Below are 89,600 nucleotides of genomic sequence, written 5' to 3'. Positions count from 1 at the left end.
TGCTGATCGAGATCTCGATTGTTCTCATCGACTCATCGAGAAAAGTACGTCAAAACAGCTTGACGCATTGTATTATCGAACCACACCAAAGATATTTATCACAAATAGTAATTTAGAGCTATATGATGAAACAACAGGAGCCGGAGGTAACGAAGACGATTGGATACATCCCGATACTATGGTCTCACGGAGAGGGGGAAAAAGGCATGGCCGGAGATAAAACACCAGATTCGAAGTGTCGAATGGATTATTGAGGATCCGTCAACTCCGGCTACGTGTTCGGTTGTTAAGTTAGCCAGGGACAAGTTCGGAGAAGAGTTGCGGTGCGTAGGAATGTACGACAGTGATAAAGTTACTATTTTTTATATTGATTCAGAGGTTTGGGCGAACTATTCTGAGGAGGAGTTTGAGGAAGCGTTACGCACTCTTATTTTCGACCATTCTATAGACGAGATCGGCATACAAAGCGACGACTGCTGGTCAGCTGTTCTACATTTTTCTGAATTCTCGGTTCTCAGAGTTCGAGTCACGGAGGAGTCTCGAGTTTCCATCTCGTTCGAGAGGGGTCAGAGTGTTTCAGTACCGGATTTTGCTGAATCCATTGAGTCAATTTTCGACACTTGATGATCGGCCGTTCCGTTAATCATAGAATACGATACTGTTCACGACCTCGAACCCATATGGAATTTATCAATCCGTTCCGATTAGTCTCCCATTTGTCCCCGTATTCTTCCTAGACTATAGCTACTGCTTTGCTGTATCTTCTACGACCTTTGCGACAACTACTGTCGAAATTGGCAACCAGTCCGGTCATTCTGTTACTCTACTCACTATTGCCGCTGACCGAGATCTACGAGGCGCGTACCTATTTCGTGGATTCGTTTTTCGGATCCACCTTTCATGAACGGATAGACGTAAGGTGAAATGTAAGCTATATCCATAATTCAGATATTGTATCACAACTTAATGAATTTTCGATCTATAAACCAATTCAAACTCCCCCTTGCATTAGAGGGTTGTTGATTTCCCAGGCAGAAAATAGTGCCAAAATTTCACAATATAGTTGAGGATCAGAAAAGCAAATTTAAACCGCAGCGATTAACAATTGTGGACCAAAATCACAGAGCAAGAATGGCATTAAAGGAAACTGACTCGCCAAATGTATTCTTTCTGACTGTAGATGCACTGCGTGCTGATCATCTTGGTTATCACAGTCACTTCCGAGATACAAGCCCATTCCTAGATGAGTTCTCTGAGAAATCAATAACATATAAATCAGCAATTTCACCGAGTTCACACACAAGAGAAGCAATTCCTTCGTTATTGAGCGGATTTTATCCTGATATATTCGCAGCAAACGGATATCGCTACACCAGAGGTACAATTGCGGATCAAACGACGTCTCAGTTCCGAGAAATCTCGTTCGAATGGATTGTGTTGACATGGCATACTTCACCTCACGACTGAGTTTATCAGAAGTGGTAAAAAGATTGGTGGTGGTTCGTGATCTCTAAGAGTCGGGGCTCATTGCAGGAACGCGGGTGTCAGAGGTGAGTTGGATGATCCTCAAGAAGGAATTCGGTCACCCTCAACGCACTGATTGTGTGCTGGGGCATGTAAGCAGGAGCACCGATGAAGCTGAGCCCACCGATTTCTGGATTTCGGAAAATTCTGTTTGAGGGACTGAATTCATCTACTGATCTAATCCTTTGTACTTACCGATCCTCTCAGTAGCTAACAGATTCTGAGAATTTAACTCGAGTGGATATCAATCAATTAACTCCCACTGGTTAGTCATTCCTCCATAGACACGGTTTAAAACTCGTCGTCTCGAGAAAATACGGGCAAATAAAACAGGGTGGCGGAGGAGACGCAGTAGAACTGCACTCGGAGACCGGTCAACGTCTTCAATATCGATCCCGGCAGCGGCACGAATTGCTGCTCCCAGAACCTTGGGATTACGAGTTTCAAGAAAGTATCTCACAACTGTGGCGAAAATGTACTCCGTTTTCATCCTCTGATATAATCTATCAGGATAATTGTGTAATTGGCTTCTGTTAGCCAGCTCTGCGGCCAAGAATCCCGATTCAACGGCCTGTGAGATCCCCTTTCCGGTGAGTCGGTTTTTCGTCGTTATTGCCCTTCCAACCGCCTACCTCGCTCAAGTCCTACTTGAGTCTGCTAACGTTGGGGAAGATCCCACCTTTGTGATTTCTTTTTCCGTCATAATTTTTGTTGGTGTGTTCTTACCACAGGTTCTCAACTCTCGCCTTCACTAACAGTAGATAGTAGTACGTTTTCTTTATTCAGACTAACTCTGAAACTGAATCGGGTGATCCAATAGCTACGGATGCGAATGTACCGACTGGATTTATTCCGGCCAACGTCAATTAGACGATATGGGGCCATCATTTAGACGCGACTCACTCATTTTTATAATTACATATGTAACAGGCCTCATAGCTGTCGGAACTCTTGGAGCAGTTTTGTTCGAACGTACTCCCTCCGTGTTTCTTCGTGGTTTATTCACTGACCCTATCTGGCTATCCAACTGTGTGTTACTGATAGTCATCTGGTTTTTAATGTATCCAAAACTCCGAAGAAGCTACGAGAGACGAACCAGCTAATTCAGCGCTGCTCCAGTAACTACTTGACCTGTACTTAGCGTGAGTTTCACTCTCAACTCTAAATAAAGAAAGCCGACACCCAACTACTGGTAGTTTCCAACTGAGCTAGTTCTCGAGCGATCCCTCGTCCGTATCGGTCTCGAGAACATAATCTTCGCTAGACCAGTCTCGTAGTCGATAAAGAACTCCCGAACTCTGGAATCTGGTCGATGATTATCTGTATCTCTTACTTCCTGAAATAGTATCGCAAAGAAATCAGAAGTCAACTGCTCTATCAAATCATCTTTCTCAAGATACTCTGTCTCAATATCATTAACGAAAATAAAGAACAGTTCTGGATACGCAGAGTAGACATCATGGTAGTGTGTACCCGGACACTTCCTAGCGATCTTCTGTACGAAGGATATCAACTTCTCACAATATTCGATAAAGGTATCTTCAACTCGTGCATTCGAGAACTTCACAGATTCCCGGGGCTCTAACTCAAGTTCATTAGGAGGTGAGGACGTCAGTGACCCATACGCTGCTGCCATGTTTGGATTCAGAGAGTACAGACCATAATATCGGAATAAGGCCGGGAACGAATTTCTCCTAAATAGGACGGCTTCTATAAGAGAGGTGTCTACCCGATCGTCATTCATTGCAGCCAAGTAGATATCTGCCATATTCTCCAGTGGCTTCTCAACTTGATGACTTTGGAAATACCGCCTATCAGCTATGAGAGCGTTCGACATCGCAATAAAATGCCAGCGATACGCCCCCAGACATTTCCGTAACGGAAAGATTGCAGCGTTTCGAGCACCGATTTTGGCTATGTCCTCAATATCTCCAGAGTAGGGACGTCTGATTGACTGCTGCAAGAATGACAACAGCTAGATCTCGCCGGATCGAAGGGTGAGCTCTCGATCTCTACCAAGGGGAACTGACAAATATCGTCTTCCAATAAATATCTCACGTCCGAGTCCGAAAGAATAGCGTCTGGCTTAGGGATATTAGAGACATCACTCAAACATACATCTTCCTCATGAGATCAACACTTTAGTTCCAGATATCACATCAGTCGGGAAACCGATCATCTATGTCCAGTACCGCTGATGCAGTACCCTTGTTCTATTCGGCTCTGGTGAATCGTCAGAAACCGTTAGGTTTGACTGTCTTAGCACTCCTCTGAATAAATCCAATCGATTCGCCAGCATGGATTTGCTGAAATTTGTAGCTAGAGTGGTCCAATCGTAGCGGATCAAGCCACTGGATATAGTGCAGGAAGTCGTTGTCGTCTCTCGATTTACCAGAGCCTCTTATTCGACTTCGTCGCGAACATTCAGCAGTATCAGCGCTCTCATACGTAAGAGGGGTTAGGATATCCAATTATTAGTTCCGCAAAAACAGAATTATATAAAATTCTGGTATAGATAGTTGAGGGCAATCCCCACAGTTACCAAATATCCGAGTATGGCGAGTATATTTCGGGTCATAGTATTAGAATATTCTTCCATGATAGATTCATCATTCGCAATTCGAATAATCATATACCCAAAACCACTTTCCTTATCAGGCAGCATAAGACTGAAACCGCCAAATGAAACGAGTATTCCTCCGATAAGTGTGATAATGAGCGACCTCGCTTCGGAAACTGAGTTCGTGATTTCTGTGACTTGAACAGAAGTCACTACGACCGCGAGAAGGGCTGTAAAGAAGCCAATAAACTGTAACGTCTGAGTGCGATATTTTTCTACTGCGTCCTCAAGTTTAGATTCTATACTATTATATTTCCCATCCAGAGATTCGTATTGCTCTTCAAGTGTGTTGTGCTTCTCTGAGATTTCATCGAGCTGTTCTTGGGCCTCCTCGAATTGAGATTCTATCTTCTGTATCTGCCTTTTCGACTTGATTGTTCTCAGGATACTTCTAAAGGAGGCCGTATTGGGTTGTCCTTGTGTTTCTTCATCCAGTCGGAGTTCGATAGCTCGTTGAACATTTCGCTCAGCTTCGTCCAACTCTCCACGAAGAGAATACACCCGCCCCAGTGTCGCATAGTATTCGGCTTCGGTAGAATCCTGCCGAACGGCTTTCTCGGCGTACTCTAATGCGAGTTCGCTAACATCACTATCGCCAATGTCTAAATCGAGGGATTCGATTCCAAATTGCTCGTCGACTTCGACTATCTGAGCTGCGAAGTTGTCGTAAATAGATGGATTCTCAATTTGCGCAGCTACCGCTTCGTGTGCTAACTGAAGCCCTGTCTTACGACACAACGAGATGAAACACCAGGGGATGCAGTACCACGAGTATCCTGGCGGCAAGTCCTGAAGCGTTTTCGTCTAAGAACTGGAGATCAAATGAAATATCTCTGTTAGAGATTCAATATTTTATAGGTAGTAGCTAGAATAGAAGATTACTAGCTAGATGTGTAACGATGCAAGTTTGTATTTATTTACCCGAAGAAGACTGCTTCAAACAACGGTCGTCAGTTTCAGCCTCCCGCTACAAGGTTGTCTCGAGTGGGTGACTGGGACCGAAGAGCAAAATGGCGCAGTCCTCATTATCAATAATTTAACCAAACATTCAATGATGATTGAATATATTGTACGTGGAGAAGAGAATTCTATCCTGCATGATGGCCAAACCACAATTAAGGCGGGAAAGGGGTTCCGTTCCCAAACATTCCCAGATGAGGCAAGAGCGGTAGAGTATACTATAAATAAAGAAGAGTCAGGAAATGTTGTTATTCCTCGAAATCCGCAAGGAGCAGACAATTCGGGACCGACAAAACTCACCATATCCTACACGACTACAGACGGAATGCGATACGAGAAGTGATATCTGTTGAAGACAAATATCAGCATCAGCCGAGACCAAGAGACTCAGTCCTGCTTAAACGCTGTCAAATGAGAGTTCATACATAAAAGCTCTCGAATAGTTTCAGCGAAACCCGTAATTGAAGCCGCTTCGGCGAGTCAAATCTGCCCGACAACAAAAGAGCTATATAGAATAACAAACAATCCTTCGTTTGACTATGAGTTTCCCCTCGAGTTCGCCGAATTCGATGACCCACACTCCACTACTAGCGTCATCGGACACACGATAATATGCCTCTGCCTGTGTCCTTCCATCTATCGTCATGTCATCACTATCGCCTAGGATTAACTCTTCATCAGGCGATGTAATCAACATCCCCCGTGTGAATTCAGCTTGTTCAGATGTCTCCACCTGTGTTAATCCCATTATATCACTTGTGTTTAAATCCCCTTTCAAAAGCTCAAAATTCACAATTATCCATAGAAAACCATCGGGATTCGGATGTTCTATCACTTCTTCTGGTATTTTGTCGTGCGTCTGAGGCTCAGAGATTGTGTACTCAATTTCAACTCCTCCATTTCCTTCATCCGTGTCGTCTTTAGATTCATTATTTCCATTTCCAGTATCGTCACTGTTAGCAGCGCAACCTGCGATGAACACATACTTCAACTACGTGCGCGCGTTTCTCTCCTTTTGCGTCCGCGACGAACTGTTAGACACGAATCCGGCGAACACACAGCGCGCAGAAGAGTTCCTCCCCGAGGACAAAGGCGATCGCAATCGTCAGTTTTGGGATCCAGAAGACCGCCAGCAGATCATCAACTACGTCACCGAACGCGTGGATATGGCGCTCGAGGATACGATCGATGTTTCTCGCGAGATCGCCTACCGTGACCGGGCAATCGTGGTCCTGCTCGCTGACGCCGGCGTTCGTGGCGCTGAACTGTTCCGGGATCCGCGTGATGGCGCTCGTGACGGTGTGACCTGGGGCGATGTCGATCTCGAGAATCACTCACTCGAGGTGTTTGGGAAATCCCGTCAGTACGAGCGCGTTGGGCTTCCGTCGGCCGCTCGAGAGGCGCTCGAACGATACCATCGCGTTGCTGAGCCGCCGACTGGTGCGTGGCCGATCTTTCCGACTGGGCATGCTCCCTCGAAGTATGCGGCGTATCGTGAGATGACTGGGGAAAATCCGGATGAGAATACAGACATTGACGATGCGCTTCGAAGTGTTGAGATTCCGCCGCCAGCACTCACGAAGGCCGGTGGTCGATCAGTGATGAAACGGCTTACGACGGAGGCTGGCATCCTCCTCGAGAACGGCGACTATCTGAAACCGCATGGCGCGAGGCGGGCGCTTGGAGCTGAACTGTACGAGAAGGGTCATTCCGAACTTGCCCAGTCAGCACTTCGGCACAAATCTATTGAGACGACCCATGAGTCGTACTCCGATATTCAGGCTAAAGATGTCGCCAAGGGTATTGATGAGATTCGAGATTAGTGTTTCTTCATAGATTACTGAGACAAATGACTTCTGTTCCCCCGTGATTTTTCATCGATGGTCATAGCTTCCTAATTGTTCCCACATTTCATTCTCTTATGTTCCAATAGATTTATTATGAATAGCGGATTCTAATAGAACGGAGCGGATTGTTGGACATAGAGACGTAACTGTTTCCCGCTCCCACTTCAGGAAATCAATCGTCTGAGTGGCTCTATACGGAGCCTCCTGCAGCGCCAATTTCTCGAGAGCATCGTGGACACCGAGAATCTGATCGAGTTGAATAACGAGGGAATCGACAAGGAACTGCTTTATTCTCTGGATGTGGACCTTCACGTGTTCGATCCCAATTTCCTCACCAACAGAATCAAGAACTTATCTAAATCGGATATCGAGGAGATCGAATCCAGGGTCTCACCATTTATTGGGAACACTATTTTCAGTCGCCAGTATTCTTGGCACGATGGATATCCGTACTATACGATGTATGAAGCGTTCGAAAAAATAGCAGAGGTGTTTCAGGAACAATCTCGATATCAGGCTTTCGTAGATCTCCATGCGGAAGTACTCGAAAAAATCACGAATCGCGTCCCTTCTCAGAGCGAACGCCCATCCGTGGCGACACTGATGGTTGCTTCGGAAGAACCCGATAAATTCTACCCGTTCCGAATTGAGCAAGGGACTGGTTGGAAACAGTGGCGGGACCTTGGTGTCAAGGATGGATTAGCCAACACCGGTATCGAGAGTTTCACCGCCTCTCGTGCGTCGATGGATTATGAAGGACTTTTCCGGGCAGACCCGGACTATATCATGATCTATGGCTACGAACCAATGACTCAAACGGAGTTCCGAGAAACGTTCCTCACGTATTTCCGGAATCACGATGTCGCAAGCCAACTCACAGCCGTCCAGAACGGAAACGTGTACCGAGCCGGCGGGTTCTACCAGGGACCCATCATCAATCTCAAATTAACCGAACGGGCCGCACAACAGATTTACCCTGAGGAATTCAGCAGTGACGAGCAATTGTTTGACCGGCAAAGAATCACGGACATTGTGAACGGGGACATCTAAATTAGTCCCTCTATCTACTGCTGCCGCAGGGACAGCAGCATTAGCTTCCTCAGCAATTGATTCGGAAGCGATGCGTTTAAGCTGTTCTTCAGAACGCTGGCGGACTTGGATATTATTAAGTTCATATGCAAATCCATCCCGAACTAACTCGTCCAACTGGCTATCGAGTAATTCTTCTGTCGAATTGAGTTTATGTGAATAGTTTTCATGAAGCATTAGAACCTGAGAAATCACCACACCCTTTGTGACCTTCTTGTTATGCTCATTTGCCACTTTCTTAGATACTTCATATACCCATTTTGGAGGTTTTGGCGTCTTATCTTCCGATTCAGTCGTATACATTACCAGTGCATCCATCTGGATTTGTTGTTTAGTTGTTTCAATCATAACTACATATCTAATATTATATCATAGGTATAAAACATTTGGGTTAATACGGGTGGAACCACCCATATACAACTTCTATTTTTAGGTCTGAAAGACCTAATCTCGAGCAGAACAGCTAATATTAGCGTATATCCAGTCCCATCCGAGAATAGATGAATTGGTTATTATTTTTTCTCAATCGATTTTCTCCGAACGGCCCTAAGACCTACTCAACACATGTTCATATTGACTCAAATGCCTGAAATCAACACTTTCAGAAAAGGCATGAGTCTGACTCACATGGGATAATCAATTGAATCTGTAGTTGGATAGAGCTTGGTCTCATCCGAGACATACAATAGATCCCCTGCAACTACCGGTTTCCATGCTGTAATTGCACCTTCATAGTCCCATTCTTGAATTTCTTGTTGTGATTGAAGATCTATGGCAGGAAAATTCAGATATTCTGAAGTTGGCACGAAAGCGGTATCTTTGTTAATTGTGGGGCTTCGTGGACTCGCTCCTGTTTCTGGGTCAAACTGTTTAATAGTTCTCTTCTCTCCGCTTATAGAATCAAGTGATATAAATTCACGACCATCAACTGTGTATATTGTATCATTCGAAATTGTGAACTGGGGATTCCAGAGATCTTCTGCATAATAATTCCACAATTGGTTTCCGGATTCTTTCTCATATGCTTCTAACTGGAAATCATCGTCTCCTTTGTTGATATTGGCATATATCCCATCTTCTCCTATTGATAAGAATTCGATATCCCCAGATGCCTCCACATGAAGTAGTTCTTCGCCTGATTTTTCGTCAACTGCGTATATATTATTTGATGTGTGTCCATACACCCTTCCGTTCTGGGTTAAAAGGTTGTATAATGGTTCGTGTTCACTTGCCCACAGTTGCTTTTGTTCCTTGGGATCGAACGCTTCAATCCCATCCCCTGACACATAGATCGCATTGTTTGAGACTGCTGGTACAGCAGATTCCCCAGTAGTATATTCCCATATAATTTCTTCTCCGTTAATATCGATTCCATAATATTTGCCATCGATCCGATAATCGTAACGCGGCCCTCGAATTTTGATGGAAGATGGAGTGATTTATGTTGCTTTCCCACGAAAGCAAACTGAAGATCGGGGCGCCTCTCTAGTATTTTGGGGATATTTCGTTCTACTGTTTCTTTTCCTTTTCTCCGGGTAAGTCTACCGACAACGAGTCCAACAGAACGACTTTCGCTCAAAATCTTGGATTGCCCTTCCGGTGAGAACCGGTTCTGATCAACTGTTGGAGGAATGATTGAAATATCTTCCCGGCTAACGCCTCGGTCCTCGAGACGGCAAACGCCAGTTGGCCCCAGCGCAATATGATTATCTGCCAAATGAAGCGGAACACGTCCGAGTACGTTGTTCAACCCAAAGTGTAGAATTTTATCTGTCCCTTTCGAAAGTTGATGTTCGTAAAACCGATCCCCACTGTACCGATATACGAATGGTATTCCGTAAATAGATGCCAGAGTTCCAACGACAGGGCCATGAATCGACGGATTTGTGATTTGGAAAACCACATCTGTAGAAGTCGACTGAAGATATGAATGAAGAGCAGTTATTTCTCCTTGGATAGAACACTCATTCGAGAGGCCGTAAATTTCATCAAAACAACCTCCAACTTCATTAGCGAATTCTCCGTCTGTAGAGATGAGGTGCGCGGTAAAATACTCTGATAGCATTTCTCCAATATTTGATGTAGCAGATACTATGTTAAATATTCATCACCTCCAGCGATCTTGGACGGACTCGCTTGAATGTCAACGACTTTTGATTCGGTCTGATCGTTAGATGCTGTACTTATCCCTTCAGACGCGTTCCCCTCGAGGCTGACATGACCGTTTTCGATTGCTTGATTGAATTCTTCAACAGTAGCAACCAGTGCATTATACTTGTTTTTATCGAGGGAATCGCTATCGAGATCAGTCTCGAACTGCCCGTTTTCCACCCAGAGCTGCCTGTCTTGTGAAGTAGATGTATCGGCGGCAGCTACACCACTTCCACCGATCAGCGCACCGATGGAAACTCCAGTCATTTTTAACATTCTTCTTTTACTGAGTTTCTTTGTATCGGACATTGCGTAGCATACATCAATATGATATAATAAAAGTCTTTCCCCGTTAGAGTAAATAGAGTGTTTGGAATAGTAGAATCCAACACGTTTGATTTCGGACTCCCTTCTGATCTCTTTCCGTTTCGATCGGTAGTGACGAGAGAGAACCTAGTTCGTGGTGCAAATACGGTAAAGATTAGAGCGTTCGATTTCACTGCACTTTACCGCTTCTTGGAGATGTTGACCAAGCAGAACAGGCCGACTTAGTGGCCGAATCAAGGATAGATTTTTCCATCCGTCATCGGCCTTTGCTGATACGAATCGTGGTTCTAACTGATTTCTCGTTTCGGCACTGACAAAACGCGCTGGATACGGTTTATATCCCAACGCTCGGGAATCCTCGCGATTTAGCGCGAGGAGGATGTCAACCGTTTAGTTGTCAGGACGTACCAGCAGTAGCTTTGATAGCGTGTTTGAGCGCTTCTCTTCCCGGTTTCCGCAGTAGCTTTCGTCGAAGTTGGAACGCTCGGAGATACTGTGTGAGCTTATCTTTTGAGATGCCTCGATGAGGCGAGAGCCACGGTCGCAGCAGCGATCCGTGGCTCTCGCAGGTATTGACGTGGACGTCTTCATCCGCGTATTCGCCGTCGCCGTGGACGACGCATTCGACCGCGAATTCGTCGTCCTCGTTGAGTGGATCGTAGGCACGAAATCCGTCCGTGTAGATTATCAGTGGCTCCTTCTCGCGGTTTGCGAGAAGGACCCGAACCGTCGATTCGTCGGCGGATTTCGCGGGGATCACGTACCGATTGCCGGTGCCGCGATCGACGATCGTGAACACTGGCGGTTTGTCCTGCTCGTACGATCCTCGTCCACGCGTGGACAGGCCACGCGAGCGCGACGGTCGGTCGCGCTCGCGGCCTTTCAGCCCTGCAGAAACGTAGACTTCGTCGATTTCGACGGGACCACCGGGGTCAAGCGAAGGTGCGTCGAGCGCCTTCGTGAAGCGCTCGACGCGCTGGTAGATCGTTTTGTACTGAACGTCGATTTCTAGCTGAAGTTGGCGAAGACTCGTGTTAAACCGGAGAAACGCGTAAATCGAGAACAGCCACTTCCTGAGCGCGACTTTCGAATGGGCGAAGATCGTGCCGGTCTTGTCGTTGAACGTGCGGTCGCAATTCTTACAGAGATAGCGCTGAAAGTGGCCATAGCTGCCGTTCTTGACCGTTAGGTCAGAACGGCAGCGAGGGCAAGTAACACCGTTACGCCAGCGAACCTGCTCCAACAGGTCCGCTGCGACCGATTCCGACCCAAACACATCTAGCGGAATCATACGTATCGGACACCGCTGACGCGGTGTCCTTGTCCTCTTTGATTTGACAGCCACAGCCGAGCGGTATCAGCAATCTCCTACAGAAGAGCGTATCCATTTATTGATCATAACTATATTCGCGATGGTGTTGGATAATTATGTATTAATGAAGATAATATTCATGGTCTTTAGTAACACTAACTATATGCGAGTCGTATAAATAAGTAGATGATGGAAAAAAGTGTTATGGGGCTCGCCAATCTGCTCAGAGGAAACAGGTTAAGGTAGATGGCGAGAAAAGTAGTTGTACGCCGCAATCGACACAGAATCGAAGCTATTCCTTGAAACCGACGTGTACAGGTGTGTCTGACGTTGGTATCTTCGCTCATCCTAGCCGAAGAATCGGAATTGTCGGATGAAAATATAAAATATAGTGTGTTTCAGCAAAGTCGTTATATTGCCCTAGAGAGTAATTAGAATATGCCGAGTGATCGAAGTATAGCGTATGTAGGGTTAAGCAGCCCAATCGCATATGATTACAAATGTGTTTTAAATGACACTGAATATGGATATCCAGAGGATGAATTTTACCCCATTCCAAATCCAATTATAGAATCACCACTTGCTCTAATGTTATTATATGATGAAATCTGGTTCTTGCACCCTTTTCTATGTCCAAAAAATATGCAAAACTTGGAGTTTGTAAACTTCATATCCAATAAAACTAACACCGAAAAATATTTTGATGAAATAAAGAACGATCTACGGAACGATGAATTTTATATATCTATTGACGTTGAATATAAACAAAGCTATAGAAGTTTAAAGGATAGGTGGCGAGAAATAGTCAAATCAATCGCTCCTTTTGCAAATTATGATTATAGTGGTGAAGTAGCTTTTAACCTTGCCCCGTCAAATATTACATCTGGAACTGGCTGGAAACCTACACCCTCCTACGGCGATTTCGCCAAAGATTATTACATAATCAATCAATTGAATACGGATGTTGATTATGTCTCCAATAGTATTGTCAATGACATCATCCAATATCATCCAGTAGTCGAAGATGGAGAAGACGGTCTCACACATCGCTCGTTGCCGGTAGCGAGGCCCATCGATCCGCGCGTTGTGCGCGTGATCGATGGGCCGGAACTCCCGATGTTTAATCAACGGTCTCACGCCGTTTTCGCGGAGGTTTTCGCGCAAATCCATCCAATCGTAGCCTTTGTCGGCAGCGAGGCTGGCGAGGTCGCCCGCGTTGCGGCGGGCGACCTGCCAGCCGAGCTGTGTGTCGTGACGTTTCTCGGTCGTACAGTGAACGTCCAGAATCGCGTGGCTTTCTGTGTCGACGAGCGCTGTTGCTTTGAGCGTCTGGACGCGGTAATTCGTCCGACGGCAGTAGTGCTTGCTAGCGTTTTCGCGGTCGAAAAACGTCGCGTCGATGGCGGCGTGGCCGCACGGGTCGTGCAGCTGCGCCGACAGGCGCAGCAGCACTCGCCAGAGTGCTGTCTTGATTCTGTCAAACCACTTGACTAGCGTCGAGTGATCAGGGAGATCGGCCGGTTCGAGGCCGATCTCCCCAAGAATATGTGGCATCTCGCTCAGCAGATCCAATGCTTCTCGGTACGACTTCTCCAAGTAAACCCGCAGACAGTGCAGCGACACAACCGCATACTCGGCGAAGCCGCCACCCCCTTCGGGGGCGGCGACTTCGCCTCGACCACCAACAGCGTTTTTAGCTAACTGAACGACTTTGCTCGTGAAGCGGGAGATCTTCGACATAGAGCATCGGCGATTTCCCGCTTCACACTCCTAGTTCTGACGGTCGAAGACGACGCTGTCCAGCGATTCACCAGAGCCAAAATGAGAGTTACTCGAGCAGCCCGATCAAACGCTGTGGAACTCTCGCTTGTTGCAGGTTGGATTACCACCCGCCTTTGAGGTCCTCGCGGTTCTCGAGGCGCTCTTCGATCGAGCTGATCTCGTCGTCGATCTCGTCGCGCTCGCGCTCTTTGCGCTCGAGTTTGAACTCGAGCTGGTTGACCTCCTTGTGCTGGTCGAGCACGCCGCTGTAGTCTTCGGTCTCGAGCTCGTCGATTTCGGTCTCGAGGGCGTCGATCTCGTTGGTGAGCGCCTCCCGCTCGTCGGTCAGATCGTCGATCGTCTCGCTGCGGGAGTCGATTTCGTCGTCGATCGAGTCGAGGCGACGCTGGGTCCGCTTGTACTCGCTTCGGCTCTCGTTGATGGTCGAGACGGTCTCCCGGCGCTCCTCGAGGTCGCTGTTGATCTCGGTTCGCTCCTGAATGCGATCCTCGCGCGCGTCCCGAAGCTGTTCGATCGTCGTCTCGATCTGCTCGCGAGCAACTGAGGAGCCGCAGGTCCAGCAGGTGACCGTCTCCGAATCGTCGAGCAACTGATCAGTGATCGCCCCGTCGTCGCCACCGTCGTCGACCGACTCGTTCGCGTCGACGAGTACGGAGTCGGGCTCCTCGAGCAGTTGTTCGTTGAACTGGATGGTACTCTGAAGCTGGGAGATTTCCTTCGAGAGCGCTGCCTTCTCCTCCTGCAGGGTTTCGATCTCGGCTTCCAGGCGGCTCACGTCGGCGTCGTCGCCGGCCGATAGCGACTCGAGTTTTTGTTGGACCTCCTCGCGTTCGTCCTCGAGGGCGTCGATGCTCTCGCGTTCGGTCTCGATCCGATCCCGTGTGCGCTCGAGTTCCGAGCGGGTGTCGCGGAGTTCGTCGAGTTTGGTCTCGAGTTCGGACTGTTCTTCCCGGCGTTCTTCGACATCGACGTTGGCCTCGTCGAGTTCCGCCTGGGCGGCCTCGAGTTCGTCCTCGAGATCCTCGAAAGCGATTTCAGTGCCTCGAGAATTCTAAACGTGGTACGAACAGTCTTAACATGCGTCCTATTCTCATTGTCTGAGGATTCCATATCATGGTTTAGAATTCGTAAACAAATAACTGTTATTCGTCTCTTGCGAACAGGTAGCCAGAAAATTAAACACTGCATGTGAATCTGTATACAGGAGAACAGAGATAGATAACGACAATGAAGTTATGAGTTGAACGTAAAACAACCAATGATCAAGTAGTCGAATTAAACCGGGTAGTTACACGATTTGTATATATCAATATTTATCAATATATTTCATTATTCAGAGTTAGATGGTTCCCAGGTTGCATGATTATATTAGCGCTTAAACAGCATATTATTCCACAGATGCATAGTACTGTATCATAATTAGATAGATTATACCTCGCATGAAGTTAGCCTAGTTCTGGATACATTTCTGGGAAGATGTGTAAAACTCCGGATATCGGTATGTATTCTTTTGTCTCCTTGGTATGCCCGAAGGAGGTTTGATATACTCAATTGATCCACAGCTAAGTTCTAATATCCGCCAGCGGTTTAAGCACTAATTTGCTATGCATTTTGTTTTCCCAGAAATATACACCCATATGATTGTAAGACCATATTTAAAGCCTCAGGAGTTTTTGATAAGATCAAGATGAGTGCCGGTTAATTAGTGCGGTTTATAATGCGAGAAGGTTGTAGAACTAGTTTGACCACTTTCTCATAGACTTGCTCAGTGGTTGCTCCGCAACAGAGTTTGATGGATCTTGGAAGTAAAAACGCGGGATTGTTCAGATTAGCTGGTTCCAGTAGTAGCAGGTACTGCACGACTGGTCGCACGGATCGATTGTTTTTACAATTCAGCCAGCTTTCTTGAGAGTTCCGTTTGCGACTCCAGGTGCCCTACTATCAGTCCGCTAAGATAGATGGGTTGGTTTCTCGCCAACCTTCAGGTGTCTTTATCATAGCCTGATCATCAATCTGTATCCTTCCCCAGTTATGCAGTCATGTCTGTTAGTATCTGCAATGTATTTTTATGTTCAATAGCTATCTCTAATGGAAACTATTATGTGTCTCAGATGACGAGTAATTTCTATTGAAAAGTTAAAATAGAAATAATGATTCGAAATACCGTTAACAAACTTGTTTCAATTATGGTCACCGGCGTGTTGGGTTTGCTGTGGGTGGCCAGCAGCAATGCATTCGGTATTGCTCCTGAAACGCTGCCTAGGTGGGTGATCCCGCACGATATTGGCCACCGAGACCTCGAGCGACGCGACAACAATTTGCTTAGAAATCATCACTAGCATGAGTACCAACTCCTCCGACAGTCCGTCTGATCGCCCTGCTAACCACCCCGATGAGTCAGCGTCAGTACTGACTCGTACTCAACAACTGTGCACCCGCGTTTCATCACAGTTCCTCTCAATCGCTGTCTGGCTAATCTTTATGCTAGTCGTCACTGGCTCGGCGACTGCCCAGTCAGATGTCGGCGATGTTTATTGCGGAACTGGCGTCGAAACGGGGATCACCATTGTCTTCGGTGCAATCGCCGGTCTTGGACTCCCCGCGACAGGCTTCTACGTCTGTCGAGCAGGTCTCTCGTACATGCGTGCGGGTGGCAACCCTGAGAAAAAGAACAACGCCAAAGAGCGGCTGGTGATGTCGGGGCTCGGGTTTGGGATTATCGTTCTCGCGCTCATCTCACCCGAACTCATCGACAACATTGGAAGTCAGATGGGATTTGACTTCTCCAGTTGTGTGCAGCCCTTCTGAGACCTGCCACAATTGAAACTGACATTAAGGTTGGAGGAGGAACTTTCCTCATTAGTCTTGGAGGCGGCGAACGAGATTGAAATAAATCTAAAATACGCCTAACTGACTTGCGACCGTTGCAATAAGTGCATATCTAAAGCATCAGTATTATAACATATAGTGGGTGAGATCGATTAAAATCTGGACGTTTGTGCCAGAAACCGCCCGCTACAACGGAAATAACGATCGTTTCGGATTTGATTTCATGGGGGTTCTAACTGATAACTGGACCACGAGGAAATTGGATCCACCTCCATACTGTCTCTGTCCTCGCTTTGTTCTGTGTCGAACGTACCCGCTCATCATCCACGATTTGACACAGAAACTGGCTCATAGGTCAATCTTGGGAGGATCCGACTCACGTTGAAGTTGATGAGGAGGAGATTTAATTTGACGATCAGTGCTACTGGCTGTATGCTCCCACCAATCCCAATACTAATGACACCTGTCTGATGGAAAATCAATATCTGAATACCAGTCTTAACAAAGCAGTTTATCAAGCAACTCAGCGAGAAACATCGCGTCGAAAACACCATGTTCCTGGTTGATGGTGTATCCTGGCTCAACGCTGCACTCTCCGACACCCTCGTCGGTCCCACTGACTTCGTCCAAGCATGGTTATAAATCACCATGTTCCTCGGGAATCAGCTAATCAGAACAATGACTCCCGACACGCAAAATTATTTAGACATGTAGGTGAAATACCCTGCTATGCCTGATAAGGTACGAACCGAAGACAGCACGATCTACAAACAGGACTTGTTCATTGACGGCAAGTTTGTCGAGAGTACGAGTGGCGAGCGGTTTGAAGTGGAAAATCCCGCGAACCGAGAAATTGTTGGCTCCGTTCCGGACGGGACTGTGGCGGACATCGAAGCAGATCACCTACGTTCGGAATTCGCAAAATCGGTCCCGACGGAGATACTGTGGACTGCGCTTCAGCGATTGTTCGAAACGAAGATTCCAGAATATACGCCAATCGAATAGGAAACCCGGATTCATCTAGGAAACAACTGGTGTACCGAAAGCAATCACAGTACGGCGCAAGAATCACGGTGGGAAGAAGATGAAATAGCTACATTCCGGAAGTAACCCGCTCAATATTTTGTCTCATATCTGAAAAGCAGTCTGTCAGAAACAGATAATCCGAGATTCTCACGTTCTCTGGGCCGGTTCGTCCCTCGAGAAGTCGAGCATTGCAACGCCGAAGTCAACCACCTTTCCAGCATCCGGCCTTGTTGAAACCTTTCGTCACAGATATTCGGGAGACTGGTTCTTTTAGCCGTTCACAAGCAAATCAGCTGAAACTTCCGGCTATACGAAATCGCAAGACGTGAAGGGAATTTTAACAGAGACTCAAATCCGCAATGGCCGCGTTCTACCTCTCAGCCTCTAACTTCTCAAGTGCCCTAAGAAATCTCCCTGGTTTATAGGGTCTTTGGATCTGGTAAATCGCTAGGCGTCGGCGACTTTCAACTCTATGTCAGATGGCGCGATGCACTACTCTTGGATAATTCTGGCTTCAATTTCTACCGAATCTCTACTGGCGAAACAATTGGACCCATTCGCAGTGCCACTATGTAGGTCCAACCCAGATCAATAACATAAGATATGAATGACAATAAGGAGAAACTGAAGGAACAAGCGAAGCTCGAGGCTATGGGAAAAATCCCATCTGAAGAAGTGGAGTTTGATTTTGAGTCCAGTTTAGGCCATAGAGGATACATGCGTAAGGAAGCAGTGGAAAGTGAAGATACGAAAACATGGAATAAGGGAGTAAAGAGGTATAGAGTGTTCAATTTCGGAAAGCCAAGCAATCCTAAGAAGTTCACTGTGAAGCGAGTCTATGGGTCTAATATTGCGATAGAGTGTTCGTGTGATTATTGGAATGGCGATTACGGCGACCCGTGTATTCATATAGAATATGCTGAGTGGTCAGCAAGAAAAGATACACCTGAACAACGTTTTGTGTGGGATTTGACTTGGAATGACTTCGTGGATAATGGGCATGAGTTTGAATTGAATCTTCTTTCTTCAGTTGACTCCTAGAATGTGTCTCCCGAGTTTTCTTACCAACAGTTCACGAGTTTCCTAAGAGGTCTCCAACGACCTCCCAGACTCACTTACCAACAGATTGTATTCAACACTACCTGATTTCGTATCGTGACAAGCCCTTTAGGGAATGGTGACATATTTCATCTTGAGGTGATGTGAAAAGTAATAGATGAGATTGATACGGTTCAAATTGTTTCGAACATTTTCTACTCACATGCGGGAGCGTATTAGACACGCTATCCCGCTATCACGTCCGTTTTAGTTTTCTACACGATGTCATCCGAGTTCCCCTGTTAGTTAATATTACATTCCTGATTGGGATAGATATTAGTTCTTTAATCTCATATATATTAAATGCACTATGAGTGAAATTACAAGTGCACAACTGAGGTCAGGCAGGTGGATTTCTCATGCACGCCGGGTTGCGAAATCAACTCCTGAGCTAAATTTTGAACGTGGCTATGCAGGATGGATGTAACTAGCCGACTTCTGTTTGATTAGAGTGAAACATATCTGATGACTAAACAAATCGCTATAGAAGATGCTTTTAAGTAGCCCACCATGATGCTAACTTCTTCTTATAACTCTAAATATAGCCAAACAGGATAGAGAGCATATTCTAAGGGCTATATTGAATTTTCAATAGCCAACAATCCTTGGCACTCGACCGCTAAGTACAGAGGGTGTAATCAGTACGACGACTTCGTTTCTTTCAGCTAATCCCCGTTATATCGACTATCGAATGTGGGAGATCCTTGTCGAAATCGTAATGTAGCGAAATACCGATTTACTATTGTGGAGCCAATACGGATCTTCAAGACGCTTTCCAACGAGAATCGACTACGAATCTTACAGTGGTTGACGGAGCCAACACGGCACTTCCCACCGCAACAGGAAGAGGACATCGAGGAAGTCGGCGTCTGTGTTGATTCCATCCGACGAAAGTTGGAAGTTTCGCAATCGACGACGTCCCAGTATCTTTCGAAACTGGAAGATGCAGGACTCATCACCTCACAGCGCATCGGTCAGTGGACGTATTATCAGCGAGACGAAGAGACAATCAAGGAATTTGCCCGCTTCGTCCGAGACAAACTATAGAATATCCCAGGAGTACCACCAGAGATTTGTATAGATTATTTGATGTGGTTTGATGTTCTGTGATCTGTACCTTGGGCGGTCGAAATCTATTTATCGCAATATTCCGATATTCCGATTAAAGGGTCGAAAACAATGAGCACTCGTCCACTGTACATCGTAGACGTGTTTCCTCGAGAGAAGTCTGAAGAAGGACGTGCCAAGCTGCGATAAGCTACGGGACCCGCACGGAGGGGAAGAACGTAGGATTTCCGAATGGGAATCCCCACCGCAATTGCTTCGCGCAATGGGGAACGTCGAGAATTGAAACATCTTAGTATCGACAGGAAAAGAAAGCAACTCGCGATGTCGTTAGTAACGGCGAGTGAACCCGACACAGTCCAAACCGAAGCCCTCACGGGCAATGTGGTGTTCGGGCTGACTTTCAGCACCAGACAATCTACGAGAAATCTCCTGGAATGGAGTACGAGACAGGGTGATAGTCCCGTACTGTAGGTGAGTACGGTGTGTGTCAGTACCAGAGTAGCGGGGATTGGATATTCCTCGTGAATGTTGCGGGCATTGACCGCAAAGACTCAATACTCCTTGAGACCGATAGCGAACAAGTAGCGTGAGCGAACGCTGAAAAGCACCCCAAGAAGGGAGGTGCAATAGGGCGTGAAATCAGTTGGCGATAGAACGACAGGGCACGAAAGGTCCGACACATAATGAATCAGGTGCGAACCTGTAGTAAGCTGTGTTGGAAGCCGGTGTTCTGTCGTACGTTTTGAAAAACGAACCAGAGAGTGTGTCTGTTCGACGAGTCTAACCCGATCATCGGGGAAGGCGGAGGGAAACCGATATGACCGCAGTGCTTTGCACCAGGGTCACCGTGTTCAAGCGCGGGGAGTCGAGCGGACAGTACTGTTTCGGCTATCCCCAATCTCATACTCAACCGTCCAGAGTGCGCCATCCATCGGATTATCAACTTCAACCGTTGCGTTCGTGATTACTGTACCAGTGGCTGGGTCGCTGACCGATCCGGAGTAGTCCGTAGACATGCCACAGCCGGCGAAGATTACCATCCCGACAACGAGAAAAGCGAGACCAACTGTCCGTAAGTCTAATTTCATTTTATATTCGTTAGTTCACAGATAGCTTATGACAAGTGCTTTCTGATCTGTTCAGTTTGTATCTCCATTTGATGACCCGTTCAGCGCAAATTGTTCGGAACAAACGAAGTTGGTTTGCTGAATTCATCTCTGTATCTTGCACGTGGTTTCTGACAAGGGATGTAGAGATCACAATCCGTCGCGCTACATCCTTCCTCTGTACTTAGCGCTGATTCACGATCTCCTGTCCGACGCTACCGGAGTTCTCGGACATAGATATGATATATATGGCAATTTTGTGCTGTTAATTCTATCTCCTTAGCAGATCGCGTCGTCCAGAACCGCCCCGCTCAACTCGTAGTACTCTTCGCCACGTTTGAGGTAGCAACCACGACTTTCAAGCGAACTTACGGCATCCTGCTCAGCAGACGGAAGATCGAAATAACACTTTCTATATTCTGTTTCTTCGATGGCTGTCTGAGTGATTTCCTGCTCCTCCGTGGGCAAATCAGCGAATGAGATAATATCAGACGAATTCTGTTCTTCTGGGGGCCCGTCGATCGGCGTCGCTTTGACGATAGTAGTATCCATTGGATCGCAGTCAGCGGATGATGAATTGGAGTCCACGGACGACAGACATCCAGCCAGTCCTGTGGTGAGTGCCGCACTCCCTCGCAAGAGCAATTCTCTCCGAGAGTCGAGCCGAGTCATGCGCTTGGATAATGAATTGTACGTAATATGTTTTCTCCCATATTAGCAGACATCTACCGAAGATGTTGATAGAGACGCCTAAGGGTGTAGGGTTATCAGCATGGATACGTGGAACATTATCTGTGTCTGAAAGTATTAATCCACCAGTCAATGTTTCATTGTTGCTGGTTTCAATTTCCATCTGCTGGTCAGGGTCAGTGACATTAGCACCTGTCCGCATTTCGAAGTATAAGTCAGCAGCATAGTTTTCGCCCATTGCGGTTCCATATCCATCTGTGACGAACTCCGAAAGTGACTCATATTGAGATGGTGGGACTTCTCCCTCGTTGATTTGGTCGTAAATCTCAGGGACTCTTTCAGAGATATTATTGACAGCTACAGCACGGTCAGATTCGAATTGTTCCATCCACCCTGCCAGACCTCTATCATCATCACCCGATAGTTGGACAGTAGATGTTTCATCTGAGTGAGGGTCTTCAGCCTCGATAGCAACATTTGTCCAGTCATCTTCTAGATTTGTACCATCTGGAGAGGACCCGAAATCAGCACCTGCATCATCGTAGTGATACAACATCGCATAATCTTCATTCTCGTATTCTGTGTCAGGGTCTATGTTGAACACAAGGTCCGTCCGCTCGGTTGTGTCAGTATCTCCTGTGTTCTCAAACGCATCTGCATCATCAGGAGTATCACTAGCCATAGATACGTTCTCAAACCCAGCGACATATTCCATTTCTGTGCCATTATACGTAGTTAGTGTATCTGTGACAAGTTCTGTGTCTTCTGTGACTTTGATGTCAACATCTACATTTTCTGGATTAATATTCGTTCCATCATTTGTATTTTCGATATTTATGGTGTATATGGAGTCTGTATCTTCGGCAGTGTGTGTCGATTGTGCCCAATTAAATGTAGTCGACCAAATCTCATTGTGTGCTCCACGTTCAGATTCATTTAAGTCACCAACAAAAACCTGCCATGGAGTATCATAATGCCCTGATACAGCAGTTATAGCGCCAAAGGAACAAGCAACGTCACCGCTAACAAAAACAACCTCCTCTCAATATACATATACAGGCAGAGCGAAACCAGAACCACCTAATTTGGTTTCAGCAATATTGACTGATTTGACTAACTTAACAATCTTCTTCCGCAAGGTCATTGGAGTGGCACTATTTTTCGTAATAGGAGCAATTGGTGCACAAATAGAATCTGCTCTTGGACCATTTTCAATAATCATCGACATATTATTTGGATACACAATGCTATTCTTGATGTTTTTAATTCCACTTATAGTGGTTGGTAAAATAGGCGAGATGGCATGATGTCGGTAGAAAAAGGAAGATTCATCTACACAAAGAAGAGATTGAAAACGTCAGAGGCACTTGAAGTCATAATCATAAACCATGACTAAAATAGGGACTGTCGTGGCAACCGCAATAATCGCACTAGTTGGTTTCGGAGTTATTATGTCTCCAATAGCTGCGCACGTGGATGCTATGATTCCTAATTCCTACGACTCATTTTTTCAGCAAATTGAGATTCTGCCAACACTCATGATGGGAACATTGATTATTTTAATAACATCTGTGTTTAATCACATGCAGAGCTAAACCCGGATTCTCAGCATCTATACCCCTGATGTAGGTGAAATATCATTCAAAACGTGATAGATAATCATGCGGTATTCCACATTGTGGACAATATCTCAAATCTTCTTCCTCTGGTACAAACTGATGGCTACAATTTTCACAAGTAATTGCTAAGGTTGCGGTAGCATTCGCTTCAAGTGTCGCAGTTGCTCTATCAGACCATTCTGAGTCGATGCTTCACCGTTTGCTTCGCGATCTCCTTGCCGAGCGAGAGCTCGAGGCGACGAACGCCTCAACAAGTTCGACGACACTTGCTCAGGTAGAGTATCTCGGGGCATACCATTTCGATGACTTACCTTCAGCTACAACACAGCGCCTTTCTCCACACGATTTGGAGTCAGCGATTTATGAACCTACAAAGTCTGTTGTCTATACATCTCTGGGAGATCGTCCACCGCCTGCTGTAGATGTATATTAGCAAGGGTAGGAAATTCATTATGCGCCATAGCCACGGTTATAGATTAGTAGAATTTATTAGAATTGATGAATGTTCTTGCAATAACTGAATGGTAGATCTGCCCAGAAGCGAGTATGAAGAGCGAGTAGAACGTGCTCGGTTAGCCCGAGAAGAGGCTAGAAAGACAATCGATGAGCAAACTAAGACACTGTCTGATATAGACGAGAAAGCGATTCAAATTTTCCGAATTAATTTATTAATTTCTAGTGTTATGATCTCTGGTTTATCAATCTCTGTGAGCACTGATCAAACATCCTATAGCGATGTCATGACCAATTATACTATACTTGGATCAGCTTTATTGCTGTTGTCTATATTGTTGGCGTCTATAACTTATACATCAACATCAGAACGCATTGGCATCTCAAAGGGTTCTATTGACGATAGCATTTTGAATCAAAGATATGACTATGATCTCGTTGAAGAACAAGTTGCAGTAGCATATGGTAATATGATTCGCTATAATTATAAAAAGAACGCAGCAAATGCGCTTCTTTTCACTCTAACTCTATTGGCAGCTATCACATCCATATCTTATTTAACGCTTGGGATTGTTGATGTGTATAATTCTGTTCCGTTATACGCTAATATTGCTGTTATTGTATTTTTGGGAGTATTTATAAAATTTAGCGGATTAGTTGGAACGACAAAGAGATGGTATCAACTCACATCCCCAGTCAAAAGATTTACCAATCTAAATGTCCTTCAACATCAGGTATAGCCGTTAAATCATCTTGTTCAGAAATCCAACCGTCCAATATCTCTCTTGGCTTGTTCTCATCTGGAACTGTGATTACCAACACCACTTCATTTATCTCTATGTCACCAATCGAAACGCCATTCGTGACTAATGTATAGGCATCTTCACAATATTCGTGAATGAATTGAGTGCCACGTGAAGCATAGTCAACATCCAACATCGAATCCGTAAAATCACCTAATGGTGTTTCGTTCTCGTCTGGTTCGTACGCCATACGAGTATACGTTGTTCTAAGAGAACTTGAACAGCCGAATATTTTCCAAGAGAATTATAGGAAAATCTCTACGTCACTCAGCGATGGTTCTGCGGGTTATGATGGTCAAATCGAGCATCAGCAGGCCGCTTTGGTGGCGTTGGTGGTGTTGGAGGAGTCCACTCATACTCTTCAATATCAACATTCCTCATTTGTAAAGCTGCTGCCAGTAACTTTTTAGAATTGTTATCTCCATAATCATTCGCATACAAGACGTGGTATTTTTTCTCAGAATCAGTAGTTACTACTTCTTTTTCTTCACAACTCCATGGTAAGTCATCAGGCTGTAGTCTCCAGATTCCAGTTTCTGTAGTGTTACTAGGTATGACTTGAATATACTGGTCTGGACCATTGTAATCCTCAAAGCGATAATAGAGATTTGTTCGTGGTCCTATATCCCAGAGTTTGAATAGACCATTGTCCCACCACAAGATTTCAGATAGTCCATCATTCGATTTCAAATCACTCAGGTCGAGTCTGTCAATTATATCAACCATGCAAAAATTTGTATGGTTTTAGTAATTAAATAGGTTTCGCCAGAGAATTTGTGGATATAATACAGTAGAAGTTAGAATGAAACTCTTATTGGAGTGCTCACAAGCAAAATAGAGTCAATCAATTATTCTCTCACTTACCAACAACCAAACTACCGATACACCGATTAGGCCTCGAACCGAACGATGAGGTTTCTGCTACTCTCGTCGGGTCCGTCCTCGAAGTCAACACCAAACCAAGCTCGAAATTAGAGACAGCAACAGCTGGCCAAGAGAACTGGGAGAACACGACACCAACCGACGCCGGAGAATCGCTCTTCGGACCGATGGACCGGTGAGCGACTATCCGATGATTGATTCTCTCCCGACTGAAGTGACGGTTCTCACTGACGTGAATGTCCTCGCAATAGCGCTCACCGACGATCATCCCGCACACGACGACGTGTATCCGTGGATTCAGAACGCGATCGATGGGCCAAACGTCTTGCTCGTATTCGATTACTATCCGTTGCGAGCCCAGTACTTGATGACGAGCAATTTTGGAGTAGACGCAGTTGCCGCTCGAAATGCTATTCAATCACTTGTTTGTAGCCCTGCACGGATCGTCAGCGCCACCGATACAACGCTGCTTGAGGCGTACGAGATCAGCGCTGAGAAAAACCACGACGTGTACGATTCGTTCATCGTTGCGCTTGCACGAGCATATGACGCCGATTACTTGATTACCACTGACGGCGATTTCAACGATCTTTGTGACGAGGAAGATGTAAAATACGTTAACCCAATACCAACTGAGAGACGTGAGAATTTAACATTAATTGAGGGATAGTACGAAAAAACATACGGTGTAGAGGCCTGAAAGATAGTGGTGGAGTCTCCGTTCAACTTCAAAAACATAGCCTTGTGTCTCGAGTTGCTGAGTCCGTTCTGTTGCGTGCGAGATTTCCTGTCTGTGGATATCTTTCAAATCGTGGTAATCATTCAGTAGTGTGGTATGCCGCCATCTAAATTTCTGTCTCTCATCAATAACACCACGAGCCTCATGTCCTTGAATCCGTTCAAAGATGGAGCCCCTCTCGTCCTCAGAAGTCATAGAACCCGATTGAGTACCAGCAAAAATAAATCATTTGTAGACGGAAACCCATAGGAAGAATGCCACAGATAATCGAAAGTAGATTCCGGGTTTTGGAATTTGATGATGAAGATGCGTTACTAAACGACATTGTTGATATAGGTTCTCCTGTCCACGTCAACAAAGAGCGGGAAGAATATAGCGAAACTCTTCAAAACAAAATCAATGGGCTAAACCCGGGGAATGTCATTGAGGCCGAAATTCAGAGCAGGTCCATTACGAGACAGGACGATATCTGGAAATTCATCGACCTAAAAGTCACTGATGAAACTCGTTTCCATTTTATCGAAGACGCCGATAATCATTCCTCTCACGTACCTGAGTTAGCTACCAAAGCTGAAAACATAGGTGAGAATACTGCTCGTACTGCAATCTCATCGGATGGGGAGCCAATTGGATTCATTACTGTAGCACAGGACCAAGGAGACCGATTTTGGTACGGCTTGCGAATGGGAACTAACACTCACGAGTTTGATATACAAAACTTGGAACCCATCGATGAGCCACCATATGAAGTGATTTATGCTCGGAATTCAGATAGGAGTCGGATCGTTTTCTACCATCTTGTGGAGAAAGGTACTGATGTAGCAGAGGCCGTATTATCCGCGAATCGGTAGTGAGTACGCTTGAAAGCTTTTGAAGGGGGTCTGTGTGTCCCTGCATGTCGAATCCGCTCTTCCCTTAGTATAGGTTCGCATAAGTTAGTTAGTTGAATTATATATTTTGGCAATATGTGCCATCTAATTTTCGAAGCATATGGTTCGAGGAAGTATATTCTATGACCTACACCTTTCTGCATTTGCTCTATTTCCATCATCTCTTTACTGGTGAGTTGTGTTGGACGCCAGTATGGCTGAATAATTCTATCACGTCGACCGAAGTGGCGGATTAGAAGTCGGATCAATCATGGATTTAGAATGGCCCACACAGTTATCTGCAAGTGAGAGGGACCGGACTTCTCGTTTGGTCTGCCGCAGCGACTCTACCATTTGAGGACAATCACTATTCGAAGCTTAGGATGACTGAAGCCGACCAGTCAGAAACCTAATTTACAACAATCGAGGTTGTATTCTCTGAAAGCAGACGCTCGTAGCACGCTGGCCTTCAGAAAGGTGGTACACGTAAATCGATGGCCTCGGTACTCGAACAGGAACGACTTACCAGTACCACTATATTATCTACGAAGAACCGATACCAATGAGCTACTTGTCGGTATTATTATTATCTTATATGTAGTCTACCTATATGGTGTTTTCGAATGTCTGAAGTCCCACCAGAACCACGGCGAGCAAGTGACAAAGCCAGAAATCTCCCGGAAGACACAATGAGTCTCGAGGTGTATTGCCATCGCCAGCACAAAGGGGAATGGATCAAAGAGGCTGAAGAACAGAGCTGCAGTCTCAGTCAGTACGTCTATGATCTAATCCAAGAAGCTCGTTGGCATCGAAATGATGGTTAAATCCCGGTTAAGATAGAGTATTAGACTCTATTCTGTTGTTCCCATTCCCCCTGTCCCTCAAGTTGCTAAGAATCATCATCTGTGATGTCCTTAGTAGATCGATTCATTATGGTACTGAATCCAAACTTTGCGATGAAATGTTTATCATCAAACTTTTCCAGTTTACTCTGAATTAACACGTATGGAAAATCAGGATACTGATCCCGGGCCTGAATGGATAAATTACGTTGTATTCACTGTCGTTGGTATGGCGTTATTAGTAACGGGAGCAGTCTTCTCTGGACTATTTGATGCAATTCTCTCTGGAAACTATCAGTTAGCAGAAGTCTTCTCGTCTATTCTGTCTGTTCTGACTTCACTAATCCTTGTAGGTGTTACCTGGTGGTATGTAGGTTTGACATCAGATTTGGTGAGTCTGACGGAAAAACAGAGACAGCAAGAACGGGAATTAGAGATCTCAAGGCACCAGACACAGCAGCAGAATCTAAGACAAGCATTCCTCATTGAACTCAACGAGGTTGAAGGTACACTGAATAAACTCGTTGAGAGCAAAGAAAAGGATCAACTCACCCCGAACAGGTATCCAGAAATTCTGATGCCAACAGTTGTCTATGAGTCGAATGCAAATCAAATCGGAATTCTCACGACAAATGAAGCAGCGTCTTTGACCAGTATCTATACTCGATTACTTCACCTCCATAGTTTAATGAAGTCGTATAATGAGATCAAGGAAAAAGATAAGCTGACCAAGCGAGAGCAAGCTGAAATAGAAGTTGTAGAAACTGTTGGACCTTACATGGCATCTGAGATTCTAGAGGAGATCGGAGAGCTCGCGGAGATAATGGCGGCAGAAGCGGAACACACAATGACAATAGATAGGCTGTCGGAAAATTTTGGAACTAAACCGGATCATCAACCGTATCAATAATTTTAGACCGTCTCACTGCGAATAGATATCTATATAGTGATTTTACATTATGTAATTCAAATTTAGTTAATTATAATACCATCCAAAGGCAATAACTATATGCAATGTCGAAACATAATACCCGTCGAAGTGTGCTAAAAATCGTTGGAACTGCTGGTCTTGGAATTGGAGCACTAAGTACTACAGTTGCTGCAGATAATTTTGATGGTTGTGATGAACTTGGTGACTTTATTGAAAGTTCATCTGTTGACTTCAATAATGGATATGGGACAGAAACAATTCAGATCTCACCAAGTATTGACAATGTACGGTTTAATACAAGCATCCATCACTCTCAGGATGTTGATGGACTGTACCTATACAATCCGTTTGAAGAAGACCGCTCTGATGGGGAAGATTCTGGATTTGGGCCAGATCCAGATGTTACAACGCGCACAAACTTCCCAGGGAGCGAATTTAGAATAGAAATGTCTGTAGAAGATAATGATTTTGATGGGTCGATATCTTTCAACCTGTTTGAATGTAATGAAACACATTAAAAAAATTAATAGCTATTACACACTGCTTAGTGTCTGGCAATCATCACATTTCTATAAATTTGTTGACTTGAAATCTGATAGTAGTGTTTATCCATATACTATTTAATCATTCGTGTATCCATAATCGACTCGTGAACTCCGGATCGCATTCGCCGTCTCTAACGTTCCTCTGAACAGGTTTTGATTGAGAACGCATTTCTGAATTAATCAGCTGTTTGCTTCTCAAACTACCTTATCGTCATATCCTACATACTAAAATATAATCCCATGACATAGTTACTTATTATCTCTTCACACTCTTGTTGTGTGTATATTCATCAATCCCTCTTCCCCATATAAATAAGCGAATATATTCGCATCTATTCTCGCACGCTGGCAATCGGCTTGATGCTTGAAACGCATTGACGGATTGTTCTATGGGATGCACGATGGCGAAGAATCGCTGGCACTGGGTGAATCAAAAATTCAGAAAAGGCGTAGTGATGCTCTACGAAATTCACTTGATAGCATCAACAGATTCCACGATCCAACTGGTGATACGAAAACCAGGCACGAACTCACCGTTGCAGCTGATAATCTTAGCTCAAACCTCTCTGAGCCAGAACTCGACAAGCTAAGGAATCTACTGAAGGAGGGGGAAAAGTCGTATAAACAGGTCCATCCGATTTTTGCAGCATATGACGAGAGTTGGATACTGGATGTACAAGCAGATGCGCAAGATGAAGATGAGATACGAGAATTAATATGCGAAAAGATCGATAACTCTGGGGTGAATGAGTATATATTCGACAAATTGGAAGAAGATGAGTACAAAAAGCTGAAGAAATACGAATTAATCTTCTTCTTGCTTCCTCTAGAGGACGCTGACTCGTTTCGTGAGCAATTGCAACACGAATTGTACCCGTATATCAACTCATGACAAACTCTGAAAACTCCACCTACGAGATTGCGGCTGACTTTGAGGTGTTCAACAAGTGTTTAGATGCGCTTGCTATTAATCTGATCAAAAAAGACCTGGGTGTTGACCAGCAGAAACAAACGGGGCTGGACGAATTTTTCGTGGAGGAGTCTAGTCAAGAAATTTCAGACGGAGACATCGAGGAGAGTGCTTGGATCGCCTCTGTTCTTGCATCCAGCGATAATGACGTACACAAGAGAAAAGCACTCTCTTTCGGTATTCTTGCATATCTTAGGAACCGAGATGAAGATCAAGAATCCCTCTACGAGCGATACTTGTACATTATCCTCTCACGTGTCGGAAACCTACCGGCTTTCAATAATGTTCGTAGAGCAGAGGGACAACTAAGTTTCAGACATCAAATGATGCAATCCCTCGACTCGATACTGGAGCTTGAGCTTGGATCCAACCTTGACAAGTACGAAATAGATGACGGGAAAATATTTTCCGAGTTTCAGAAGCAGATCTATGACTTACTTGTCGATGGAAAGGACGTAGCAATATCTGGCCCAACCTCTTCAGGAAAGTCGTTTGTCTTACAAGAGTATATCGACTACCGTAGCAAGAGTGACGAGAGCTTTGAGGCGATCTATGTGGTTCCAAATCGTGCATTGATCTCTGAGGTTAGCAGAAAGTTATCAAATAGACACGAGGATGTTGAAGTCCGGACTGGTGCGTATTTCGATGATCCAGGTCTTGATAGTCCCGATGAGACCGAGCCTGATTCATTCTTTCATACCCATATACGGTCGGAGCAATCGAGTCGACCATCGTTTCATAGATTGAGTCATTCGAACTCAGCTGAATGATGTCTTTTTTCTCCCGATTTGTGATGTCCAACTGATATCGAGATGCTTCGGTGATTGCAATGCCCTCAATATGCTTGTCCGGAATTGATGCTGTTGAGTTTTTCAGATCAGCATTGTGCTGAACGATTCCACAAATATTGACTGTATTGCCAGGATTAACTTCGTCTACGAGATCATCTTCAAGCTTTACAGTAAGGATTTCTCGGTCATCATCTGTCCCAACCCCTGGTGGCCGCTGCTCTATGTAAATCGTTTGTATATCCACATACTCACTCTGATCGTGGTTGACGACGAAATTCTCAGAACGCTCACACCCTTGGCATTTGTGTGGTTTCTGTATTCCACCAATAGGTGATTGTGGGATTCTCGAAAGTGTTCCACAGAGTTGGCATTCAAATGCAGCCTCAGACAGTGCACTCTGAGCTTGTTCAATCGAATCAACTGTTCCGGTGACCCTAATCAAGCTATTCACATGTCGGCTACGTATCTCACCAATGTCTGGGCTCTCGGTCGAAGGGAGATTGTGAATGCGAACATGTGCTTGGCTGAGTGAAATATCGATCGGGAGATCATACACTCGCAACGCCTTTTCAGCATAGCCCTGATGATGTTTTGGGTGACTGAGATAGTCATCGGCTAAATCTGGATCGTAACGATAGAGGTCTTGCCAGTCAATGTAGAGTGATTGCTTTTCGTTGGGATATTCTTGAGCCAGTTGCTTGACTTCGTTGTCGTAATAATTTTGGAAGAATTTTTCAAAGGCTTCAACTATTTCAGAGTTCCGGGTTGCCATGATCTGGTCTAAGAAGTTGAATCAATATAGTCCTTTAAGATGATCGTTCAGTAGGACGGCGGAACGCGGCTCAGTCTGGACTGGTTTCTATTGCTGCTATTGTCGTTATGTCGGCTTCTTCCATCTACATTGTCGAGAGTATCTTGTAATTCCTTGACGGCGATATCGTCGAGATCATCCACTAACTCCTGCAACTATTTTGGGCAAAAAGTTCTAATGGTTACTATAGTCTTTACAATCCAGCCAGCTTTCCTGAGAGTTCCGTTTGCGGCTCCGGGTGCCACACTACCAGTCCGCTAAGATAGGTGGTTGATTCCTCGCCAGTCTCCAGGTTCCTGTATCACAGTCTGATTATCAAGTTGTATCATTCCGCAATTATGCTGCCATGTCTATTAGTATCTGCAATGTACTTTCCCGCACTATGGCTATCTCCAATGGAAACTATTATGTGGTCCAGATAATGAGTCATCACTACTGAAAGTTAAAATAGAAATAATGATTCGAAATACCGTTACCAAACTTGTTTCAAATATACTCACCGACGCGTTGGGTTTGCTGTGGACGGCCAGTATCAATGAAATCGAAATTTCTCGTGAAACGCTGACTAGGTGGATGATCCCGCACGATATTGGCCACCGGAACCTCGAGCGACGCTGCAACAATCTGCTTTCAGATAGTTACTAGTATGAGTAACAAACCCTCCGACAGTCCGTCTGATCGTCCTGCTAACCACCCCGATGAGTCAGCATCAGTACTGACTCGTACTCGACAGCAATTCATTCGCGTCCCGCCACAGCTCCTCTCGGTCGCTGTTTGGCTGACCTTTCTGCTGGTCGTCACCGGTTCGGCAACTGCTCAGTCAGATGTCGGCGACGTCTACTGTGGAACTGGCGTCGAAACGGGGATCACTATCGTCTTCGGTGCGATTGCTGGTCTCGGACTCCCCGCGACAGGCTTCTATGTTTGTCGAGCAGGTCTCTCGTACATGCGTGCGGGCGGCAATCCTGAGAAAAAGAATAACGCCAAAGAGCGGCTAGTGATGTCGGGTCTCGGGTTTGGGATTATCGTTCTCGCGCTCATCTCACCCGAACTCATCGACAACATTGGAAGTCAGATGGGATTCGACTTCTCCAGTTGTGTCCGGCCCTTCTGAGACCTCACTCAATTGCAACCGACATTCCCTCACTCCCTGTCGATGGCCACACTCCGCCCGGTGATCGTTGCCCTCCTCGTCACGAGTAGCCTCGCCATCGGACTGATGGGCACCGCAGAAGCCAACTCATCAGATGTGAACTCGAGTACAGCGCTCCCTGCGGACGGCCCTGATTACGGCGTCAACGAGTCACGGTTTCAACTACTCTGGTCGGAAGACACGGATCAGGAAAACCTCTCGAGCACTGATTTCACCGAGAACGCGTCCTCACCTGCGGCGTTCTCCCAGCGCCTCTCGAAGTCGACGGACTACCTCTTCGACGAACCGATCGAGGACGTCGAACGCTGGAATAGTGGCGACTTAGACGACTACGCCGCTGGTGCCCTGAGGGCGTATGATTGAGTCCGAAGGAGATGAGGATTCCACCCCTGCGGTCCGCCGTTAAGATGGGATCTGATGTTAGCCTTGACAGTTCGGTGACGCTCGATCGGTCGGCGATGGGGTCACTGGACTGTGGACCACGCAATGTGTGAGTGTGTATTAACATTCACCGCCAAACCCCCCTGTTTTGCAGGGGATTTAGCATTCCGGTTGATCCTGCCGGAGGTCATTGCTATTGGAGTCCGATTTAGCCATGCTAGTTGTACGAGTTGAGACTCGTAGCAGATAGCTCAGTAACACGTGGCCAAACTACCCTATCGAGCACGATACTCTCGGGAAACTGAGGCTAATAGTGCATACGGCTCGGTGTCTGGAGTGACCCGAGTCAGAAACGCTCAGGCGCGATAGGATGTGGCTGCGGCCGATTAGGTAGACGGTGGGGTAACGGCCCACCGTGCCAATAATCGGTACGGGTTGTGAGAGCAAGAGCCCGGAGACGGTATCTGAGACAAGATACCGGGCCCTACGGGGCGCAGCAGGCGCGAAACCTTTACACTGCACGCGAGTGCGATAAGGGGACTCCAAGTGCGAGGGCATATAGTCCTCGCTTTTTCCGACCGTAGGATGGTCGGCGAATAAGTGCTGGGCAAGACCGGTGCCAGCCGCCGCGGTAATACCGGCAGCACGAGTGATGACCGCTATTATTGGGCCTAAAGCGTCCGTAGCTGGCCACGCAAGTCCATCGGGAAATCTCTCCGCTCAACGGAGAGGCGTCCGGTGGAAACTGTGTGGCTTGGGACCGGAAGATCCAGAGGGTACGTCTGGGGTAGGAGTGAAATCCCGTAATCCGAGACGGACCACCGGTGGCGAAAGCGCTCTGGAAAGACGGATCCGACGGTGAGGGACGAAAGCTCGGGTCACGAACCGGATTAGATACCCGGGTAGTCCGAGCTGTAAACGATGTCTGCTAGGTGTGACACAGGCTACGAGCCTGTGTTGTGCCGTAGGGAAGCCGTGAAGCAGACCGCCTGGGAAGTACGTCTGCAAGGATGAAACTTAAAGGAATTGGCGGGGGAGCACTACAACCGGAGGAGCCTGCGGTTTAATTGGACTCAACGCCGGACATCTCACCAGCATCGACAGTGTGCAGTGAAAGTCAGTGTGATGAGCTTACTGGAGCCACTGAGAGGAGGTGCATGGCCGCCGTCAGCTCGTACCGTGAGGCGTCCTGTTAAGTCAGGCAACGAGCGAGACCCGCACCCTTAATTGCCAGCAACACCCTTGAGGTGGTTGGGTACATTAAGAGGACTGCCAGTGCCAAACTGGAGGAAGGAACGGGCAACGGTAGGTCAGTATGCCCCGAATGTGCTGGGCTACACGCGGGCTACAATGGTCGAGACAGTGGGATGCAACGCCGAGAGGCGACGCTAATCTCCGAAACTCGATCGTAGTTCGGATTGCGGGCTGAAACTCGCCCGCATGAAGCTGGATTCGGTAGTAATCGCGCCTCAGAAGGGCGCGGTGAATACGTCCCCACCTGGCTGTATCCTCATTCTGAACAAAGACAAGCCCGAGGAGCGAGAAGGCAAAGTTCAGTTCATTTATGCCGAGGACCAGACACTTCGGGAATCCGAGGTTCAGATGTTTGAGGAACTCTCAAATCAAAACAAATTGACCGACGAAGGGGTTGAGTACCTCGCCGAGACGTTTCTGACGGGGCGCGAGGAGGACCACCACAGTCGGCTGGTCGATCTGGAGGAGATTGAAGAAAACGACTGGAATCTGAACGTGCCGCGCTATGTTAACACGACCAAACCAGAGGAACCCATCGACGTGAGCGCGAAGCTGCGAGAGTTGGATCGGCTGGCTCAGGAGCGTCAGAAAACTGATGCAGAACTGCAGGAGTACATGGAGGTGTTGGAATACAGATGAGTGGAGCCCTCGATCAAGAGCCGAAAGACGATTATCAAACGGTATCTTGGGGGCCGAGGGAGGAGGATATTCCATTGGATTGGGAGATGAAGTGCATAAGCGATATCTCTGAGAATGTTATTTATCCACAACGAGATAAACCCAAGAATCTCGAGGGCGAGATACCATGGATACGAATTGAGGATCTTGATGGAAAATATATTTCTGAATCCGGTTCAGGAAAAGGTGTGACACAAGATACAGTTCAAGATATGAATTTGAGTCTCTTCCCCCCTGGAACATTAATGTGTTCCTGTAGTGGGAATATGGGCATCTGTGCGATTACTGAGCGTGAGTTGGTATCTAACCAAACATTTGCAGGAATCGTTCCCTCTAAGGATATCGATACTGAATATCTATATTACACCTTAGAGAATCTCAGGGATGATTTACAACGGTTGTCCTCGGGAACCACCATCCCATATTTATCAAGCAATAAACTGAAAAAATTTTCAATTCCATATCCTCCCCTTCCCGAACAGCGCCGCATCGCCGACATCCTCTCAACGGTCGAAGATCAGATTCTGCAGACAAGTGAAATGATCGAGAAGACGAAGGAGTTAAAGTGTGGGCTCATTCAAGATATATTTGACTTAGAGACCGATGGTGAGTCTTCGAATCATACATCTGAAATCTCTCTTGAAGGAGTCCAAGAACAGTCTCTAAGCGACTATGTTTCGATAGTTTCAGGTGTTCACGTGAAATCTGACAAGGTCTCAGATGATGCTACTAAGACACCATATCTCACTGGTCCCGATGATTTTGACGAATTTGGTTTTTCTGTGACCAAATTCACAGATGAGCCGTCCAAGTTCTGTGAACCAGGAGATACTTTAGTGACAGTGAAGGGATCTGGGTGTGGGAAGACCACATTCGCTAATAAACGCGCCTCAATCAGCCGACAACTAAAGGCACTAAGACCAGGAGAAGGGTTTATATACCACTGATTATAATATGCTATTGCTATGTTGACATGCACGTGCTGCGAATTCGGGCGAATAAGAATCGAATCAGGCGAAACAACAGGACCGGACAGCTTCAGAGAGAAATATAAATGTCACAACTGCAACTCGAAAGGGACACTGAAAGTTGATGGAACTAATGAAAAACTGATGGGCTGTCTCGGTTCCACCTTCGAATAACCAACTATTTTTCGCCCGTAAGTGTTACCAGATACAAAATTAGACCTACAGACGTATCTACTCCATCCATATTTGGAAGTTCACCTATCGGTGAAGGGTATTCAACAGAATTCTCGATAAAACCTCTCAGAAACGAATTGTAACGTTATTCGGACTGGAACCACTCTTCATTCCCTTCGACTTCAGCGTCTTCCTCAATTATAACCGCATCAGTTGTAAACGTTGTAGTTCCAAATGCGTTGTCGTAATCATAATCAACATTCAACAATGGTTTTATGAATTTAGGAATATTCTTCCGACGTTCGTCAGTCAGTTCCCTCTTGTCTATCCACCCCATCTCTATCGCTATTTCTCTTATAGTCAGCCAGCCACGATTATCCTTGTTACCTTCTTCATCAGAATATATTCTATATTCGTTCTCCGTTGTTTGTTCGTAAAACTGCTCAAATAATGCGTCGAAGAATTTTGCCTTTTCAATCTCTGAATCGATATCAAATTTATCTAAATTATCATTCCATAAGAACGCATCAATATTTGCCTCGTACTCTGGTGCAAATTCAACTCCGTCGCCTATGTCATCAATATATGCATCTAAGGTCACATCTGATTTAACACTATATATGTTTTCGATTTTCGTTTTGATTTCCGACTTCGCAAAGTCATCATCATGATTCTGTATGGCGGTTACTAATGCAGTTACCCGTTCCTCTCGTTGTTTTTGGGATAAGCCATCTCCATCTGCCGTGTGTTTTCGAGACCGCAAGTCATCGAACGTAAGGTCTCCAGCCTCCCACCACTCATCAGAATCGTCTTGGATGGATTCCTCCGAAGTTGTTTCAACAAAATCTCCAATACCAACTTCGTCTTCAATTGAGTAGTCTTCTGGTAAATTATACAGTCGCTGGGATTCATACCCAGTACAAATAGTTCGAGAAACGTCCTTTGACGGTTCTTCTCCGTGAAGGATATAATTCAGAATCTCTTGTTTGACATCTATTCTGTTAACCACAGAAGTATATGGACTCGTATAGTTTCCAATGACGGTTTTAAATTACTTTAACCTACATATCTTGTTGGGCCTAGACAAGCGTTATCATTGGACTATCCTTTCAGTCGACGGCACCTCCGTTTCTTTGGCAACTGGGTGGTGATTCCCAAAGATACATATGACGAACTTCGGAATCAGTACGTAGCTAATGTGGTTTGGAATCACACATGAACATCACAGAAAATAACCTCTTTGGCACGACAGAGACATACTCTGTCGATTTCGATCGTATCTGTCACCAATCTAACTTAGTTGCTGCGTTGGATACCACCAATCTCGCAGTACTATTCGAGACTCGTGAGGAACGCGTAGGCGCGACAATGCCGTTCGTCAAATCTGGACTCAAGCAAAATCAACGGTGTTTGTATTTAGCTGCCGAACGCTCGAGTGAAGAGCTACGGTCGACACTAACCCGGTTCGATGTCGACCACGAGTCAGTCCCGGACGAGCAACTCGTCGTTACACAGCTTACTGAGAGACAGGAAACTGATGTAGCACTTGACTTCGACGACGTACTCGATTTTATCTTCGAGATGGTCGACGAAAGTCTGGACCTCGGATTCGATGGGCTCTTGATTACCGCCGAGATGAGTTGGATCCACTCGTCAGACATCACAATTGGTGATCTCTTGAAAGCGACATCTCGCTTCAACCAAACCGCGACGGATCTCCCCTGTGTGGCACTCGGACAGTACGATATGACGGAATTTGACGCGTCTGATTTGATCGATATCCTTCATGCGTATTCAGATATCGTCTACCGAGGGAAACTCTGTCCGAATTCATACTACACTCGACCGGAGATCTTTCTCGAGAGGGAGAAACCAGACATCAAATTCGAACGGATGTTGCAGACGCTCTCGGACTTGTCTTCAGCATACGATGATATCCAGAGACGTCAGCAGCGACTCGACGTACTGAGCCGTATCATGCGCCACAATATCCGCAACGACTTGAACCTCATTCTTGGGCAAAGCACCGCTCTGAGTGAGACACTCGAGACCGAGGAACTGGCAGATTGTGCCGAACAGATTCAAACGACCGCACGGGAACTCCTGACCATCGCGGATAACGCGAATCAGCTCAATACATCGCTTGATCACGAGTCTACAACCATCCTTCCAATCCCACTATCGCGAACCGTCAACCGTGTCGTTGACGATATACGACGTGCGAATCCAGAAATTTCGATTTCAACACACATTGCTGATAATCTGTGGGTTAGTGCAAACGACGATTTTGAGTTTGCCGTTCAAACGCTGGTACAGACCGTGATCGAATATAGTACCTCAGTGACCCTCTCGGCAGAGAAACCGCAATCGAACTCCGCTCCCTCGATAACGCTTGAACTCACGGTTGCGGGTGAGCAGTTCCCACAATCAGAATTTGCAGCTGTTTCCGATGGAAAAGAAACGCCACTCAACCACGGTAACGGAATCGGATTGTGGATCGTTCACTGGATTGTCGATCAGTCGGGCGGCGATCTCTCGATCACGTCAAACGATGAAGAGACAATCTTTTCGATTTCGTTGCCAACTGTCCTCGAGTCCGGTCCAACTGGTTTTTAGGGCCCAATCGGATCAATCCCCACTTCCTGTCATACACTCAAAGAGAATTGAAAAATCGTTACTGAGTGTGTTGTGTTTGCGATTGGCTGTCATTCAAGCAGTATTTGAGAACATATATATGCAAATACCGGTTGTTTCTACTAACAAGCAGGTCGCCCGCTCGCTTGCGACCATCTTACAGGAAGCCGACGTGAGCTTCGGCATCCTCTTCGAGGACGAAAAGTACGACGGCAACGACATCCGCCGAGTCGGCGAGGAGTTCCTCTACATCGAACTCGCCGGCCACCACGTCGAGAGTTTTGAAGAGTGCGAGTTCGAGAAACTCGTCTGTACGGATCCCCACTCCTACAACACGTTCAAAAACGAGTATCCGGAAGTCGACTTCGAGGAGTTCGCCGACGACCCCATCATGCCCTTCGAGTACGATGAGAAGTGGAACAAAGACGGCGAGGTCGACGTGCTCCACTGGACCCAGGCCGTCGAGAAGTTGGTCAACGACGGCAAACTCGAGCTGTCGGGCACCGAACTCGAGTACACCGTTACGTACCACGATCCGTGCCACCTCGGGCGGTACAACGACGAGTACGAGGCCCCGCGCGAACTCATCCGCGCGACGGGCTGTGACCTCGAGGAGATGCCGCGCAACCGCTCGAACTCGTTCTGTTGTGGCGGCGGCGGGGGCGGCCTCTGGATGGACTTCGACGAAGAGACCAAACCCAGCGAAGAACGCCTCCGCGAAGCCCTCGAGGACACCGATGCTGGCCCGAATATCGAGAAGTTCGTCGTCGCCTGCCCGATGTGCATGACGATGTACGAGGACGGCCGCAAAACCGGCGATTTCGAAGACGACATCGAAGTCGTCGACGTCGCCGAACTCATCGTCGAAGCCATCGGAAAAGAAGAACAGATGAACGCCGAAATCACGGCAAGCTAATCCAAACCCGAAAACAATTAGAATTATCTTCCCATAATACGTTGCAGTAGTTAGTAGAAACTCGTGGCGGATCTTCATCGAAGAGCGTCAAGATCACCCCGAGAAAGTGAAGAAAAATGGTCAGTAGAATGGCTAGTAGTGGGATCGTTATGATAGGGGATGAAGAGCGAACGCATCCTGATGCCTTCACGATATTCGAAATCGATCTGGGAGAAAGCGGAAACTCTCAGAAAAATAGCAGTAAGAGTTCGAAGAATCAGTCCACCAATCTCCTGAAGAAACTGGGCTCGACGCGCTGGCATGGACGCCGGCGCTCGTCCAGCAGCATCTCGAGGAGACATACGATGTCGAGTACTCAATCCCAAGCTGCCGGCGGTTGCTCAAAGAAGTGGGATTGAGCTTCCAAAAGCCACGCCGTACAGCCGCCAAATCAGATGCTGAGGACCAAGAAACGTTCCGCGAGGAACTCAAAAAAAGCGGCGGGAAATGGACGCCACAGTAGTCTGTATAGATCAAACCAAGAAATCCGTGCAAGTTGAGCCGCGTGCCGCGTGATTCCCGAATGCACTTGAGAAATCTGATGTGATCAAGATCAAACCGCACTCAAACGATGCTCGCAAGCGGATATACGAACGAAAGTGACATCATCTTAGTAACCCAATATAATGTTTATAACATTGTTGAAATCTCCCTCTTATCTTATGTTCAAGATTTATGTCAGTCACATCACTTTGGAGTAGTATATGGCTATGGGGAATGTCCTTGCAACTAACTTTCTCTTTATCATCTTCTTAGTTGTTCCAGGGTTAGCTGGTATTAAGGGATTTGTTTTAGCAAAGAGGGAAACTGATAACTATAGTAGAATCGAGACAATTGTTTTCAGCCTCCTCATCTCGATCCTATCAGTACTCATCTTGTATGCCGGGCACTCGTTTATGTTGTCAGAATTTGCTGACTTTGAGGAGATATCTCAATTTGGACTGCCTAATATTATATTCCTATTCCTTCTCCATGCGATTATATGCCCACTACTTGGAGGGGGATTGGGTATCACAAGAAATGTGGCAGTGAAACGCGATCTTTTTAGCCGAATACTAAAATCGATTCCTTATATTGACGTTGACAGTCCTAGAGAAGAGGTCTGGGATTTTGTATTCGAAGAAATACATTCTAACACAAAAGTATCTGTTGTAACTAAAGAAGGGCATGTGATTTCAGGGAATGTTGTGCACAGGGGGGACAAGGTACAGGAACGAGATCTACTCTTATCGAGCCCAACCCTACGATTATTAAATGAGAATGGTGAGTACACTGAGGAGAGCTTAAAAGATAAAACATACTCTTATGTCCATAATCAAGATATCTCCCACATTTTCTTCCAAGAAGATCTCAACCGCGGTGATGAAGATGTTGCTGAAGCAATGGATATAGACTCCCCAGAACAGATTGAGAAATTATCAGAAGTACTTGAGGAACATAAAGGTAAAATTGAAACTGATCAGAATGTAATTCGTCACGGGAATAATTAAAAGTCCGGCAATATATAGTTCTATTAAACTATATCCAGCTTGCTATTCTTAGCCATCTCTGGATATTCAGCATAGATATCACTCAATAATTCCAGTATTGGCTTATCGTTATCCTTCTCTTTCAGTTCATCTATATCATCAAATTTTCTTTCAAAGTCTGTGTCACTAAATCTATCAAGGATCTGCTCTCCTTCGTCTGTTATGGAATAGACTTTTTTCGGGTTCCCACTAGGCGTTTCCTTTATCTCACATCTGATGTAATCATCTTCACCAAGACTATCTACATCATTGTAGAGTTCTTTTGAAAAGGGGCCATAATCATGGGGCTCAAATTCATATTCATCTTCATCCAGGATATTTTTCTGAGTCTTGAATACTAATTTTTGGAGCCTGGTTATACCCTCGACTGCTTCGTCATTGGCTCGAATTACCGCCAATGGGAGTAGCCGAGAGTCAATCATCAATCTATAGGTTGTGGTTCAGGCCACACACATCTTTCGATAGTTGATTATATTGTGGCCTATCATTTCCGTATTGATACTCAGTTGATGATGGTTAAATACATTTTGGGCATTATTAGCTGAAGTATCCTGCATGATTGTGTGGGTAGATATTGGACTACTGGCCAGTTTGACCGGTTATTTCGGATCCAGTATTCAAACAGCTTGAATTCAACCGAAGAATCTTCAGACAACTATTTGCTTATTATTGACTGAACACCTATCAGGGTCTCCCACTCCAGTACTGACCGAAACGCAGGCGGGCTTATCTTCCGTGTTCGGGATGGGTACGGGAGGAACCCCGCCGCTATGGCCGCCTTAACGCCAACCAACGGAATCGAACCGCTGCACCAATTATGGTGACACCAGTCTCGGTGGTCTCCGTGTCTACGTGTAGTCCAGTTCACGCCTGGACCCGTCTCCGGGTCCGTACATGATCCAAATGCGTATGAATGGTGGCTCGATCAGTTAGTGCTCGCGGGCTCAACACCTCGTTGCCTTGGTGCGTACACCCCGAGTCTATCGAACTCGTCTTCTACGAGTGATCTCAGATGGTATCTCTTTTTCAAGTGGGTTTCGAGCTTAGATGCGTTCAGCTCTTACCCCGTGGCGCGTGGCTGCCCAGCACGTGCTCTCTCGAACAACTGGTACACCAGTGGCACCCATTCGTAGTTCCTCTCGTACTATACGAACGTTCTCGTCAGATACCGTTACACCCCCAATAGATAGCAGCCGACCTGTCTCACGACGGTCTAAACCCAGCTCACGACCTCCTTTAATAGGCGAACAACCTCACCCTTGCCCGCTTCTGCACGGGCAGGATGGAGGGAACCGACATCGAGGTAGCAAGCCACCCGGTCGATATGTGCTCTTGCGGGTGACGACTCTGTTATCCCTAAGGTAGCTTTTCTGTCAGCAATTGCCCGCATTAAGCAGGCTAATTGGTTCGCTAGACCACGCTTTCGCGTCAGCGTCGATTGTTGTGCTCGACACTGTCAGGCTTCCTTATGCTCTTGCACTCTTACTCGGGTCTCCGACCCGAGTGAGGAAACCTTGGGGCGCGCTCGATATCTTTTCAAGCGCGTACCGCCCCAGTCAAACTGCCCGGCTACCGGTGTCCTCCGCCAGGAGTGAGAGTCGCAGTCACCATCGGGTAGTATTTCAATGCTGCCTCGGTGGCCCGCTAGCGCGGGTACCTGTGTAATGGCTCCTACCTATGCTGCACAATGGCGACCACGTCTCAGCGACAGCCTGCAGTAAAGCTCTATAGGGTCTTCGCTTCCCCTTGGGGGTCTCCAGACTCCGCACTGGAATGTACAGTTCACCGGGCCCAACGTTGGGACAGTGGCGCTCTCGTTGATCCATTCATGCAAGCCGCTACTAAAGCGGCAAGGTACTACGCTACCTTAAGAGGGTCATAGTTACCCCCGCCGTTAACGGGTCCTTCGTCTCATTGTACTGAGTGTTCAGATACCCGCACTGGGCAGGATTCAGTGACCGTACGAGTCCTTGCGGATTTGCGGTCACCTATGTTGTTACTAGACAGTCGGAGCGCCCGAGTCACTGCGACCTGCCTCTCTCCGAGGCAGGCATCCCTTATTGCGAACGTACGGGACTAACTTGCCGAATTCCCTAACGTCGGTTGATCCCGACAGACCTTGGCTTTCGCCGCCACGAGTACCTGTGTCGGATCTCGGTACGGACAGTGTGATCGTCTTTTCACGGGCTCCAGATTGACCCAGCTTGCGGCATCCCACCATTCGTCCGCTTCCTGCCATTACGGCTTCCACGAACTTCGATGGTTACACCGGGCGAATGCCCGGCCTGGGCGGCTCCAAAGCGTCGACTTCTAATTCACACTGGCATAGGAATATTAACCTATTTCCCTTTTGTCTCATTCGAACTGCGGTGAGACTTAGGACCGGCTAACCCTCAGCTGATCAGCATTGCTGAGGAACCCTTACTCGTTCGGCCGTCGGGGTTCTCACCCGACTAACGCTGCTACTATGACCAGAATTTTCGTTACTGCACGGTCCACACGAGATCTCTCCCGCGCTTCCACCCGAACAGTATGCCAACCTACGGAATCACATCGTCAGATGTGTCGCTCGGTCTCGGTGGTGGACTTGAGCCCCGATCATTTTCAGCGCGCCGAACCTCGGCCGGTAAGCTGTTACGCTTTTCTTAGAGGGTAGCTGCTTCTAAGCTCACCTCCCGGCTGTCTAGGGCTCGGCACCACTTTCGATCGCACTTAGTCCACACTTGGGGACCTTAACCCAGCTCTGGGTTGTCTCCCTTACGGTACACAGGCTTACCCCGCGCACCGGTCTCCTCACGTCAACTGTACTCTTCACTCGCACTTTGGATAAGGAATTCAAACTGATCATTAAGTTCCCTCATGAAGTCGTCATCGACCGGTGATTGCAGTTTCTCAAGATACTCTACGCCGATGCTTTCTAATGATTGGATACACTTCACGACAAGTTCATGGTCATTATTATCGATTGCCATAAGACCAGTATTCGTAATCAACAGAGTCTCATTTGAGAGTTCTTCGAGAAATTCATCATTCTTTACGGGAGCAATGCTTTGCGAACGATAGATATTATCCTCTGTTATCTTCGATTTAATCCGCTCCTCAGATCTACTGATTGTATTTGAGATGTTGAGATAGTAGGCGGTTATCAACGCCAACGCAACCAGATAGAGAAAAGAGGACAAAGCGAAGATGAAGCTGAGTGGTTGATAGACACCACCGACCTGGAAATACAGGCTAGATAAATTGAACACGGCAATCCCAAGAAGAGAGACAAATATCCCACGTAAATATCCGTCTCGGAAGATTTCTTTTGCCAAATTGGGGGTATATGATCTGACGGTATTTTGAATAAGGAATATTGAGATTGTGAATACGAAACCAATCAGATTCACCATCAAAATCAGTGAGTCAGAGAAAAATGGCTGCTCAGGTGTCCCTGTTAACAGACTGGTGATCTGTGTGTTTTCTAAATAAATGTGGTTGAATACAAAGAGCGTGGGTAAAAGGGTTGCAATCCAAAAGAGGGTCTTACCCCAGGAGTACCAAGTCAAGCCGTTCCAAAGTGAGGAACCAGAATCACGGAGTCCAGCAGCAATGGATCTTATCCGTCTTACATACAAGGATAGCCGTTGAAACCGGTTAAGTTTGGGAACGCTGAGAGCTACACAGGATATTGAGAGAAAGAATATAAACTGAGGCTCGTGGATCATCATATTCATCGTATTTCATTTCATTCGTATAAGCATGATCAAACCAGGGTGAAAGTAGCGGTATCAGAGTAGCTTAATATCGTGATCCAACTCTCGTAGCTTCGATCGATAGCACGCCCGCTCACCTCCAACTAGCCATTTAAACTCACCCTGTCTTATTGGATATTTATCTAACGGTGCTTAAATCTCTAACAGCGATTCGAAGGCCTCGGCACTCGAGTCAGTAATTATCACCGACTTACAAAACTATTTATGAGGGAGTGATTCGAATCAGACTCAAACCGATAGATGGCGAAAGGATACCCATCGAGATGCGCCCTATGTAGCGGAATACGCTCAGGCTGAAGACGACTATCTCCGCTACGAATAAGCAGACTGCGATTTACTGGACGGGACTGAAATCGTCGTTCATCCGTAGAATAATTATACTACGGTGAATTTGTCGAGTTAGCAGGAGTGAACATATGTCGCTTAGGCCCATTCAACAACTGGAGGACGATTATTTCGATGATTTTGGAGTTGTCGCTCGGGACAATCCGGATGATATCATCGAATTTCTCGAAGATATTTACGAGCACATAGAACAGGGTGAACCCGCAAGCTTCGATATTACTGTTTGAAGCATTGAAACTCGAATTCTAAACCTCATTTGATAAAATCTCATGCTATGAGCATTAGTGGATAAGATAATATACACCAATTATTGGATGTAATTCAAAAGGTTTCAACTGTTAGAAGCGGATAGAAGTAAGTCAGTATACCTGTATATGAACAGAATATGAGAGTAGAGCTATTCGAGAATATATTGGCAATTTTACTGACTCTAGCTTTTGTCCTCTCAATAACAAACTATGAGTTGTTCAAAAAGTACGCAAATATCTTTCTCTACCCTATATTGTTTATCGCTCATTTTGTCACTAAGGAGATTTATGTAGCAATCTCAGGGACTCCGAAGGTAGTGATTGTATTGTCAAAAGTCGTCTTAGCGGCTATTCTTTCCCTTGTTTTTCTGTTAGCCTTTGCTTTTTCGTTTTTTGTCCCATTTATCGGTGAGAAAGCTAGTAGCTGGCGAGCGTCACTGAAACGCGGATTGGTAGCGTCCTATATCATTGTTCAGGTGCGCAAAATGCGGGGTATTCTGGTTAGCATTGTAGCTGAAGAAGATGATCGGGATCGAGACTTTGAAGATATAGAAAGATACCGTCTAGAACTCACTCAAGTAAAACAAGATGGAAAAAATAGACTTGAGATGGGAGAAACGCTGTTATCATTGCTTCTTGGAGCTGTACTCCTATTGTCTAACCTAGTGGGATTTGAGTTGCTGCAAACCTCAATTTCTGGGATTCAAGTGGACTTCCTAGTTCAGGGATGGTTATTCCTTATTTCAATATCAATCATGTATAGGTCTTCTTTATTGGAATTGTTGTCCTATAGATCGAATGAGGATTTTGACTCTCTGAACGAGATAGATGCCGCGTTAGGGTATCAAAAGGCTATATCCCTTGTTGGATTTATTCAAGGGCTTATGTTTTTGGTTGTGTTTATAGCCTCTATCACAAAATTGAAACATAGATTCATAGAGAAGGTATTACGAATGAAGTATAATAATGGTCCCTGGGTATCTTACGCTTGGAACAAAATTAATAATAATTTATAATTGTAGGATTGTTCTGTTAGTTACTATATTTACCTGCCATAGAAGGCCCAAACCTATCATTCAACAATGTTTAGTTCCTTCGATTGAATTCAACTCCACCTCCCTACCTTCCACCCGATCCCCCTAAACGGGGGTGAGGGTGGAATCCCACCTCAACCAATATCTGATTGTCTTCTCACGGATTATTGGTTAGAATTCTATTAATTGCTTAATCGCATCCTTGAGCATTAGATCCACGCGAAGAGAAATCCCCGCAGTGTATACAATCTAATTATTGCAATTGATTCTCGGCATCAATTTCCCCATCAAGGTATAGCATACCCCACTTCGTAATCTCATACATATCGTGGTGAATTGGTGAAATAAGTCCAGCAGATGCAAGAATATCACACCTCTCGCGAATACGACCAGATTGCAACAGTCAATCAGACGCCAAAACATCCCACAAGTGTGACGATAGCGTGAGTCCACACGCCATTCGGCGTGGCTCCATTACACACTTTCTGAGACGAGATATGCCTGAAAAGATGGTCTCAGATAGAGCAGATGTGTCTGAAGACGTTCTCGAAAAGCACTACGATAAACGTTCAGCAGAAGAAAAAATGGAGCAGCGAAGAGATTACCTCAATAACATCTAACGTATATCCATATCTCTACTCTTCTGACTCTTCAGAATCGGGCTCAGGAAATTCACGTGAAAGGTCTATATCACTCACATCAATTGACTGTGCGTAAATTTCCTCACGGAAGACTGGCCCCATATACGTTTCTTTGAAAGAGCCTTCCCTCCGAAGGTTTCGTAGACGGGTCCGAAACCCACGCTTCCATTCGTTCCAAATTAAATCCACACGCTCCTGAAACTCGATGTGCTTTGGCCCAAAAAGCCCAATATCAGGCCCTGTAGCCCAAAAATACGATGGGCTAGGGAAAGGAAGTATTTCTTCAAGAGAATCACCATATACTCTGAAACTGGAATTAGCGAGATGGTCCTTGAATTCCTGTTGTTCAATAACATCTGTATATCGAAGATTGACGGTTACGAACGCACCAGAAAGGCCCGAAATATAAGAAATTAAATATGTGTCTGGTAAATCTTCATCAGTTACGTCATACACAATCGGTTTGAGACGGACAATAGCGTCGTCATCTGTTGCTAAGGCCATTCCCGGCTGTAAAGTAGTCTGGAAGTCTGCTAGATACCCAGTTGTTTCTTTATTAGCTGTGACCTCCACTTCCAGACTAATGTTTTTTGCACTACCTTCACCACGATTTGCTATAGTCAAGAATAACTCATTATCTTCTATCTCGAACTTCGTATCCAAACTGGGGGCATAGCTAGCCTGTGTTGCCTTGGTCTGTTCCCTTGTTTCTCGGTATAAGCGAGCGTAATAGAGAACGAGAATCAATGAAGCAAATGCTCCAAGCCCGGGCGCAGCTTCAGTAAGCCACCACTCCCAATTGTAGCCGAAAATCATCAATTAGTATTTCTTATTCCTTCTACAGTAATATCCTGCGAATTATGATTCCAAGAAGTTTACAGCAATCAGTAGCAAGACTACATCTTGGATTCAACAAAGTCTGCTCGAGTTCGGTTGCTGCCAACGTCTTTAGGCGTGGTTCCACCACGCACTCTCCGTAGTGACATAGCCGAGACCGTCAGCAATGACGGGGTGAACAATATCTAATTCTGTAGTCTCTAATTAGCTATCAATGATTGTGTTTTCACACCTTTCATGGTACAAAAAGATGCTCAAGACATAGATATTGGAGACACAATCAAATTTAGAGACAATGAGTGGGATGTTATACAAGTGCTAGAGATGACAGTGAAAGGTGGTGAAGAGCCACGTACAACAATCTCAATACTCTTGGAGAACACTTCTGACCCTGATGATAACACATCAATCAACAAACTTCCTGACGACGAAGTAGAAGTGGTGAATTAAGATATATTTCAACCGTGTTTAAATAATATCCATGTTGTGTCGTGCCTGATGTTCGTAAAACTCCTGCCGTGACGCCCGTGTATTTCCACAATACACTCTCGTCCCACACTTCTTGCATTCGTATTCGTTCCCTCTACGGTGAATATAGTGTGTTTCAAGAATCGATTCAACCTTTTCCTCAAGTTCGTTCCCATAATCCATATTATGGGATTGTAGCTACAAGAACAATGGTTTAATGCACAGAACTATAGTTGAAATATATTCGCCTGTATATTATTCTCCACCAAGTTACCAACACTATGTGCGAGATACGAGATTGGAACGAGGTCGAACAAGACTGCTTAGACGACTACTGCAATGGAAAGATGGAACCAAAAGCAGGAGAAGACAGCTTAATACACTTAGTCTGTCAAAGCTGTGGGCTGCTTGTTAGACTCCATTACGAACCAATATGGACAGAGCATCACTCCTAAAAAGAACATAGAAATGATGTTGAAACACTAATAACATAGAAAGTGCCAATACAAGACCAAGATTATTATTTTTTCTCGATTGTTTTTCTCCGAACGGCTCTAAAGGACTATTGCTTAGAATGTGAAAACACTGCGTTAGGACTCCTACCGCCACTATAGAATTGGGCTGTGTTGGAAACGGCTCTATCCGACTCCGAAAAAACTACAACAACACTACAACACTTATTACTCGCTATTGAGCCCTATTCCTCAGATATGTTTTACCGTGGAATACATAGTCACTATACGCACATTTTGAGAGTGATCTAAGACATAGCAGTGAGTAGAACTGCGTTTCGAAGTTGCTTTGTCATTCGAAAGAAGTGCCTTGGCTATGCAGGGTGAGTCGAAAAAGCGAACGAAGTTACGGAGTACCGAAGTTACAGAGGGGGTAGAGCGCGCCCCACACCGCGCAATGTTTCGTGCAATGGGGTATGATGATAAAGATCTATCTTCTCCATTAGTTGGTATCGCCAACCCAGCTGCAGACATCACCCCTTGTAATGTTCATCTGGACGATGTCGCTCAGACTGCCTACGATGGCATCGACGAATCTGGCGGTATGCCTATTGAATTCGGTACGATCACAGTCAGTGATGCAATCTCTATGGGAACTGAGGGGATGAAGGCTTCACTCATCTCCCGCGAAGTCATTGCTGACTCTGTCGAACTGGTCTCATTTGCTGAGCGTATGGACGCGCTCGTCACCGTCGCAGGATGTGACAAAAATCTCCCCGGCATGATGATGGCTGCAATCCGTACTGACCTTCCGAGTGTTTTCCTTTATGGAGGGTCCATCATGCCTGGAGAGCATGAAGGCCGCGAGATTACAGTGCAGAGTCTCTTCGAAGGGGTCGGCACCGTGGCTTCTGGCGAGATGACTGAGGAAGAACTGGATGAGATGGAGCGTAACGCCTGCCCGGGGGCGGGTGCATGCGGTGGGATGTTCACTGCGAATACTATGTCGTCAATTAGTGAGGTCATTGGTCTTGCTCCACTCGGTGCCGCTTCGCCGCCTGCAGAGAGCGATGAACGCTATGAAGTCGCCCATGAGACCGGCAAGATCGTTCTTGATGCTGTTGAGAGTGACCGCCGTCCAAGTGATATTCTCACAAAGGAATCATTCGAGAACGCTATTACACTACAGGCTGCAATGGGTGGATCGACGAATGGTGTTCTACATGTCCTTGCAATGGCTGCTGAGGCAGATATCGATCTCTCCATTGAGGAGTTTGACGAGATCAGTAGTCAGACCCCAAAGATAGCAAATCTCCAGCCGGGTGGCTCGCATGTTATGAAAGATCTCCACGAAATTGGTGGGGTTCCTGTTGTTATCCGACGACTTCTTGCGGGTGGATATCTCCACGGCGACGCTATGACCATCACCGGAAACACTATCGCAGAGGAATTGGAGACTCTGAATCTGCCATCTGATGAAGAAATCGACGTAGACTTTCTTGCTACAGTTGATGACCCGTTCCATAAGGAGGGGGCAATCAAAATACTCACAGGAAATCTATCACCCCACGGCGGCGTTCTCAAGGTTACTGGCAACGAAGGTTTCAATCTAACTGGCCCTGCACGTGTCTTTGATGGAGAAGAGGAGGCGATGGCGTACGTTCAGGAGGGTGAGATTGAATCCGGTGAGATATTAGTTATTCGTAATGAAGGACCACAAGGTGGTCCTGGGATGCGTGAGATGCTCGGAGTGACCGCTGCTGTCGTTGGGCAGGGTTACGAGGACGATGTTGCGCTCCTTACTGATGGCCGCTTCTCCGGTGCAACCCGTGGCCCGATGATTGGCCATATCGCTCCAGAAGCTGCTACCGGCGGTCCCATAGCAGCTCTTGAGGATGGAGACACGGTCACCGTTGATGTCCGTGAGCGCGAACTGTCTGTAGATCTCTCTGAGGAAGCACTCAATGCACGTCTTGAAGACTGGGAACCACCTGAACCCGAGTACGAAGGTGGCTTCCTTCGAAAGTATGCCGACATGTTCGGCTCTGCTGCCAATGGTGCTGTAACAAATCCTGCTGCCAAGCGAAATAAGTAGGTAGAGGATATGATGGAACAAAACTAAGCTCAGTATAACAGAATACGCCATACATTGATTGGTATGTGCCTGCCACAGAGGGTATCAAACTAATCATCTTCTACGGATTGCAACAGAACTGGAGAGTCCACAGCTTGGCTGTTATACACCCGATTCGTTAAGCACATCCCGGTGGGCCCGTACCGTAGCTGCTGAGACGTTTGCAGCCTCCGCGATGGCCGACTGTGTGAGATACCAACCGTCTTCACAGGCCGCTATAGGAGGTCTGGGTTGTCGAGGGCTAGTTCTGCTATCGCTGTGTGGATATCTGTCTGACTTGCATCTAAAAATTCGTCGTCAGTGATTTCCAACTGCTTGATTCTTCGACGGAAATCGTCTCTGTCGTGAAGATAGATTGTTGTTTGTTCACTCATAGTACATCACCCGTGTGTGCGTCGTACTCGAGTACCCAGCACTCGTCATTTGTGCATCGAACTAGCGGATAACCTCTCTCTGTGCTCGGGGTCTCCCCGCAATCTGGACAGGGCATCATCGCTCGCTCACCTCTGTGATACCAAGTTCTTCTTTACTCGGCGGATTCTGGAGAAATTCAAACATTGACTTCGGAATAGCTCTGTAGGTTTGCTTTCTGAGTTTCACACCAACTAATTCAATGTTATCTCCGACTTCGTATGGAGTTGTGTTTGTGTCTATACCACATTCATAAACGATATCGTAACTGTTTGACGGCATATGGAAGGGTGACAGCGTTCTGAGGGCATCGAATCTCGCTGGGTCTTCATCAGTTTCCACTACCAGTATTGGTTGTTGGAAACCTCTGATGCTTCCTACAGAGTAGTCGTTTAACTCATCGACATCGATAGTCTGGACAATCTTTCCAGATATGTGTTTGATATCACCACTCATCGTTGTTCACCTCTTCTTTGAGGATATCTTGGAGGTCGTCACGATGCGATATCACCGTCTCCAGTTGCTGTTCGTTGTCTGATTGCCTTTTCTGTGCTATTATTTCATCTAGTACTTCGATGTGTGTTTTTAAATATTCTTTTCTACTCATCTCACAACACATATAATATGTGTATTTGGAAGAACTAATATATTATGTCACTTTGAGAGTTTGCAAAATAGTGGTTTTTGGAGTGGAAATAGAGGGGTTATAGGTTCAAAAAGAGGTCTGAGTTGTGGCTTCTGTTAGGAGAATCCCTATGTGAATTCCTCGGGATTACTATTGAGGATATTTATTATGTGCTCACCATGAACCACTATGCATCTCTGGGACTCGTATTCAGACCTCACAACATCTGATGTATACGACCTGTTGATGGATAGTGAAGATAATCTTGAAGAAGTACTCGACTTGGCAGAAGATTACTTTGAAATTGCAGTCGGAATCAGGAAAGTCACTAAGCAAGAGAGAAATGATTCGGGCTCCATGCTCCTAACCCTCGTTTTTGGTGACGAAGACACACAATCATATAATAGAATAAAAATAGCGAAATACCCACCAAAGCTCTCTGATGATTCCCTCATTGAAATGTTCTCTACATTTGAGTATGTTGTTTTCAAAATACTCGGTGAAGAAACTAATATTGTTGATGGGCCGTATCTACCAATGCTCCGTTCAGAGATACAGTTTTCAAAAAGAGGGTTTGAGAATGATAACCTCGAACTCACTCTTCTTCGCCAATCCGCTTTTTTTTATATACGTGTTCTATTAATTCCGCTTTCTTTTCATTCGACAGCAGTTACAATGACAACCGCGTTAGGAGTGAAATCATATTCTACAGTAGTATTGAATACACGCTTGTATTTAGGGGTGAAAGCAATGGTAATCTAATTTGTGCGCAGTGGTCACACACGTATCGGCAAGTAGAGTTAAATACAACATGTCAAGATCGGCGAGTAGATTTAAGCAATGATAGTCAAAAGCGAGTGATACGTTCCGGCAGTTCCCAGCAGAGATGTTGATGCATTTCGAGGGGGTGGTGCTGGAGCAAACACAGAAAACTATGTTCGAACAAGTTACGGACGAAGAAGAGCGCGGTCAGGTGGGTATCGGTACGCTCATCGTGTTCATCGCGATGGTGCTCGTCGCAGCGATTGCGGCGGGTGTCCTGATGAACACCGCCGGTCTTCTGCAGTCTCAGGCGGAGGCAACGGGCCAAGAAAGTACAGATCAGGTCTCGAACGTCGTGACCATCGACTCAGCAACTGGTGAGGTCTCTGACGATCAGGTTGTTGGTGTTGAAATGATGGTTTCGCTCGGCCCTGGTGCCGATGCGGTTGACCTTGATGCTGCCACATTCGAGTACGTGGGCTCAACCACGGCTCGAGGAACTGTGGATGAGTTCGAGGGACTCGAGATCCAGACTCTCGATGGCACTGCAACTGATGACACGATCATCGAGTCTGGCGAATCTCGTCAGATAGCAATCGGGCTTTCTGAGGCCGGTGTGCTGGATGTGGATTCCGCCAGTGGACTTAGCGCCATCGACGCAGGTGATGACGCGACGTTCACTATCAGTACTGCAGACAACTCCCAGACGACGAAGGTGCTGATGGCACCATCGACCCTTTCGACGTCATCTGACGTGCGGTTGTGATAATTCATGTTTGAGAAAATTACAGACGAAGACGAACGCGGGCAGGTGGGTATCGGGACGCTCATCGTGTTCATCGCGATGGTGCTTGTTGCAGCGATTGCAGCAGGCGTGCTGATGAATACGGCTGGATTGCTCCAGTCCCAGGCAGAAGCAACGGGCCAGGAAAGTACGGATCAGGTTTCGAACGTCGTCAGTATTGACTCGGCGACTGGTACCGTTCAGAGTGGTGGCGTCGCCCTCGGTTCGGCTAGCTACCAACTAAATGATGAGATGGATGCCGAAATCACAGCAGTTGATCTCAGTGGAGGTACTTCGGCAACAGGTGTAACCTTGGCGGAGGCAGCGGATCAACTTGAAACAGCATCACTCAGTTCGGGAACTGTCACGGTTACAGTTACTGAACTTGACGATGGTGATACAACTGTTTCCAGTGTCCTTGGAACGAGTACCTCCGCTGATATTGACCTTGATGCTCTCACATATGATTCGAGTGAGGACAACACTGTAGTTGCCGATCTATCCGAGTCTAGTGGTTCTCTTGCCATTGCGCAATCTGCGACGGCTACAAGCTCGATTAACTCGGTCGAGATGATGGTTTCGCTCGGCCCGGGTGCCGATGCGGTTGACCTCGGTGCTGCAACGTTCGAATACGTTGGTGGAAACACGATCCGTGGTGATGAGGACGGATTCAACGGTCTCACTATTGAAGATCTGGATGGAAACGCCGCTGGTGACACTATTATCGAGGCTGGAGAGAGTCTTCAGATTGGATTAGATCTGGATGATAGTGATACCACAAAAGCCAATACGATTTCGCGCGGCGACGACGCGACGTTCACGATCAATACTGCGGACAACTCCCAGACGACGAAGGTGCTGATGGCACCGTCGACGCTCTCGACGTCATCTGACGTGCGGTTGTGATATCTAATGTTTGAGAAAATTACAGACGAAGACGAACGCGGACAGGTTGGTATCGGTACACTCATCGTGTTCATCGCGATGGTGCTTGTTGCAGCGATTGCAGCAGGCGTGCTAATGAATACGGCTGGACTGCTCCAGTCCCAGGCAGAAGCAACGGGCCAAGAGAGCACGGATCAGGTCTCGAACGTCGTCAGTATTGACTCGTCGACTGGGTCTGTTGCTGCGGATGCAACCGCTATTGAGGATGCGAACTACCGAATCAATGACAACATTGTTGCAGGAAGCATAACTGATCTGTCAGTAGGAACCAGTGCTGGAGGGTCAGAGATCGCTGGTAATGTCGATCTTGCTGCAGCAGAACAAGCGCTCGAAGACGAGGATCTCACTGATAGTGACTCCTTCCACATCACTGTGCATGAAATTGATGGAGAGGCTGCAAGTAATGTTCTTGCTTCTGGCACTGGCTCACCCACGCAGAGTGGAGCAATATCCGTTCCGTCTCTCAGTGGTGGTGACACCGTCGTAGTTGGCCTCACTGAAACTAGTGATGCTCTGGCCGCAAATCCAAGCAGTGAAGACGTAGTCGATGAGAAAGCCATCGATTCCGTTGAGATGATGGTTTCGCTCGGCCCGGGTGCCGATGCGGTTGACCTCAATGCTGCTACGTTCGAGTACGTTGGCGGAAACACGATTCGTGGCGATGCAGACGGATTCGACGGGCTCTCGATCCAGGACCTAGATGGTACAAGCGCTGATAGCACCATTCTCGAGTCTGGAGATACGCTTCAGATCGAGTTGCTGCTCCACGATAATGTTAATGCGAACGCCGATGCGATCGCGGCAGGCGACGAGGCGACGTTTACTATCAACACTGCGGACAACTCCCAGACGACGGAAGTGCTGATGGCGCCATCGACGCTGACCGACGAAGCGTTGATGCTCTAAAACGGCATCTACGTTTTCATTATTTAATGTACGAGACGGCCTCTGACGGAGATAGACGCGCACAAGCAGGCATTGGGACGCTGATCCTATTCGTAGCGATGGTACTCGTCGCTGCGCTAACCTGGTGCCTCAAGCATCCTCTCGAGCCGACGCGCTGAGTGAGCGAGACTCTCTTCTCCCGGTCGCACGACGAATAGTGGGGTCCGGTCATCCGCTTGCGCTCGTTTGAGGTTCTGCAGAACTTTCGCTGGCCGATTCGGCGTCGTTGTTTCGGCTTCGAGAGCAAACTCACTATCGTAGTTGGGATGGGTGGCCGTCCCATCGGGTTGTTCGCTCCCATCTTGTTCGAGGATCTCAACAGAGAAGCCACACTTCGTCAAGGCGGCCTCGAGATCGAATAGGAGAGAATCATGTTCCGAGCCACCCGCAGAGCGCACATCCCCAGTTTCGGGTGTCGCAACATCTTCACCCTCGTCAGTTAATCGAGCGACGACCGTATCATCGTGTGCACTGAGATCGACATCGATCAGGGGCGACTCCCGACGCACATCAGGGAATTCCTCGAGTGGAGTCTCTGTAGTGAGGCCTTCAGCGGTATCACCGTCCTCACTCTCCAGTCGCTCGATCACTTCTGCGTCGATGTCGGTCACGGGAACCCAGCCGTTCTGCTCGCGAACGTCCTCCCGCAATTGGACAGTTCGAATCGCTTCCGCCATCACCCGGTCGACAGTAAGCGCAGCGGGACTTGCCGCCGCATTGTACTCGCGATAGATGAGATTGCGAAGGATTTCGTTATCCGTCAGTGGGTCAGTTCCATACCGATCGAGACTCTGCTCGATGATCTGATCGACAGCATCTGACCCTCTGAGAGGAGGATACGGCGGAAACGTTCGGATCAAGACGGGTTCAGAGTACCGCCCACCTGAGAGGGGGATCCGCGTCCAGACTTTGAACTGGTCGGTCGTAATGAGGTCCTCTGCCGTATAATCACGGAACCGTTTCATCAACAACTCAGCATCATCACTGTCGTTGACTGAGAACGTGAGGAGGTTATCACAGTTATTCTGCATCGCTTTCAGCGTGTCCTCCTCGAACTGAGAGGGATACTGCGAGGCCAGAGTCACGGAGAGACGCATCGACCGAGCACGGGCTAACATCGACTCAATATCGAGATTATCGCTGGCGATGTCGTCGAACTCGTCACAGAGGACGAAGTAGGGATCCGGTTCAGTATCGAGTTCGTAGGACCGCCGCTGGATAGCACTCCACAGGTTCCGCATCACACCCAATGTAACCATCTTCTTGATATCCGTATTCTCGACAGGGGTTCGGACGATAACGATCCGGTCGTTGTCGATGATATCACGGAAATTGATCGTACTCTCTCGATGGGCGATGATCCGCCGGATCACCGAGTTCTCGACCCAGGATTTGATCCGTTTCAAAAGCGGCCGAACCGTCTCCTCTTCCATCTCCGCGATTTCGAGGCAGAACTCACGGATATAGGGATCTTCGACGTCGAGCGCGAAATCTTCGCGACGATCGGCGTTGAGCAGGATGAAGTACATATCAATGATCGAAAACGGCTTTTCGGACTTCATCATCGCTCGAGCCATCGACTCGGTGATCGCCTCCATGTTGATGCCCCAGTAGTCGGACGTATCGAAGACCGCTTTCAGATTCTCGACTCGACCATCGTTGATTTATTGGGGAGATGCGATCTAAATAAAAGTGCATACAAAAGAAGATACGAAGCTTACATGATAATGGATGACAAATGAGAATGTTATTATTAGGACTTGAAGGCCATCAAATGGCCGAAGTATACACAGGACTCCAATCCACAGTGTGGAAAACACGGATTAAGACATGATGTTAGAAATCGTGGTGCAGGCGATTTTTTGGGGATCGCTCGTTGCTGTTCTTCATACGTATTTCACCTACCCTATTTCTATATGGGTAATCTCCTACATTCAGGATAGAAATCAGCAGAAGCGATTCCCGGAATATCCGTCTGTTGCTTTGATTATTGCCGCATATAACGAAGAAGAGATAATCTCAAAGAAGATAGAGAATAGTCTCGAGTTAGAGTATCCGAAGGAAAAACTCAACATCATCGTATTCTCTGATGCTTCAAGTGATCGTACAGATGAGATAGTGAATGAGTATTACGATAGAGGTGTTGATTTAGTTCGCATTGAAGGGAGAGTTGGCAAAACACAATGCCAGAATGAAGTTGCTAAGATGGTTGATGATGAAATCTTGGTGTTTTCTGATGCAAATAGCATGTATGAACCTACAGCGATTAAAAATCTGATTCAAAAATTTTCTCCAGAAACAGGTTGTGTCGTTGGAGAACTACGGTATCAAGAATCCAGTGAGGTAGAGGGAGAGTCATTCTATTGGCGGTACGAATCATTTATCAAGCGAATAGAGTCACAAATTCACTCACTAGTGTCTGGTAATGGCTCAATTTATGCAGTGAAGAGTTCTTCGTACGTCCCACTCACACGTGATTCTATTAGTGATTTTGCTGAATTACTCGAAATCATTCGGAATGGTGAGGTAGTTAAATACGCACCTGAAGCAGTTGCATATGAGAAAACGGCAGAATCCACAAGTTCCGAACTCTCTCGCCGTATACGGATTATAACTCGTAGTTGGAACACGATGATAGATTTCGTTGATTTGTTAAACCCGGCTCATAATAATTTAATTTCGTACCAACTATTATCCCATAAAATACTCCGTTGGCTTTCTCCAATATTCCTATTCGTGATCTTATTCGGAAACGTGGTATTGGTCATCATCACCTCCTCTATTTTTTATCAAATAACCCTCGCTACACAGTTCATTTTCTATGTATTAGCTACGATTGGTGCACTGACAGACAGATTTGATATTCAGGAGAGTTTGATCACACACGTTCCCTACTACTTTCTTTACTCAAACTATGGAATGCTATTGGGATTATTTAAATTCCTGTCGAGAGACAACATCGTAACATGGGATACTGAGAGTCGTGATGGATGAATTCAGCATTGATCAAATCCATTCGGTTATGTTATTGACTTGTAAATCTGTTCGACTTGCTTTGCATTTTCATCCCAAGTATAGTTGACCGCTGTTGCACGTGCAGCAGATCCAATTCGATCCCGTAATTCTGGAGACTCAAGTGATTTATTGACATATCTTCTAACATCTGATGGGTCTTGTTGTTGTGCTAAAAAACCATTTTCTCCATGTTCAATGTATTCTGCAGGTCCTTCTCCTTGACAGGCAATGACTGGAATCTCACAAGCCATGGCTTCTAAGTAGGCAATTCCAAATGCTTCCCTATAGCTAGGTAGCACAAACAATTGGGAGTTCCATAAATACCTGAACACTTCTTTGTTGGGAATCTCACCAAGGAATTGTATATCAGTAACACCCAAATCCTCAGCTTTGGCCTCGAGTTTTGACTGTTGTTGTCCACTTCCAATGACTAGAAATTGGAAATCTTCAGAAACGTGTTGAAGAGCTTCAATTGTTACCCAGTGCCCTTTTGTTTCAATCAGGTCTCCAACTGCGATAATGGTTTGTTTATCATCTGCTATTTCAGGAGGGGAATGAGAACTTTGCTTTCGATCTATAACATCTATTGGAATTCCATTTGGTACTACGTGAACTCTTTCTATATTTCCGTATTTTTTCAGCATAGAACTCTTCAGAGTTTGGCTGTTTACAACCACCGCATCCGATTGTTCAAGCACTTTTTTTTATAAAATAGCGATTTACTACTTGATCATAAAGTAGATTCACGTCTGCTCCATGGATAGTCGTTACAAGAGGTACATCGAAATATTCGCGCATAGCTAACGCAGCATAGCCATTGGGTTGGGCAACATGGACATTGATTATATCTGGATCACAGTTGCTTGACTCCAATTGCTGTACCCAATTCTTCGAACGGAATCGAGAAACAAGTGCAGTGACCGGTTGCGTCCATGGATTAGGAAGAGATAGTGTCCTTGGATATTTCACATGAACGCCGGATTCCTTTCTTTCATATTGGACTTGAGAATGCAACCGGCGATACTGCTCAGGTAGTCCCGGTATTGGTGGCACATACGGATGCGGAGAAAGTACAGTTATCTCATGCCCTCGTTGAGAAAGTTTTGAGACTTGATATTGAACAAACACACCACACGCAGGACGGACCTCATCTGGATATAGGTTCGATAGAACTAGGACTTCCATAGAACTAGTTGACTTGTTCTGCAGTTTATCAGTAGTGATTTTGGATATGAGTGAGTTACCTGTATCCGAGCGATTCCAATCGAGATTGAACAGTACCTTCGTCGAGCTGCTCATACTGAATCGGGGGCTCAGATTGTATTGTTCGCCGATTACCTTCTATTTCTACCCAAGGAACCGTCAATAGATTTGGATGTGGGAATCTGGTTGGATGGCCATACATCTGGATTGGAATAGGGTACCCTTTTTCGCCAATCAAATTGGCATGATCTGATGTAATTACACTTTTCCCATCTATACTCTGGAGGAGATTTCGCACATGCGGTACTACGAGACGATGATTTTCTCGGTATGCTTGAATCAGCGTTTCTCTATTATATCTACTGTTCAACATCTGCTCTTTCCATGGATGAGGTGACTCTCTTTCACTTAGTGTTTGGCCAAAACCAGAGGATATTTTTTCGCCAGTCTCTCCAATAAAAGGGAAATGAGGTTGCATAAAATGTATTATGAGTCGTTTATTTGGGAATCGTTCTGCTGTTTCGATTGCCTTGTCAACTACCACACTTGGCAAAACGGTTTCTGAGTCTTCGTCCCAGTCAGAACCAAGCAAATTAACTATATGGTGGAAGGTTCCCGAAGGAATACTTTCAACATGAGGATTGGAGGTCACGTATACTGTATCGTGATGTTCTTTCCCAATATAATGGTGATTCATGAAACCAAGGCTAGCACTTGCCGGAGATCTCCGCGACTCGATTTCAGTGTCCTCAAAACTGGCTTCTTCACGAAAAATATCGTATCTGCACGCATCGAGGAGAATTAAATTGTCCCAGTCTTCCTGCAGAAAATCAGTCTCGGGGAAGCTGTGTTTTCGCTGGTAGTACTTTTTGTTGATCAATAAGGGCGCGTTTCGAATATCTTCGACCAGGAGACCTGCAGCTTCTGAAATCCGTGACGGATTCTGAATCAGTGAAATCAAAGACGATAAGTTATATCTCTTGGACACGGTCAACCACTGGCTGCATGTACAAGTTTTCTCGTATCTAACTCTCTATTACGAACTGCGGCCGTATGCTCGCCAAGATAATCGGACAAAATCCGACTGGGAGGAGAACAAACTCGATCAACTCCCAGAGATCTGTGGGCGACTCGACCGAAGTGAGAGCGTGAAAACCTCTGGTGGGATGATCCGTGCATCGTCATCTGTCTCGGTCTCTCACGCAGATGTCGATAATCTTCTCAGTGTTAGTGAGACGATGGACGAGATCTCTCACGAACTCGGATTCACAGCTGCAGTCGAGACGGAGACTCCAGAGCGCTCACATAATCCACGAGGAGATACGACGCGAGGTCGGTATCTGAGTGCCCTGGAGAACAAATACGACCTGATCACGTCAACAGGGACCAGTCGCGGGACAACCTACGCCGTCTCCGACATCTGAGGACTTCTGCCACTTCTGCCCATCTTTTGCCCATCGGAGTACAGCCTTTCTCGAGTATGAATTTTGGCAGTAGAGATGTTTTGATCTCTTTCTGCCCATCGCCGGTGTACTCTTAATCAGTCCTCGTTCCTTCGTCGATCCATGTCAGTCAGGATTGGCAACTCGAATCCCGACGAACCGCGGCTGAAAACCGAACTCGAGGACGGCCGCGAAGTCGAGATCGAGATACAGGGGAGAGTCAAAAACAAACGCCGGATCGATGTGCGTGTCGATCAGGGGCGGCACTGGGTGTTCGCAGTCCAGGAGGAAACTGCCGGACTCGTGCTCACGCTCAACGAGATCGGGAAGCGAATCGACAACGAGGTTCCCAGCTGGCTCGAGCCAATGCTCCAGCGGTTGGGGCTCGAGGGGATCGAAGCATGAATGGATTACTCGCTGCTAAGAAGAGCCGCATCCAGTTCTCCCTCGAGATACTGTTCTCCTTCCTCGGAAAGTGTGTAGAATCCTCTCGAAGGACGGTTAACGAGGCCATACGATTCGAGGGTTCGGCATCGTCTCCCGATGTAGTTGCTATTACTCCCAATTGCGTCACCGATCATCTTGGGGGTGCCTGCGCCCTCCTTAGCAAGAAATTCGAGAATTTCATCGTCCGACCTTGTCATCCAATCAGCACGCTTTCTCATCCCTATAACTATGCTCAACATAGATTCTTGAAACTGAGTCGTCAAGTACTATTAGGGATGTTATTAATACCTTTCCGGATTTTGAAACTCTCTGGAGGTACGTTAGCCGTACATTTATATCACTTGAGTGTAGACTATGGGTCAGCGCGAGTTCCACGTGGACCTGACTGTCCGTTAGGTCCGCTCCGAAAATGCGGTCCGGTGCTAAGGACACCGGGTCCGCGCGGCTCGCGTAGAGATGGTACGCAAGCCATGTACGACGACGACACACGGGGTATTGAATGCCCCGAACGACCAGCGGAATCGGCTACGACTAATCAGCGCGTTCTCTGCGACGGTGGCACCACGTGGGGGAACCTCACCGGGTTCCAGCGTGATTGCCTCGAGTCGATCGCCCGGCTCGAGCGTGACGACGAGACACCGTACGGACTTGCGATCAAGGAACTGCTCGAGCCACAGCACGGCGACGTTCTTCACGGGCGTCTCTACCCGAACCTCGATACGCTCGTGGAACTCGGACTCGTCGAGAAGTCCGAACTCGACAAGCGCACGAACGAGTATGCGCTGTCCGACGACGGTCGTGGACTCTTAATCCAGCGCGTTGAGCGCTTGGCGGCCGCGTGCGAGATGACGACCGCTGTCGCCGACAATGTGGGTGAGCGGGCATGATCGGCGTCGACGAACTCTCCCAGGAGGAGATCGAGCGCGTCGTCAACACGCGCGGCTTCCAGAAGATGCTCGCCTACCGGCGGCTCTCCGATGGGATCGAAGTGCTCGAGGATGAAGACCAGATTTTCGAGTCGATGGTCTCGTCGATCACGAAACAGCATTCGCAGGTGCGTTCGGAAGACAGCACGCGCGAGTTCTTTCGACTGTTCCGTGACGAAGTGGAGACGTTCACCGAGGGCCTCGCTGACGAGGAAAACGGTGCGGACCAGGGCGATCTCGAAGACCTCTACGTCGACGACGGTGATGAACGATGAGCGGCGAGCCAGGACAAGTCCCGATTTCCCTCCTGCAGTTCCCGAACAGTCGGGCGGAGATCTGGATGGCGCTCTCCGAATCGAATCCTCTGTTCGTCGACGAGATCGTGGTTCAGACGGGCTGGTCCACTCATACCGTGCAGCGCTCTTTGCAAGATCTCAGAGACGCGAATCTTGCGCAGGCGCGGCCGGAGATCGGTGGGAACTCTCTCAAGTGGGTTCAGTTGGATCCTCGAGATTCGCAAAAAGCGGTCGCAGATGGTGGTTCGAAATGAACGGCGAGTCCTCCGATGGGGCTGAGGGCTGGGCGCACGGTAACGAGTTCGTAACCATCGTCGACGAAGAGCACGACGGCTGGGGCGTCGGCGTCTGGAATAAGACTGAAGGTGTCGAGATTGTCGAGTTCAACGAGAACGGCGAGCTCGTGGACGGTATCCCGCTGTTCACTGATGAGGACATTCAGAGCGTGATCGACACGCTCGAAGAGACCCTCGAGATCGACGCGGTGACGATGAGCGGTAAGTCCTCGAGCGGTACTAACCCGCAGTTGATCTGCGAGGATTGTGGTGAATCGCCGATCCTTGTGTCGCTGGATGGCGGCGTTGACTACGGTGTCGAATGCAAATGCGAACGCTCCGACGGCACGCCCATTGGGTCCTACGTTGACCTGCCTGGTCGGTTACCTGAGGCGTGGTCTATGTCTGATGTCGATACTGAGCACGTCACCGAAGCGCGTCGAATGGCGATGCGAACAATTGAGGACTGGACAAATCTTTCCGACGACGAGAAGTTTGGAACGCTCCACCAAATCGTTGATCGGCTCTCGAAGGCTGAGGCCGACCGGCAATGCGAGCCGGGTAATGATCAAACCGGGGGGTCTCGATGAGTAAAGATCGAGATCTCACTCCGCGAGAGGCACGCGACCGGTTTCTTCTCCGACGAAAATCGGAGAACACGGAGAACACCGTTCGAAGTTATCGAAACCGACTGACTCGGTTTGTCGAGTGGGCTGAGCAGAACGAGATTGAGTCGATGGCAGAGCTTGATGGCTGGCTCCTGGACGAATACCGGGCACATCGAGAGGATGTCGATGTCGCACCGACGACGCTGAAAGGGCAGCTGGTCGCACTCAAGCAGTTGCTCGATTTCTGTGTGTCGATAGACGTCGTCGACGACGACGAGCTCCCGAAGAAGGTCAACATCCCGGAACTCTCGAAGGATGAAGAAACGAGCGACGATCTCCTCGAAGCTCAAGACGCGCGCTCGCTTCTCGAGTTCTATCGGAATTCCCGCCGTCACTGTGGGGTTTCGAGGCACGCCCTTCTGGAGGTGCTGTGGCACGTTGGGCCACGTATCAGCTGTGTTCGTGCGTTGGATCTCGACGACTGGAATCCGGCGGATAGGACGCTGAAGTTCCGGAACCGGCCACCAACGCGCTTGAAAGACGGAACGGAACACGAGCGGAATGTCGTTGTTTCGGAGGACGTAGCTGAGGTTCTTGACCTGTATATCGCGCGTGAGAGAACGGAGATCCGTGATGAGAACGGGCGCAAGCCGTTGTTTACGACCCTTCAGGGACGTGCTTCGGAGGCGACTATTCGCGGGTGGAGTTATCTCGCGACGATTCCGTGTCTCGATGTTGAGTGTCCACATGGAAACCGTCGACCGACTTGCGAGTTCACGGAGCGGTCTGACGTTAGTAAGTGTCCCTCGAGCCGTTCTCCCCACGCGGTGCGAACGGGTTCGATCACTTGGCAGTTGAATAATGGTCTGAGTTACGTGAAGGTCGCTCGGCGAGTTGCGGCTTCGCCTGAGACCATCCGACGTTATTACGATAAGCCGGATCACGAACAGGATCTCGATCGGCGTCGCCCGATCACGGAGAAACTCGACATCAAAAACGACGACGAGGACTAATCATGTATTCAATTGTTCATGAGTTACATTTAGGAAGGGTGTTATCGATAAATGCAGGACTGCGGGCCCTCCGACCCCATTCCTCCGTTAAACTTACTCTAAAAACCAAGATATTAACTCTCCGTAAAGAGGTTTCTGTCCCTCGGAGGTGGACATAATGCAGCGCTGGGATACCCAACGAAACGACCAGCGCTGTCTCGAGTGCGGTTCCCACGTTACCCCACAGTTCGGTCGCGTCTACGGAGACGAAGACGATCGCGCGCATCGCTGCACAACCTGCGACACCAACAAACGGCTCAGTGACGGCAGTGCAACCGGGAAGCACGTACCACTTCCAGATCCGTTGAACGACCCAGGTCGGTTCAATTCAACTCTTGAGGATCTGCCGTCTCAGGTCCGATCCGCGATACAGTCTCGAGCAGTCGCGACCGACGGGGGTGAAGAACGGTGAGCGATCACTGTGCAGACGGTACTGAACGCGATGATGTAGTCCGAAGAGAGAACCGCCACGGGGTGATGAAGGACCGCGTCCTGACGGACATCGGAACAACTGTAGTCGAGACGCCGAAGCGGATAGAGAATCCCGTCACGGGGCGCACGGAAGACCTGACGAACCTCAGCAAAGACGGCTACTGCCGTCGGTTCCTGGCCCATCTCTCGGCTTCCAACTCTCCTGACGTAATCGACCTCTCGTCGTCTCCCGTCCTGACTTTCGACAAGGATCGGTGGGAGATTGAGGAGAATGGTGGTGCCTTCGTCTTGGTCAAACGAGAGGCGGAGGGTAGATTCGGCGAGAAGATCCTTGGAAACTACTGCACACAAGACACGGATACTGATCGGTCGGAGGACGGTGGTTCGCAGTGAGCTACTCGCAGACCTGCGACTCCTGTTCGAAGTCGTTCACGGCGGCCGCTCGATTTTGTCCGTTCTGTGGACAGCGAGTCCACCTCTCTGAAAGCTCAACACGAGCTGTAGCGGGTGACTCAGAATGAGCCGAGCAGGACAGCAGTCCCGGCTCGCTGCTTCGAGGCAAGCAGGTGATCGATCCGAGACGGTCGTCCTCGAGCACGTCGACGATCTCCGCTACGTTCCTGACTCGGAGTCTCAATACTACGACGCTATTTGCGAGAGCGTGATCGGTCCCAGCGAGCGTCTTCCATTCGTCGGAATCGTCGTCCTCGAATCGGGCACTCCAGTCGAGATCAAGAGCGTGTCAGTCGTCTACGGGAAGGGACAGCGACGGGGCCGGTTTCAGCCACGTCGCGGGCAACACGAGAAGCTCCTCGAATCTGGGGGGGTCTATCTCTTCGCAGTTTGCGCACCCCACGATCGAGAGTTGATCGCGATGAAGGTCGTTCCGGCGACCCAGATCGATCACCTCATCGATGTAGTAACGGACGGCTGGCGCTCCGCTGGAACAGATCGAAGCGAAGAGTACGTCCAGTTCAGTTGGTCTCGAATCTTCGATCCAGACAGCGTTCAGCGGAAGGGAGGTGCGCCGGCGTGACCGTTCGAACGACGTACTTCACCGGACTCTCACCGTCGTCGTCGATCGAACCAGCGGCCGACGACGATGTATTCGGTGTCGTTCGACGCCCTCGAGACTTTATCGACCAGCTGGTCGACCGGAATATCCCGGCTGTCGCACCCCCCGAACCGCTACTCGAGGCGTTCAAGACCGTCGAGAAGGCCGCGAAGCTGAACGACGAGTCGATTCCGGCGGCTGTCGCCTGGGATTCCGTCGACTACGAGCAACGCTACCGCGCGCATATCGCACGGACGGGGCCGGCCGTGGTCGTGGATGAACTACGCGATCGCGCTCGCGAGCGTGATATCTGGCTCGTGTGTTGGGAGAAGGATCCGCGCTGGTGTCACCGACGGTTGCTCGCCGAGACGATCGTCGCCGACCTGGAGGACGTCGAGTTGGTTCACCATCCAGATCCGACCACGATCCCGCTCGAGGTCGACGACCAGGAGGACGACGCCGACGCGACGCTGGCGGATTTCGCCGGTGATGCCTGATGGCGCAGGTCGAAACGACGCCTCACGAAGTGGAGGGGCGATGGAAGTGGCCCGATTGGGGCCGTGGCCCCTACGACGCGCTTTCGTCGATTATGCTCGGTCCGCCATTTGAGGGTCACCTCGAACTGGATGTCGAGATCGACGGCGAGCCCTGGCACCTGGTCATCAAATACCAGAAATCGGGTTTTGCTCCACGACTCTCGGATGGAATCAACGCCGAGAGGCTGTATGAGTGGGATATCATTGGCAGCGGTCGCGGTGAGCGGAAGGCATCGTTCAATATCTCGCCGCGGTTTCCGAATATGCGCCATTGGGAGACCGGCGATCCGGTAAATCTTCCCTGGGAGAATCAGGTGGGCGAAGTCGATGGTGTCGATGTTGAATTCCACACAAGTAACATCGAGCCAGAGCGCGGCCTCGAGCTCCTGCCAGAGTTCTACGCTGCTATATTCGAACATGCAGGTGAACGAATCCACTCGAGTTATTTCCGCGAACAGCCGCACTCAGCCAGTCGAATGTGGGCGTACGAACGCTACGTTCGAATCCGTCGCGAGTGGGCGGAAAAACTCTCGTCAGCCGGTGTGCTCCAGAAAGTCGCGCACTACCTATCCGATCTCAAGGGCGTGAAAGCTGAGTTGCACATCGACAACGAGGAAGTCATCAACCACCAGAACCGGCTCTTTCTGTATCCCACGTCGGCGAGTAAACTGCTTCCTGGCCACACCTTCGGGCGCAAACTCGAGATCTATCAGCTGAAAGATCCGGACGCAGTCTCAAAGGATCACCCATCCTACCATCCGAAAGTCGAGGTGCTGGTGAACAAATCGATGAACGACGGTGAGGCGTGGGCGTGGGACGATCGTCACAAAGTGACCGAGCAAATCGAGGAAAACCTACTGAACGCGCTCCACTGGGAAGATATTCCGCTCAATCCCGACGGAAACGCCGTCTACATTGCGGACGACCATTTCGACGCCGTTGCGCGAGACGAGTCGGTCGAACTGTACGAGGATCCGACGCCGCGCCTCGAGGCGAAGTCGGACCATCTGTTGCTAACGACGCTGCGCGATATGGGTGAGACTTCGCGGGAGGTCACAGAGACCGTCGCGACTGATGGCGGCTCGACGATCGATGCCCTGGTCGACCAGCTGGGCAAGCACCCCGCGACGATCTACCGCGCGATCGAAGATCTCGACGACATCCTCGAGCTGGATCAGGGCGATATCTCGTTCCGCGCGCGAAAATACCGCGAGGAATTGCGCGCGCTTGTCGAGAGCGCTGAGTACGCGATCGGGAGCTACGCCGATCGAATGCAGCACTTGATGGGACTCGCCGATCACGTCGCCGAGTCGTCGCCGTTCCAACAGTGGCTTGCCGAGAACGGTGCTGACCTTGAGTTCGACGATAGCGGGGATCCAAAGCGAATGCGGATCGATACGATTCTCTCCCAGTTGAAGTCCGACAGCTTCGAGCACGTCGCGACGATCGCGGCGGAAGCTCTCGAGAAGTGGTCGAAGTCGGGCAACGATCCGACCGTGCTCCGCGGTGCGCAATTGTCCTGGAAGACTCCCGGCGGCGGGAGCGAAAGCGGATTCGTCGGCGCTGTTGCGGATCGGTGAGTCAGTCTCCGTAGTGGTAACACTATTTTGGGTGCCGTTTTCTACAAGCCAGCTTGAGTAACACGACTTCTTAGACAAATCTGGTTGGACTCGAGCCCTCGAGGGCGGGGTCCGCGGGCCGATCGCGCCGCACCATATGCGGGGTCGTTTCGCGCTACGCGCGAAAGCCCCCTTGCCGGCACCATTTCGGACGTGGAGTCCTACTCTGTTTGAGAATCAAGAACTGTTTTCGGCCAGCAATCCATGCACATGCGTGCATTCGATTCCATTCGAGTAGTGGTCTCATATTGATCGAAAGGACCAATCCCGCATTCTGTCATTAGCACCGCCCCATCTGGATCTTCATCATATGCCGAAATGATTGCATGACAAACTGCGGAGTCAGAGCCCTCTAATTCGATCGCGGAGTGGTGCGAAAGTTCTTGATCAAATTCAGGGGCATTTACCGTCATTGAATTTCTCTCTATCTTACAACTACTTCAAAAGTTGGAGGCCGATGTACTCCTGCTACCTGAACCTGGGTCCATCAAGCATAGGCAGCGCAAAGAAGAACGACCAAACAAAGAACAGAATCACAACGATCACGACGGCGGCGTACCCGCCGATCGAGTAATAGAACGCTATCGTCTCTGGGACAGCACTACCGATGACCTCGAGTTGATACCAAACCATCGAGATAAGGTTAGGATCCTGTTCGATGGTTCCCGAGTTTCGGACGACACCAGGGACGACGAGTATCACTGGAATGCCGAGAAACCCGAGAAGGTACACGTTGACCCCTCTATCGGACATAGTCTATTAGACGAACAAACACGCCTTTCGAACTTGGCTCAGCCTCCTCGAGCTGATCGAGCGCGACCTTCTCCGTATCGGTCACTCGGACGATTTCAGTATACTCCATCAGCTGATCAACGTTTGCCATCGCCGTCTCTGTGAACGGAATCTGGATCTTAAACCGTGTATAGCCGCGGTGTTTCTCGATATGGCCGTGGGTATCACCGAGGGAGAGGGACGTGTATCCACACTCCAAACAGCGGAAGAGAACGAGGTCGCCGTCTGCTTCATACTGCTCGTGTAGCAGGCTCATCTCGAGGACACCTCAATTGGCCTCGATCGTCGACGCGATCTCGACGTCGACGACCCTGATCGAGAGTCAAAAACAGAACAGAGAACAGAATCGATCCCGCACGCGACCCCCGTGGCGGAACCAATCAACCCTCTCAAACTGCTATGCGTGTATACTAATACATATAGTGCTCTTTTGATTATTTTCGCGGCCGAATCCCGACCCCTTCCTGCGATTTTGTGAGTGAGCACGAAAATCATTATTCTCGTGCGATTTGGCCAACTCGTTGCGGAGAGAGGTCGAACGCTGGGGCGATATCCTTCTTCTGCAGGCCACACTCGTTCACTAAGGCCCTGATGTAGGTATCGCGTTCTTCGCGTTCGATCTCCTTGCGTTGCTTCTCGAGCATCTCATCAACCTTCGATTTTCGTATCCAGTTGCTTCCTTCCTCCTTATCGTCGATGTGGTCCTGCTTCTGCCGACCCATCATCTTGAAGGTCTCAGACTTGTCCATATTTGGCCACTCGAAGACCTGCATCGTCTCGTAGTAGACGTAGCCTTTGGTCCGATGGACCTTCTTCTGATAGATGCGAGCCCGGCCTCGGATCTCGATATTGATCCAGAAGTCAGCCAGGAGCTCGAGCCGCCCATCGATCATCTCTGGACTCGGCAGGTTCACGAATGCAATGAGTTCCCGGACTCGCTCCTTTGCCCAGGTGTGGGATGCATCGACGTTCTCGTTCTTCATCGCCCGTCGCGGATCGAGTTGTTCGCCCTCCTCGAGAACAACAGCGGACTCGGCGGGGACCTTTCCGTAGAGCCCAAAGAATTCAGGCGGGTCGATCGCGATCTTCTCTTTCGAAAAGCCACTGTCGGTCGTGTCACAGATATAGCCCAGACAGTCACAACAGTTCGATTTGCCAACGCCGGTCTGGGCGTGATCAGCCGTGACAAGTGTCTTCGCGTCCCGACCCTCGAGTTTCCGTTTACCGATCTCCTGGAAGAACGGACCAGAGAAAGATTTGTCAACGGGGATCTCGTGATCGGGATCGGTCGTGATAGGCCGCTCGCCCTCGGGACTCGTCGAAACGTTCTCGACATCGATCCCGGTTTCCCAGAACGCGTGTTGGACTGCAGCAGACGACATTATTCATCCCCCTCCGGGGCTTCTGGAAGGTTCTCGAGCGCTTCGTACTGTCCTCGCTCGGTAAGTAGCCCTCTCAGATCGGACATAGTCGCTTCGTTGGTTGGAGTCTCCGTCTCGACTGCAGCTGTGAATCCGAGTTCGTGAGAGATCTCGTCCATCGTCTCACTAACACTGAGAAGATTATCGACATCTGCGTGAGAGACCGAGACAGATGACGATGCACGGATCATCCCACCAGAGGTTTTCACGCTCTCACTTCGGTCGAGTCGCCCACAGATCTCTGGGAGTTGATCGAGTTTGTTCTCCTCCCAGTCGGATTTTGTCCGATTATCTTGGCGAGCATACGGCCGCAGTTCGTAATAGAGAGTTAGCACGGTCTCCTCGAAGCGGACGTGCGCCTCGAGCGGGACAGTCCCGTTCGTGAGACGTGCCTGATTCAGTTCCGACCTCGCCCGATGCATCCGCTCGATCGATTCGTTGAGCGTCTGCGAGTACGCCCGTGGCTCAAAGTCTTCCTCAGTCATTGTCTTTTGGGAGAACGATTAGCGCGCCGGTTTTGCTGTCAATCCACGTCCTGACTTTCGATTCCGATGAGAGGCCGTGCCAACTGACATAGGTCTGCGCTAAGACCATTTTCTTAGTCTCGGACCCACGCCCGTTCGAATTGACCGTGTACTCGCCCAGACCGATCACTTCTCGTTGCTCGAAGTTTTGCGCGGCCTCCAGTATTTGTTCAGTTTCGGTCACACTCATTGTCGATATCTAGTGCAACCGTACATATACAGCGGCTTAAGTGGCCACGCTTGTGGCCAGTTGAGTGGCCAGATTAGTGGCCACTGGTGCGAAATATGATATAACCGGCTCATATAGCGGATCGCATGCCCTTCGGCATACAACAGTTCACTAACCGAATCCAAACCAAACTTGCGCGGTCACGAGACCGTGCCACGGTCAGAGTTGGCGCTGCAGAACGTGAAGCCGATCGCCTAACAGATCGGATGCCAATCATGGCCGAGGTGCGAATGATCGGCGGCGCGCTGGTCATGATCCTGCTCATCGTCTACATTCTCAACGAGGTCTACAACTCGATTCAGTTCGAGACCGATACAGATGGGAATTATACCGGCCCATTCGGCTCAATCGTAGGCGACCTCGAGACGATCGGTGTTGCAGCCCTTGGGCTTCTCGTGCTCGCACTGCTGGTGATCGCCGCGCAAGCGATTATGCGCTTCTTTGGGTCAAGCGGATTCGGCGGAGGACGGTAACATGATTGATACACAAACGTTCAACGAACGGTACGATGATGCAAAGGCCAGTGCTTCGAACGCACAGGAAAAATTAGCCGATACGATGCCCATCATGGCCGAAGTGCGAATGATCGGCGGCGCACTGGTCATGATCCTGCTTATCGTCTACATCCTCAACGAGATCTATGGCTCGATCACTGTTTCGGATGGGCCATTTAGTTCGGTCGTCACGGATCTCGAGACGATTGGTGTCGCAGCCCTCGGACTTCTCGTGCTCGCCTTGCTGGTGATCGCCGCGCAGGCGATCATGCGGTTCTTCGGCTCCAGTGGCTTCGGAGGAGGGCGGTGATACCAAGATAGGCCACACCTTGTCCGTGTTTTTCGTGTGCTCACCAGCCAGCAGACCTATATAAACCATGAAGGGATCCCCCTGGACCATACTGATCGTATTCGTGACGTTAGCATTGCTTCTCCCAGCCGTCGGTATCGGATTTGAGGATGCAGCGCAGGAACAGCAGATCGAGGGCGAGTCGATTACGCTCGCGGTCAACGAGACGGTTCCCCTCGAGCATGCTGAGGACGTGACCGACAACCAATCCATTACCGTCACGGATTCCAGCGGGACCGAGTTGGTCAACGGAGAGGATTACGAGTTCGACGGCGAGGGGATCGTGACCCTCACCGAAGGCCTCGATGGAGAGGGCGTTACTGTCGATTACGTCATCGAAACCCAGACTGAAGACACCCAGGACGTTGGGCAACTCCTATCCATCTTTGACAGTTGGATTGTCGGACTCACGCTCTTCGTCGTCGTTGGAGCGATCTGGGCGATGACATCGATCAGTCGCGGAGGTGGGTACTGATGTGGTCTGGTGCCTACCTCGCTTTGTTCGCACTTGCGTGTGGATCAACGTACTTCTACGTCATCGAAGAGGAGTCGATCGAATTCACGAGTGCGATCGCCTCGAGCTGCTGGGGGCTCTTGGCCGTCTCTGGAGACACAATCGCGGTTGTCTCTGAAGGATCCGATCCTACGACCATCGTCTCTGCTGGAGCGGCACAATATGTGATGGCCGGACTGGCCATCCTCTCGATAGCTGCCCTAATAGGCGCGGTTATCGGTTTCTACCCGACTGATCCAGAGATTAACGACAACGAATACACACCATGAGCGAACCCGATCCAGAACAAGAACAGAAACGGCGGGAAGAGATGCAGGCTCACCAAGCAGCGAGCCGGCACGCCAGCCAAGCCGCCTCAAAGACTTCATTCGAGCATCTGCAGCGAGCCGAGTTCATCGATAAGCTGAGTGATTCGGAAGTCTCGAGTGAGTTCTTCGAGGAAATCGAGGACATCCTCGGCCCGGAACTCTCTCGAATCCACATGCTCGCCAACGAGGGAGAAGAAGAGCATCATCGGCATTTTTGGCTGAACGAGAATCGAGCGGAGCAAATAATCGCCGAACACAACCCCGGCCGACTCTGTAAGGGTCCGGTTGCCGCGATCGCACAAGGCGTTCACAATACCGACGAGAACGTGAAAACCGGATTCACAGAACAGCAAAAACGGATGGTCTGGGAAGCGCTCTCGGTCAAATCCGGTATGCAGAGCCTTGCGAAAGGAAACCGTGGGCTTCGGAGCCTGACTGAGGCAACGGCTGTCACAAAGCACGAACACGGTGACGAAGGCGATTCGAGCAGTGGCAAGCGGTTCTACAAACGGGTGTTTGGATAACGATGACTGATAAAAATACGCATAACCGAGAAGATCTCGACGAAGAGACTCGAGCACTTGTTGATGAAGTCGACGAACAACTCGAGAACTCAAGCACGACCTCGAGCAACCAGCCGTCCAGGAGCGAGAGTAAAAGCAATCGCGACCAGAATTCGGAACCGACCGATGAGTCCGACGACGTTGGAAGCGTTGCCGACACGGCCTGGTCGCTTGTGCTCTCGTCACTCGGCTCGGTCCTGACCGCTCTCATCTTCGTTCCGCTCTCGAAGATGCCGCGGCGGACCTCAGTCTACCAGAAGATGATTCGGATGGGGTTCCAGGCGCTCTTCAAGAAAACTGACGCCCACGTCATCGTCAACACGATCTACGGCGATCGAGAGGTCATCCCCCGGCCAGCCGAGATCGACAAGGAGGAAGGGAAGGTCAAGACCAACAACGGTGAAGAGTGGACGCTTCCCGATGGCTTCCAGACGTACCACATTGGGCAGTCTCGCGTAATGTGGGGCGTTGCAGACGACCACGCGCTGGTTGATCCAGTCGGTGCTCGAACTGCCGAGAAACTTGACCTCGAGGACGCAGTCTACGTCCAGCGACTGAATCGACAGAAGCAGTCGAAACAACAGGGACCAACACCGACAGCGCAAGGACCGACGCCACAAGTTCGCGCTGACGGTGGCGTCCACTCCGTGACCGGATTAGCTGCAAAATCCCTTGGCCGGTGGAACGGAGAACCGTTCGAAGACGTCTACGTCAACTGGGCGAATACGAATCCCGATGCTGACGGGATGGTCGTCAGCCTCGAGAAACACTACGAGATGTATCACTCGCAGGGCGCGACCGAGGAGATGAAGAAACAGGAGGACCGGGGACGCCTCGCAGAGCGTTTCGACGGCGACAAACGGACTGCGCTGATCTACGTCGCACTGCTGGTCGGTGGGATCGTGCTGGGTATGTTCGGCCCGAGTGTCGCATCCTCTCTCGGTGGCGGTGGGGAGGCTGGGACATCCATCTCGCTGATGATGCAACCACTGCTGGGGGTGTAAGCCATGCCGACAGACGAACAACGAGCCCGGCAGCGTGCACGCGGAGAGCAACCATCCCAACGGATGCAACAGCGCCAACGGGCAGAGGCTCAGGCGGCGCAAATCGACGCTCAGCGAGCGAGGGAAGACTTGGTTGAGCAGGTTGCCAACGAGTACGATATTAGCGAGGACGAAGTCGTACTCGACGAGTCCGGCGATCAGATTCAGGCGCGACCGATCCCTGAACGCGAACTCGAGATAATCCGTGACGAGATTGGAACGGATTACCTGATGAGCGATCTTGAGGCTACTAACATCATCTGGGATTTTACTCGTCCCAGTGAAATGGACGAGTTCCGCCCGATCATCACGTCAGGAGGAGGTACCTCTGAACACCCAACAGAGGAGTTGATGAATATCAACCCTGACGAATACGCGAGGTATTACGAGGACGATATGACCATCCCTGAGCCAGATGAGATCCGACAGGCTCAGGAGATCTTCAAGGATGAATATCAGCGTGCGGAGGAGAATCCAGAAGCCTACGTCGAAGAACTCCGTCAGAATGATAGCCATATCATCGATCGAACCGTCCAGGCCGAAGAGCAGTTTCAAAGAAATGTAAGTGAGACAAATCAAGAGTATCAAGCCAAACGTGACATTGCTGAGAATCTTGGCGTCTCGGTTGATGACCTCGAGACCGACACACAGTATGGACAGCTCGAAGTAACGGGAATCTCGGATAGCGGTCGCGAACAAATCCAACAGCGAGTTGCCCAAGACCAGTTCAACGACTTGATTGATCCTGGAGCGGTCGATGTCTCAGTTGACTCTGGAAGTATCCAGACAGATGTCGATCCTAATGTCGCTCGAGACGCTGCCATCGATCGGCAGCGCCAACAGATCGCCGACGAACAAGGCGTCGACAGGTCCGATGTCCAATTGGAGGGGGATTACGAAGACTACGACTACTCCGAGCTCGACGAAGAGGAGTTAGAATTCTTCCTCTCCGAAGAGGCTCGAGAAGAGAAATTTCTCGAAGATCTCGAGTCGGAACTCGACGACCCCACTCAGCAGGACGAAAACCCATTAAGCAGAATAACGGGGAGGGTGAGAAGTGCCATTCCGTTCGTCGAAGGTCCTCCTGAAGATCCATTGAGCGGTGTCGAATATGAGGATGTCGCGGGTGTTGACTTGTCTGATGGACAAGCGCAAATCCAGTTTACTGAAGAGTACCAGAAGGAACAGACACGGGCCAATATTGCAGAACAGTACTCACAGGAACAGCCTGGAACAGTCGATCCTGAAGATATCCAAAACGTCGATATTAGTGGCGAGGAGGTTGATTACCAGCTCAGTGAGGCGGCCGAAACAGAGTTCCAAAGAGAGTCTGCACGCGACCAGTTCGCGGAAGAACTGAGCATCGATGAGAGCCAATTCGATGTCGTAGAGCAGGACGGACAGTTCGTTCCAGACCTCGATCGCGATGCCGAAGAGGATCTCCTTATTGATCAAGTGGTAGAAGAGGAGGGCGTCGAGCGATCCGAGGTCAATGTTGTCGAAACCGACAGTGGCGAGCTTGGTGTACGGATCGATGAGGAAAGAGAGAGACGCCTCGGAAGAGCGCTCGAATCAGCGAGTGATTGGTGGCAGTCCGGCGCAGAGACCATCAGTGGAACTGTCGAAGAGTATCTCCCAAGTGAGCCAGTTTATCTCTCAACCACCAGCGGTCGATCGATAGAAACTGATGCTGATATCGATGAGACTGTCGGAGCGTTTGTTGAGACAGGAACCTCAACCGTTGATCCAGCAGGAGCAGCATTGACTACTGGAGACACTCTTGTCGCTGCTCGAGACGAGTTAAAAGCCGCTGCAGAGTTTCAGGAAGAGTCAGCCGACGAGCTTGCGACGATGGGTTTTGAGGACTTCCAAAGCGAGCCTCTCGATTACACATCGACAGTCCTCGATACTGGATTCGGAGCTGGATACTGGAGCGGCCGCGCTCAAGATGCAGGAGCAGCGACTGTCGAAACTGGACAGGCAGCTGGAGAAGCATTCGCCGAAGAGCCTGTTGTTTCATCGGCCCGTGTAGCTGGCGGAGGTCTCGTAGCATATGCGGCGCCAGCGGCTGTCTCTCGAGGCGTCTCTCAGATTCGGCGCTTAGATTTCGAGCCTCGAGGAGATATGATCAGTCGCGGTCCCGATCGCGGCCAGATGGATCTGACGATCCAGCGACAGCGACCAACATCTGATCTCCCGGACAGCGAACGACCAGCCGATCCAGAAGCCACAACTCCAGAAGGACGGACAGCGCCACGAGAAGCCTTCGAGTCCGACGAAGCGTACCAGCAGGCACTCCGTCGTCGCGAAGAGCAGATGGTCCAGGAACTGGTTGACTCGGAACCAGCTGGACCTGGACCAGATGCCACTCCCGTTGAGCGAGTGCGCGCGAGTCAAGACATGTTCAGCTCGCAAGCGGAGTATCAGCGTGAACTCCAGCGCGCCCGTGAGCAAATGCAGCAGACACAACGGCAAGACTCTTCGACAGGTGTTTTCGGAGATCCAACGGCTACGGAAACATTTGGATCCCCGAACCAGATGGAGACGGCAACTGCCGTTGACGACGTCGGTGCAGACTCTGGCTCGCAAGATAGGCAGACTGTTTTCGCGTCACCGAACGACAGCGGAACAGTTCTCGAAGCTGGTTCCACAGCAGCAACGAGGTCACAGGATCTGTCTCAGGTCTTTGGAGATCTGTCCTCGGACGTTACGACCGAGCAAATGCTCGGGATGGATCAGCAGTACGGAGACTCGATGATCGCCGGAGTGTCGTCTGCTACGGCAGCCGATACCGCGGTCTACGAACCAACGATGACCGCGATGTCGCAGCCAACGGCGACGGCGAGTGTCCTCGAGCAACCAACTGCGATGGATATGTCGATGGGACAACCCTCGCAGATGATGCAGCAGACGATAACTCGATCAGGGCGACCCACACGCCCACGAGTCCCGTTCCCAGAGTGGGACCCAGAGGATCCCGGCGACGGGTTCTTCGACTTCGAGACGGAGGACGCCGCGTGGGAAACTGGTATCGCAGAGGCAGAGGATCTCGGATTCGACTTCGATAGCGCTTACGACTACGATTTCTGGGGTTCGGACTCAGACAACAGCGAGTGGTGGTCCTAATGTTCTCAGTCTGGCTACGCGCGGCGATCACGTTCCTCGTCGCTCCAATCCTCATCCTCGTCTTTTGGCGGGTGATGGGACCGATAACCGGGATCATCAAGAGCTTCGGTGTCGGGCCATCGTCACATGCTGGCCAGCTGACGATGACTGCCATCTGGTTTCCGTTTATCGTACTCCTCTCGCTGGTGATCTGGATCGTCGCGGCAGCCGTCTATCAGCGCTCACAAACGGGGGGATTCTAACAGATGTTCTCCCATCTCAGACGGATTGCTGCAGCACTCAGCATGATCATCGGCGTCGCGATCTTGGCGATCGTGATCGACGCGGTCGTCTACCCGATCTACGAATTCGGAGGGGAGTCGGGATTCCGTGATGGACCCTTCTCGTCGATCCACGAGTTGGTCGGCTCACTGATGTGGTGGATCGTCCCGATCTTCCTGGTTGGCATCCTGATCTGGGTGCTTGTCGGACCGATCCAGCGAACGCGACGCGAACAGGAACAACGGAGGATACGATGACAACAGACGATCTCAAGCGATTGCAGGAGGAAGCGTGTATCGATCGGCCGGGCCTCGAGGACGAACGAGTCCCGGCAGCAGCACGAGTTACAATTTCATAATCATGACAGAGAGCTCACCGGCGGAACGAATAGAACAACTCGAAAACCGAGTCAACGAACTCGAAGCGCAGCAGAACACTCACGTCTCGAGACGGGGCGTCCTTAGTGCACTCGGAGTTGCAACACTCGGCGCTGGGGCAGGAGCGTACGGAGCGACACAGCGGGCAGCAGCCCAGCAGGGAAGTGGGACGATCGGGACACCAGATAGTCCCCTGAGTGCAATCTACGTCGACGATCTGTATCAGACCGATGACCATCTCGAGTTAGCGTCGCTCAGTACAGATAGCTTAGATGGCGGGTATCCGTCTGAGGTTCGGGCAATATCGAGCGGAAGCGTTGTCGCAGCTATCGACCCGTCAAGTACTGCAACCCCGATACAAGACGCAATCGACGCCATCAATAATACGGGGAATGGGTCGGGTTTGATCTTGCTACCCCATGGCATCTCATCTCCTGGTGGGCTAACAGACTACGGCCGATGCGAAATTCGTGGATACCATCCCCGAAGCCATGTCAATCATACCGATAGTTCGCAACCGCTATTCATAGCCGATGACGCGTGCCAATACTGCAAGCTTGATAATCTTGAATTGGCTGGTCCATCAGGAGATACCCCAGCAATCAGGTTCGACGCCTCTGTTGGCCATTTTAACATTGGATCACTATTCATCCGCGACTATTCAAACGGTCCCGGCATTATCGAATGCACCACAGGAGGACCGTGGGTGTCAAATTGGGACTATATCCGGTTTGGGGCCAACTGCACCGGACGGGGTCTGAACGTCACCGGAACGGGCAACCCACTCACTCGAGTTGGTGTTATAGAGAGCTATCTATCATCTAATGATATTCCAGTCTATCTCGAAGAAGGGATTTGGGAAATCGGACAAGTAAACGTCGGCGGCGAGGCGCAGCAAGCCCTTTACACAGATACACGGGTGAATGTCTACTCAGTTAGCTACGAGATTACCGAGGGGACAGCTCCGAGTTATATTGTCTGGGTTAACGGGACTAGTCCAACATATATCGGAAATGTGCAAAATATCCAAGATATTGGAAATACAAACGGTGTGCGGTTAGATAGTGGGCCAGGGAACATTATTGTACAGTCAGTGACGGATAGCTATAGCAGAGTGCAAAACAGTATCCAAGTTTCAGACACGCTTGTGGAGCCTTGTTGGTATTTCGGCGACAGTTCAGATATCGATGCGTTTGGATCGAGTGGAACGGACTATCTCCGTGCCTTAGCGTCCGCAGGAACCGGAAACGGATAGCGCGCGGTTACTCAACTACTGTTCTAAGCGCCCATCCTAACGCAACCGCAAAGAGGATCGAGCTCGGCGATAGACCGAAAATACTCGAGCCGTTGAACAATTGGGCAATAACTGCAACCCACAGGACTGCGTGACTCGCGAGTCCGTCGCTGCTCGAGCCGCTCTGAAATAGCGAATAGATATGCAACCCGAGATACGCGACGGCCGCGAACACGCCCCCGGACAAAGCCATTCGGAAGAACGAGTTGTGTGAGGTGTAGCCCGCGAATCGTGATTCGCCGAGGTATTGGTTTAAGACAGCAGTTGTATCCGTTGCACCATAGCCGAGCAGGGGCTGTTTGGCGATCGCGTCTGCCGCCGCTACCCACAGTTGTCTGCGACCGGTCAGGGAGACTGTCTCGAGCAGTTCCGGTCCGGGGACAGCGCCGAATAGTGCCAGGAAGACATACAGAATGCCACCGAGTGCGGACATCGTCACGAGCGTTGTTGCGTATCGGTTGTACACAAACCCGGTCGCGTAAACTCCTAAGCCTGCGACTGTCGCGGCTTGTGCTGCCCGGCCACCGGATGCGATCAGCCCGATGGCGTTAACCGCAACGATTGTGAGTGTGAGGTTCGTTAATTGCTGAGTCGTTACCAGACCGACGATCGCGAAGGCACAAACAAGGCCAAGCATGTTTGGGTTCACAAATATTGAGGTGATATTATTCGTCCCCACGATCGGGGTAGTCGTCGTCCAATCGGTGAGTGTCACTGGCCCGATCGCCATTTGCTCGATAAATAATGTCGGAGACGCGATTATGACGAGACACGCCGACACAAGACCGAACCACCGCCAGAATTTGGTGAAATCAACAACATGCACGAGCAAGAATAGTATGAGGCTTGTGACGGCCATAAAGGCAGCCAGACGGGCAATTGCACCCATCGAGGGATTCCGGATTGTTCCGATCCCCATCAATCCGAGGACGAGTGCATAGAGGCCCACCGCGGGTTTTGGTGCGGTAATTTCGAGATTGTCAGCTGAGATCAGCCAGAGACAGACCGCCACCAATGAGCCCGCTACTGCAAGATACCCGAGCGGCCGGGGGAAAATCGACGAAATCAGAAACGACGCACAAATCAAACATAGCAACGCGAACGAGCCTCGAGATAAGTTTGCTTCAGACAACTCGGCCATGGCTGCTGTTCCTCGTAATATCAGTTTAATCTTCTTGATGCCCCCTCCACGCGGATATCCCCCGGAATAACCATTAATCCAGAGTGTATTGAGGTAGGCATGGCCTCTGGTAGGGGAGATACAAATATCGATTTCGGATCGGCCCATTGGGTCAGGGATTGTCCTGGCTTTGCGCTACTTGCAGCGATCCAAATCCCGCAGTGGCTACTTTTTGAGTGGGTTGTCAACGCACACTCATACCCCATGGCGGTCTTGGTCGGTGCATCGCTTGGGGTTGTGTTTCTGACAGTTGGTTACGAGAAGGCTACAGACAATAGCCTCGGGGTTGTGGATTTTCAATCAGACGAATAGTTCTGAGCTGTAGTTGCCGGTCGTATACATACCAATAATCCTAGGTGGCGCTGTTTTCGGTTTGTATTTCCTTGAGAGGATTTCATCCTCTAACTCGGAGTTTTGGATATCTCATCCACTAAATAACTTAAATGAGTAATATATAATAAATAAACCAAACTAATTAGACTATGTAGGCAATCGACATTGACCATACAAAAAACATGTGTCACAATGGAGTTGATGGTCGATGAACCGCCGCATGATAGCGTTAGGTCTCATCCTTTTCTTGGGTGTAGCAGGACTAGCGTATGGAATCACCAGCGAATACGTTCTGACCGATGGTACACACCTGAACGCAAGCGACGGTCCTGAAGTAACCCTCGAGGATGATGTTGATCTCACGACCGAACAGCCGTTCCCAGATTCGAATACAGTCGATCTCTACCCGCATGGATCTGTGTCATCGGATGGATCAACTGAGGCGTCGGTATCTGGTCTCGACGAAGAGTTCACGTCGTTCGATCAGTTGAGTGTTGACGGGACACCGCTCGAGATCGGGCTGGACGAGAAAAAGTGATGTGGCAATCGAGGGTGAACTCGACTCGTTTGAATACCGCGATATCGATATCAGCGACAATTCGACGGATATCCGGTACGATGCAACTGGGTATGATTTCGAGATCACGCTGCACGATCTTGGGGAAGACACAGGCGTTCAGATCGTCGACACAGAATCAGGAGAGATTGTCGACTCCGCTGAGGTCCAAGATGGATCGGTCACGCTGGATGACCTTGAGACAGGGAGCAACGAGATCTCGATTCAGAACGCTCCCGATGAGCTCGAGATCCGAGACGAACAGACTGAAGAACTTATCGAAAGTGCAGATGGAGAAGAGGTTGAAGTTCGATTCTTCCCAGAAGGAGACAGTGAACAGGTCGAAACCAGAACGACGACCAATGGTGTGGTGGACTTCTCCGGGTTACCAACCGACGAAGAGTTCGTCATCACTGTCAGCACTGAGGGATACGAAACTCGATCGATCTATATCGATTCGATTCTCTATCAACAGACCGTCTATCTCCTATCAACGGACGCTGATTCGTCATTGATCACCTTCAGCTTAAATGACCGCACGGATGCTTTCCCGGATTCCGATACCCGTCTCGTCGTCCAAAAGCCGATCGGTGAGGAGAACACTGAATATCGGAATATCGCTGGAGAGTACTTCGGAGCAGACGGAGAGCAATCGGATACGCTCGAGAATGGTGAACGCTATCGACTTTCCGTTGAGAACAGAGATGGCCAAAGCCGCTCTCTGGGCGCGTTCACCCCAGTAACGGATGACATCATCACACTCGAGACCGGCCAAGTCGATATCGGTCCCCCTGGAGACAGTGGCTACGTCTTCGATGCATCCACACAAGGAGAGGACGATGCTCAGGAGATTCAGGTCAGCTACCGAGATGAGGACGATCTCACGGACCGAGTTGATTATCGGATCGTAGAGCAGTACAATGAGAGCAACGTACTGCAGGATTGGGTTTCTGAGATCGATGTGAACGAGTTCCAGGACACAATCCCACTCGAGGGCGACGACGCCTCAACGAATTGGGTGATCCAATACGAGATCAATCGGGATGGAGAGACGATCTCCGATTCAATCCCTGTCGGTGGAATTGGAAGCTTCAACTGGCCGTTGAATCCGAAGTGGTTACAGGCGTTTGGCCTCTTCGCGATCGTCGGCACAGCTTCCCTATTCGGAGGGGCGATGAGTCGGACGGGCGGTCTGGTCGTCTCAGTTCTGGCCTTCGGTCTGACCGCGTTTGGGGTGCTCTCGATCCCGTACCCGATGTTGATGCTTGCAGGAGTTGTCGCAGTGCTGTTTAAATTCGCCGAACAGGGCGATGGAGGTTTCGTATGAAACTCATGCCACTACTCACACTCGGACTGGCATTCGCGCTCGCGTTTAGTATGGTAACACTCTCTGGAGTTGGCCCGCAGCTGGGTCACAGCCCAGACTCGGGCATTCAAGGAGAGTTCAACGACACAGCCTCAGACGCGGAGTCAGGGCAGTTTGATCCAGATGAGGGTGGAGACAGTCTCCTTGGATCAACTGTCGCAGCGCTGAGTATGGTGCAGTCGGCGCTTGGAGTCGTTGTGTTCCTGCCGTCAACGCTCAGCAGTATCGGCGCTCCAGGCTGGTTCGCGTCGCTCGCCGGTCGAGTCATCCAGATCGTGATTGCACTCGGATTAGCACAGATCGTCAGGGGGTTCGAAATCCTATGACTGCCAATCCGATGAACGAGACAGTTGGTCCAGATATTCCCATAGAACGCTTCGGAGAGGGACCCGGAGCCTGGATGGAGATTATCATCGATGTCTGGGGCAGCTTTGCGGGGGAAGCGTTGGTCGGCCTCCTGATCGGCACCGCACTCATGATCGGGATGTACATTCAGTCGGGCGACATGGCGCTACCGACGGTCGTGTTGATTCTACTGAGCAGTGTGCTGTTCGGCGTGCTTCCAGGAGACTATCAGCAGACCGCGATCGGGATCATGGTGATCGGCATTACAGCCGCGATCTTCGAGGTGTTCAGACGATATGTTTGGTAGACTCTGGAGTCTCTTCGAGTTGGCCGGCGTCTGTTTGCTGTTGCCCGCGATCGTGCTCCACGAGTTGACCCACTGGATTGCAGCTCGAGGCGTCGCCGACGATCTTCGATTCCATGCCAATTCCATGCAGCCGGCAGTCTCGGTCAACTGGAGTGAGGGAGTTCCGCGATGGCGGCTTCGAGCCGCGAAGATTGCTCCGACGATTACAGGGCTCGCTCTCGGTCCGCTGGTCGCTATTTGGTTGTTCCGAGGGGGAGAGCACGGGCTGGTTACGATCGTTCTCGTGTCGACCCTGTGGGTCGTCTACACGAAGCCCAGTCAGGGAGATCTGCAAGAACCTCGTATGGCGTAGTATCAGCAGCCGATACATTCGTGTCCGAGAAGTTTCCCAAAGTCGGACACCGACCGCCTCGATCGGCACCGGAAACGTAGTGTGAACCACCGAAACAACTACCACCTCCCCTCGAAACTGACCGGGTAGCTGGCATTCCGGACATGAATCTACAACAGCACGAGAAGCGAGACGATATGAAAGTCTGGCTCAGCCAGACCGAAGTTGAACAACTGCTCGAGGCGACCGATGGAACCCAGCAGCGGATCGCGTTCGAACTCGGGGCTCGATGTGGCCTCCGCTCTCACGAGGTCTTGGACGTTGCGCCAGACGATATCGTTGATACCGAGGCCGGAACGATGCTCCGAGTTTGGCACGGGAAAGGCGATAAGTTCCGCGAGACACCGGTCCCGCGCGACCTCGCAACGACGATCGAGACCATTGACGACTACCGTGACGCTCCAGGAGGGAAGGCACTCGTCGAGATCACGTCGACGCGCTCACTGCGACGATGGCTCCGGGCAGCTGCAGACCAGTTACGAGATGAGACGGGGGACGCTGGTTGGAACCATCTTGGATATCACGATCTCCGACGGACCTGGGCGACAGCACTGGCGTCGGACGACGTTGATCCGCTGCTGGTCTGTGATTGGGGCGGGTGGAACGATCTCGAGACCTTCCTCGAGCACTATCGCGGCAGCTACAGCCCCGAAGCACAGCAGCGCGAACGCAAAAAGGTCGACTGGCTCTGACTACCGACCGTCAAATGCTCTCTCTATGTCTTTCACTCTTCGTTCAAGGTTGTTGATTTGGTCTTCCAGTTGGCCGATCTGGTCACTCAAACTTCGAGAACCATTTCGTCCCACATCGTCTTGTAAGTCTGAGATCTCGCGCTCGATTTCTCTGAATCTTCTTTCGGAATCGTCTGGCATTGCACCTGATGATTTGTCTATAGATTAATAAGCGATCGCGTAACGCAGTGAAAGTAGAATCACTTTCACTCCGGACGGTCACGATTTATTGATAGTCCGGATAGATGACTTGTATGATCAACAACGCTCGAGCGCTCGAGACGGCCTACGTTCCACAGGATCTCGAGCATCGGGAAGGACAGATCGATCAACTCGTGGGGGAGCTAAATCCACTTGTCCACGGTCTCTCGGGGGAGCACTCGTTTATCTTCGGACCGAGTGGTGCAGGCAAGACGACGCTCGCAAAGTTCGTCGTTCGAAAGCTCCAGGAAGAATCGTTCGGCGTTCAGGATGCATACCACAATTGCATGTCTGCATCAGCGAAAACCGATGTTCTCCACGGCTTAGTCAACGATTCAGGTTTGGGAAAGCGCTTGCCGAAGGACGGTGTATCGACGAGTCGGTATCTCGATTGCATTCGTGACTCCGACGACCACATCGTCGCGATCGTCGATGAGGTCGACGTGCTCGATGACGAAACCACGCTGATCGGACTGTCGGAGCTTCCGAACGTGACCCTGGTGATGATTACGATCGATGAGCACGACTTTTTCAGCGATCCGCGATTCGAGGGGCGAGTCAAATCCCGGTTCCGGGCGTGTGAGAAGATCCCCCTTCGCCGATACGAGCAACATGAGCTCGAAGATATCCTCTGGTCTCGAGTCGATGCAGGGTTGAAGCCGGGAGTGATCGACAGCTACGTCGTTGAGTACATCGCGAACAAAGCAGCTGGGGATGCACGCGAAGCGATCATCCTCCTTCGGCGAGCGACCATGCGCGTGATGCACGACGATCGGTCGGAAATCACAGTCGGAGATGTCGACGCCGTTGAAACTGGAGCAATGGAAGAGAAACGACAAGGCCACATCGATTCGCTGGGAACGCACAAGCGGTTACTCTACGATATTATCAAACGAACTGGAGAGATATCCGCGAGCGAACTGCGATCGACATATGAAGAGCGCTCACATAATCCACGAGGAGATACGACGCGAGGTCGGTATCTGAGTGCCCTGGAGAACAAATACGACCTGATCACGTCAACAGGGACCAGTCGCGGGACAACCTACGCCGTCTCCGACATCTGAGGACTTCTGCCACTTTCCCCATGTACCTGTACTTCTATTGATCCTTCAGAGCTGTAATCTGTTTTTCTCCATCATCTGCGAATATGATTAAGCCATCTAGAATAACTGGGACTCCAGGATCCTCCGCACCACTAGTATCAAAAGTCCATTCTACGTCACCGTCTTTTGGGTCTACAGCATGTAATGTTAAACCATCTTGTGGGTTTTCTGACCCCCACACATACAATAGATCCCCTGCAACTACCGGTTTCCATGCTGTAATTGCACCTTCATAGTCCCATTCTTGAATTTCTTGTTGTGATTGAAGATCTATGGCAGGAAAATTCAGATATTCTGAAGTTGGCACGAAAGCGGTATCTTTGTTAATTGTGGGGCTTGATAGTTTGCGGGAAGCGTCTGCTGGTCCCAATTGTTTCAGACGGACCCTTGTGGGGTCGAAGCCCAATTGAGTAATGCGATTGTGGCAAGATACTCCCCAGGTTTCAGACGGACCCTTGTGGGGTCGAAGCTCGATCGTCTCCGACGTCGACTCGATCTCGTTGACGAGTTTCAGACGGACCCTTGTGGGGTCGAAGCTCGACGGAGTCGAGGTAGGTGCTGTCTGCTTGCGTGGTTTCAGACGGACCCTTGTGGGGTCGAAGCGTGACCTACAGCGCAGACGACGGTGACGAATCAGATGGTTTCAGACGGACCCTTGTGGGGTCGAAGCGTCCTCGAAGGCCGGCGCATCACCCGCGGCGTCACCGCGTTTCAGACGGACCCTTGTGGGGTCGAAGCCCATTTTAGTGTGCCTGCTGAATTGTGATGTCTGCAGGTTTCAGACGGACCCTTGTGGGGTCGAAGCGCGGACAAGTTCGCCGACCGAATGAGCGAGGAAATAGTTTCAGACGGACCCTTGTGGGGTCGAAGCGTGATTTAGCACCCACGTCGCCGAGAAGTCCGGGGTTTCAGACGGACCCTTGTGGGGTCGAAGCGCCGACTGTCGCGACGCGTGGGGATCGAACCGCTGGTTTCAGACGGACCCTTGTGGGGTCGAAGCTCGACGGCCTGCGCGCCGATACGGCTCGCGAGTACGCGTTTCAGACGGACCCTTGTGGGGTCGAAGCGACTCGCCGATGTGCTCGAGGAACCAGTCGAGTCGTTGTTTCAGACGGACCCTTGTGGGGTCGAAGCAGTTGTACGTCCGATCCCACCCAGTCGAGCGTAAAGTGTTTCAGACGGACCCTTGTGGGGTCGAAGCAAGAAGTCGAAGCGCTGGACGCCAGAGACGATGCAAGTTTCAGACGGACCAGTTCGTGCCTGGTTTTCGTATCACCAGTTGGATCGTGGAATCTGTTGATGCTATCAAGTGAATTTCGTAGAGCATCACTACGCCTTTTCTGAATTTTTGATTCACCCAGTGCCAGCGATTCTTCGCCATCGTGCATCCCATAGAACAATCCGTCAGACCCCTTGACCTCTTGAACTGGCTCCTGAGTCCAGAATAGCTTGTGACTGACCATTGGTATCTCAAGAACTGCATCAACGAACAGAAAGAGAATCAGCTCACCGAGCTTCCCATCAGTGCTGGGATTGTCTGGAAAATCAGATCGCTTCTGAGCTTCTTTTGAAGGCCACTTCCCACTATCCAACATGTCGTTAATTTCTGTCTTTGAAAATACAAATTGAGGGTATTTCCGCGGGTGGGAGACTAAGTGAGATCTCATTTGACTCTGATTTCATGCTCTGGCTATTTTGGCAGTACAGCACAGGTCAGTCAATCTCGGATTTGAGTCCGATTTCCTTGACGAGTGCAGAGCTCAGTGGGCAAAGAGATATGTTTGGCAAATCGGCGCAGGTGTCTGAGAGTATTGATTTATCTTCCTCTCCACCCATATTGCTCGGCCTGCTAACCGGTCAGCACTTCCAATCAATCAGTGGTAAGTTCGAATACCACGGAGAGTTTATCGAGATGGATATTTCCCAGCATGGGAGGGTTCATGTGAAAACAACCGGACAACTCGTGGATTTATCTATGCCTGAGCGTGTCCTCCTAGCTAGTGACGCGGTAAATAAGACCGTAAAAACGTACTCTCAGTGGACGAATAGACCCCCATCGAGCAAGTATCCCCCAGCGGAGTTCTTCAGTAATATGCTGGAACGACTCTCAGATCAAGATGTTGAAGTGAGGTTCTCCACAGATCAGATCTTCAAAAAGTACGCCGAAAAGAGGGCGGAGGACTTTGAAGAATACACTAGAACGATTCGAGACGTTTGATTTGGAGACGTAACAATGGCGTTTCGATTGGTGACATAGAGATAAATGAAGTGGTGTTGGTAATCACAGTTCCAGATGAGAACAAGCCAAGAGAGATATTGGACGGTTGGATTTCTGAACAAGATGATTTAACGGCTATACCTGATGTTGAAGGACATTTAGATGAGCAGTTCAAAGGATGGGAGGATTACTCTGGTGAGAAGTACTATACTGTGGTTCTACTCTAAATTGACCAGTTTGAATCAGCTATCTATCTCACAAAGGGCATTTTGAATACGGTCGTCTTCTGCTTCTTGCTCAGTATACCACCCACGTTTTCCTTCATCCTGGTCAATGTTAGAGAGAGTTTGTCGGGTGACGTGAGGGGTGTTTTCGGCAGCTTGGCGGTAGCTCATCCCGTTCTCAATCAATTCTAACGCTTCAACAAGGCTGACATTCTTCACGTACTCGCTGAGAATCCAGATATGACCTTCTCGAACAGGGAACTTCACCGACTGACGGAACGAGGAATGTCGAACGTAAATGCCGCTGTCCTCTCTCTCGAATCCCTCGGTATCGTTCACGTTGATCGCGACGGGAGGTCAAATGCGGTACGGATTAACCCGGAGAGATTCGTTCGCAGTGATGATCCGGTTACTACAATTCCCCAATCCGAGTTCCATGACCCAGTGCGAGCTGTTCGGAACCGGCTTCTCGATCGTATCGGTGATCGTGCAGCAGTCATGTTGTTTGGAAGTGTCGCTCGCGGTGACGCGGATCGGACAAGTGATATCGACATATTCGTCGTCTCCCAATACCCATCGGCGAGTGAACACGTTTCAGTCGGTTTCGGAGAGTAACTTTTAAAAGGCGGAAAGACAAGTTAAC

General features: G+C 49.0%; 91 protein-coding genes, 2 rRNA genes, 7 pseudogenes, 1 CRISPR repeat array and 4 other annotated features. Of the genes and pseudogenes, 65 read left to right on the top strand and 35 right to left on the bottom strand.

Annotation, left to right across the window (positions count from 1 at the left end; genetic code table 11):
* Positions 1–159 precede the first annotated feature (159 nt).
* Positions 160–624, top strand: coding sequence for a hypothetical protein (locus tag EL22_RS17650; RefSeq protein ID WP_156184227.1), 465 nt, complete (start codon positions 160–162; stop codon positions 622–624).
* Positions 625–1,131: 507 nt separating this feature from the next.
* The gene (locus EL22_RS17645; RefSeq protein ID WP_156184226.1) at positions 1,132–1,467 is read left to right on the top strand and encodes a sulfatase-like hydrolase/transferase; all 336 of its coding nucleotides are present in this window, start codon (positions 1,132–1,134) and stop codon (positions 1,465–1,467) included.
* Positions 1,468–2,710: 1,243 nt separating this feature from the next.
* Here the strand turns inward: EL22_RS17645 and EL22_RS15335 are convergent.
* Both EL22_RS15335 and EL22_RS15330 read right to left on the bottom strand, forming a co-directional pair.
* On the bottom strand, positions 2,711–3,292 hold the full coding sequence (locus EL22_RS15335; protein WP_156184225.1) for a hypothetical protein: 582 nt from the start codon (positions 3,290–3,292) through the stop codon (positions 2,711–2,713).
* Positions 3,293–4,018: 726 nt separating this feature from the next.
* The gene (locus EL22_RS15330; RefSeq protein WP_156184224.1) at positions 4,019–4,882 is read right to left on the bottom strand and encodes a hypothetical protein; all 864 of its coding nucleotides are present in this window, start codon (positions 4,880–4,882) and stop codon (positions 4,019–4,021) included.
* 250 nt (positions 4,883–5,132) lie between these two features.
* Here EL22_RS15330 and EL22_RS17640 point away from each other — a divergent pair, with 250 nt between their 5' ends.
* Positions 5,133–5,447, top strand: coding sequence for a hypothetical protein (locus EL22_RS17640; RefSeq protein ID WP_156184223.1), 315 nt, complete (start codon positions 5,133–5,135; stop codon positions 5,445–5,447).
* Positions 5,448–5,609: 162 nt separating this feature from the next.
* Here EL22_RS17640 and EL22_RS15325 read toward each other — a convergent pair whose 3' ends face one another.
* A complete protein-coding gene (locus EL22_RS15325) occupies positions 5,610–6,086 on the bottom strand; it encodes a hypothetical protein (RefSeq protein WP_156184222.1) in 477 nt (158 codons plus the stop codon).
* On the opposite strand from EL22_RS15325, the gene EL22_RS16680 reads away from it, so the two are divergent.
* Together EL22_RS16680 and EL22_RS15310 are read left to right on the top strand one after the other, a co-directional pair.
* Positions 6,079–6,927 carry a tyrosine-type recombinase/integrase gene (locus tag EL22_RS16680; RefSeq protein WP_082146852.1) on the top strand — a complete coding sequence of 283 codons (849 nt, stop codon included), beginning with the start codon at positions 6,079–6,081 and terminating at the stop codon, positions 6,925–6,927. The two genes, EL22_RS15325 and EL22_RS16680, sit on opposite strands and share 8 nt — an antisense overlap.
* Before the next feature lie 255 nt (positions 6,928–7,182).
* Positions 7,183–8,001: an ABC transporter substrate-binding protein gene (locus tag EL22_RS15310; RefSeq protein WP_050052279.1), complete on the top strand. Its 819-nt coding sequence runs from the start codon at positions 7,183–7,185 to the stop codon at positions 7,999–8,001.
* On the opposite strand, the gene EL22_RS17635 is transcribed toward EL22_RS15310, so the two are convergent.
* The 6 genes and pseudogenes from EL22_RS17635 to EL22_RS15295 all read right to left on the bottom strand — a co-directional run.
* The gene (locus EL22_RS17635; RefSeq protein ID WP_156184221.1) at positions 7,897–8,388 is read right to left on the bottom strand and encodes a hypothetical protein; all 492 of its coding nucleotides are present in this window, start codon (positions 8,386–8,388) and stop codon (positions 7,897–7,899) included. The genes EL22_RS15310 and EL22_RS17635 overlap by 105 nt on opposite strands.
* A 275-nt stretch (positions 8,389–8,663) precedes the next feature.
* Positions 8,664–9,326 (bottom strand): PQQ-binding-like beta-propeller repeat protein, encoded by a 663-nt coding sequence (locus EL22_RS16675; protein WP_197075955.1) that lies wholly within the window; start codon positions 9,324–9,326, stop codon positions 8,664–8,666.
* 805 nt (positions 9,327–10,131) lie between these two features.
* Entirely contained in the window at positions 10,132–10,500 is a 369-nt protein-coding gene (locus EL22_RS17630) for a hypothetical protein (RefSeq protein WP_156184220.1), read from the bottom strand.
* A gap of 415 nt (positions 10,501–10,915) precedes the next feature.
* Positions 10,916–11,809 (bottom strand): IS1595 family transposase, encoded by an 894-nt coding sequence (locus tag EL22_RS15305; protein ID WP_050052278.1) that lies wholly within the window; start codon positions 11,807–11,809, stop codon positions 10,916–10,918.
* 891 nt (positions 11,810–12,700) lie between these two features.
* The gene (locus tag EL22_RS15300; protein ID WP_255349676.1) at positions 12,701–13,570 is read right to left on the bottom strand and encodes an IS5 family transposase; all 870 of its coding nucleotides are present in this window, start codon (positions 13,568–13,570) and stop codon (positions 12,701–12,703) included.
* Positions 13,571–13,724: 154 nt separating this feature from the next.
* Positions 13,725–14,636 (bottom strand): annotated as a pseudogene (locus EL22_RS15295) (chromosome segregation protein SMC); the annotation flags it as partial.
* 1,457 nt (positions 14,637–16,093) lie between these two features.
* On the opposite strand from EL22_RS15295, the gene EL22_RS15290 reads away from it, so the two are divergent.
* The 3 genes from EL22_RS15290 (at position 16,094) to EL22_RS19200 (ending at position 19,612) form a co-directional block, all read left to right on the top strand.
* Entirely contained in the window at positions 16,094–16,420 is a 327-nt protein-coding gene (locus tag EL22_RS15290) for a pilin (protein ID WP_050052277.1), read from the top strand.
* Positions 16,421–18,070: 1,650 nt separating this feature from the next.
* Positions 18,071–18,508 carry an SWIM zinc finger family protein gene (locus EL22_RS17625; RefSeq protein WP_156184219.1) on the top strand — a complete coding sequence of 146 codons (438 nt, stop codon included), beginning with the start codon at positions 18,071–18,073 and terminating at the stop codon, positions 18,506–18,508.
* A gap of 750 nt (positions 18,509–19,258) precedes the next feature.
* Complete coding sequence (locus EL22_RS19200) at positions 19,259–19,612, top strand: metalloregulator ArsR/SmtB family transcription factor (protein WP_197075954.1); 354 nt, start codon at positions 19,259–19,261, stop codon at positions 19,610–19,612.
* Between the two features lie 148 nt (positions 19,613–19,760).
* Positions 19,761–20,386 (top strand) — a sequence feature (23S ribosomal RNA rRNA prediction is too short).
* An 11-nt stretch (positions 20,387–20,397) separates the two neighbouring features.
* Positions 20,398–20,509, top strand: a sequence feature (23S ribosomal RNA rRNA prediction is too short).
* Positions 20,510–21,018: 509 nt separating this feature from the next.
* Here EL22_RS19200 and EL22_RS15275 read toward each other — a convergent pair.
* Complete coding sequence (locus EL22_RS15275) at positions 21,019–21,291, bottom strand: hypothetical protein (protein WP_050052274.1); 273 nt, start codon at positions 21,289–21,291, stop codon at positions 21,019–21,021.
* A gap of 10 nt (positions 21,292–21,301) precedes the next feature.
* Positions 21,302–22,111: a hypothetical protein gene (locus EL22_RS15270; protein ID WP_156184218.1), complete on the bottom strand. Its 810-nt coding sequence runs from the start codon at positions 22,109–22,111 to the stop codon at positions 21,302–21,304.
* A 427-nt stretch (positions 22,112–22,538) separates the two neighbouring features.
* Here EL22_RS15270 and EL22_RS17620 point away from each other — a divergent pair, with 427 nt between their 5' ends.
* Complete coding sequence (locus EL22_RS17620; protein ID WP_156184217.1) at positions 22,539–22,736, top strand: hypothetical protein; 198 nt, start codon at positions 22,539–22,541, stop codon at positions 22,734–22,736.
* Between the two features lie 833 nt (positions 22,737–23,569).
* Positions 23,570–24,241, top strand: a complete 672-nt coding sequence (locus EL22_RS17615; RefSeq protein WP_156184216.1) for a hypothetical protein — start codon at positions 23,570–23,572, stop codon at positions 24,239–24,241.
* Here the strand turns inward: EL22_RS17615 and EL22_RS17610 are convergent.
* Both EL22_RS17610 and EL22_RS17605 read right to left on the bottom strand, forming a co-directional pair.
* Positions 24,207–24,494: a hypothetical protein gene (locus tag EL22_RS17610; protein WP_156184215.1), complete on the bottom strand. Its 288-nt coding sequence runs from the start codon at positions 24,492–24,494 to the stop codon at positions 24,207–24,209. The two genes, EL22_RS17615 and EL22_RS17610, sit on opposite strands and share 35 nt — an antisense overlap.
* 77 nt (positions 24,495–24,571) lie before the next feature.
* Positions 24,572–25,030 carry a hypothetical protein gene (locus EL22_RS17605; RefSeq protein ID WP_156184214.1) on the bottom strand — a complete coding sequence of 153 codons (459 nt, stop codon included), beginning with the start codon at positions 25,028–25,030 and terminating at the stop codon, positions 24,572–24,574.
* A gap of 346 nt (positions 25,031–25,376) precedes the next feature.
* On the opposite strand from EL22_RS17605, the gene EL22_RS15265 reads away from it, so the two are divergent.
* Entirely contained in the window at positions 25,377–25,856 is a 480-nt protein-coding gene (locus tag EL22_RS15265; protein ID WP_050052272.1) for a PIN domain-containing protein, read from the top strand.
* Here the strand turns inward: EL22_RS15265 and EL22_RS17600 are convergent.
* Positions 25,842–26,120, bottom strand: a complete 279-nt coding sequence (locus EL22_RS17600) for a hypothetical protein (protein WP_156184213.1) — start codon at positions 26,118–26,120, stop codon at positions 25,842–25,844. The genes EL22_RS15265 and EL22_RS17600 overlap by 15 nt on opposite strands.
* A gap of 59 nt (positions 26,121–26,179) precedes the next feature.
* Here EL22_RS17600 and EL22_RS15260 point away from each other — a divergent pair, with 59 nt between their 5' ends.
* From EL22_RS15260 to EL22_RS19470, 5 genes and pseudogenes are all read left to right on the top strand, one after another.
* Complete coding sequence (locus tag EL22_RS15260; protein WP_050052271.1) at positions 26,180–26,776, top strand: hypothetical protein; 597 nt, start codon at positions 26,180–26,182, stop codon at positions 26,774–26,776.
* A 1,023-nt stretch (positions 26,777–27,799) separates the two neighbouring features.
* Positions 27,800–28,546 (top strand): hypothetical protein, encoded by a 747-nt coding sequence (locus EL22_RS15255; protein ID WP_050052270.1) that lies wholly within the window; start codon positions 27,800–27,802, stop codon positions 28,544–28,546.
* Positions 28,547–28,677: 131 nt separating this feature from the next.
* Positions 28,678–29,085: a hypothetical protein gene (locus EL22_RS17595; RefSeq protein ID WP_156184212.1), complete on the top strand. Its 408-nt coding sequence runs from the start codon at positions 28,678–28,680 to the stop codon at positions 29,083–29,085.
* Positions 29,086–29,476: 391 nt separating this feature from the next.
* Positions 29,477–30,004 (top strand): Hachiman antiphage defense system protein HamA, encoded by a 528-nt coding sequence (locus EL22_RS15245; protein WP_050052268.1) that lies wholly within the window; start codon positions 29,477–29,479, stop codon positions 30,002–30,004.
* Positions 30,001–30,657 (top strand): annotated as a pseudogene (locus tag EL22_RS19470) (DEAD/DEAH box helicase); the annotation flags it as partial. The gene EL22_RS15245 and the pseudogene EL22_RS19470, both read left to right, overlap by 4 nt.
* Before the next feature lie 10 nt (positions 30,658–30,667).
* On the opposite strand, the gene EL22_RS16665 reads toward EL22_RS19470, so the two are convergent.
* Positions 30,668–31,645, bottom strand: a complete 978-nt coding sequence (locus EL22_RS16665) for a minichromosome maintenance protein MCM (protein WP_082146849.1) — start codon at positions 31,643–31,645, stop codon at positions 30,668–30,670.
* A gap of 628 nt (positions 31,646–32,273) precedes the next feature.
* Here EL22_RS16665 and EL22_RS18800 point away from each other — a divergent pair.
* From EL22_RS18800 to EL22_RS16655, 5 genes are all read left to right on the top strand, one after another.
* Positions 32,274–32,798: a pilin gene (locus EL22_RS18800; RefSeq protein WP_231588004.1), complete on the top strand. Its 525-nt coding sequence runs from the start codon at positions 32,274–32,276 to the stop codon at positions 32,796–32,798.
* A gap of 42 nt (positions 32,799–32,840) precedes the next feature.
* Positions 32,841–33,200, top strand: a complete 360-nt coding sequence (locus EL22_RS18265; protein ID WP_050052265.1) for a hypothetical protein — start codon at positions 32,841–32,843, stop codon at positions 33,198–33,200.
* Positions 33,201–33,382: 182 nt separating this feature from the next.
* Positions 33,383–34,746 (top strand): 16S ribosomal RNA (locus EL22_RS15220).
* A 74-nt stretch (positions 34,747–34,820) separates the two neighbouring features.
* A complete protein-coding gene (locus EL22_RS16660; RefSeq protein ID WP_197075953.1) occupies positions 34,821–35,111 on the top strand; it encodes an N-6 DNA methylase in 291 nt (96 codons plus the stop codon).
* Complete coding sequence (locus tag EL22_RS16655) at positions 35,108–36,097, top strand: restriction endonuclease subunit S (RefSeq protein WP_082146847.1); 990 nt, start codon at positions 35,108–35,110, stop codon at positions 36,095–36,097. Before EL22_RS16660 ends, EL22_RS16655 begins: the two co-directional genes overlap by 4 nt.
* A 340-nt stretch (positions 36,098–36,437) precedes the next feature.
* Here EL22_RS16655 and EL22_RS17585 read toward each other — a convergent pair whose 3' ends face one another.
* The gene (locus EL22_RS17585) at positions 36,438–37,301 is read right to left on the bottom strand and encodes a hypothetical protein (RefSeq protein ID WP_156184210.1); all 864 of its coding nucleotides are present in this window, start codon (positions 37,299–37,301) and stop codon (positions 36,438–36,440) included.
* Between the two features lie 206 nt (positions 37,302–37,507).
* On the opposite strand from EL22_RS17585, the gene EL22_RS15205 reads away from it, so the two are divergent.
* The 4 genes and pseudogenes from EL22_RS15205 (at position 37,508) to EL22_RS15195 (ending at position 41,371) form a co-directional block, all read left to right on the top strand.
* The gene (locus EL22_RS15205; protein WP_050052262.1) at positions 37,508–38,908 is read left to right on the top strand and encodes an MEDS domain-containing protein; all 1,401 of its coding nucleotides are present in this window, start codon (positions 37,508–37,510) and stop codon (positions 38,906–38,908) included.
* A 142-nt stretch (positions 38,909–39,050) separates the two neighbouring features.
* Positions 39,051–39,842 (top strand): annotated as a pseudogene (locus EL22_RS15200) ((Fe-S)-binding protein); the annotation flags it as partial.
* 199 nt (positions 39,843–40,041) lie between these two features.
* Positions 40,042–40,394, top strand: a pseudogene (locus EL22_RS16650) (winged helix-turn-helix domain-containing protein); the annotation flags it as partial.
* A 191-nt stretch (positions 40,395–40,585) separates the two neighbouring features.
* Positions 40,586–41,371, top strand: coding sequence for a DUF6338 family protein (locus tag EL22_RS15195; protein ID WP_050052261.1), 786 nt, complete (start codon positions 40,586–40,588; stop codon positions 41,369–41,371).
* 23 nt (positions 41,372–41,394) lie between these two features.
* Here EL22_RS15195 and EL22_RS15190 read toward each other — a convergent pair whose 3' ends face one another.
* Together EL22_RS15190 and rrf are read right to left on the bottom strand one after the other, a co-directional pair.
* On the bottom strand, positions 41,395–41,832 hold the full coding sequence (locus EL22_RS15190) for a helix-turn-helix transcriptional regulator (RefSeq protein ID WP_156184209.1): 438 nt from the start codon (positions 41,830–41,832) through the stop codon (positions 41,395–41,397).
* 250 nt (positions 41,833–42,082) lie between these two features.
* A 5S ribosomal RNA gene (gene rrf / locus EL22_RS15185) occupies positions 42,083–42,192 on the bottom strand.
* A 141-nt stretch (positions 42,193–42,333) separates the two neighbouring features.
* Positions 42,334–43,845 (bottom strand) — a sequence feature (23S ribosomal RNA rRNA prediction is too short).
* Between the two features lie 46 nt (positions 43,846–43,891).
* Positions 43,892–44,289, bottom strand: a sequence feature (23S ribosomal RNA rRNA prediction is too short).
* Between the two features lie 1,295 nt (positions 44,290–45,584).
* Here rrf and EL22_RS17580 point away from each other — a divergent pair.
* The 3 genes from EL22_RS17580 (at position 45,585) to EL22_RS19195 (ending at position 47,415) form a co-directional block, all read left to right on the top strand.
* Positions 45,585–45,740: a hypothetical protein gene (locus EL22_RS17580; RefSeq protein ID WP_156184207.1), complete on the top strand. Its 156-nt coding sequence runs from the start codon at positions 45,585–45,587 to the stop codon at positions 45,738–45,740.
* 185 nt (positions 45,741–45,925) lie between these two features.
* Complete coding sequence (locus tag EL22_RS15175) at positions 45,926–46,777, top strand: hypothetical protein (protein WP_156184206.1); 852 nt, start codon at positions 45,926–45,928, stop codon at positions 46,775–46,777.
* A gap of 515 nt (positions 46,778–47,292) precedes the next feature.
* The gene (locus EL22_RS19195) at positions 47,293–47,415 is read left to right on the top strand and encodes a hypothetical protein (RefSeq protein WP_343123197.1); all 123 of its coding nucleotides are present in this window, start codon (positions 47,293–47,295) and stop codon (positions 47,413–47,415) included.
* A 15-nt stretch (positions 47,416–47,430) separates the two neighbouring features.
* Here the strand turns inward: EL22_RS19195 and EL22_RS15170 are convergent, their stop codons facing one another.
* Positions 47,431–48,252, bottom strand: coding sequence for a hypothetical protein (locus EL22_RS15170; protein WP_156184205.1), 822 nt, complete (start codon positions 48,250–48,252; stop codon positions 47,431–47,433).
* A 258-nt stretch (positions 48,253–48,510) separates the two neighbouring features.
* On the opposite strand from EL22_RS15170, the gene EL22_RS17575 reads away from it, so the two are divergent.
* Together EL22_RS17575 and ilvD are read left to right on the top strand one after the other, a co-directional pair.
* Positions 48,511–48,723, top strand: a complete 213-nt coding sequence (locus EL22_RS17575; RefSeq protein ID WP_156184204.1) for a hypothetical protein — start codon at positions 48,511–48,513, stop codon at positions 48,721–48,723.
* Positions 48,724–49,569: 846 nt separating this feature from the next.
* Positions 49,570–51,288 carry a dihydroxy-acid dehydratase gene (gene ilvD / locus EL22_RS15165; protein WP_050052256.1) on the top strand — a complete coding sequence of 573 codons (1,719 nt, stop codon included), beginning with the start codon at positions 49,570–49,572 and terminating at the stop codon, positions 51,286–51,288.
* Between the two features lie 254 nt (positions 51,289–51,542).
* Here the strand turns inward: ilvD and EL22_RS18260 are convergent, their stop codons facing one another.
* Positions 51,543–51,701, bottom strand: a complete 159-nt coding sequence (locus tag EL22_RS18260) for a hypothetical protein (protein ID WP_197075952.1) — start codon at positions 51,699–51,701, stop codon at positions 51,543–51,545.
* A 115-nt stretch (positions 51,702–51,816) separates the two neighbouring features.
* On the bottom strand, positions 51,817–52,194 hold the full coding sequence (locus EL22_RS17570) for a hypothetical protein (RefSeq protein WP_156184203.1): 378 nt from the start codon (positions 52,192–52,194) through the stop codon (positions 51,817–51,819).
* A gap of 358 nt (positions 52,195–52,552) precedes the next feature.
* Here EL22_RS17570 and EL22_RS15160 point away from each other — a divergent pair, with 358 nt between their 5' ends.
* From EL22_RS15160 to EL22_RS19030, 5 genes and pseudogenes are all read left to right on the top strand, one after another.
* Positions 52,553–53,125 (top strand): hypothetical protein, encoded by a 573-nt coding sequence (locus EL22_RS15160; protein ID WP_156184202.1) that lies wholly within the window; start codon positions 52,553–52,555, stop codon positions 53,123–53,125.
* Between the two features lie 172 nt (positions 53,126–53,297).
* Positions 53,298–53,891: an archaellin/type IV pilin N-terminal domain-containing protein gene (locus EL22_RS15155; protein WP_082146859.1), complete on the top strand. Its 594-nt coding sequence runs from the start codon at positions 53,298–53,300 to the stop codon at positions 53,889–53,891.
* Between the two features lie 6 nt (positions 53,892–53,897).
* The gene (locus EL22_RS15150; protein ID WP_050052253.1) at positions 53,898–54,815 is read left to right on the top strand and encodes an archaellin/type IV pilin N-terminal domain-containing protein; all 918 of its coding nucleotides are present in this window, start codon (positions 53,898–53,900) and stop codon (positions 54,813–54,815) included.
* 6 nt (positions 54,816–54,821) lie between these two features.
* Positions 54,822–55,760 carry an archaellin/type IV pilin N-terminal domain-containing protein gene (locus EL22_RS15145; RefSeq protein WP_050052252.1) on the top strand — a complete coding sequence of 313 codons (939 nt, stop codon included), beginning with the start codon at positions 54,822–54,824 and terminating at the stop codon, positions 55,758–55,760.
* A gap of 26 nt (positions 55,761–55,786) precedes the next feature.
* Positions 55,787–55,879 (top strand): annotated as a pseudogene (locus EL22_RS19030) (archaellin/type IV pilin N-terminal domain-containing protein); the annotation flags it as partial.
* Positions 55,880–55,882: 3 nt separating this feature from the next.
* On the opposite strand, the pseudogene EL22_RS15140 reads toward EL22_RS19030, so the two are convergent.
* Positions 55,883–57,457, bottom strand: a pseudogene (locus EL22_RS15140) (TraM recognition domain-containing protein); the annotation flags it as partial.
* Between the two features lie 172 nt (positions 57,458–57,629).
* Here EL22_RS15140 and EL22_RS15135 point away from each other — a divergent pair.
* Positions 57,630–58,793, top strand: a complete 1,164-nt coding sequence (locus EL22_RS15135; protein ID WP_050052251.1) for a glycosyltransferase family 2 protein — start codon at positions 57,630–57,632, stop codon at positions 58,791–58,793.
* 26 nt (positions 58,794–58,819) lie between these two features.
* Here EL22_RS15135 and EL22_RS16640 read toward each other — a convergent pair whose 3' ends face one another.
* Genes EL22_RS16640 through EL22_RS17565 form a run of 3 tightly spaced genes read right to left on the bottom strand, consistent with a single transcriptional unit; the run spans position 58,820 to position 60,978 of the window.
* On the bottom strand, positions 58,820–59,512 hold the full coding sequence (locus tag EL22_RS16640) for a glycosyltransferase family 4 protein (RefSeq protein WP_082146845.1): 693 nt from the start codon (positions 59,510–59,512) through the stop codon (positions 58,820–58,822).
* A complete protein-coding gene (locus EL22_RS19465; RefSeq protein WP_197075951.1) occupies positions 59,505–59,999 on the bottom strand; it encodes a glycosyltransferase in 495 nt (164 codons plus the stop codon). Before EL22_RS19465 ends, EL22_RS16640 begins: the two co-directional genes overlap by 8 nt.
* A 55-nt stretch (positions 60,000–60,054) precedes the next feature.
* Positions 60,055–60,978 (bottom strand): hypothetical protein, encoded by a 924-nt coding sequence (locus EL22_RS17565; RefSeq protein WP_156184201.1) that lies wholly within the window; start codon positions 60,976–60,978, stop codon positions 60,055–60,057.
* Between the two features lie 604 nt (positions 60,979–61,582).
* Here EL22_RS17565 and EL22_RS15125 point away from each other — a divergent pair.
* On the top strand, positions 61,583–61,864 hold the full coding sequence (locus EL22_RS15125; protein ID WP_050052249.1) for a hypothetical protein: 282 nt from the start codon (positions 61,583–61,585) through the stop codon (positions 61,862–61,864).
* A gap of 5 nt (positions 61,865–61,869) precedes the next feature.
* On the opposite strand, the gene EL22_RS15120 is transcribed toward EL22_RS15125, so the two are convergent.
* Positions 61,870–62,103, bottom strand: a complete 234-nt coding sequence (locus EL22_RS15120) for a hypothetical protein (RefSeq protein WP_231588003.1) — start codon at positions 62,101–62,103, stop codon at positions 61,870–61,872.
* Between the two features lie 273 nt (positions 62,104–62,376).
* Here EL22_RS15120 and EL22_RS15115 point away from each other — a divergent pair, with 273 nt between their 5' ends.
* From EL22_RS15115 to EL22_RS15070, 9 genes are all read left to right on the top strand, one after another.
* Positions 62,377–62,793 carry a helix-turn-helix transcriptional regulator gene (locus tag EL22_RS15115; protein ID WP_082146843.1) on the top strand — a complete coding sequence of 139 codons (417 nt, stop codon included), beginning with the start codon at positions 62,377–62,379 and terminating at the stop codon, positions 62,791–62,793.
* The gene (locus EL22_RS15110) at positions 62,790–63,107 is read left to right on the top strand and encodes a hypothetical protein (RefSeq protein WP_050052248.1); all 318 of its coding nucleotides are present in this window, start codon (positions 62,790–62,792) and stop codon (positions 63,105–63,107) included. The genes EL22_RS15115 and EL22_RS15110 overlap by 4 nt, the downstream gene beginning before the upstream one ends.
* Complete coding sequence (locus tag EL22_RS15105; RefSeq protein ID WP_050052247.1) at positions 63,104–63,382, top strand: ArsR family transcriptional regulator; 279 nt, start codon at positions 63,104–63,106, stop codon at positions 63,380–63,382. The genes EL22_RS15110 and EL22_RS15105 overlap by 4 nt, the downstream gene beginning before the upstream one ends.
* A complete protein-coding gene (locus EL22_RS15100; RefSeq protein WP_050052246.1) occupies positions 63,379–63,993 on the top strand; it encodes a hypothetical protein in 615 nt (204 codons plus the stop codon). The genes EL22_RS15105 and EL22_RS15100 overlap by 4 nt, the downstream gene beginning before the upstream one ends.
* Entirely contained in the window at positions 63,990–65,024 is a 1,035-nt protein-coding gene (locus tag EL22_RS15095) for a site-specific integrase (protein WP_050052245.1), read from the top strand. The genes EL22_RS15100 and EL22_RS15095 overlap by 4 nt, the downstream gene beginning before the upstream one ends.
* Before the next feature lie 516 nt (positions 65,025–65,540).
* On the top strand, positions 65,541–65,888 hold the full coding sequence (locus EL22_RS15085) for a hypothetical protein (RefSeq protein ID WP_050052243.1): 348 nt from the start codon (positions 65,541–65,543) through the stop codon (positions 65,886–65,888).
* Positions 65,889–66,012: 124 nt separating this feature from the next.
* Entirely contained in the window at positions 66,013–66,531 is a 519-nt protein-coding gene (locus EL22_RS15080) for a hypothetical protein (RefSeq protein ID WP_050052242.1), read from the top strand.
* Complete coding sequence (locus EL22_RS15075; protein WP_050052241.1) at positions 66,528–67,046, top strand: DUF488 family protein; 519 nt, start codon at positions 66,528–66,530, stop codon at positions 67,044–67,046. The genes EL22_RS15080 and EL22_RS15075 overlap by 4 nt, the downstream gene beginning before the upstream one ends.
* Complete coding sequence (locus EL22_RS15070) at positions 67,046–68,665, top strand: hypothetical protein (protein WP_050052240.1); 1,620 nt, start codon at positions 67,046–67,048, stop codon at positions 68,663–68,665. The genes EL22_RS15075 and EL22_RS15070 overlap by 1 nt, the downstream gene beginning before the upstream one ends.
* Before the next feature lie 507 nt (positions 68,666–69,172).
* Here the strand turns inward: EL22_RS15070 and EL22_RS15065 are convergent.
* The 5 genes from EL22_RS15065 to EL22_RS15045 form a co-directional block, all read right to left on the bottom strand.
* Positions 69,173–69,457 carry a hypothetical protein gene (locus EL22_RS15065; protein ID WP_050052239.1) on the bottom strand — a complete coding sequence of 95 codons (285 nt, stop codon included), beginning with the start codon at positions 69,455–69,457 and terminating at the stop codon, positions 69,173–69,175.
* Positions 69,447–69,752: a hypothetical protein gene (locus EL22_RS15060; protein WP_050052238.1), complete on the bottom strand. Its 306-nt coding sequence runs from the start codon at positions 69,750–69,752 to the stop codon at positions 69,447–69,449. The genes EL22_RS15065 and EL22_RS15060 overlap by 11 nt, the downstream gene beginning before the upstream one ends.
* 238 nt (positions 69,753–69,990) lie before the next feature.
* Entirely contained in the window at positions 69,991–70,878 is an 888-nt protein-coding gene (locus EL22_RS15055; RefSeq protein ID WP_050052237.1) for a hypothetical protein, read from the bottom strand.
* Complete coding sequence (locus EL22_RS15050; RefSeq protein WP_050052236.1) at positions 70,878–71,402, bottom strand: hypothetical protein; 525 nt, start codon at positions 71,400–71,402, stop codon at positions 70,878–70,880. Before EL22_RS15050 ends, EL22_RS15055 begins: the two co-directional genes overlap by 1 nt.
* Positions 71,395–71,625, bottom strand: a complete 231-nt coding sequence (locus EL22_RS15045; protein WP_156184200.1) for a hypothetical protein — start codon at positions 71,623–71,625, stop codon at positions 71,395–71,397. The genes EL22_RS15050 and EL22_RS15045 overlap by 8 nt, the downstream gene beginning before the upstream one ends.
* Positions 71,626–71,885: 260 nt before the next feature.
* Here EL22_RS15045 and EL22_RS15040 point away from each other — a divergent pair, with 260 nt between their 5' ends.
* The 10 genes from EL22_RS15040 to EL22_RS17560 all read left to right on the top strand — a co-directional run bounded on the left by EL22_RS15040 (position 71,886) and on the right by EL22_RS17560 (position 79,960).
* A complete protein-coding gene (locus EL22_RS15040) occupies positions 71,886–72,143 on the top strand; it encodes a hypothetical protein (protein WP_050052234.1) in 258 nt (85 codons plus the stop codon).
* 1 nt (position 72,144) lies between these two features.
* Entirely contained in the window at positions 72,145–72,474 is a 330-nt protein-coding gene (locus EL22_RS15035) for a hypothetical protein (protein WP_050052233.1), read from the top strand.
* Positions 72,475–72,589: 115 nt separating this feature from the next.
* Positions 72,590–72,988, top strand: coding sequence for a hypothetical protein (locus EL22_RS15030; RefSeq protein ID WP_050052232.1), 399 nt, complete (start codon positions 72,590–72,592; stop codon positions 72,986–72,988).
* A complete protein-coding gene (locus EL22_RS15025) occupies positions 72,988–73,296 on the top strand; it encodes a hypothetical protein (RefSeq protein ID WP_050052231.1) in 309 nt (102 codons plus the stop codon). Before EL22_RS15030 ends, EL22_RS15025 begins: the two co-directional genes overlap by 1 nt.
* Entirely contained in the window at positions 73,293–73,859 is a 567-nt protein-coding gene (locus tag EL22_RS15020) for a hypothetical protein (protein ID WP_050052230.1), read from the top strand. The genes EL22_RS15025 and EL22_RS15020 overlap by 4 nt, the downstream gene beginning before the upstream one ends.
* Positions 73,860–73,861: 2 nt before the next feature.
* Positions 73,862–74,902, top strand: coding sequence for a hypothetical protein (locus EL22_RS15015; protein ID WP_050052229.1), 1,041 nt, complete (start codon positions 73,862–73,864; stop codon positions 74,900–74,902).
* Positions 74,903–75,031: 129 nt separating this feature from the next.
* A complete protein-coding gene (locus EL22_RS15010; protein WP_156184199.1) occupies positions 75,032–78,067 on the top strand; it encodes a hypothetical protein in 3,036 nt (1,011 codons plus the stop codon).
* Positions 78,067–78,309 (top strand): hypothetical protein, encoded by a 243-nt coding sequence (locus tag EL22_RS15005; RefSeq protein ID WP_156184198.1) that lies wholly within the window; start codon positions 78,067–78,069, stop codon positions 78,307–78,309. Before EL22_RS15010 ends, EL22_RS15005 begins: the two co-directional genes overlap by 1 nt.
* Positions 78,310–78,312: 3 nt before the next feature.
* On the top strand, positions 78,313–78,585 hold the full coding sequence (locus EL22_RS15000; protein WP_156184197.1) for a hypothetical protein: 273 nt from the start codon (positions 78,313–78,315) through the stop codon (positions 78,583–78,585).
* 826 nt (positions 78,586–79,411) lie between these two features.
* A complete protein-coding gene (locus EL22_RS17560; RefSeq protein WP_156184196.1) occupies positions 79,412–79,960 on the top strand; it encodes a hypothetical protein in 549 nt (182 codons plus the stop codon).
* A 7-nt stretch (positions 79,961–79,967) separates the two neighbouring features.
* Here the strand turns inward: EL22_RS17560 and EL22_RS14995 are convergent, their stop codons facing one another.
* The gene (locus EL22_RS14995) at positions 79,968–81,287 is read right to left on the bottom strand and encodes an O-antigen ligase (RefSeq protein ID WP_156184195.1); all 1,320 of its coding nucleotides are present in this window, start codon (positions 81,285–81,287) and stop codon (positions 79,968–79,970) included.
* A 433-nt stretch (positions 81,288–81,720) separates the two neighbouring features.
* Here EL22_RS14995 and EL22_RS14985 point away from each other — a divergent pair, with 433 nt between their 5' ends.
* From EL22_RS14985 to EL22_RS14955, 6 genes are all read left to right on the top strand, one after another.
* Positions 81,721–82,050 carry a hypothetical protein gene (locus EL22_RS14985; protein WP_156184194.1) on the top strand — a complete coding sequence of 110 codons (330 nt, stop codon included), beginning with the start codon at positions 81,721–81,723 and terminating at the stop codon, positions 82,048–82,050.
* 1 nt (position 82,051) lies between these two features.
* Positions 82,052–83,395, top strand: a complete 1,344-nt coding sequence (locus tag EL22_RS14980; protein WP_050052222.1) for a hypothetical protein — start codon at positions 82,052–82,054, stop codon at positions 83,393–83,395.
* A complete protein-coding gene (locus EL22_RS14975) occupies positions 83,392–83,760 on the top strand; it encodes a hypothetical protein (RefSeq protein WP_050052221.1) in 369 nt (122 codons plus the stop codon). The genes EL22_RS14980 and EL22_RS14975 overlap by 4 nt, the downstream gene beginning before the upstream one ends.
* Positions 83,757–84,086, top strand: a complete 330-nt coding sequence (locus EL22_RS14970; RefSeq protein WP_050052220.1) for a hypothetical protein — start codon at positions 83,757–83,759, stop codon at positions 84,084–84,086. The genes EL22_RS14975 and EL22_RS14970 overlap by 4 nt, the downstream gene beginning before the upstream one ends.
* Before the next feature lie 495 nt (positions 84,087–84,581).
* Positions 84,582–85,169, top strand: coding sequence for a site-specific integrase (locus EL22_RS14960; protein WP_050052218.1), 588 nt, complete (start codon positions 84,582–84,584; stop codon positions 85,167–85,169).
* Positions 85,170–85,462: 293 nt separating this feature from the next.
* Positions 85,463–86,476 (top strand): Cdc6/Cdc18 family protein, encoded by a 1,014-nt coding sequence (locus EL22_RS14955; protein ID WP_050052217.1) that lies wholly within the window; start codon positions 85,463–85,465, stop codon positions 86,474–86,476.
* A gap of 34 nt (positions 86,477–86,510) precedes the next feature.
* On the opposite strand, the gene EL22_RS17555 is transcribed toward EL22_RS14955, so the two are convergent.
* Together EL22_RS17555 and EL22_RS19460 are read right to left on the bottom strand one after the other, a co-directional pair.
* Positions 86,511–86,822, bottom strand: a complete 312-nt coding sequence (locus tag EL22_RS17555; RefSeq protein ID WP_156184193.1) for a hypothetical protein — start codon at positions 86,820–86,822, stop codon at positions 86,511–86,513.
* A 65-nt stretch (positions 86,823–86,887) separates the two neighbouring features.
* A CRISPR array of direct repeats spans positions 86,888–87,782; the repeat unit is 30 nt; unit sequence GTTTCAGACGGACCCTTGTGGGGTCGAAGC.
* Positions 87,783–87,825: 43 nt separating this feature from the next.
* Positions 87,826–88,110: pseudogene (locus EL22_RS19460) on the bottom strand (Hachiman antiphage defense system protein HamA); the annotation flags it as partial.
* 149 nt (positions 88,111–88,259) lie between these two features.
* Here EL22_RS19460 and EL22_RS14950 point away from each other — a divergent pair.
* Together EL22_RS14950 and EL22_RS17550 are read left to right on the top strand one after the other, a co-directional pair.
* Positions 88,260–88,733, top strand: coding sequence for a hypothetical protein (locus EL22_RS14950; RefSeq protein WP_156184192.1), 474 nt, complete (start codon positions 88,260–88,262; stop codon positions 88,731–88,733).
* A complete protein-coding gene (locus EL22_RS17550; RefSeq protein ID WP_156184191.1) occupies positions 88,730–88,960 on the top strand; it encodes a hypothetical protein in 231 nt (76 codons plus the stop codon). Before EL22_RS14950 ends, EL22_RS17550 begins: the two co-directional genes overlap by 4 nt.
* Before the next feature lie 15 nt (positions 88,961–88,975).
* Here EL22_RS17550 and EL22_RS18255 read toward each other — a convergent pair whose 3' ends face one another.
* Positions 88,976–89,296 (bottom strand): hypothetical protein, encoded by a 321-nt coding sequence (locus EL22_RS18255; RefSeq protein WP_050052215.1) that lies wholly within the window; start codon positions 89,294–89,296, stop codon positions 88,976–88,978.
* Between EL22_RS18255 and EL22_RS19025 the strand changes: the two genes are divergently transcribed.
* On the top strand, positions 89,198–89,572 hold the full coding sequence (locus EL22_RS19025; RefSeq protein WP_082146842.1) for a nucleotidyltransferase domain-containing protein: 375 nt from the start codon (positions 89,198–89,200) through the stop codon (positions 89,570–89,572). The two genes, EL22_RS18255 and EL22_RS19025, sit on opposite strands and share 99 nt — an antisense overlap.
* Positions 89,573–89,600 lie beyond the last annotated feature (28 nt).

This window comes from Halostagnicola sp. A56 (assembly GCF_000691505.1).
GTDB lineage: Archaea > Halobacteriota > Halobacteria > Halobacteriales > Natrialbaceae > Halostagnicola.
Note: the sequence above shows the minus strand (reverse complement) of the source record. Positions and strands in the feature narration are given on the sequence as shown.

Excerpts from the sequence above, each read along its gene's own strand:
- EL22_RS17645 (WP_156184226.1), top strand. The coding sequence starts at position 1,132 with ATGGCATTAAAGGAAACTGACTCGCCAAATGTATTCTTTCTGACTGTA.
- EL22_RS15335 (WP_156184225.1), bottom strand. The coding sequence starts at position 3,292 with ATGGCAGATATCTACTTGGCTGCAATGAATGACGATCGGGTAGACACC.
- EL22_RS16680 (WP_082146852.1), top strand. The coding sequence starts at position 6,079 with ATGAACACATACTTCAACTACGTGCGCGCGTTTCTCTCCTTTTGCGTC.
- EL22_RS17635 (WP_156184221.1), bottom strand. The coding sequence starts at position 8,388 with ATGATTGAAACAACTAAACAACAAATCCAGATGGATGCACTGGTAATG.
- EL22_RS17630 (WP_156184220.1), bottom strand. The coding sequence starts at position 10,500 with ATGTCCGATACAAAGAAACTCAGTAAAAGAAGAATGTTAAAAATGACT.
- EL22_RS15305 (WP_050052278.1), bottom strand. The coding sequence starts at position 11,809 with ATGATTCCGCTAGATGTGTTTGGGTCGGAATCGGTCGCAGCGGACCTG.
- EL22_RS15300 (WP_255349676.1), bottom strand. The coding sequence starts at position 13,570 with ATGTCGAAGATCTCCCGCTTCACGAGCAAAGTCGTTCAGTTAGCTAAA.
- EL22_RS15290 (WP_050052277.1), top strand. The coding sequence starts at position 16,094 with ATGCTAGTCGTCACTGGCTCGGCGACTGCCCAGTCAGATGTCGGCGAT.
- EL22_RS17625 (WP_156184219.1), top strand. The coding sequence starts at position 18,071 with ATGAATGACAATAAGGAGAAACTGAAGGAACAAGCGAAGCTCGAGGCT.
- EL22_RS15275 (WP_050052274.1), bottom strand. The coding sequence starts at position 21,291 with ATGGATACTACTATCGTCAAAGCGACGCCGATCGACGGGCCCCCAGAA.
- EL22_RS15270 (WP_156184218.1), bottom strand. The coding sequence starts at position 22,111 with ATGGCTAGTGATACTCCTGATGATGCAGATGCGTTTGAGAACACAGGA.
- EL22_RS17615 (WP_156184216.1), top strand. The coding sequence starts at position 23,570 with ATGGTAGATCTGCCCAGAAGCGAGTATGAAGAGCGAGTAGAACGTGCT.
- EL22_RS17610 (WP_156184215.1), bottom strand. The coding sequence starts at position 24,494 with ATGGCGTACGAACCAGACGAGAACGAAACACCATTAGGTGATTTTACG.
- EL22_RS17605 (WP_156184214.1), bottom strand. The coding sequence starts at position 25,030 with ATGGTTGATATAATTGACAGACTCGACCTGAGTGATTTGAAATCGAAT.
- EL22_RS15265 (WP_050052272.1), top strand. The coding sequence starts at position 25,377 with ATGATTGATTCTCTCCCGACTGAAGTGACGGTTCTCACTGACGTGAAT.
- EL22_RS17600 (WP_156184213.1), bottom strand. The coding sequence starts at position 26,120 with ATGACTTCTGAGGACGAGAGGGGCTCCATCTTTGAACGGATTCAAGGA.
- EL22_RS15260 (WP_050052271.1), top strand. The coding sequence starts at position 26,180 with ATGCCACAGATAATCGAAAGTAGATTCCGGGTTTTGGAATTTGATGAT.
- EL22_RS15255 (WP_050052270.1), top strand. The coding sequence starts at position 27,800 with ATGGAAAATCAGGATACTGATCCCGGGCCTGAATGGATAAATTACGTT.
- EL22_RS16665 (WP_082146849.1), bottom strand. The coding sequence starts at position 31,645 with ATGGCAACCCGGAACTCTGAAATAGTTGAAGCCTTTGAAAAATTCTTC.
- EL22_RS18265 (WP_050052265.1), top strand. The coding sequence starts at position 32,841 with ATGGCCACACTCCGCCCGGTGATCGTTGCCCTCCTCGTCACGAGTAGC.
- EL22_RS16660 (WP_197075953.1), top strand. The coding sequence starts at position 34,821 with ATGTTTGAGGAACTCTCAAATCAAAACAAATTGACCGACGAAGGGGTT.
- EL22_RS16655 (WP_082146847.1), top strand. The coding sequence starts at position 35,108 with ATGAGTGGAGCCCTCGATCAAGAGCCGAAAGACGATTATCAAACGGTA.
- EL22_RS15205 (WP_050052262.1), top strand. The coding sequence starts at position 37,508 with ATGAACATCACAGAAAATAACCTCTTTGGCACGACAGAGACATACTCT.
- EL22_RS15195 (WP_050052261.1), top strand. The coding sequence starts at position 40,586 with ATGGCTATGGGGAATGTCCTTGCAACTAACTTTCTCTTTATCATCTTC.
- EL22_RS15190 (WP_156184209.1), bottom strand. The coding sequence starts at position 41,832 with ATGATTGACTCTCGGCTACTCCCATTGGCGGTAATTCGAGCCAATGAC.
- EL22_RS17580 (WP_156184207.1), top strand. The coding sequence starts at position 45,585 with ATGTCGCTTAGGCCCATTCAACAACTGGAGGACGATTATTTCGATGAT.
- EL22_RS19195 (WP_343123197.1), top strand. The coding sequence starts at position 47,293 with ATGCCTGAAAAGATGGTCTCAGATAGAGCAGATGTGTCTGAAGACGTT.
- EL22_RS15170 (WP_156184205.1), bottom strand. The coding sequence starts at position 48,252 with ATGATTTTCGGCTACAATTGGGAGTGGTGGCTTACTGAAGCTGCGCCC.
- EL22_RS17575 (WP_156184204.1), top strand. The coding sequence starts at position 48,511 with ATGGTACAAAAAGATGCTCAAGACATAGATATTGGAGACACAATCAAA.
- ilvD (WP_050052256.1), top strand. The coding sequence starts at position 49,570 with ATGCAGGGTGAGTCGAAAAAGCGAACGAAGTTACGGAGTACCGAAGTT.
- EL22_RS18260 (WP_197075952.1), bottom strand. The coding sequence starts at position 51,701 with ATGAGTGAACAAACAACAATCTATCTTCACGACAGAGACGATTTCCGT.
- EL22_RS17570 (WP_156184203.1), bottom strand. The coding sequence starts at position 52,194 with ATGAGTGGTGATATCAAACACATATCTGGAAAGATTGTCCAGACTATC.
- EL22_RS15160 (WP_156184202.1), top strand. The coding sequence starts at position 52,553 with ATGCATCTCTGGGACTCGTATTCAGACCTCACAACATCTGATGTATAC.
- EL22_RS15155 (WP_082146859.1), top strand. The coding sequence starts at position 53,298 with ATGTTCGAACAAGTTACGGACGAAGAAGAGCGCGGTCAGGTGGGTATC.
- EL22_RS15150 (WP_050052253.1), top strand. The coding sequence starts at position 53,898 with ATGTTTGAGAAAATTACAGACGAAGACGAACGCGGGCAGGTGGGTATC.
- EL22_RS15145 (WP_050052252.1), top strand. The coding sequence starts at position 54,822 with ATGTTTGAGAAAATTACAGACGAAGACGAACGCGGACAGGTTGGTATC.
- EL22_RS15135 (WP_050052251.1), top strand. The coding sequence starts at position 57,630 with ATGATGTTAGAAATCGTGGTGCAGGCGATTTTTTGGGGATCGCTCGTT.
- EL22_RS19465 (WP_197075951.1), bottom strand. The coding sequence starts at position 59,999 with ATGGAAGTCCTAGTTCTATCGAACCTATATCCAGATGAGGTCCGTCCT.
- EL22_RS15125 (WP_050052249.1), top strand. The coding sequence starts at position 61,583 with ATGTCAGTCAGGATTGGCAACTCGAATCCCGACGAACCGCGGCTGAAA.
- EL22_RS15120 (WP_231588003.1), bottom strand. The coding sequence starts at position 62,103 with ATGACAAGGTCGGACGATGAAATTCTCGAATTTCTTGCTAAGGAGGGC.
- EL22_RS15115 (WP_082146843.1), top strand. The coding sequence starts at position 62,377 with ATGTACGACGACGACACACGGGGTATTGAATGCCCCGAACGACCAGCG.
- EL22_RS15110 (WP_050052248.1), top strand. The coding sequence starts at position 62,790 with ATGATCGGCGTCGACGAACTCTCCCAGGAGGAGATCGAGCGCGTCGTC.
- EL22_RS15105 (WP_050052247.1), top strand. The coding sequence starts at position 63,104 with ATGAGCGGCGAGCCAGGACAAGTCCCGATTTCCCTCCTGCAGTTCCCG.
- EL22_RS15100 (WP_050052246.1), top strand. The coding sequence starts at position 63,379 with ATGAACGGCGAGTCCTCCGATGGGGCTGAGGGCTGGGCGCACGGTAAC.
- EL22_RS15095 (WP_050052245.1), top strand. The coding sequence starts at position 63,990 with ATGAGTAAAGATCGAGATCTCACTCCGCGAGAGGCACGCGACCGGTTT.
- EL22_RS15085 (WP_050052243.1), top strand. The coding sequence starts at position 65,541 with ATGAAGGACCGCGTCCTGACGGACATCGGAACAACTGTAGTCGAGACG.
- EL22_RS15080 (WP_050052242.1), top strand. The coding sequence starts at position 66,013 with ATGAGCCGAGCAGGACAGCAGTCCCGGCTCGCTGCTTCGAGGCAAGCA.
- EL22_RS15070 (WP_050052240.1), top strand. The coding sequence starts at position 67,046 with ATGGCGCAGGTCGAAACGACGCCTCACGAAGTGGAGGGGCGATGGAAG.
- EL22_RS15065 (WP_050052239.1), bottom strand. The coding sequence starts at position 69,457 with ATGTCCGATAGAGGGGTCAACGTGTACCTTCTCGGGTTTCTCGGCATT.
- EL22_RS15060 (WP_050052238.1), bottom strand. The coding sequence starts at position 69,752 with ATGAGCCTGCTACACGAGCAGTATGAAGCAGACGGCGACCTCGTTCTC.
- EL22_RS15055 (WP_050052237.1), bottom strand. The coding sequence starts at position 70,878 with ATGTCGTCTGCTGCAGTCCAACACGCGTTCTGGGAAACCGGGATCGAT.
- EL22_RS15050 (WP_050052236.1), bottom strand. The coding sequence starts at position 71,402 with ATGACTGAGGAAGACTTTGAGCCACGGGCGTACTCGCAGACGCTCAAC.
- EL22_RS15040 (WP_050052234.1), top strand. The coding sequence starts at position 71,886 with ATGGCCGAGGTGCGAATGATCGGCGGCGCGCTGGTCATGATCCTGCTC.
- EL22_RS15035 (WP_050052233.1), top strand. The coding sequence starts at position 72,145 with ATGATTGATACACAAACGTTCAACGAACGGTACGATGATGCAAAGGCC.
- EL22_RS15025 (WP_050052231.1), top strand. The coding sequence starts at position 72,988 with ATGTGGTCTGGTGCCTACCTCGCTTTGTTCGCACTTGCGTGTGGATCA.
- EL22_RS15020 (WP_050052230.1), top strand. The coding sequence starts at position 73,293 with ATGAGCGAACCCGATCCAGAACAAGAACAGAAACGGCGGGAAGAGATG.
- EL22_RS15015 (WP_050052229.1), top strand. The coding sequence starts at position 73,862 with ATGACTGATAAAAATACGCATAACCGAGAAGATCTCGACGAAGAGACT.
- EL22_RS15005 (WP_156184198.1), top strand. The coding sequence starts at position 78,067 with ATGTTCTCAGTCTGGCTACGCGCGGCGATCACGTTCCTCGTCGCTCCA.
- EL22_RS15000 (WP_156184197.1), top strand. The coding sequence starts at position 78,313 with ATGTTCTCCCATCTCAGACGGATTGCTGCAGCACTCAGCATGATCATC.
- EL22_RS14995 (WP_156184195.1), bottom strand. The coding sequence starts at position 81,287 with ATGGGCCGATCCGAAATCGATATTTGTATCTCCCCTACCAGAGGCCAT.
- EL22_RS14985 (WP_156184194.1), top strand. The coding sequence starts at position 81,721 with ATGAACCGCCGCATGATAGCGTTAGGTCTCATCCTTTTCTTGGGTGTA.
- EL22_RS14975 (WP_050052221.1), top strand. The coding sequence starts at position 83,392 with ATGAAACTCATGCCACTACTCACACTCGGACTGGCATTCGCGCTCGCG.
- EL22_RS14970 (WP_050052220.1), top strand. The coding sequence starts at position 83,757 with ATGACTGCCAATCCGATGAACGAGACAGTTGGTCCAGATATTCCCATA.
- EL22_RS14960 (WP_050052218.1), top strand. The coding sequence starts at position 84,582 with ATGAATCTACAACAGCACGAGAAGCGAGACGATATGAAAGTCTGGCTC.
- EL22_RS14955 (WP_050052217.1), top strand. The coding sequence starts at position 85,463 with ATGATCAACAACGCTCGAGCGCTCGAGACGGCCTACGTTCCACAGGAT.
- EL22_RS19025 (WP_082146842.1), top strand. The coding sequence starts at position 89,198 with ATGACCTTCTCGAACAGGGAACTTCACCGACTGACGGAACGAGGAATG.